General features: G+C 54.5%; 99 protein-coding genes, 1 tRNA gene and 3 pseudogenes (2 of these 103 only partly in view). 37 read left to right on the top strand and 66 right to left on the bottom strand.

Going from position 1 to position 115,343, the window contains the following annotated elements; all coding sequences use genetic code 11:
* The 6 genes from ACJ77P_RS06695 to ACJ77P_RS06670 form a co-directional block, all read right to left on the bottom strand.
* On the bottom strand, window positions 1-67 hold the start of the coding sequence (locus ACJ77P_RS06695) for a chemotaxis protein CheX (protein ID WP_408999402.1). 371 nt of this gene lie to the left of the window's left edge; the window shows 67 of its 438 coding nt (coding positions 1-67); it begins with the start codon at window positions 65-67; its stop codon lies off the left edge, out of view.
* Window positions 45-461 (bottom strand): PleD family two-component system response regulator, encoded by a 417-nt coding sequence (locus tag ACJ77P_RS06690; RefSeq protein ID WP_408999401.1) that lies wholly within the window; start codon window positions 459-461, stop codon window positions 45-47. The genes ACJ77P_RS06695 and ACJ77P_RS06690 overlap by 23 nt, the downstream gene beginning before the upstream one ends.
* A gap of 51 nt (window positions 462-512) precedes the next feature.
* Window positions 513-1,358: an HDOD domain-containing protein gene (locus tag ACJ77P_RS06685; RefSeq protein ID WP_367361176.1), complete on the bottom strand. Its 846-nt coding sequence runs from the start codon at window positions 1,356-1,358 to the stop codon at window positions 513-515.
* Complete coding sequence (locus ACJ77P_RS06680; RefSeq protein ID WP_408999327.1) at window positions 1,358-1,840, bottom strand: chemotaxis protein CheD; 483 nt, start codon at window positions 1,838-1,840, stop codon at window positions 1,358-1,360. The genes ACJ77P_RS06685 and ACJ77P_RS06680 overlap by 1 nt, the downstream gene beginning before the upstream one ends.
* A gap of 3 nt (window positions 1,841-1,843) precedes the next feature.
* A complete protein-coding gene (locus ACJ77P_RS06675) occupies window positions 1,844-2,674 on the bottom strand; it encodes a CheR family methyltransferase (RefSeq protein ID WP_408999326.1) in 831 nt (276 codons plus the stop codon).
* 230 nt (window positions 2,675-2,904) lie between these two features.
* Entirely contained in the window at window positions 2,905-4,845 is a 1,941-nt protein-coding gene (locus tag ACJ77P_RS06670) for a methyl-accepting chemotaxis protein (RefSeq protein ID WP_367361179.1), read from the bottom strand.
* Window positions 4,846-5,413: 568 nt separating this feature from the next.
* On the opposite strand from ACJ77P_RS06670, the gene ACJ77P_RS06665 reads away from it, so the two are divergent.
* The 3 genes from ACJ77P_RS06665 to ACJ77P_RS06655 all read left to right on the top strand — a co-directional run bounded on the left by ACJ77P_RS06665 (window position 5,414) and on the right by ACJ77P_RS06655 (window position 8,121).
* Window positions 5,414-6,799: a sigma-54-dependent transcriptional regulator gene (locus ACJ77P_RS06665; protein WP_408999325.1), complete on the top strand. Its 1,386-nt coding sequence runs from the start codon at window positions 5,414-5,416 to the stop codon at window positions 6,797-6,799.
* Window positions 6,800-6,897: 98 nt separating this feature from the next.
* Window positions 6,898-7,320, top strand: coding sequence for a response regulator (locus tag ACJ77P_RS06660; RefSeq protein WP_408999324.1), 423 nt, complete (start codon window positions 6,898-6,900; stop codon window positions 7,318-7,320).
* Between the two features lie 291 nt (window positions 7,321-7,611).
* Window positions 7,612-8,121 (top strand): chemotaxis protein CheW, encoded by a 510-nt coding sequence (locus ACJ77P_RS06655; protein ID WP_367361182.1) that lies wholly within the window; start codon window positions 7,612-7,614, stop codon window positions 8,119-8,121.
* A gap of 286 nt (window positions 8,122-8,407) precedes the next feature.
* Here the strand turns inward: ACJ77P_RS06655 and ald are convergent, their stop codons facing one another.
* Window positions 8,408-9,523 carry an alanine dehydrogenase gene (gene ald / locus ACJ77P_RS06650; RefSeq protein ID WP_367361183.1) on the bottom strand — a complete coding sequence of 372 codons (1,116 nt, stop codon included), beginning with the start codon at window positions 9,521-9,523 and terminating at the stop codon, window positions 8,408-8,410.
* Window positions 9,524-9,735: 212 nt separating this feature from the next.
* Here ald and ACJ77P_RS06645 point away from each other — a divergent pair, with 212 nt between their 5' ends.
* A complete protein-coding gene (locus tag ACJ77P_RS06645; protein WP_367361184.1) occupies window positions 9,736-9,951 on the top strand; it encodes a hypothetical protein in 216 nt (71 codons plus the stop codon).
* A gap of 12 nt (window positions 9,952-9,963) precedes the next feature.
* On the opposite strand, the gene radA is transcribed toward ACJ77P_RS06645, so the two are convergent.
* Complete coding sequence (radA, locus tag ACJ77P_RS06640; RefSeq protein WP_367361185.1) at window positions 9,964-11,325, bottom strand: DNA repair protein RadA; 1,362 nt, start codon at window positions 11,323-11,325, stop codon at window positions 9,964-9,966.
* 164 nt (window positions 11,326-11,489) lie between these two features.
* Here radA and ACJ77P_RS06635 point away from each other — a divergent pair, with 164 nt between their 5' ends.
* From ACJ77P_RS06635 to ACJ77P_RS06605, 7 genes are all read left to right on the top strand, one after another.
* Entirely contained in the window at window positions 11,490-12,617 is a 1,128-nt protein-coding gene (locus ACJ77P_RS06635) for a phosphoserine transaminase (protein ID WP_367361186.1), read from the top strand.
* A gap of 102 nt (window positions 12,618-12,719) precedes the next feature.
* Window positions 12,720-14,303, top strand: a complete 1,584-nt coding sequence (gene serA, locus ACJ77P_RS06630) for a phosphoglycerate dehydrogenase (protein ID WP_408999323.1) — start codon at window positions 12,720-12,722, stop codon at window positions 14,301-14,303.
* A gap of 51 nt (window positions 14,304-14,354) precedes the next feature.
* Window positions 14,355-15,653, top strand: coding sequence for an adenylosuccinate synthase (locus ACJ77P_RS06625; protein ID WP_367361189.1), 1,299 nt, complete (start codon window positions 14,355-14,357; stop codon window positions 15,651-15,653).
* Window positions 15,654-15,716: 63 nt separating this feature from the next.
* A tRNA-Lys gene (locus ACJ77P_RS06620) sits at window positions 15,717-15,792 on the top strand.
* A 343-nt stretch (window positions 15,793-16,135) separates the two neighbouring features.
* The gene (locus ACJ77P_RS06615) at window positions 16,136-16,495 is read left to right on the top strand and encodes a trypco2 family protein (protein WP_408999322.1); all 360 of its coding nucleotides are present in this window, start codon (window positions 16,136-16,138) and stop codon (window positions 16,493-16,495) included.
* A gap of 289 nt (window positions 16,496-16,784) precedes the next feature.
* Window positions 16,785-16,982 (top strand): YwbE family protein, encoded by a 198-nt coding sequence (locus ACJ77P_RS06610; RefSeq protein WP_408999321.1) that lies wholly within the window; start codon window positions 16,785-16,787, stop codon window positions 16,980-16,982.
* Window positions 16,983-17,393: 411 nt separating this feature from the next.
* Complete coding sequence (locus ACJ77P_RS06605; protein WP_408999320.1) at window positions 17,394-18,446, top strand: hypothetical protein; 1,053 nt, start codon at window positions 17,394-17,396, stop codon at window positions 18,444-18,446.
* Between the two features lie 667 nt (window positions 18,447-19,113).
* Here the strand turns inward: ACJ77P_RS06605 and ACJ77P_RS06600 are convergent.
* A complete protein-coding gene (locus ACJ77P_RS06600; RefSeq protein WP_367360329.1) occupies window positions 19,114-19,872 on the bottom strand; it encodes a tellurite resistance TerB family protein in 759 nt (252 codons plus the stop codon).
* Between the two features lie 22 nt (window positions 19,873-19,894).
* Here ACJ77P_RS06600 and ACJ77P_RS06595 point away from each other — a divergent pair, with 22 nt between their 5' ends.
* Window positions 19,895-20,023 (top strand): hypothetical protein, encoded by a 129-nt coding sequence (locus tag ACJ77P_RS06595; RefSeq protein ID WP_367360330.1) that lies wholly within the window; start codon window positions 19,895-19,897, stop codon window positions 20,021-20,023.
* Between the two features lie 179 nt (window positions 20,024-20,202).
* Here the strand turns inward: ACJ77P_RS06595 and ACJ77P_RS06590 are convergent, their stop codons facing one another.
* A complete protein-coding gene (locus ACJ77P_RS06590) occupies window positions 20,203-20,838 on the bottom strand; it encodes a hypothetical protein (protein WP_367360331.1) in 636 nt (211 codons plus the stop codon).
* Window positions 20,839-21,232: 394 nt separating this feature from the next.
* Here ACJ77P_RS06590 and ACJ77P_RS06585 point away from each other — a divergent pair, with 394 nt between their 5' ends.
* Window positions 21,233-22,036, top strand: a complete 804-nt coding sequence (locus ACJ77P_RS06585; RefSeq protein WP_408999319.1) for a hypothetical protein — start codon at window positions 21,233-21,235, stop codon at window positions 22,034-22,036.
* Window positions 22,037-22,094: 58 nt separating this feature from the next.
* Here the strand turns inward: ACJ77P_RS06585 and ACJ77P_RS06580 are convergent, their stop codons facing one another.
* The gene (locus tag ACJ77P_RS06580) at window positions 22,095-22,910 is read right to left on the bottom strand and encodes a hypothetical protein (protein WP_367360333.1); all 816 of its coding nucleotides are present in this window, start codon (window positions 22,908-22,910) and stop codon (window positions 22,095-22,097) included.
* Between the two features lie 725 nt (window positions 22,911-23,635).
* On the opposite strand from ACJ77P_RS06580, the gene ACJ77P_RS06575 reads away from it, so the two are divergent.
* The 3 genes from ACJ77P_RS06575 to ACJ77P_RS06565 are packed head-to-tail and all read left to right on the top strand — an operon-like array spanning window position 23,636 to window position 24,937.
* Window positions 23,636-24,034: a PA2779 family protein gene (locus ACJ77P_RS06575; protein WP_408999318.1), complete on the top strand. Its 399-nt coding sequence runs from the start codon at window positions 23,636-23,638 to the stop codon at window positions 24,032-24,034.
* Between the two features lie 7 nt (window positions 24,035-24,041).
* Entirely contained in the window at window positions 24,042-24,512 is a 471-nt protein-coding gene (locus ACJ77P_RS06570; RefSeq protein ID WP_367360335.1) for a C39 family peptidase, read from the top strand.
* Window positions 24,485-24,937, top strand: a complete 453-nt coding sequence (locus tag ACJ77P_RS06565) for a tetratricopeptide repeat protein (RefSeq protein WP_367360336.1) — start codon at window positions 24,485-24,487, stop codon at window positions 24,935-24,937. The genes ACJ77P_RS06570 and ACJ77P_RS06565 overlap by 28 nt, the downstream gene beginning before the upstream one ends.
* 83 nt (window positions 24,938-25,020) lie before the next feature.
* Here the strand turns inward: ACJ77P_RS06565 and ACJ77P_RS06560 are convergent, their stop codons facing one another.
* Together ACJ77P_RS06560 and ACJ77P_RS06555 are read right to left on the bottom strand one after the other, a co-directional pair.
* A complete protein-coding gene (locus tag ACJ77P_RS06560; protein WP_367360337.1) occupies window positions 25,021-25,983 on the bottom strand; it encodes an ExsB family transcriptional regulator in 963 nt (320 codons plus the stop codon).
* A gap of 457 nt (window positions 25,984-26,440) precedes the next feature.
* Window positions 26,441-27,655 carry an ISL3 family transposase gene (locus ACJ77P_RS06555; RefSeq protein WP_408999317.1) on the bottom strand — a complete coding sequence of 405 codons (1,215 nt, stop codon included), beginning with the start codon at window positions 27,653-27,655 and terminating at the stop codon, window positions 26,441-26,443.
* Between the two features lie 244 nt (window positions 27,656-27,899).
* Here ACJ77P_RS06555 and ACJ77P_RS06550 point away from each other — a divergent pair, with 244 nt between their 5' ends.
* From ACJ77P_RS06550 to ACJ77P_RS06540, 3 genes are read left to right on the top strand one after another with little or no spacing between them, the layout of a single operon-like run.
* Window positions 27,900-29,732, top strand: coding sequence for a P-loop NTPase (locus ACJ77P_RS06550; protein ID WP_367360338.1), 1,833 nt, complete (start codon window positions 27,900-27,902; stop codon window positions 29,730-29,732).
* A 4-nt stretch (window positions 29,733-29,736) separates the two neighbouring features.
* A complete protein-coding gene (locus ACJ77P_RS06545; RefSeq protein WP_367360339.1) occupies window positions 29,737-30,324 on the top strand; it encodes a NifB/NifX family molybdenum-iron cluster-binding protein in 588 nt (195 codons plus the stop codon).
* A 24-nt stretch (window positions 30,325-30,348) separates the two neighbouring features.
* The gene (locus ACJ77P_RS06540; protein WP_367360340.1) at window positions 30,349-30,984 is read left to right on the top strand and encodes a class I SAM-dependent methyltransferase; all 636 of its coding nucleotides are present in this window, start codon (window positions 30,349-30,351) and stop codon (window positions 30,982-30,984) included.
* 185 nt (window positions 30,985-31,169) lie between these two features.
* Here the strand turns inward: ACJ77P_RS06540 and ACJ77P_RS06535 are convergent, their stop codons facing one another.
* The 3 genes and pseudogenes from ACJ77P_RS06535 to ACJ77P_RS06525 all read right to left on the bottom strand — a co-directional run bounded on the left by ACJ77P_RS06535 (window position 31,170) and on the right by ACJ77P_RS06525 (window position 32,543).
* Entirely contained in the window at window positions 31,170-31,370 is a 201-nt protein-coding gene (locus tag ACJ77P_RS06535; protein WP_367360341.1) for a hypothetical protein, read from the bottom strand.
* Window positions 31,371-31,896: 526 nt separating this feature from the next.
* Window positions 31,897-32,315: pseudogene (locus ACJ77P_RS06530) on the bottom strand (secondary thiamine-phosphate synthase enzyme YjbQ).
* Between the two features lie 6 nt (window positions 32,316-32,321).
* Entirely contained in the window at window positions 32,322-32,543 is a 222-nt protein-coding gene (locus ACJ77P_RS06525) for a hypothetical protein (protein ID WP_408999442.1), read from the bottom strand.
* Between the two features lie 256 nt (window positions 32,544-32,799).
* On the opposite strand from ACJ77P_RS06525, the gene ACJ77P_RS06520 reads away from it, so the two are divergent.
* The 4 genes from ACJ77P_RS06520 to ACJ77P_RS06505 all read left to right on the top strand — a co-directional run bounded on the left by ACJ77P_RS06520 (window position 32,800) and on the right by ACJ77P_RS06505 (window position 36,051).
* Window positions 32,800-33,294, top strand: coding sequence for a hypothetical protein (locus tag ACJ77P_RS06520; RefSeq protein ID WP_367360342.1), 495 nt, complete (start codon window positions 32,800-32,802; stop codon window positions 33,292-33,294).
* Between the two features lie 185 nt (window positions 33,295-33,479).
* The gene (locus ACJ77P_RS06515; protein ID WP_408999316.1) at window positions 33,480-34,742 is read left to right on the top strand and encodes a phosphoglycerate kinase; all 1,263 of its coding nucleotides are present in this window, start codon (window positions 33,480-33,482) and stop codon (window positions 34,740-34,742) included.
* 16 nt (window positions 34,743-34,758) lie between these two features.
* The gene (tpiA, locus tag ACJ77P_RS06510; protein WP_367360344.1) at window positions 34,759-35,517 is read left to right on the top strand and encodes a triose-phosphate isomerase; all 759 of its coding nucleotides are present in this window, start codon (window positions 34,759-34,761) and stop codon (window positions 35,515-35,517) included.
* Between the two features lie 75 nt (window positions 35,518-35,592).
* Entirely contained in the window at window positions 35,593-36,051 is a 459-nt protein-coding gene (locus tag ACJ77P_RS06505; RefSeq protein WP_367360345.1) for a DNA-binding protein, read from the top strand.
* Between the two features lie 522 nt (window positions 36,052-36,573).
* Here ACJ77P_RS06505 and ACJ77P_RS06500 read toward each other — a convergent pair.
* Entirely contained in the window at window positions 36,574-36,990 is a 417-nt protein-coding gene (locus ACJ77P_RS06500; protein WP_408999315.1) for an ATP-binding protein, read from the bottom strand.
* A 1,001-nt stretch (window positions 36,991-37,991) separates the two neighbouring features.
* Between ACJ77P_RS06500 and ACJ77P_RS06495 the strand changes: the two genes are divergently transcribed.
* Together ACJ77P_RS06495 and pgi are read left to right on the top strand one after the other, a co-directional pair.
* Complete coding sequence (locus ACJ77P_RS06495) at window positions 37,992-40,040, top strand: molybdopterin-dependent oxidoreductase (RefSeq protein ID WP_367360347.1); 2,049 nt, start codon at window positions 37,992-37,994, stop codon at window positions 40,038-40,040.
* Window positions 40,041-40,208: 168 nt separating this feature from the next.
* Complete coding sequence (pgi, locus tag ACJ77P_RS06490; RefSeq protein WP_408999314.1) at window positions 40,209-41,849, top strand: glucose-6-phosphate isomerase; 1,641 nt, start codon at window positions 40,209-40,211, stop codon at window positions 41,847-41,849.
* Between the two features lie 226 nt (window positions 41,850-42,075).
* On the opposite strand, the gene ACJ77P_RS06485 is transcribed toward pgi, so the two are convergent.
* Window positions 42,076-42,777, bottom strand: a complete 702-nt coding sequence (locus tag ACJ77P_RS06485) for a phosphoribosylaminoimidazolesuccinocarboxamide synthase (protein WP_367360349.1) — start codon at window positions 42,775-42,777, stop codon at window positions 42,076-42,078.
* A 593-nt stretch (window positions 42,778-43,370) separates the two neighbouring features.
* Between ACJ77P_RS06485 and ACJ77P_RS06480 the strand changes: the two genes are divergently transcribed.
* The 3 genes from ACJ77P_RS06480 (at window position 43,371) to ACJ77P_RS06470 (ending at window position 47,767) form a co-directional block, all read left to right on the top strand.
* The gene (locus ACJ77P_RS06480; protein WP_367360350.1) at window positions 43,371-44,741 is read left to right on the top strand and encodes an FAD-dependent oxidoreductase; all 1,371 of its coding nucleotides are present in this window, start codon (window positions 43,371-43,373) and stop codon (window positions 44,739-44,741) included.
* Between the two features lie 92 nt (window positions 44,742-44,833).
* The gene (locus tag ACJ77P_RS06475; RefSeq protein ID WP_367360351.1) at window positions 44,834-45,763 is read left to right on the top strand and encodes a universal stress protein; all 930 of its coding nucleotides are present in this window, start codon (window positions 44,834-44,836) and stop codon (window positions 45,761-45,763) included.
* 231 nt (window positions 45,764-45,994) lie between these two features.
* The gene (locus ACJ77P_RS06470) at window positions 45,995-47,767 is read left to right on the top strand and encodes a VCBS repeat-containing protein (RefSeq protein WP_367360352.1); all 1,773 of its coding nucleotides are present in this window, start codon (window positions 45,995-45,997) and stop codon (window positions 47,765-47,767) included.
* Window positions 47,768-47,848: 81 nt separating this feature from the next.
* On the opposite strand, the gene ACJ77P_RS06465 is transcribed toward ACJ77P_RS06470, so the two are convergent.
* The 36 genes and pseudogenes from ACJ77P_RS06465 to ACJ77P_RS06290 form a co-directional block, all read right to left on the bottom strand.
* A complete protein-coding gene (locus ACJ77P_RS06465; protein WP_367360353.1) occupies window positions 47,849-48,232 on the bottom strand; it encodes a hypothetical protein in 384 nt (127 codons plus the stop codon).
* Window positions 48,171-48,473, bottom strand: coding sequence for a 6-phosphofructokinase (locus ACJ77P_RS06460; RefSeq protein WP_367360354.1), 303 nt, complete (start codon window positions 48,471-48,473; stop codon window positions 48,171-48,173). The genes ACJ77P_RS06465 and ACJ77P_RS06460 overlap by 62 nt, the downstream gene beginning before the upstream one ends.
* Before the next feature lie 147 nt (window positions 48,474-48,620).
* Window positions 48,621-49,637 carry a DUF362 domain-containing protein gene (locus tag ACJ77P_RS06455; RefSeq protein WP_367360355.1) on the bottom strand — a complete coding sequence of 339 codons (1,017 nt, stop codon included), beginning with the start codon at window positions 49,635-49,637 and terminating at the stop codon, window positions 48,621-48,623.
* 28 nt (window positions 49,638-49,665) lie between these two features.
* Window positions 49,666-50,001: a hypothetical protein gene (locus ACJ77P_RS06450; RefSeq protein WP_367360356.1), complete on the bottom strand. Its 336-nt coding sequence runs from the start codon at window positions 49,999-50,001 to the stop codon at window positions 49,666-49,668.
* The gene (locus ACJ77P_RS06445) at window positions 49,998-50,345 is read right to left on the bottom strand and encodes a hypothetical protein (protein WP_367360357.1); all 348 of its coding nucleotides are present in this window, start codon (window positions 50,343-50,345) and stop codon (window positions 49,998-50,000) included. The genes ACJ77P_RS06450 and ACJ77P_RS06445 overlap by 4 nt, the downstream gene beginning before the upstream one ends.
* A gap of 170 nt (window positions 50,346-50,515) precedes the next feature.
* Window positions 50,516-51,659, bottom strand: a pseudogene (locus tag ACJ77P_RS06440) (cation:proton antiporter).
* 201 nt (window positions 51,660-51,860) lie between these two features.
* Window positions 51,861-52,835, bottom strand: coding sequence for a glucokinase (gene glk, locus ACJ77P_RS06435; protein WP_367360358.1), 975 nt, complete (start codon window positions 52,833-52,835; stop codon window positions 51,861-51,863).
* 85 nt (window positions 52,836-52,920) lie between these two features.
* Complete coding sequence (locus tag ACJ77P_RS06430; protein ID WP_408999313.1) at window positions 52,921-55,680, bottom strand: MGH1-like glycoside hydrolase domain-containing protein; 2,760 nt, start codon at window positions 55,678-55,680, stop codon at window positions 52,921-52,923.
* 97 nt (window positions 55,681-55,777) lie between these two features.
* On the bottom strand, window positions 55,778-56,845 hold the full coding sequence (locus ACJ77P_RS06425) for a hypothetical protein (protein ID WP_367360360.1): 1,068 nt from the start codon (window positions 56,843-56,845) through the stop codon (window positions 55,778-55,780).
* 42 nt (window positions 56,846-56,887) lie between these two features.
* Window positions 56,888-57,368 (bottom strand): annotated as a pseudogene (locus tag ACJ77P_RS06420) (AI-2E family transporter); the annotation flags it as partial.
* Window positions 57,362-57,952, bottom strand: a complete 591-nt coding sequence (locus tag ACJ77P_RS06415; protein ID WP_408999312.1) for a membrane integrity-associated transporter subunit PqiC — start codon at window positions 57,950-57,952, stop codon at window positions 57,362-57,364. The pseudogene ACJ77P_RS06420 and the gene ACJ77P_RS06415, both read right to left, overlap by 7 nt.
* Window positions 57,949-59,616, bottom strand: coding sequence for an intermembrane transport protein PqiB (locus tag ACJ77P_RS06410; protein ID WP_408999311.1), 1,668 nt, complete (start codon window positions 59,614-59,616; stop codon window positions 57,949-57,951). The genes ACJ77P_RS06415 and ACJ77P_RS06410 overlap by 4 nt, the downstream gene beginning before the upstream one ends.
* Window positions 59,600-60,931 (bottom strand): paraquat-inducible protein A, encoded by a 1,332-nt coding sequence (locus ACJ77P_RS06405; RefSeq protein WP_408999310.1) that lies wholly within the window; start codon window positions 60,929-60,931, stop codon window positions 59,600-59,602. The genes ACJ77P_RS06410 and ACJ77P_RS06405 overlap by 17 nt, the downstream gene beginning before the upstream one ends.
* 51 nt (window positions 60,932-60,982) lie before the next feature.
* Entirely contained in the window at window positions 60,983-61,714 is a 732-nt protein-coding gene (locus ACJ77P_RS06400; RefSeq protein WP_408999309.1) for a potassium channel family protein, read from the bottom strand.
* A 37-nt stretch (window positions 61,715-61,751) separates the two neighbouring features.
* The gene (locus tag ACJ77P_RS06395) at window positions 61,752-62,333 is read right to left on the bottom strand and encodes a hypothetical protein (protein WP_367360365.1); all 582 of its coding nucleotides are present in this window, start codon (window positions 62,331-62,333) and stop codon (window positions 61,752-61,754) included.
* 90 nt (window positions 62,334-62,423) lie between these two features.
* Window positions 62,424-62,981, bottom strand: coding sequence for a YSC84-related protein (locus ACJ77P_RS06390; RefSeq protein WP_408999308.1), 558 nt, complete (start codon window positions 62,979-62,981; stop codon window positions 62,424-62,426).
* 28 nt (window positions 62,982-63,009) lie between these two features.
* Window positions 63,010-63,432 carry a hypothetical protein gene (locus ACJ77P_RS06385; RefSeq protein WP_408999307.1) on the bottom strand — a complete coding sequence of 141 codons (423 nt, stop codon included), beginning with the start codon at window positions 63,430-63,432 and terminating at the stop codon, window positions 63,010-63,012.
* 212 nt (window positions 63,433-63,644) lie between these two features.
* Window positions 63,645-64,334 carry a DUF3313 domain-containing protein gene (locus ACJ77P_RS06380; protein ID WP_367360368.1) on the bottom strand — a complete coding sequence of 230 codons (690 nt, stop codon included), beginning with the start codon at window positions 64,332-64,334 and terminating at the stop codon, window positions 63,645-63,647.
* 88 nt (window positions 64,335-64,422) lie between these two features.
* Complete coding sequence (locus ACJ77P_RS06375) at window positions 64,423-64,746, bottom strand: putative quinol monooxygenase (RefSeq protein ID WP_367360369.1); 324 nt, start codon at window positions 64,744-64,746, stop codon at window positions 64,423-64,425.
* Between the two features lie 49 nt (window positions 64,747-64,795).
* Complete coding sequence (locus ACJ77P_RS06370) at window positions 64,796-65,470, bottom strand: potassium channel family protein (RefSeq protein WP_367360370.1); 675 nt, start codon at window positions 65,468-65,470, stop codon at window positions 64,796-64,798.
* Between the two features lie 36 nt (window positions 65,471-65,506).
* Window positions 65,507-66,937, bottom strand: a complete 1,431-nt coding sequence (locus tag ACJ77P_RS06365) for an efflux transporter outer membrane subunit (protein ID WP_408999306.1) — start codon at window positions 66,935-66,937, stop codon at window positions 65,507-65,509.
* The gene (locus ACJ77P_RS06360) at window positions 66,930-70,091 is read right to left on the bottom strand and encodes an efflux RND transporter permease subunit (RefSeq protein ID WP_367360372.1); all 3,162 of its coding nucleotides are present in this window, start codon (window positions 70,089-70,091) and stop codon (window positions 66,930-66,932) included. The genes ACJ77P_RS06365 and ACJ77P_RS06360 overlap by 8 nt, the downstream gene beginning before the upstream one ends.
* A 6-nt stretch (window positions 70,092-70,097) precedes the next feature.
* Window positions 70,098-71,360, bottom strand: a complete 1,263-nt coding sequence (locus ACJ77P_RS06355) for an efflux RND transporter periplasmic adaptor subunit (protein ID WP_408999305.1) — start codon at window positions 71,358-71,360, stop codon at window positions 70,098-70,100.
* 478 nt (window positions 71,361-71,838) lie between these two features.
* The gene (gene pyk, locus ACJ77P_RS06350; protein WP_408999304.1) at window positions 71,839-73,266 is read right to left on the bottom strand and encodes a pyruvate kinase; all 1,428 of its coding nucleotides are present in this window, start codon (window positions 73,264-73,266) and stop codon (window positions 71,839-71,841) included.
* Window positions 73,263-74,297: a DUF2950 domain-containing protein gene (locus ACJ77P_RS06345; RefSeq protein ID WP_367360375.1), complete on the bottom strand. Its 1,035-nt coding sequence runs from the start codon at window positions 74,295-74,297 to the stop codon at window positions 73,263-73,265. The genes pyk and ACJ77P_RS06345 overlap by 4 nt, the downstream gene beginning before the upstream one ends.
* A 32-nt stretch (window positions 74,298-74,329) precedes the next feature.
* Complete coding sequence (locus tag ACJ77P_RS06340) at window positions 74,330-75,532, bottom strand: DUF3300 domain-containing protein (RefSeq protein ID WP_408999303.1); 1,203 nt, start codon at window positions 75,530-75,532, stop codon at window positions 74,330-74,332.
* 85 nt (window positions 75,533-75,617) lie between these two features.
* The gene (locus ACJ77P_RS06335; protein ID WP_408999302.1) at window positions 75,618-76,904 is read right to left on the bottom strand and encodes an ATP-dependent 6-phosphofructokinase; all 1,287 of its coding nucleotides are present in this window, start codon (window positions 76,902-76,904) and stop codon (window positions 75,618-75,620) included.
* 21 nt (window positions 76,905-76,925) lie between these two features.
* Window positions 76,926-77,969 carry a class II fructose-bisphosphate aldolase gene (fbaA, locus tag ACJ77P_RS06330; RefSeq protein ID WP_367360378.1) on the bottom strand — a complete coding sequence of 348 codons (1,044 nt, stop codon included), beginning with the start codon at window positions 77,967-77,969 and terminating at the stop codon, window positions 76,926-76,928.
* A 15-nt stretch (window positions 77,970-77,984) separates the two neighbouring features.
* Entirely contained in the window at window positions 77,985-80,090 is a 2,106-nt protein-coding gene (gene glgX, locus ACJ77P_RS06325; protein ID WP_408999301.1) for a glycogen debranching protein GlgX, read from the bottom strand.
* Between the two features lie 54 nt (window positions 80,091-80,144).
* Window positions 80,145-82,691 (bottom strand): glycogen/starch/alpha-glucan phosphorylase, encoded by a 2,547-nt coding sequence (locus ACJ77P_RS06320; protein ID WP_408999300.1) that lies wholly within the window; start codon window positions 82,689-82,691, stop codon window positions 80,145-80,147.
* A gap of 357 nt (window positions 82,692-83,048) precedes the next feature.
* Complete coding sequence (locus ACJ77P_RS06315) at window positions 83,049-85,427, bottom strand: sigma 54-interacting transcriptional regulator (protein ID WP_367360384.1); 2,379 nt, start codon at window positions 85,425-85,427, stop codon at window positions 83,049-83,051.
* 473 nt (window positions 85,428-85,900) lie between these two features.
* A complete protein-coding gene (locus ACJ77P_RS06310; protein ID WP_408999299.1) occupies window positions 85,901-86,050 on the bottom strand; it encodes an exodeoxyribonuclease V subunit gamma in 150 nt (49 codons plus the stop codon).
* Between the two features lie 16 nt (window positions 86,051-86,066).
* The gene (locus ACJ77P_RS06305; protein WP_367360385.1) at window positions 86,067-86,267 is read right to left on the bottom strand and encodes a hypothetical protein; all 201 of its coding nucleotides are present in this window, start codon (window positions 86,265-86,267) and stop codon (window positions 86,067-86,069) included.
* Between the two features lie 25 nt (window positions 86,268-86,292).
* Window positions 86,293-87,234, bottom strand: coding sequence for a radical SAM protein (locus ACJ77P_RS06300; RefSeq protein WP_408999298.1), 942 nt, complete (start codon window positions 87,232-87,234; stop codon window positions 86,293-86,295).
* A 437-nt stretch (window positions 87,235-87,671) separates the two neighbouring features.
* Window positions 87,672-89,186 carry an alpha-amylase family glycosyl hydrolase gene (locus ACJ77P_RS06295; protein WP_408999297.1) on the bottom strand — a complete coding sequence of 505 codons (1,515 nt, stop codon included), beginning with the start codon at window positions 89,184-89,186 and terminating at the stop codon, window positions 87,672-87,674.
* An 88-nt stretch (window positions 89,187-89,274) separates the two neighbouring features.
* Window positions 89,275-89,799 (bottom strand): DUF2939 domain-containing protein, encoded by a 525-nt coding sequence (locus tag ACJ77P_RS06290; RefSeq protein WP_408999296.1) that lies wholly within the window; start codon window positions 89,797-89,799, stop codon window positions 89,275-89,277.
* A 357-nt stretch (window positions 89,800-90,156) separates the two neighbouring features.
* Between ACJ77P_RS06290 and ACJ77P_RS06285 the strand changes: the two genes are divergently transcribed.
* Entirely contained in the window at window positions 90,157-91,371 is a 1,215-nt protein-coding gene (locus ACJ77P_RS06285) for an ammonium transporter (protein ID WP_408999400.1), read from the top strand.
* A gap of 60 nt (window positions 91,372-91,431) precedes the next feature.
* Window positions 91,432-91,818, top strand: a complete 387-nt coding sequence (locus ACJ77P_RS06280) for a P-II family nitrogen regulator (RefSeq protein WP_367360389.1) — start codon at window positions 91,432-91,434, stop codon at window positions 91,816-91,818.
* Window positions 91,819-91,880: 62 nt separating this feature from the next.
* On the opposite strand, the gene ACJ77P_RS06275 is transcribed toward ACJ77P_RS06280, so the two are convergent.
* On the bottom strand, window positions 91,881-94,262 hold the full coding sequence (locus tag ACJ77P_RS06275) for a heavy metal translocating P-type ATPase (protein ID WP_408999295.1): 2,382 nt from the start codon (window positions 94,260-94,262) through the stop codon (window positions 91,881-91,883).
* Between the two features lie 536 nt (window positions 94,263-94,798).
* Between ACJ77P_RS06275 and ACJ77P_RS06270 the strand changes: the two genes are divergently transcribed.
* From ACJ77P_RS06270 to ACJ77P_RS06260, 3 genes are all read left to right on the top strand, one after another.
* Window positions 94,799-95,131: a YkgJ family cysteine cluster protein gene (locus ACJ77P_RS06270; protein ID WP_367360391.1), complete on the top strand. Its 333-nt coding sequence runs from the start codon at window positions 94,799-94,801 to the stop codon at window positions 95,129-95,131.
* 203 nt (window positions 95,132-95,334) lie between these two features.
* Window positions 95,335-96,600 carry a class A beta-lactamase gene (gene bla / locus ACJ77P_RS06265; RefSeq protein WP_367360392.1) on the top strand — a complete coding sequence of 422 codons (1,266 nt, stop codon included), beginning with the start codon at window positions 95,335-95,337 and terminating at the stop codon, window positions 96,598-96,600.
* 15 nt (window positions 96,601-96,615) lie between these two features.
* On the top strand, window positions 96,616-97,965 hold the full coding sequence (locus tag ACJ77P_RS06260) for an amidohydrolase family protein (protein ID WP_367360393.1): 1,350 nt from the start codon (window positions 96,616-96,618) through the stop codon (window positions 97,963-97,965).
* Between the two features lie 124 nt (window positions 97,966-98,089).
* Here ACJ77P_RS06260 and ACJ77P_RS06255 read toward each other — a convergent pair whose 3' ends face one another.
* The 7 genes from ACJ77P_RS06255 to ACJ77P_RS06225 form a co-directional block, all read right to left on the bottom strand.
* The gene (locus tag ACJ77P_RS06255; protein ID WP_367360394.1) at window positions 98,090-98,395 is read right to left on the bottom strand and encodes a HesB-like (seleno)protein; all 306 of its coding nucleotides are present in this window, start codon (window positions 98,393-98,395) and stop codon (window positions 98,090-98,092) included.
* A 63-nt stretch (window positions 98,396-98,458) separates the two neighbouring features.
* Window positions 98,459-99,229 carry a cytoplasmic protein gene (locus ACJ77P_RS06250; protein WP_367360395.1) on the bottom strand — a complete coding sequence of 257 codons (771 nt, stop codon included), beginning with the start codon at window positions 99,227-99,229 and terminating at the stop codon, window positions 98,459-98,461.
* Window positions 99,230-99,240: 11 nt separating this feature from the next.
* Window positions 99,241-101,328: an elongation factor G gene (gene fusA / locus ACJ77P_RS06245; protein WP_367360396.1), complete on the bottom strand. Its 2,088-nt coding sequence runs from the start codon at window positions 101,326-101,328 to the stop codon at window positions 99,241-99,243.
* A 243-nt stretch (window positions 101,329-101,571) separates the two neighbouring features.
* Complete coding sequence (locus ACJ77P_RS06240; protein ID WP_367360397.1) at window positions 101,572-101,772, bottom strand: cold-shock protein; 201 nt, start codon at window positions 101,770-101,772, stop codon at window positions 101,572-101,574.
* A gap of 271 nt (window positions 101,773-102,043) precedes the next feature.
* Window positions 102,044-103,741 carry a formate--tetrahydrofolate ligase gene (locus tag ACJ77P_RS06235; protein WP_367360398.1) on the bottom strand — a complete coding sequence of 566 codons (1,698 nt, stop codon included), beginning with the start codon at window positions 103,739-103,741 and terminating at the stop codon, window positions 102,044-102,046.
* Between the two features lie 4 nt (window positions 103,742-103,745).
* Entirely contained in the window at window positions 103,746-104,285 is a 540-nt protein-coding gene (locus tag ACJ77P_RS06230) for a glycine cleavage system protein R (protein WP_367360399.1), read from the bottom strand.
* 225 nt (window positions 104,286-104,510) lie between these two features.
* Window positions 104,511-105,212 carry a GntR family transcriptional regulator gene (locus tag ACJ77P_RS06225; protein WP_367360400.1) on the bottom strand — a complete coding sequence of 234 codons (702 nt, stop codon included), beginning with the start codon at window positions 105,210-105,212 and terminating at the stop codon, window positions 104,511-104,513.
* A 197-nt stretch (window positions 105,213-105,409) separates the two neighbouring features.
* Between ACJ77P_RS06225 and ACJ77P_RS06220 the strand changes: the two genes are divergently transcribed.
* From ACJ77P_RS06220 to ACJ77P_RS06205, 4 genes are all read left to right on the top strand, one after another.
* The gene (locus tag ACJ77P_RS06220; protein WP_367360401.1) at window positions 105,410-106,549 is read left to right on the top strand and encodes a succinate--CoA ligase subunit beta; all 1,140 of its coding nucleotides are present in this window, start codon (window positions 105,410-105,412) and stop codon (window positions 106,547-106,549) included.
* 2 nt (window positions 106,550-106,551) lie between these two features.
* Window positions 106,552-107,424: a succinate--CoA ligase subunit alpha gene (sucD, locus tag ACJ77P_RS06215; protein WP_367360402.1), complete on the top strand. Its 873-nt coding sequence runs from the start codon at window positions 106,552-106,554 to the stop codon at window positions 107,422-107,424.
* Window positions 107,425-107,695: 271 nt separating this feature from the next.
* Entirely contained in the window at window positions 107,696-108,898 is a 1,203-nt protein-coding gene (locus ACJ77P_RS06210) for an OmpP1/FadL family transporter (protein ID WP_408999294.1), read from the top strand.
* Window positions 108,899-109,002: 104 nt separating this feature from the next.
* Window positions 109,003-109,830 carry a bifunctional 2-polyprenyl-6-hydroxyphenol methylase/3-demethylubiquinol 3-O-methyltransferase UbiG gene (locus ACJ77P_RS06205; protein ID WP_367360404.1) on the top strand — a complete coding sequence of 276 codons (828 nt, stop codon included), beginning with the start codon at window positions 109,003-109,005 and terminating at the stop codon, window positions 109,828-109,830.
* Here the strand turns inward: ACJ77P_RS06205 and ACJ77P_RS06200 are convergent.
* From ACJ77P_RS06200 to ACJ77P_RS06185, 4 genes are all read right to left on the bottom strand, one after another.
* The gene (locus tag ACJ77P_RS06200; protein WP_408999293.1) at window positions 109,809-110,405 is read right to left on the bottom strand and encodes a response regulator; all 597 of its coding nucleotides are present in this window, start codon (window positions 110,403-110,405) and stop codon (window positions 109,809-109,811) included. The genes ACJ77P_RS06205 and ACJ77P_RS06200 overlap by 22 nt on opposite strands.
* A 67-nt stretch (window positions 110,406-110,472) precedes the next feature.
* Entirely contained in the window at window positions 110,473-112,128 is a 1,656-nt protein-coding gene (locus ACJ77P_RS06195) for an IS1634 family transposase (RefSeq protein ID WP_408998694.1), read from the bottom strand.
* Window positions 112,129-112,245: 117 nt separating this feature from the next.
* The gene (locus ACJ77P_RS06190) at window positions 112,246-114,591 is read right to left on the bottom strand and encodes a PAS domain S-box protein (protein ID WP_408999292.1); all 2,346 of its coding nucleotides are present in this window, start codon (window positions 114,589-114,591) and stop codon (window positions 112,246-112,248) included.
* 6 nt (window positions 114,592-114,597) lie between these two features.
* Window positions 114,598-115,343 carry the final stretch of a PilZ domain-containing protein gene (locus ACJ77P_RS06185; RefSeq protein ID WP_367360406.1) on the bottom strand. The gene runs 1,258 nt beyond the window's last position, so the window shows 746 of its 2,004 coding nt (coding positions 1,259-2,004); the start codon falls outside the window, past its right edge; the stop codon is at window positions 114,598-114,600.

The raw sequence follows: 115,343 nt of genomic DNA, 5'->3' as shown, positions 1-115,343 counted from the left end.
TCTCCACGGGTTCCAGAAAAATAAAGAACATCTTTTCGTACACTTCAAAAGTCGAGGTCGTTATCATCTCCCTCAATTTCCCCATAGCCTCCATCATCGCAGACCCCTAACACTTCATTGAGAATTTTTTTTAAATCTTCAGGTAAAAACGGCTTTTTTATGAATCCCCTGGCTCCATGCTGAAATGCCTCTTCCATCCGAGTGCTGCTGCCCTCCGTTGTGATCATGATCACCGGAATATCGCCGAAGAGATCATCCTTCTTAAGATGGCTCAACATTTCGAGTCCGCTCATTACCGGCATGTTGATGTCCGAAATGATGACATCCACCCAATTGTCCTCAAGCAGAGTCATCGCTTCTTTTCCATTGCCGGCTTCGAGACATTTGTCCATTTTGAATCCGGACATTGAAATAATCTTTTTTATGACCCCCCGCATGGCGTTGGAATCATCTACAATCATCACATTAAAGGACATAACCACCTCTTGAAAAGACTCGCTTCATATTGATCCCTAAACAATTTCCAGCATGCTTCTGGCATCATCAAGAGCATCCAGCAGATCCATCATGTACACTTGGAGATCCTTGTCCCTGAGGTCGAATTTCCTGAGAACTTTGCTGACCCCCCGGTACGCCAGTCCGTCGACTCCATTGCCGATCCCCAGCATCATGCACAGTTGATCCGCCAGATAGACAATCCACTGCATTTCACCCGAAGTTTTATCCAGAAGATCCGGGTGATGGTGAAAGGAGATGGCATCACAGATCTCTGTGGGGAAATTCCATTGCCCGGTAATTTTTCCGCCGAGCTCGGCATGGTTCATGCCGATAATAACCTCTTCGGCTTCAAGAAAAGAGCACTGTCTTTTATCGACCAGCAGATTGATTTTTTCGATGGATTCATAAATATACTCGCCCATGATGATTTTGCCGACGTCATGGAGAAGGGCGGCGGTATAGAGAACGGAATTCTCAACACCGTAGATTTTTTTCGAAAGAATCTGGGACATCAAGGCCACGGCGACGGAATGCTCCCACAGATCCGATGCCGAGGACACGTATCCTTTGACCTTAGTTTTATAATATTTCGATATTCCGGCCGTCTGCACTGCACGAATCAGATTTTCCTTCCCCAGATAGCTCACGGCATCCCGGATCGTCTTGATGGAGCGCCCACTGCTGAACTGAGCGGAATTGCTTATTTTGAGGATATTAACTGTCAACGACTGATCGAAGCTGATGATTTTCGTAACCTCGGCCAGCGAATAGTCCTCTCTGGACAGCAAACCCATCACCTTTACTACTGTGGCAGGAAACGCGGGAAGATCATTGACTGATTTTATTATCTTGTTGATCATTATAATTCCCTTAACAATCCACCTGATCTTTTTACAAAAACCTTGCCCGTGCTGATCTCAAGACGTACGGTCCGATTGTAATTGTTGCCCGTGTCTTCCCCGTTGATCATGACGTTGTTCTTCCAGAACATTTTTCGGACGGCCATGATGTTCTTCTGGCCGATGCGGAAATAATTCGTATCGTCCAGAATACTGGCCCCCCCGATAACTTTGACGATCATCGATTTCTTCTGCGCACCCAGGTTGTAGCAGGCCTTGAACAGAAGCGGGATACCCGTGTCGGCAAACATGCCTGGTGTCGCCTTCGCCTTATTCATGTCCAAAGTGGAATCCGGAAGCATGTAGTGTAGAAGCCCACCCACCTTGACCCTGGGATCGTAAATCGCCACGGCGATGCAGGAACCCAGCGCGTAAGTGACAAGAACATCATCCGCCTTGTTGCTCACTTTCAAATCCGATATACCAATGACTACGTCACTCATGGCTTATTTCCGATACACACTTGGTTCGATATATTTAAAGGCATGCTCCAGACCGGTCAGACTTTCAGAATGCCCTATAAAAAGATAACCGCCGTTATCCAAACAGTTGTAGAATTTATTCACCACTGATGCCTGTGTCGGCTTATCAAAATAGATCATGACATTCCTGCAGAAGATGATGTCAAATTCCTGATTCGAGGGAGGGGTTTCCATGAGATTAAATCTCGAAAAATCGATCATATCACTGATTTCCTTCTTTATTCTGACGTATCCGTCCCATTTTCCCTGGCCCTTCTGAAAATATTTCCGCAAGAGAGAAGAAGAAATATTTTTTGTTTTTTCAATGGGATAAACACCATCCGCCGCGATTTTAAGGACCCGGGTTGATATGTCCGTCGCCATGATTTTCACGTTTGCAGGAAATCCGTTTAAGGTTTCCTTGATCGTAATTCCCAAGGAGTATGGTTCCTCCCCCGTTGAACATCCGGCACACCAGATCCTTATGGCCGGCATTTTCCGCATTTGTCTCGACGCATTATCCAAAATGGAGCGTGCAACGGTCTGCAATCGCTGAAAATGAGATTCCTCCCGGAAAAAATAGGTCAGGTTCGTTGAGATGGAATCGATCATTGTGATCAGCTCATCCGTACCACCCCTGGTTGTTACGTGTTTGTAGTAGTCGGAAAAAGATCGAAAGTTCCCTTCACGCAAGCGCTTCCCCAGTCTGGCCTTCACCAGTTCCTTCTTACCATCGTGAAGATTGATGCCGCACTGTGAATAAACAAGCTGGCTTATTCTTTCAAAATCTCGATCGCTCAAATCAGATGAATTCATATTAAGTTCTTAGTTTCATTCGCAAAGGGATCGTGAAAGAAGCGTTAAGGCCTTTCGCCCTCGCCACCACCGCATCCGGTGCATTTTATCGGTAAGCCCTCGATGCGGTGCGGGAAAGGGGGCCCCTCCGCCGTTTCGCGGAGGGGCTGCCTCGATTATTTCCACCTGATGAAGGATCGACCGTCCATGATTCGCGACGAACCGTTTCGTGATCCTCTCTACCTGAACCTCTAAAAATCTTTAAAAGTATCGTCCTCCAACGGGAGGATTTGTTCCGGTGTCATCTCTTTTCTCTTCGATGATCCTTTCCCCAGATTCGGCATACCTTTGGGAAGCGAAGAGATCGTCTTCATAATGCCCCTGCGAAGATTCTGCGCGGATACAGCCACGGCCTGATTTGCACTGGAGGCACCGAGCTTATTGCTTCCCCCGATAATATCAGCCAGTTCATTGGAGATGGATTTCATCTGCTGTGCCTGGGCGCTCAGTTCTTCGGAGGCAGAGGCGGATTCTTCGGCATTGGCCGCGGTCTGTTGTGTCACTTTGTCCATTTCCGTCACTGCCTTGTTGATCTGATCAATGCCCTGGGCCTGCTCGTTGGATGCAGCCGAAATTTCACCAACCAGGCTTCCGACCTTGTCCGTGCTGTCCGCAACGTGCGAGAAGGCTTCATTCGTCTTGACGACGAGATCGGATCCTTCCTTCACCTTCTTGACGGTGTCTTCGATGAGCCCCGCCGTATTGCGTGCGGCATCGGCGGCCCTCATGGCGAGGTTCCGCACTTCTTCCGCCACGACGGCAAACCCGGCTCCCGCTTCGCCTGCCCTGGCAGCCTCCACGGCGGCGTTCAAAGCCAGGAGATTTGTCTGGAAAGCGACCTCGTCAATCGTCTTGATGATCTTTGAGGTTTCCTCACTGGCCTTTGAAATCTGCTGCATGGAATTCGTCAGGAGGGTCATGGAGGCGTTGGCTTCCTGAACAACCGCGTTGGCCTGCTTCATCAGGCTGTCCGCCTGCCCGGCATTTCCGGCATTCTGTTTCGTCATGGAAGACATCTCTTCAAGTGACGAAGACGTTTCTTCGATGGCGGACGCCTGCTCCGATGCCCCTTCCGCCAGGGACTGGCTGGCAGAGGATACCTGCATCGACGCCGAAGCAATCTGATCGGCTGAATCGTTCAGGCTGGTTACCGCCGCCTGAATGGGACGGCTGATACTGCGCGCAAAAAGAAGAACGAGGACGGCGATGATGCCCAGAAAGGCCAGGGTGATCACAACGATGAAATTGCGGATGGATCTTGCTGCAGCCGTCATTTCATCCTTGTCCTGGGTCAGTCCGGCGCTCCAGTTGGTAAGTTCTACCGGTGCATAGCCGGCAATCTTTTCGACGCCATTCAAGCTATATTTGTCGGAACCGGACTTCTGGCTCAGCATTTTCTGTATGAATTCCGTCATACCCTCCTGCTTGCCCAGGTTCATTTCCAGGATATACTCGGCTTTCGGATGGGCAATCACCACGCCATCTTTGTTGATTAAATAGGCGTAACCCGTTTCGCCGATCTTGATGGCATTGAGCTTTTCGCTGATGAAATCGATATTGGCGATGCAGGCAGCAACCCCCAGGAATTCGCCGGAACCGGCATAGATTGGTGCGCCGAAGGGGGCGACGGCTTTTCCCGTCACCTTGGATTTGGAAACTTCACCGATGGCGCTTTTCCCTGTGCTTTTGGCCGCCTTCCAGTAATCCCTCTCTACGAGATTAAGCCCCGCAAGCTTTCCCCCTGAACTGTCCGCGATAACCTTGCCGCCGGCATCCGTAATCACGATAAACTCATAATCAGTGCCAGATTTTTTAAACAGTGTCTCCAGCGCCTTGTTGGCCCGGCTGATTTCTTCGGCGGAAGCTTCGACTCCATTTTTCGCCACACCGGCAACCGCCTCCAATACCGTGTTATTGGAGGCTATATGCGTTACGACCTTGACTTCTTCCTGGAGAACCAGTTGCACCATGTTGCTGATGCTCTTGGCGATCTGCTCTGAGCCTTCCATGGATGTTTTCACCAGAGCGTTTGACGACCTCAACGTGGTGACGATACCGATTACTAGAAGCGGGATCAACACCATCAACAACCCACCTACGATCAGTTTGAATTCCAGTGTCCGTTTTTTCATGTAATCTCCTCTCCTTATACTTTATTAGTGTCTGTCTCTTTTAATATGTCTTGCGAAAGGCACCACGGCTGCGCCTTCACCACCCTGAAACATTCTTTCCATTCTGTCCTGATATGAGAATCATTTTGGGTGTGATGCAGAGCAATGGTCATGCCATACTATCTAATACACCTTTTTTATTGGTTTTGTGGACTCTCCAGGCGATTTCTGCACCGGCAGGGGACTCCGAGCGGAAGCGCGGCAGAAGGTGGCCAATGTATGAAATTTTCTTATTTTGGTATGCTGATACGACATCAACAAAGAATTGCGGAGGGGCCTGACGCATCGTTCCAAAGATGATTCGTGACAATACGTCATTGTTTTGACAAAGAAGCTATTTATAGTTGTAATTTAAAAACTTTTATCCTATAGAATTCTCGTGAATTCATGAAACTGCTTTTTTCCTTGCGGCATGAGGTCTGGCTGCGGATGTGGTGCGGACCGTTTTCATCTTGTTGATTTATTTTACATATTTTTCCTGATCGACAGCCGGATCGTCTCACGACGGCTACTAACCAGAGTGGAAAACATGAAAAAACAAAAGATACTGATTGCTGAGGATGATGATCTCAACAGAAATAATTTGACGGAATTGCTCACCATGGAGGGCTACGAGGTCAAGGCTGTCGAAAATGGAAAAGAAGCCATGGCGGCCTTCGTGGAAGACAAATATGATCTCGTCATCACCGATCTCAAGATGCCCGAGGGGGATGGTTTAGAGCTCTTGAAATTCGTCAAGGACATGAATCCCGACAACATCGTGATCATGATGACCGGCTTCGGCACGGTGGACTCGGCCGTGGAGGCGATGAAGTACGGCGCCTTTGATTATATAACCAAGCCGATGAAGGATGACCTGGTGAAGCTGACGGTCAGCAGGGCGCTGTCCTTTGCCAGCCTCCAGGAAGAGAACGTCACCTTGCGCGACAATCTGCGTGAAAAATATGATTTCGGCAAGATGCTCGGCTACAGCGAATGCATAAAAACCATTTTCGACACGATCGAAAAGGTGGCCAAATCCGACAGCACCGTGATCATATACGGCGAAAGCGGCACCGGCAAAGAACTCGTGGCCCGGGCCATCCACTTCAACAGCGACAGAAAAAATTTCCCCTTGATTCCCGTTAATTGTGGCGCCATCCCTGAAGAACTTCTTGAGAGCGAACTTTTTGGCCATGAAAAGGGGGCCTTCACCGGGGCGATACGCAACCGATTGGGCCGATTTGAACTGGCCCAGGGAGGAACTATTTTTCTTGACGAAATCGGCGATATGAGTCCATCGCTTCAGGTCAAACTGCTGCGGGTGATCCAGGAAAAGCAGTTTGAACGGATTGGAGGCGTCAAAACGATCAACGCGGACGTCCGGATTATTGCCGCGACAAACCAGGATCTGGAATTGGCCGTTGCGGAAAAGCGTTTTCGTGAAGACCTCTATTACAGGATCAATGTCATCCCCATTCACCTGCCGGCTCTGCGTGAGAGAGGCCCCGACATCGCCATCCTGGCCAATCACTTTCTGCAGAAATTTGCGCAGACCAAAAAGAAGGATGTGAGCTCCATTTCTCCCGAGGCGATTGCCTGCCTGCTCCATTACCCCTGGCCGGGAAATGTCCGGGAGCTGGAAAATCTCATCGAGATGCTGGTCGTCCTGAAGGACGGCAATGAAATTGTTCTTGAGGATCTTCCTCTGAAGATCCGGCAGTTTAAAAAGGAAGCCCAGTCCATCGGCTCCATTCAGATCCCTGAGGACGGGATTGATTTCAACGAACTTGTCAATCAGTTTGAAAAGGATATCCTGCTCAATGCCCTGGAAAAAAGCAGCGGGGTCAAGAACAGAGCGGCTAAACTTCTGAACCTTAATCGGACGACCCTTGTCGAAAAGCTCAAGCGGCTCAACATTTCTTCGGAAACCTAGATGACAGGCTGCTCGTGAATCTGCGAAACGCGGCGTGATTCTCAGCCGAAGCACCCGGAGTTCGGATCTCCTGCGCCCCTTTCGGAAAGGCAGAACTGGTGAAAAGGCAGATTTTAGTTGTTGACGATGAAGAAGCCATAAGATCCCTGTTCAAGAGCCTCTTTCCCGAGGACGTTTACGATGTCCATGCCGTGGAGGATGGTCGGGAGGCTCTGCACCTGTTGAGCAATGCCGATATAAACGTCATTTTCCTGGACCTCAAGCTCTTCGGAATGGACGGGATCACCCTGTGCCGTCAAATTCGTCAGACCAATCCCATTGCCATGATCCATGCAATGACCGGGTGGTCGGTTCTTTACGATCTGGAAGAATGCCGGTCCGCCGGGTTCGACGATTATTTCGTCAAGCCGCTGGACATTGACCTGGTTGTATCGACCGTTGAGGAATCCTTTAAGAGGCTTGACCGCTGGCGTCATAAATCCATGTCGCCCCCTGCGGAGCGGCCTCACGGCGCCTCATAACCTCATAACACTGCCAAAGCTTCTGCTTTGAAGGCCTCATCCCTCCTCGACAGGCCTGCACGCGCACCTTCCGCGCCACACCCCGCCCCTCCGACCTCCGAAAGAATTCATAGGGGACAGTGCGCTCAAATGGCACGGTTTATGTAAATGGAAGAAATCCATAAACTAGGAGCCAACATGCACTCCCTTGTCTTGATCGGCGCTGAAAGACATGCTCAGTGCTGCATGATAATGAAGGGGCTCGGAATTCTGACAAAAATTCAATACAGAAACATCAGGAGGGATTTGACCATGACCACTGCGCTTGAAGAAACCATGACCCAGGCTGTCACTTTGATGGCCGACAGAGAAGGCAAGTACCTGACTTTTTCTCTGGCCGGAGAGGAATACGGAATCAGCATTCTGAAAGTCAAGGAAATTATCGGCATGATGCCCATCACAACGGTTCCCCAGACACCGTCCTATGTCAAAGGCGTCATCAATCTCCGCGGCAAGGTCATCCCCGTTGTCGATTTACGATGCAAATTCGGCATGGAATCCATGGAATATACGGAACGTACCTGCATCATCGTCGTTGAAATCGCCGGCAGCGGCAAAATGATCCCGATGGGAATCGTTGTCGATTCCGTTTCGGAAGTCCTGAACATCAAATCCGGCGATATCGAAGAAACGCCCAGTTTCGGAAGCCGGCTGGACACGGATTATATCCTGGGAATGGCCAAGGTCGGCGGCGGCGTCAAAATATTGCTGGACATCGATCGTGTCATGAGCGCTGATGAAGTGGCCGCCCTGGTGCAGTAAACCAGATAACCCTGTGGCATAAAAAAGGCGCTGCGATTCATGGAAGCACAATCCATTTTCCTGCCGCAGACAGCCTGCAGGAACGGAAAAACATTCGCCACAGCGCTGAACCATGATTGAACGCCCCGGGTTTCCTGTTCTTCTGATGTTCTCTGCGCCCTTTTCCTGAAAAAGACGTTTCCTCGAAATCATCAGGAATGCGGATACTGCCCGAAGCTTCGCAGTACCCGCATTCCTTCACTTCCGTCGTTTCCCGGGTCAACCCTGCGAGCCCGTTTCAGAAGGATCACCCCATCATCTTCGAGAGAGGCACATAGTCCAGAGAGTGCGTTTCACCCACAGCGCGGCTGGTCAGACGGCCCTCGAGGGTGTTGACGCCCCGGGCAAGGGACGCCTCCCCGCACAAAGCCTGTTTCAGTCCGGCTTTTGCAATGCGAAGCGCGTAGGGAAGGGTCGCATTGTTGAGTGCATAGGTTGATGTTCTCGGCACAGCCCCAGGCATGTTGGTGACACAATAATGGATGACCCCGTGGATTTGATAGACGGGATCGCTGTGCTTTGTCGGCTTCGACGTTTCGACGCAGCCCCCCTGATCGATGGCCACATCCGCAATGACGCTTCCAGGTTTCATGGAGGCCACCATCTCCCGGCTGACAATGACGGGCGCTTTGGCGCCGGGGATGAGAACGCTGCCGATTACCCCATCGGCGTGCCTTACGGAATCCTCGATATTCTGGTGATTGGAACCGAGCGTCGTGAGATGGCCGTGCAGGACCTCCTCCAGGTAGCGGAGTCGATCCAGGTTCGTGTCAATGATGGTGACATGGGCCCCCATTCCCAGAGCCATCCTGGCCGCATTGCTCCCGACAATCCCGCCGCCGAGAACCACCACATCCGCCTGACGGACTCCCGGTACGCCGCCGAGCAGCTTCCCCCGCCCCCCGTTTTCCTTTTCAAGATAGTGGGCAACGACCTGGACCGACATGCGACCGGCCACTTCCGACATGGGCATCAAAAGCGGCAGCGCCCCATTGTCGAGCTGAACCGTCTCGTAGGCAATGGAGGTTGTTCCTGCGTTCAGAAGGGCCAGGGTCAGTTCGTATTCGGCGGCCAGATGAAGATACGTGAAAAGAATCATGTCCTTACGCAGGTAAGCATATTCGGAAGGCTGCGGTTCCTTGACCTTCATGATCATTCCCGCCCTTTCCCACACGGCGGATGCGTCCCGCAAGAGGGTGGCCCCAGATAAACGGTATTCCGAATCCGGAAAGCCGCTGCCTTCACCGGCGCCGCACTGCACGAGAACTTCCATGCCCTCCCGGACGAGCATCCCAACACTGCCCGGCGTCAAGGCTACGCGGTATTCATTGTCCTTGATTTCCTTTGGAACGCCTACGTTCATAGATCCCTCCCTAAAAATCATCCTTTGCCTGCCGAGGCTCGCGGAAGAAAACGTTCACGCTGAAGAATGCACGCCGGTTTTCATCCAAAACTGCCACAGCTTTGCAGAACTGTCAAAAGATAACGTATTGACATTCCCGGCTTCATCGAGTATCAGCATCACTGTAGCATCACGTAAGCATTCATTATTTTTTATATTCCCAGGAATTCATCATGAAACTGAGCAAAACGGACAAGCTGGAATTTGTCGACAGGACCCTTACCGTCAACGGCAAACCTTTTGTCATCCAATTCCCCGATGAGCCCCTGTTCGGCATCGCGGACGGCAAGCTCATCACCATCCTCTTCAAGGGGTGCGGATACACGCAGTATTCATGGGATCCTGAAGAAATCGAGGGATACTTCCCGGATTCCGAACCTTCCTCGTAGATTCAAATCGTCTTAAAAGAGCTGTTCCAGGAGTTCCCCCAGACTTCCCACACGGCACAGCTCCAGCCCTTCAGGATCGGGAATCTCCTGCGAAAGGGTCCTGGGAAGAATGCAGCGGGTAAATCCCATCCGGGAGGCTTCCCGGGTCCGCAGAAGCATCTGGGCGATCCCCCGCACTTCACCCGTCAACCCCACCTCTCCGAAAACCACCGTTCCCGGATAAATCGGCCGGTTCAGAAAGCTGGAAGCCATGGCCGCCACGATCCCCAGATCCACAGCCGGTTCATCGACCCGGATGCCGCCGGCCACATTCAGGAAGATGTCATGAGAGCTCAGATGCATCCCACAGATGCGGTCCAGGACAGCCACCAGCAGGGACACCCGGCTGGAATCGACCCCGATGCTTGTTCTTCTCGGCATTCCCAGGGTGGAAGGGCTGACCAGCGCCTGGATCTCCACCAGGATGGGGCGGGTTCCCTCCATGCTTGGAACGACCGCCGATCCCGATGCGGAATCGGGACGGTCGGAAAGGAAAAATGCAGAGGGATTGGCAACTTCCGCCAAGCCGCAATCCCTCATTTCAAAGACCCCGATTTCATTGCTCGGGCCGAACCGGTTTTTGATTCCCCTGACGATCCGGTAGGCATGTCCGGAATCCCCTTCAAAATAAAGCACCGTATCCACCATATGTTCCAGTACCTTCGGACCGGCGATGGCGCCGTCCTTGGTGACATGGCCGACCAGAAAAATCGAAATCCCCGTCTTCTTGGCGAAAAGGATCAATTTCCCCGCCGTCTCCCTGACCTGCCCCACACTGCCCGGCGCCGAGCCGAGAATCGACGAGTAAACCGTCTGAACGGAGTCAATGACCGCCACTTCCGGTTTGAGGTCAGACAGATGCTGAAGGATGTTTTCCAGGGCCGTTTCCACGAGCACCATCAGGTTTTTCGATCCGGCTCCTATCCGCCTGCCCCGCAGCTTGATCTGGCGGGCGGACTCCTCACCGGACACATAGAGGACATTCCGATCCTGCTCCGCAAGCTTCTGCAGCACCTGCAACAGCAGCGTCGACTTCCCTATTCCGGGATCGCCCCCCACAAGGACAGCGGAGCCTTGAACAATTCCGCCACCCAGGACGCGATCCAGCTCCATGACGTTTGTTGTGATCCGCTCCCTTTCGTCCGCCTCGATGGCATCGATGGACAGAGGCTTTTCATTGAGCTGCAGGGCGGAAAAGCCGGCATCCCCCTCCGGTCCGCCGATATCCTCCTCGATGAAGGCGTTCCACTCATTGCAGGCGGGACATTTCCCCAGCCATTTCGGTGACTCATAGCCGCAGTTCCGACAAAAAAAACTGGTTTTTCCCTTCTTCAAAATCTCATCTCCTTTTGCAGCAGAAATGGAAAAAAAGAACTCCGGTTCATGCCTCAGCCTCTATCGAAAGCATGAAAGACTTTTTCTGTAAATTTCTTGAGTAATAAAATCAATATTGGTATAGTGCGCCCGAATTTTAAAACCAAAAAAGAGGAAGAGTGTTTATGCATAACCCAAATTTCAGTTCTGGCCCCTGCAGTAAGAGACCCCTTTGGAACCTTGATGTTTTGAAAGATGCCCCTGTCGGCCGTTCCCACCGCTCCCCTCTCGGGAAGGAAAAACTGGCCAAAGCCATTTCGGAATCAAAACGAATCCTGAACATACCAGACAGTTATCTGGTGGGCATATTCCCCGCTTCGGACACGGGGGCGTTTGAAGCCGCCATGTGGACGCTTCTCGGACCCCGGCCGGTTACCGCCCTGGTCTGGGAAAGCTTCAGTAACGGATGGGCCAACGATATCAAGAATCAGCTTAAATTGGAACCAACGATCCTCAAGGCGGATTACGGTTTTCTTCCGGATCTGAACTCCATCGACTGGTCCAACGATGTGGTTTTTGTCGCCAATGGAACGACCAGCGGCGTGAAGGTTCCCAACTGGGACTGGATACCGGCTGACCGTCAAGGCCTCTCCCTCTGCGATGCCACGAGCGCCGTGTTCGCCATGAAGATCGACTGGTCGAAAATTGACGTTCTCACCTATTCCTGGCAGAAATGCCTCGGCGGCGAGGCGGCACATGGTATGCTCATCTTGAGCCCCAGGGCTGTCGCCCGCATCGAATCCTACGAGCCCCCCTGGCCCATGCCGAAGATCTTCCGCATGAAGAAAAACGGCAAAGTGGACAAAGCCATCTTCGAAGGGGACACCATCAATACGCCGTCCATGATCTGCGTGGAGGATTACCTGGATGCCCTTTCGTGGGCCGATCAGTACGGTCTGGACAAGCTCTGCGAAAAGAGCATGGGCAACCTGAACGTGGTTGAAAACTGGGTCGAACGAACCCCATGGATCGACTTCCTCGCCTCAGCCAAGGAGATCCGCTCCAACACGTCCGTCTGCCTTTCCGTTATCAGCGATAAGGTCCGCGCTCTGGCCAAGGATGATCAGTCCAAGTTTCTCAAAAGCGTCAGCAGCGACCTCAGCAAGCGCGGCATTGCCTATGACATCAATTCCTACAAGGACGCCCCTCCAGGGTACCGTTTCTGGTGCGGTCCGACGATCGAGGAAGCGGATCTGACAGCAGCCCTGGAAGAGCTCGAAAAAGCCTATAACGAAAAAATCAAGGTCCTGTAATTTACCGTAGCTGGAATCGGGCTTCCGCGAAGCCGGCCCCGGCTATTATCCATAGGATTTCTTTTAATCTATCTGATGAACAAACCGCGAAGGAGTTAATTCATGAAAAGAGTTCTTGTCAGCGACAGCATGGCCTCTGAAGGCATTGAAATATTCAGGAATACGCCCGGTATCGAGGTGGATGTCATCACCAAGCATACCCCGGAAGAGCTGAAGGAGCTGGTTTCCGGCTATGATGGCCTGGTTGTGCGCAGCTCCAGCAAAATCACGAAGGAGATCATAGGATCGGCGGAGAAGCTCTCCGTTATCGGCCGCGCTGGTGCGGGTGTCGACAACATTGATGTGGCAGCGGCCAGCAAAAAGGGCATCGTGGTCATGAACACCCCGGGAGGAAATACCATCACAACCGGTGAGCATGCCATCGCCATGATGCTGTCACTCGCCCGTAAAATCCCCCAGGCCACAGCCTCCATGAAAGCCGGCAAATGGGAAAAAAGCCGTTTCATGGGCAACGAATACTGCAACAAGACCCTGGGAATCATCGGCATCGGCCGCATCGGAACCGTCGTCGCCGACCGCGCCAAGGGCCTCAAGATGAATGTTCTCGCCTACGATCCCTTCATCGCTCCCGAAGCGGCGGAAAAGATGGGGATCACGCTGGCGACCCTGGATGAAATTTACGGCAGCGCCGATTTCATCTCCGTGCATGTCCCGAAGAGCAAGGAGACAACGGGAATGATCAATGCCGAGGCCTTCGCCAAGATGAAAAAGGGCGTTTTTATCATCAACTGCGCCCGTGGCGGCATCGTCAGCGAAAAGGACCTCTATGAAGCCCTCGTATCCGGTAAGGTGGCCGGCGCGGCACTGGATGTTTTTGAAGAGGAACCGACCAAGAACATGGCCCTTATTTCCCAGGAAAATGTCATCTGTACGCCCCATCTGGGTGCGTCCACGGATGAGGCCCAGACGAGCGTGGCAATCGCCATTGCGGAACAGATGGTGGACTATCTCTTGAAGGGCGAAATCCGCTATGCCGTTAATTTCCCATCGATCAGCGCCGATCTGATGAACGCCATGGCGCCTTATCTCAATCTATCGGAAAAGCTTGGGAAATTTCATGCCCAGATCATTTCTTCCGGGATCCAGGAAGTCCATATCGAGTACAGCGGCGAAATTCTGAGATTTGACGTGACGCCGCTGACGATTGCCCTGCTGAAAGGCCTCCTGACCCCCATCCTCAATGAAAACGTCAATTACATCAATGCACCGATCATCGCGCAGGAACGGGGAATCAATGTAAAGGAATCCAAAAGCAGCGCTGTGGGCGATTACCGCAGCATGATTACCCTGACCCTGAAAACCGCAAAGGCCGTAACGACAACGGCCGGAGCGTTGTTTGGGCTGCGAGCTCCCAGGATCGTCCGGATTAACGACTTCGCGGTCGACGTCGTTCCGGAAGGTCACCTGCTGATGTTATACAATTATGACAAGCCGGGAGTGATCGGCAACGTCGGCACCGCAATCGGGGCCGCCAACATCAACATCGCCAGGATGCACTGGAGCCGGGTGAAGGCGAAACAGAGAGCCATGGTGGTCTTCAGCACGGATACTCCGCTGGACGAAGAAATCCTGAAAAAGATGAAGGAGACGACCAATGTCATTTCTGTGTATCAACTGGAAATGTAGAGGCGTTTCAAGATCTTCATAGCAGTAAGCAAGTCGAGGAGAATTTACCGTATGGCCAATGTTGTCGTTGTTGGAACACAGTGGGGGGATGAAGGCAAGGGAAAGATTGTTGACCGCTACGCGAAAGACGCACAGGTCATCGCCCGGTTTCAAGGTGGGAACAATGCCGGTCACACGCTCGTCGTCAACGGAGAGCAGACGATTCTTCACCTGATTCCCTCCGGGATACTCCACAACTCCAAAGTCTGCATTATCGGCAATGGCGTGGTGGTCGATCCGAAGGTGCTCATCGAGGAAATCGAGAATCTGAAGACCCGGGGACTTTTTCCACCTGACACCCGCCTGTTCGTCAGCGAAAAGGCCCATACCATTTTGCCCTACCATCGTCAGTTGGATCTTGCCCGTGAAGCGCACCGCTCCGGCAAGAAAATCGGAACAACGGGCCGCGGCATCGGTCCCGCCTATGAGGACAAGATATCGCGGGTCGGCATCCGGATCTGTGATCTCATGGACGAAACCCTCTTCCGGGAAAAGCTGGCCGTCAATGTCGAAGAAAAGAACTTCTATCTAACCCGCCTTTTCGGAGAGGAACCGATCAGGGAGCAGGAAATCTTTGATGAATACCGGGTCTATGCCGACAAGCTCCGCCCCTATGTTGCGGATACCTCGCTGATTCTTGAGCAGGAAATGAAGACCGGCAAATCCATCCTTTTCGAGGGCGCTCAGGGCTGCCACCTGGATATCGAACACGGGACCTACCCCTTCGTCACATCCTCCAGCACGGTGGCCGGGAATGCATCCTGCGGAACAGGAGTCGGCCCGTCCTCCCTTCACGAGGTCGTGGGCATCTGCAAGGCCTATACAACCCGGGTGGGCGAGGGGCCTTTTCTCACGGAACTGAACGACGAAATCGGCGATCGCCTGCAACAGGTCGGCCAGGAGTTTGGAGCCACGACAGGCCGGAAACGTCGCTGCGGTTGGCTGGATATGGTCCTGGTGAGGCAGGCCGTACGGGTTTCGGGAATCACCGGCCTTGCCATCACAAAACTTGATGTCCTGACGGGCCTGGAAACCCTGAAAATCTGCGTCGGCTACCAGTCGGACAGCGCACTTTATCCTGAATCCGTTCCGCCTACTCCGAATCTTTTGAATTCGTGCAAGCCTGTTTACGAAGAAATGGCCGGCTGGACCGAGGACATCAGGAAGACTCGCCGACTGGAAGAACTGCCCGCTAATGCCAGGCGTTATATTGAAAGGCTGGAAACCTTGGCCGGCGTACCGGTGATCCTGGTGTCCGTCGGTGCGGGGCGGGAGGAAACAATCGTGCTGAAGAACCCCTTTTCCGATTAGCAGTTTCTTCTTGACAACAAAAGAGTCTTGCTGTTATTAGGTCGAACCTTCCGACGCATTTCAGGGCCGTTAGCTCAGTCGGTAGAGCAGCGGATTTTTAATCCGTTGGCCGTGGGTTCAAGTCCCATACGGCCCACCAATAAATAAAACGAGGACTTAGTCGAATATGATTAAGTCCTCGTTTTGCTTTAATCCATTTTGTCCCGCCTTTATCAAGTTTCGACCTGTGACTTTTTCTTTCCGTTCCTGACTTAATGGTAGTCGGCGAGGCTGAATCCATGGTAAAGAAGATCCTTGGACATGCGTTCCCCCCTTAATTGGATATCTTCGAACAATTTCTTCTCTGGGTTTATGTCCATATTTTCAAACATGAAGTACGCATCAACCGGATGAACCGTTTTTCTCGGCTTTCCACCACAGCATAATGATAGCCGCTAATAACGGACCGAAACGGCACATGGTGTAAGCGCAGGGCAGACAGGATGTCGATCGGGGTGATTATGAAAGGCAAGATTCGTCTCGGAGAATTTATCAAGGATGTAAAGAAGGAGCTTATCGAAGCTCAAGATACTACGGGAGATCCCTTCTTAGAACTTGAGGAAGTCCAGCTGGAAGTGTGCTTTGTCCTTGATGCATCGACAAAAGCTGGAGGAAAATTGTTTGTCGTTGAGATTGGAGGAGAAACCAAGGCCCAGCAAACCCATAAGGTTTCATTGACTTTACGTCCTTTACCCAGGCCGGTAATTGAGACTCAAGAGACTGAATTGACCACTGCCCCAGCAAAAGCAAGGAGCAAAACCCTTCGCCGACGTCCTGTTTACAGAAGACCTGTCTACAGATAGTGCGTGGGTTAATTCAGAGAGCATAGATTTATAGATCTGGCCCAGACTGGAGTCGACGATGCCTTTTCTTGCCAGGTTGTTTTCAGCGGGGTGTAAAATTTGAGCCATACTGAATGGCAGAAAGAGTTACTGAAAAGAGCCGGAGCGACGTTTTTGTTTATTTTCAGCTTTAAAGCTGTCCCGCAAGATCCTCAAGAGTAGGCAGATGAAAAGATCGAAGGTGCAACGATGAAGCTGGGAGCACTTTTTCAGAAAAGCTGGGAAATTTCTCCCACTGGACGATATGCCCATGAATGGGAAAAACCGTTCGGATATTAGAACAGGGACACATGTAAAGATTGTCCAGAAACAGGATCAGCGCACCGGAAAACTGACTGAGGGAATTGTTTTTGATATTCTAACAAAGTCCCCCAGGCATCCCCATGGCATCAAGGTACGGCTGCAAGACGGGACGGTCGGCCGGGTCAAGGAAATCCTTGATGTTTGAACAGGACTCAACCAATATTGACAGCCTCATCTCAGGAGGCTGGCATAGGCCATAAGGATCAAAGCAGATGTTAACCCATCCCGGAAGTGTCACATCGCCAAACCACGATTGCACCTCTATACCTCATTGGCTTACGGTTGGGAATTTACGACAGAAAATCCAGAAGTGGAGGAAGCAGTCTCCGGGGCGATATCCGAGAGAATAGGCCGGGAATCAGACCATCAGAACACACAATAAAAGTCCCCACAGGATCGACTGATCTTGCTGGGACATCATAATATCAAATCTTGAAATGATCAGAGAAGGTTTCGCAAAGGCCCACCTGGAATAGCCGGAAGAACCCGATCAATCACAGTTTATTCATGCTGAACGATAGGCAACATCAGCACGGATGGATGAAAGGAATTAGGTATGAAGAGAAAACAATCGTTACTGGGTGCTATTCTTTTCGTTGTTACCCTGATAGGGATTTCATGCGCCTCTCCTAAATATGCAACGGTAACACCTGAATTACACTCCCAGTTTATGAGAGATCTGAAAGTTGGAAACCTGAATCTCGATTGCGACACTCCTGAATGCTATCTCAGTTGGGGTGAACATCGTAATGAGTTGATTTCATCTTATAATTCAAGACAATGGGAGCCCTTGGCGGAATTGGTGATGAAAATAGGCTATGGACAAGATCTGGCGTACTATTTTCTTGGAATGTCGGCAGAAGGTTTGGGCTATCACGAAGCTGCATTAAAATATTATCGGCAAAGCGGAACAACATCCGGTGATTCAAGAAAATTACACCATTGCAGAGAGACGGTTAGAGGGTGCGGTGGGTTAGAACTCGCTTCGGTTCTGCCGCAGCGCATTGCAGCTGTTACGGCTATGGCTCAAACGACGGGACGAAGCTCTAAATCGAGAGATCATCATAAACTTAGCGGTGAGCACGATCTTGCAAAAACTGTAAGCGATAAAAAGCCCGTTACAGGCCAAATCTTGGATAATCTGGAAATATGTGAATATAAATTTAAAAATGGGAAATACAAAGAAAAAATAGAACTGGACGATCAGGGTCCTGATGATCCGGTTGTTTGGGATACAGTGGGTATTGCAAAGAAAGCGTTTGGTGATCTTGATGGCGATGGCGTTATTGATGGAGCCGTTGTTCTTTGGCGCAATACCGGAGGAAGCGGAATTATGGTCGGTATTGCTGCGGCCATCGCGGCACAAGGCAATCCCACGATTAGTAAAGTGATCACACTGGGCGACAGGGTTGAAGTTAAGTCCATGAACATTGAACATGGAATTATTGTTCTTCGTTTATTAACTCATGGCCCCAGAGATGGTCTCTGCTGTCCAACAGTAAAATCCGTATATAAATTCAATCTTTCTGGAATCCACTTGGTGAACCTGACTCCAACAGCACGGGAAAACCAGCTTCAAGATTCTGAATGCACCTTTTTTTACGAGTAATAACCCGACTTCCCGGATCATTGGTCCTGAACAGGACTTTTGTTGACAGTGGTCCGCTCCTTCCGGACAGGTGCCTCAACTTTATCTCAAAATTGTACTGGGATAAAACTCCTATTCAGCTAATATTGACTTTTCATGGTGCTCCAGGACATGATCCGGCATGGCATCCATAGGTTAACCGGGTCAGGCACTACACCATGCACGCTTGAATTTCTCAGGTGGTAGAGAATGACAGATCCTGTCAGGACGTAACCGTGCGACGAAGTCATATCGGATCTGCTCTCCAGACAGGATATTGATCCGGAAGTCCTTCAAATGAGCCGTTCTTTGAAAAAGGATCACGCAAGACTGGTCAGGACATTTAAGAGCTTGGCAGGCGAGAGGAAACCGCCTCTGTCCTTCGGGTCTGGCTTCCAAGGATCTGGAAGCAGTTCCCTCATGGGACTGACGGGATGTTTCATAATCCGGCTGGATATGACATCGAAGTACTACCCCTCGAAAAAAAACAGTTGCCGCCCGGTTTTTCCCGACCCACTCCAAAAGCGAGGGCTTAACCAATTTTAGTTAAGCCCTCGCTTTGTTTCTGCTTCCCGTTGCCGAGAATCTTCTCAAATTCGGTGCATAGTTCGCGACGCCATCAATAGGGAAGGCGTCATACCGTTGTCCTTTATGCCTGCTGCAGGCCAACGAGTTCTTGAATACGCCGGGTAATTTCCGGTGTTAAACCCAATCCTTGAGCAAGCCGTTCCAGGTAATCCTTCTCCGCTTGGGTGTCCACTTCAATGGCCAGCAGAGAGGCCGCATAGATCTGGGCCGCAAGTTCCGGTTGACCCTGTGCCGCGGCGATCAGCGCTTCCGTTTCCATCGGCTGCTGCAGCTGGGTCCTCAAATAGTCCCTGCCTTCCTCATCAATCCCGATTTCACTGATTTTTCCAAGCATTCGGTCGATTTCATTCTGATCGATCTCGCCGTCAGATTTGGTTGCATTGATCATGGCACGCAAAACGAGTTCCGAGCTTTGTTCCATCTGGAGCTGCTCCATTTCCGTCTGTGGCTCCAGCAGTCCGACCGGTATCGACGGGTTTTTTTGTCCGCTTCCTTTCAGGGCATTGAAAGCCAGACTGGCCAGAACGGCCATTAAGCCGCCGCCGACGGCCCCTCCGACGGACTTTCCTCCACCGCCCAGAAGGGAACCAATCAGTGCCCCCAGGCCGCCTATGGCAATATTTCTGTTGCCGCCAACCGCTTGTCCCGCACTGCCCAGCATATTTGAAAGCAAATCACCGAGGCCGCCCCCGGAACCGGGTGCGGCGGGCCCCTTTTGTCCGCCCCCCAGGACGCTGGATAACAGGTCCCCTATTCCGCCTCCTCCGCCTCCGGTCTGCCCGGATGAACCTCCCAGCATGTTCCCAAGATTATCCAGCATTCCTCCACCTAAAGAGTTTTTTATGCGTTCATTTGACGAAGCCGACATTCCGGATTGCACCATTGCTCCAAGAAGATCCCGTATGTTCATTTTCTTCTCCTCCTTTGCCGTTGCTGAAATGTTTGCCGTTTTGTTTGTATTTTTAGGATGATGAATTGCTTAATCAGGAGTGTTAAATATAGGGGAGGATATTTTGCTTTGTCAATTCGTATTTTACCCACGCGGATCCGCTGACATGAAAAGTGAGAGTGCGCCCATGCTGGGCGTACCAAAAGAAAGGCAGAACCGCTTGGTTCTGCCTTTCTTTCATTGCGTCGTTTCTGTGTTCAGTTACTGGTTCAATTTCTTCCTCAACCCTGCCAGTCCTGCCAAACCAAAACCAAGCAACAGAATGGGAGCAGGAATCGGTACAGCATTAAATGTAACCTGATCAATACCATATGCGCTGATATATCCTGAGTCGATAGTGACTGTACTGAACGTACCATCTCCAATATAACCCCAGAAGCCATAGCCGTAGTTATCAACATCGCTCAGAATAAAAGAATTTCCTTCAACGGCAAGATTAAGTTGCGAATTCCAGCTTGGGTTATAGGTATAATCAAATCCAAAAAAGCTGATCCCGCTGTTGAAAGAAAGGGTTGTTACAGAACCTGTAAATCCGATATCGGTATCCAGATAAAGATAGTTGGCTCCCCCCACGGTTGTATTCCTGGAATAGGCAAATTCCGTATCCAATACCTTTACCGCATCGGGCACTGATGCAGCGGAGAAGTTATTAAAATTGATCTGTGACACCGCCCCGCTGCCAGGATTGCCGGAAATAGGATAAGCCTCGAAATCTTCTATGGTGTATGTCGAAACCGCCGCTTCAAATAAGGCGCGGTCGGTATATACCGTACCGGCATGTGCATAACCGGCCATCATGGTGATGATGAGACAAAAAATTGATAAATATTTTTTCATCGTTATTTATTCCTCCTTTTTTCATATCGTGGATTTTTCTGCGTGGTCAATTTATCTCCGGTAATCTGATTATCCCCCCCTCCTCACGAAGCAATGCCGCTATACGGCTGAACGAGCCTGAGCATAAACTTAGCTGAAAAATAATACAAAATCACCTCGAAACATACAATCGGGGAAAGTATGGATTTCGATGATGCCAAAATTCTTACGTTAAGACAAATGGCGAATAACTTGCTGCGGGAAATGCTTAATGCAAATCGGCTCTGCCATTTTTATAGGCTGCGAGAGATTCTCATCATTTCCTGGGTAAATAATCCTTGAATATAAATCCGTTTGAAGTAAAAAAGAAATAGTATAAGATGGATCACTTCCGGGAAAGGGGGCCTTTCGATCTTTGACGGCAAATGAACAGTTCTGTGCCAATCCCATACAGTTCCTGATCGATAATACGCTAATCAACTATCAGCCGGAATCTCACATATACGGAAAGCTTGTTGAACCCAATTTTCAGAAAAAAGCAAAGGGTATCAATATGAACCAGCATCAGGACGGCGACGGTAAAATCAGATACGACCTGGCAAACATTGGTAACCGTAAATATGTGTTGAGGCGTCTGGTTCCGGCTGCGGTCTCTAATGCTCAAGGAGTGGCCGTTCCGGCATGGCCCGCTGACTACATCGAGGGGAATTATTTTCCTTACCTGCCAGGAGGTGTCGCAAACCTCCTGGATATGGGGCAAATCACTGTTAATACCCTGGAGCTTCCCGTCTTTACATTTACAGGCGCGATGAACGGCTGTGCGTTTGTGGTTACGGATACCGTCCCTCGGCAGAATAACCACTATGTGTGCTATCACTACCAAAGCCCGGAAAGCAACCCACTGTATGGACCAAATGGAGCCGGAAGATTTCCCGGCACGATGAGATGCTATGTTCAGGCCAGTGACTACCTGCCGGCTGCCTGGCAAAGGAGATTTACGCACAACGCGCTGCCGGCGACATTCATTTTCATGTGGCGCAATCCTCGAACGGGTGAATTGAGAATCATTTCCGAAACCGTTGCTGTGAGACCCGACAACAGTGTGCCCAACTACCATTCAAAACTTGTTCAATCGTGGCGGGTGCAAAGCAATGCGGAGGTTGGAGCGGCAATAAGGCCTTACACCAATGTTAATCATCAAGTCCACGTAAGGCCTTAAGTTCGTTAACCGAGTTCCTTTCCAAGAACCTTACGGGTCTCTTCCATCACCTGCAAAGCTAAAAGCTGTACGTGACGATGGCGCCACCGTAAAGAAAATTGGAGTCCCGGCCCGTCATGCTGAAATATTTCATTTCCCGTCGTGCATCACCGCACAGGGGAAAGGTATAGGACAGGGCCGGGGTAACGTAGACGTTATCCAGGATTTTGTAAGGAAAGCCCACGGTCAATGTCCCGTCATGGAAATTGTTGAATTTCCCGCCGGTCACTCCCCCATCTTCGCCAACCTCGGGATACTCTTCCGAATCGGTGCTGACAAGATACCCTGCCGATGCGGACAGGTCGATGGACAGCCGCTCTGAAACGGGGAAGGATTGGCTTAGAGTCAACAGAAAGTACCAGTAGAGATCATGCATGACTTCACGGTAAACAGTCAGGCTCGGACTCAACGGCACATCGATCCCCAGCTTCAGGGATACCTCCTGAGAATCTTCACCGCCGACCGCATTGTAAGACATGTAGCCGATTTCATAGTTCAGCAGACGGTATTTGCCTCCGTAAAAAAGCGAAACGTCCGTTTCGTTCCAGCGCTCACCCCCCTCACCATGAGGATCTGAATCCCAGTTCCCCCAGAGGTCTGCCGAAATTCCCCCGTAGTTCAGGGTAAAAGACGGCTGCAAGACCAGGCTGTGACGGCTCAGTTCCTGCCCGCGCCAGATGTAGGCACTCAATGCGGACAAAGACACCTCCCCGGAAAGCGCGCTCTCCCCTTTTTCCGTTTTATCGACTTTCTCCGCTTCGGCCCGGCAGGGGCCTGTGGCAATCAGAATCCAAAGAGAAGCCGCCAGGACATAAAAAAGCCTTTTTGAGAACATTGGAAAAACTCCTCCATCAGACAGTTCGACTCGACACCACCAGTTCAATTCTGCTTTCTGTACACGGCTTGCGTGCCATGGGAAGATCCCCGGAATTAGAGTCTGGCAATTCCACTTCATCTAAAGACGCGATGGCGATGAGCGGCAAAAACGCACAATCCGTACCAGAACATTGTGAAGACCCTCTCTGACGTGGCGACTCACCGAAACTCTTCCTTGAAGCAGGGAAAGAACGGGACTCAGTGCAGGGCATCTTCCCGGGACAGCAAGGGGCACGTCTGCTTCCACCGTCACGATGGAGTGCCGTTTTCCGAAGAGGACTTCACCGGGCTTTTTCTTGAGATCCTTTCCTGTCTTGTCTTTAACATACCAGGCTTACACTCCTGCAGGCCATCGTGGGCCGCCTTGACCTCTTCACGCTTCATGGCCCTGCATTCGTCCTTTCCGGCAAGGCTCCCTCCCCTAAGATGAACCGCCCCGGGAATTCTTCTTATTTGGCCTTTTACTCTCTTGACAGAAGGCGGCAAAAAGTGAGATGCAGATGCTCACCGAAACTGACAGCCTGTGGGCCTTGAGAGGTCATTGCATCCTGCGGATATGGATGGAGACGACGGGATGACGATGCCGCCCGCAGCAACAGGAGACCGGGAGAAGAGCAGGACAGCCTAATCCTTCCCGATGGCTGCCTTGAGAATTTTTGATAGAGAGGAAAGGAGTAACATTCGATGATCAGAAAAATCAGAAACCCGATATTCGCCATGCTTCTCGCCCTGTTCTGGTGCCTCTTCGTGACGTCACCTGCAGGTGCGGCCATGGTATCGTCACAGGTCTCGTCAGAGCATCAAGCAGGCGCGGATCTCAAATTCCAGGACATCGACAAAATCAAACTCGCCCTTGAAAACAAGATCGTCCAGGAAAAATTGCGCGCCCATGGCCTGACTCCCGATGAAATCAAATCGAAAATCAGCGGGATGACAGAAGAGCAGGTCCACCTGCTCGCACAGGCCTCGGATTCCGTTCTTGCGGGCGGAGACGGAGTCGGGTTCGTCATCGGCGTACTGGTCATCATCATTCTGGTGATTGTCATCCTTAAACTGCTGAACAAGAAAATTGTCATAGGCTGAGGGCTCCATGAGGCTTCTTTCCCTTGCGTCCCTGCTTTTGATCGTCATCAACGGCGTGCCTTTTGTGAAGCAGGAGCCTCTGAAGTGCGGCCCGGCAGCCCTGGCATCCGTTTTGATGTTTTACGGCCATCCCGAAAGTGCGGATGACATTGCAACGGAAGTGTATTCCGCCAAGCTGAGAGGGACTCTCATATCGGACATGGAAAACTTCGCCCGAAGCAGAAATTTCAAAACGGCCCTCGGCCAGGGAACGGTTGATCAACTCAAGCAGTATCTAGATGCGGGAAAGCCGGTCATCGTGGCCGTCGATACCGGATTCTGGCGCATTTCGAAGCCTCATTACCTGCTGGTCTATGGGTATGGGGAATCGGGAATTGTTGCTCACAGCGGAACGGAACCTTCACAAATATATTCTTATTCCAAATTTCAACGCCTATGGAACAAAACAGGATGCACCTTTCTCGTCGTGTTTCCATGATCCTCGTCATGGGTTTGTTCTGCCTTGGCGTTTTTGCCTGCACGCTGCCGCGGATCATTGAACTCAAGGATCCGCTTACTTCGGAAGAGCATAACGACCTGGGCGTCGCCTATGAACACAAGGGAATGCCCGAGCTGGCGGAAAAGGAATACAAAACAGCGTCCAGGATGCGCCCGGACTGGGTCGTGCCCCATTTCAATCTCGGCAATCTCCACTACCGATCGGGGGATCTTGGAAAGGCGGAGGATGCTTACCGCAAAGCCCTTTCCATCGACAGCAATCATGCCGATACGATGAACAACCTCGCGTATCTGCTTTATCAGAAGGGGAACATCCAGGAGGCGGGATTCCTCATCGACAAGGCGCTGAAAATCGCCCCTCGAAAAGAGTACCTGGACACCTACAACACGATCCACGGAAAGTAAGCTGCGCACCGGAAGAATCCGCTGCGCAGTTTACCTCTTGGGTCATAATTGACGGTTTATAGGAGCGGACGGGTTCTGCCGGTTCAGATCGCCTCGATGGTGGAGGGAGGCTTGGTCCCGATGTTATAGGTGACGCTGACCACGCCGGGCACAGTCCGGACAATCTCGGCCGCCATCCGGGTCAAGGTGGCGAATGGAAGCTGGGTAGGCTCTGCTATCCGCGCATCCACACTGTCCCAGCAGCGCACTTCGATCTGCAGACCGAAGTCGCGTTTGCCGTCGCGAATCCCCGTCACGCGGTCTTCGTGAAGGATGGCCAGGTACTGGAACGCCCCTGAATCGCGAAGCATGGTCTCCACAACGGCCGTTGCCCTGCGGACGGTTTCGATGCGCTCCGGGGTCACCGCTCCGATCACCCGTGCGGCAAGGGCCGGTCCGGGAAAGGGCGGCCGGTTGAACACTTCCTCCGGAAGCCCCAGCGCTTTACCCACTGCGCGGACGCCGTCCTTGCGGAGTTCAACGAGCGGCTCGAGAATCCGATAACCGAAGGCATCTTCAGGATTGATGCCGAGCTGCTCGAAGACGTTGTGCTGTCGCTTGATCCCGGCTTTCGTTTCGTCGATGTCGGTGAGAATCGTCCCCTGAAGAAGGTACTTGGCCCCGCTGGCCTTCACGATGCGCCCGAAGACATCGCGGTAAAAGGTCTGCGTGATGGCTTCGCGCTTCTCTTCCGGGTCGATGATACCGGCCAGTGCGGAAAAAAATTCGGCGCGGGCATCGGCAACGTCCACCGTAACGCCCAGGTCCTTGAACCAGTTCACCACCTGCTGGGCTTCACCCTCCCGCATCAGGCCGTTTTCGACAAATACCGTCTTCAACCGGTCCCCCAGGGCCTTATGCCCAAGAAGGGTGACCACTGCCGAATCAACGCCCCCGGAAAGGGCATTGATGGCGATTCCGTTTCCCACCATGTTCCGAATGGCTTCAACCTTTTCTTCAATAAATTTCCCCGCGTCCAGCTCCTGTAACGTAATTTCCCCTGCCATACGATGATCCTTTCCATTCGTGGTATTCTGATCCTGGCGGCGTACGGAAAGTCGCCTGCACCTTCCGGGTCGCTTCCTGATTTATCCAGGGTTGAATCTATAAAGCATAAATTCTTCTTTGTCCACTAGATGCAGCAGCGGTTCCGATTTCCAGGGTCGGCTCAGGATATAAACTCGGAATTCCATGGACACAGATCATCCGGAAGGCCGGGAGCCGTTGCGCCGGCACCCTGTCCAACCCTTCCTTGTGGCCATGAGTGGACAAAGGAATAGTCTCATATGGGAGACTGTTATTTTTGTTATGGTCGCATTTATACAACTTAAATCATCTCTGCACCTGATCTCGACAGCGTCACATCGAATTCATCACCCTGTATATACTCAATATTCTAGCTATCGAAATTTTGTCTGTGCTATGGCACAAATCATGCGCCTATAGGATCTTACAGTTTTAGGTTCATCCGACTAAAGCATACTTGGCTTCATGAATGGCCATGATTTTAAGTTTGAAGAATTCGATATCCCGGAACCCATAGGCCATCCGTTTCATGGTTTTGATTTTGTTGTTTGTGCCTTCCAATGGAGCCGACGAGATGCGGTAATCATAATAAGAGAGGATACCGGATTGAAATGCAGCAAGTGACTTTGCAAACTTTTTCAACATTTTGATCCCGGAAGTTTCCGCCCTCTTGATCCAATCAACCAATACAAGCCGTGCTTTTTCCTTGGTTGGCTGGAACCAGACCTGTCGGAGATCTTCTTTCAGGTAATAGGCGCATGAAAGGGGCTGGTTTAGCTGAAGGGCATCGTTCAAGCGGGCCCTTTCACCTTTGGATGAAGAAAGATTTTCCGGATTTTTCAGGAGAAGCCAGCGGGTACCCTTCAGGACTTTCTTCTGAAGGAGATCTTTTGCCTCCCGATAAAGGTCTCTTCTTAGCCCGGACAATTTGTCGTTGAAGAGCTTGATGACATGAAAATGGTCGAAAACAATCGTCGCTTTCTGAAGATGAGTAGATACAGCGCTGATATAAGCGGGAGACATATCCATGGCAACGGCTTCAATCTTGGCTTTGGCACGTTTGACCTTTTTCCAGAAAGAGTCAAGCGCATCGGCTCCCTTGCCACCACCGACATAGACGATCGTCCCTTTGGTCATATCCAAAACAACGGTCAGATACCGATGCCCCTTGCGAATCGAGATCTCATCGATGGCAATTCTCCGAAGATCCTTCAGGCAGGGTCTGGAAAACCTCTTCATCAAATCTCGTTTCTGAATTTCCTTGATCACGTCCCAGGATACCGACAGATGTCCAGCTACATCCCGGATCGTCATGTGTTTCGACAATTCCAAGGCATATCGCTCAAAAGCACGGGTGTAAGAAAACCGGGGATCAGCAAATCCCAGCGACACTTGACGAATAGTACCGCAACGAAGGCACCCTACACGCTGAACATCAAGATCGAAAAACACGTTTTTGAAACCGATAGGAATGCTTCGGAACCGTCTCCGTGTCGTTCCCCGCATGATGACCTTCCTGCTTCTACAGACCGGACAACGAAGTTTGCTCCTTTTGTGGCGTATGGTGAACGTGATACTTCTTCCCTCATATCGCGTCCTGACATAATCGTAGCCGATAAGGCCGAATCCATGGTAAAGAAGACTCGTGGACATGCTTCCCCTCCGTTAATTGGAAATCTTCGAACAATTTCCTCTTGGGGTGTATGTCCATTTTTTTCAACATAAAGTACGCATCGACCGGATGAACCCAGTTTTATTGTTCCAGGATCACCAGACAGAAACCAGCCTCCATCCGAGTCGCAATCTCTTCCGGATCGTTCCTCCGGGGGAATCGGTGCGGAACAATCCGCGAAAAACGGGTAAAAGGCACAAGCCACAGAAAGGATCGGCCAAAGACATGAACATATCGGTAGCCAGCGGCAAGGGAGGAACAGGCAAAACGACCTTCAGCGTCAATCTGGCCTATGCACTCGCTGAGCGCGGCGAGCACGTGAGGCTGTTGGACTGTGATGTGGAAGAACCGAACTGCCACTTGTTTGTTCAACCGAAGTTCGACGCTCCAAAGTCGGTCGAGGTGTTGAGGCCTGCCTGGAACGAGGATCTGTGCACCGGCTGCGGCGAGTGCGCGACGGCGTGCCGCTACAATGCCATTGCCGTGGTGAAAGGCAGGGTTCTGATTTTCAACGAGCTGTGCCATGCCTGCGGCCTCTGCTCGCTGGTCTGTCCCGAAAAGGCCCTGACCGATGTGCCGTCGCCGGTCGGTACGCTTGAAATCTCCCCGCAGAATGAACCGTTCTTTTTTGCACACGGAACGTTGAACGTCGGCGAAGCCATGGCCCCTGCGGTTATCCGCAGAGTAAAAACACTCGTTGATCCCCAGGCCATCAACATTATTGATGCGTCCCCGGGAACATCCTGCCCGGTGATCGAGACCGTAAACGACACGGACGTAGTCGTTTTGGTCACGGAACCTACGCCTTTCGGCCTGAACGATCTCAAGCTCGCCGTCAACATGAGCCTGAAGAAAAAGATCCCCACCTGCATCGTCATCAACCGCTCAGAAGGAGCGGATGAACTGATCTCCGACTATGCAAAGAAGGTGGGTGTTCCCATTGCCGGCCGTATCCCCTTTGATCGAAAATACGCAGAGTCTTACTCCAGCGGGACGATCCTCACACACATCTACCCGGACTTCAGGGAAAAGCTGCTTCATATTTTTTCCGCCGTTTCATCTCTGGCCGGTTCCGTCCCCCCGGATGTTCCGCCCGATGAGCTGCTTCCCCTTTCGGCGGAAAACCTGGAGCCCTTTCCCAGGGGAGAGTCTTCCGAATTCAAGGAAATCGCCGTGATCAGCGGCAAAGGGGGCTCAGGGAAAACCACCGTGATCGCCTCACTGGCCGCCCTCTCCGAAAACAGGGTACTGGCCGACAACGACGTGGATGCCGCAGATCTGCACCTGCTTCTCAAACCCGTCATTCGCGAGGTCCACGATTTCGTCGGCGGATTGAAAATGGCCATCGATCCTGATCAGTGCACGGCATGCGGTCAATGCGCTGAACATTGCCGATTTGGAGCGATATACCCGGATGGTCCGACAAACCAGCAAGGAGTCACAGCCTTCCGGATTGATGAACTGTCCTGCGAAGGATGCGGCGTCTGCGAGTATCTCTGCCCCGTCGATGCAATCACGAATCGACCAAATACCGTGGGCAGATGGTACGTTTCGGGAACGGATTGTGGTCCGATGGTGCATGCCCGGCTGGGAATCGCGGAGGAAAACTCCGGACGCCTGGTCACCAGGGTCCGAAACGTCGCGGCGGAACTCGCTGAAAATCTCGGCAAGGAACTGATCCTCGGGGACGGTCCTCCCGGTACCGGATGTCCCGTTATCGCCTCCGTCAGCGGCGTTAACATTGTCCTTATCGTCACAGAGCCGACGGTATCCGGAGTGCATGACATGCAACGCGTCCTTGAACTTGCCGGGCATTTCGGCATTCCATCGCTGATCGTCGTGAATAAATCCGATCTCAACGCTGAACAGACCGTTCGGATTAAGGCCATTGCCGCAGAAATGGGGGCGAGGGTCATCGGCGAGATTCCTTTCGACCGCAGCGTAAACGACGCCCTCATGGCGGGTAAAACCGTTGTTGAATATGGAAAGGGGCCGGCAACCGAAGCGATTGCCTCCCTCTGGAAAGAGCTCGATATTATTCTTAAGAAAGGAGTATGATGCCATGAAGATCGCCGTGACATCCACCGGTCCGTCGCTTGATGATCCTGTCGAGGTTCGCTTCGGGCGATGCAGGTACTTTCTCGTCGTTGATCCAACGACCATGGAAACGGAAGTTATTCAAAACCCTTACATTGACTTGGGAGGTGGGGCCGGCATTCAATCCGCTCAACTGCTGGCCGACAAGGGGGTTACGGCCGTACTGACTGGGAACTGTGGCCCCAATGCCTTCCGGGTTTTCAGCTCGGCTGGAATCAAGGTCTTTTCCGGCATCTCCGGAAAGGTTCGGGATGCCGTGGAAAGGTACAAATCCGGAGCCGGAGCCGGCGCATCGGCCCCCAGTGTCCAAAGCCACTTCGGCATGGGAAGAGGAACAGGACGGGGCATGGGCACGGGCGGCGGCAGGGGAATGGGCCGCGGCCTGATGAGAAGTCGAGAAGCGGAAACGACGAAGGTCGAGGATGCTCCAACAAGCTCTTCTCCGGAGTCAACGGGAAGACAGGATGAAATATCCGAATTAAAAGAGCAGGCCAAAGCCCTGAAAAAGCAGATGGAACAGATAACAGCCCGCTTGAAGGACCTGGAAGGATAAAGGAACGGCAGGAGATTAGAAAAGATGCCCAAAGCCGCCCCCTTCGAGACGCACCATCGACGCTATGACGCCTGGTTTGAAACGCATGAAGGCGCCTATGTCTCCGAATTGCTCGCCTTGCGCCCTTTTGTTCCGTGGGAAGGACGGGGATTGGAAATTGGCGTCGGCACCGGCCGCTTCGCCGCACCGCTGGGTGTTGAGATGGGCCTGGACCCCTCCCCGGCAATGCTTTCCCACGCCGCGGCACGAGGCATCAGGACCGTGGCGGGTGTTGCCGAGAGGCTGCCCTTCCGGGACGGCTCCTTCGACTATGCCCTGCTGGTAACGACCCTTTGCTTTGTGGACTCCCCTGAAGAGACGTTCGCGGAGGCGTACAGGGTCCTTAACAGCGACGGCTGCCTCACCATCGGTTTTATTGACAGAGAGAGCTCTCTGGGCCGGCAATACGAAGCCCGCAGAGATGAAAACGTCTTCTACCCCGAGGCCACGTTCTATTGCGCTGAAGAAGTGGAGCGCCTTTTGGGAAACGCTCGATTTTCCATTCGATCCTGGGCTCAGACCCTGGGGCTCCCCTCCCATGAAACGACCACCATTGAACCGTTGCATCCGGGACACGGAGAGGGTGCATTCGTGGTTGTCTCGGCAGCGAAAGGCCGTTGATATCCATCACGGAACTCTGGTTTAAAATTAATCGCACCCTGACGGCAACCGTTGGTTGAAACGTCTTTGACCTGCACCCCCAAAAAAGCGACTTCGTGACCATCCGGAGATGATCACGACGAGTTACCATACCCAAGAGTCATTGGATATTGAATTTTCCCCTGCCGGTTCAGACCCTTGATTTTTTAGTTAACACTGGCTTCTTCAAGTGCCTTTACAACATCATATCCTCCGAAATATGTTAATCCTTTTTTAAAGGGCATACCGCGCGGTACGGTCATCACCAGTCCGTTTTTCGTGTTGATGGCTGCATTATTCAAAGCAACCCATGATCCATCTGATTTTTTCTCGAAATCGGTTACACTAATTTTTGCAATTTCATCCATTACTTATCTCCTCATAAAGTATTTTCAGGGTTCAAACCGGCAGGGGCCATCTTACCCAGGCATTTGCTGCCTTGGGTCAATTCATTTTTATAATTCAGCTCGCTGAAAGGGGAACCGCCATTTCCAGGCTCGGGACAAAAAGTGCTTTGTATTCCGCAACATCTATCCAATCTCTTTTTTACAGGAATCAGGAAGTATTTCTCCTTATTCATCCCTTTTTAGGAGATTACAATCGCCAACAATTACTTTTTATTCCATTAAATCGCTTATATTCCCAAGCTTTAAAGTACACCTAAATACTTGTATGTATTGATTTTTACCATTATTCACATCGGAATTCCACAAAAAAATTTTTTCAGGAAAACGTTCCCAGAGATACGTTCAAGCCTGCCATTTGAGTTTCTATCGCCCTCCCGGCAGAAGCAATCTCCAAGCGGAAATGTTCCCCTGCCGCAAACGACGTCCGGACGTCGGCGTCACAGAGAATACGCTCTCTCCATGCGTCTCGTTGGATAGAAGTGTTTGGCTATTCACCGACGATCTTTACAAGCACTCTTTTTTCCTGCGCCCATCATATTCACCATAGAATATCTGCTCCCATGGCCCAAAATCCAAACTGCCGCCCGTGACAGCCACGACAACATCCCATCCCATCACCTGCCTCTTCAATTGAGCGTCCCCATTGTCCTCACCTGTCCGGTTACGGTGGTAATTCGACAGGGGTTCATGGAGCGCCAGCTTTTCCAGCCATTCCTCATGATCATGATGCAGGCCCGGTTCATCATCGTTCATGAATACGGAAGCCGTTATGTGCGTGGCGCTCACAAGGGCCAAACCTTCGGATATACCGCTTTACTTGAGGCACTGATCCAACTGGTCCGTAATGTTGACAAACCCTCTTCGCTCCGGAACATGGGACCACAGCTCTTTTCGATACGATCTCATCATGCTTCACCTCGTCATTTTGTTTTTTTCTGGATTCAGAAGACCCTGGTCTCGAACACTGGCTAAATCCAGGTAAACCGGCAGACCCGCCAGTCCCGTCATTCCTGTCTCTCTCTTTGCCTCTTCGTACTTGAATGATAATACCCCTTGTGCCATAATCGCTGCACCTCGTTGATGATGGTTTGCACTTGACAGAAAATCTGTATCATCCTGATTTTTCAGGTTCAACGAGGTTTTTTATTTTTCTTGATGGTAGATTAAGGCATCCATCTAACGAATATAGCGGCATCAAGAGGGAAACGGCTCATCTCCCTGGCGGGGGAACGTTGACGGGACAGGGCCATTTCCCGCGAGAAGGCGGTGTGCCGCTCGTGGACGAAAATCCTCGACGGGCCAACGATTACGGCACTGTGAATTTTCCTGTATTGATTAATGGGAAATTTGTGCTTTAATCAGACAACCTATTGCGAAAAGGAGAAGTTCCATGAACAGGCTCGCTCTTGTTGTTTTGATCGTCCTGCCCATGCTTTACGCAACCTGCCCTGTCATGGCTGAGCCGGCTGACGCAAACCGAGCGCCCGTCGAGTCTCCGTCAGCCGGTAGCGGACAATTGCCGGCGGCGGGTCGACCGCCTGTTCTCGTTCAGCCGCCTGCCCCGGTCCAGCCATCCGCTCCGGTTCAATCTTCTGAAACAGTTTCGCAGTCCTGGGATACCGTTTCTGAAGAAGCCCAGGGGCCTCCGTCGACGGGGCTCAAGATGGTTGACATCCTGCTGGTAAGGCCGCTTTGCCTGATCGGCTCGACGGCGTCCACCGCGGTCTATATCGCCCTCTCCCCACTAGTCTATCTCATGGGGATCGGAGAGGAAACGGCACGGGTCATGGTTGAGGCGCCATGGCGCTTCACCTCCTGCCGATACATCGGGGAATTCAATCACTACAAGGATGAAGAACCCATCATGGGCGTGTGGGAATTTTAACGGCCGTCGAAACCGTACATGTTTAGCGGCCAAAATCCCCTTGACTCATAAAATCCTTGTCCATATACTTATGAACATTGAATGTTTCTTCTTTCCATCTGGATGTCGCCGTAGGCAGAATTTCAGGAACCGTCAAAGCCATTACAATTCAAAAATAACAGATTTACTTCAGAACGAGGATTCCGATGATCACCAAAAAAACCGTCAAGGATATTGAGCTCAGGGACAAGAGAGTGATAATGCGCGTTGATTTCAACGTGCCGATGAAGGAAGGCGCCGTCCAGGACGACACCCGCATCCGGGCCGCTCTGCCGACGATCAACCATGTCCTTGAACAGGCTCCACGCTATCTTATTCTCATGTCGCATCTTGGCGACCCGAAAAAGGACGCGGCGAAGGCGAAAGAGAAGGCTGAAAAAGCGGGGGAGGAATTCGACGAGCAGAAATTTCTCGACGGCAAATGCAGGATGAAGCCCGTGGCGGAGTATCTGGCCGGGCTTCTCGGCAGGCCCGTCAAGCTCGCTCCCTCGGCCATCGGCCCCGAGGTCGCCTCCATGGTTTCAGCGCTCGGGCCAGCGGAAGTCCTCATGCTGGAGAATACCCGTTTTCACCGGGAGGAAACCTCCAAAGACCCGGCCGAACGCGAGAAGATGGCGAAAGAACTGGCGGCCTTCGCCGATGTCTATATCAATGACGCCTTCGGAACGGCCCATCGCGCCCATGCCTCCACGGAAACCATCGCGAGATTCGTCCCGGTCGCGGTGGCCGGATTTCTCATGGAGAAGGAGGTCCGGTATCTCGGTCAGACCGTTTCCAGCCCGCAGAAGCCCTTCGTCCTGGTTCTCGGCGGAGCCAAGGTCTCCTCCAAGATCGGGGTGATTACGAACCTTCTGAACAAGGTCGATGCGATTCTCATCGGTGGCGGCATGGCTTACACCTTCCTGAAGGCCCGGGGCCTGCCGGTCGGCAGATCCATGGTGGAGACCGAGATGATCCCCACCGCGGCCGAAATCCTGAAAAAGGCGGCCGAGGCGAAGGTCGAGATCTTTCTGCCGGAAGACCACATCGCCGTACCGGAATTCAGCAACGAGGCAATGATCCATGCCATCCCGAAGGATTCCTTTCCCGATGACCTCATGGGGGTGGATATCGGAGCGAAAACCCTTGCAGAATACAAGGATGTCCTTTCCAGGGCAAAGACCGTCATCTGGAACGGACCCATGGGCGTTTTTGAAATGCCCAATTTCGCCACGGGGACAAAGGAAATTGCCAAAGCCCTCGCCGAAATCGACGCCATTACCGTGGTCGGCGGCGGCGACTCCGTTTCCGCCTTAAAGCAGACGGGACTGGAAAGCAAAATGACTCACGTCTCCACGGGGGGCGGCGCTTCCCTCGAATTTCTCGAACTCGGCCATCTCCCGGGAATCGATGCACTCAATGACAAATAGCCAAAGGAGCTCCATCATGAGAAAAGCCCTCATTGCAGGAAACTGGAAAATGAACAAGACCGACCCCGAAGCCATCGAGCTTGCCAGAGCCCTGGTGGCGGAAGTCGGGCAGTACGAGGCATGCGATATCCTTCTGTGCCCTCCTTTCACCTCCCTCAAGTCCGTGGGCGACGTCATTCGGGGAAGCAAAATCAAGCTCGGCGCACAAACGATGCACTGGGAGAAATCCGGGGCGTTCACGGGAATGGTCTGTGCGGACATGCTCAAATCCCTCGGCTGCACCTACGTGATCATCGGGCATTCTGAGCAGAGGCAGTTTTTCGGCGAGACGGACGAAACGGTCAACAAAAGGACCAGGGCCGCCCTGGCCAATGGACTGACCCCAATCGTCTGTGTCGGTGAATTCCTCGAACAGCGGGAATCCGGAAAACACGAACAGATTGTCAGGGACCAGGTCATTCAGGGTCTGAAGGGCCTCACCAGCGACGAAATGAAACAGGTGGCGATCGCCTATGAGCCTGTGTGGGCTATCGGCACGGGAAAAACCGCTTCGTCACAGGATGCCGATGACATGCACGCCTGCATCCGCTCCACCATTGAAAAGGTCTGGAACAGGGACGTGGCGCAGGGGCTTGTCATTCAGTACGGTGGAAGCGTAAAGCCTGACACCATCGATGAGCAGATGGCCATGCCCAACATCGATGGCGCATTGGTCGGCGGCGCCGCTCTGCAGGCCGATTCCTTCGCCCGCATCGTCCGATTCCAGGCCGGGTAGCTGCCGCTTCAAATCAGGATAAGCTTTGATTCATGAGCGATATGACCAAAATAAAGATGGAAGGAGGAATTTGAAATGAAAAGAATGGCGTTTTTTGCCGCGTTTGTTTTCATGCTCTGTCTTTTCCTTGTTTCCGAGTCGTTAGCTCAACGGGGCATGATGTGGAGAGGCAGCGGCGGCTGGGGGATGGGGACGCCCTACAGCAGGATGTTCAACCCTGCAACCGTTGAGACGATCACCGGAGAGGTCATCGCCATTGACAAGCTTACACCGCTGAGTGGTATGCACTACGGCATTCACATGATCGTGAAAACGGAGAAGGAACCCATTTCCGTTCACCTCGGTCCCGGATGGTTCATCGAAAATCAGGATATAAAAATCGCCGCAAAGGACAGAATTGAAGTGAAAGGCTCAAGGGTGACCTACAACGGAAAGCCGGCGATCATCGCTTCCGAGATTAAGAAGGGAGACGATGTGCTCAAGCTTCGCGACGAGAACGGGTTCCCCGCCTGGAGTGGATGGAGAAGGCCATAGAACAGATGACAGCCCTTGAACCGCCGGAACATCCGTTTTCGGCGGTTCATCCCCCAGACTTCACCACTCCCCCCGATGTCAAGGGCCTCACCGCAATCCGGGGCCGGTTTTGATCTTAACCGGAGAAGCCCGAACCCTTGCGATGACTACATGTCTGCGCGGGAACAACATCAACCGTTATCCCCCTCGTATTACCCTCTTCTCCATCTCCGGCATTGTCTCGCAGAAGTAAGTGAAGATTCGGCAGAAACCCGGTAGCGAAACTCTTCCGTCCTGAGCAAAGCCAAGGGATAAGGTTTGCCCTGCCGAAGGGCTGCACGCGAAAAGCGGGCGGCGCGTTTCAGCTCTGTACGATCGTTTTTCTTTTGTAACTATTCAGCACTTTGTTCTTTGACGTTCATAAACCCGGGCCACTCGCCCTGAAACAGTAGCCGCAAAGCTTCTGGTAATGACAACCGAATTTTGACCACCCTGAGCAGTGTTTATACTTTGGGATGACGGGCAGGTCATCCCCTGTCTTCCTTATTGATCGCCGGGAAAACGTAGGAAGCCGTGAGGCGACCGGAGTTTTACCGGCGATACGTCACTGTTCATCATTTCTTTGAGACTTTCTCGCAAACGATAGCTATCCCAGTTACAGCCGATGATGTGGGCTTTGTGGGTTAACCGATCCATAAGGGCGGCAGTCATGGTCGGATCGCCGAAAATCTGAGTCCAGTCGGCAAAACCGAGATTCGTGGTGATGATCACAGATCCCTTTTCATGCCGTTCCGCCAAAACCTGGAAAAGCAATTCCGCCCCTTCCTTGGAAAAGGGGATGTAACTCAGTTCATCCAGAATCAACAGGTCATCGTGGGCCACATCTTCAGCAGATGCAGCAGATGTCGATCGCGCACGCGACGCGCCACCGATTTCATCAACTCCGAATGCGGAATGCAATCGAAGTACCCGGACAAGTCCGCATCGACCACCTCCATATGTCCGCTCCGCAGCAGCGTTTCAATCCGCCCAACGGCACCTTGAGCGCTGCGGCCGGGCCGGTACGCGTAATGCAAAACGTCTATGCGGTACACCTTTATCGTACGGCACGTAGAATCGATATCCTGGCGACTGCTTCGCTTTGGTGCGTAACGCCGGCTGCAACTTCTCAACTTTTCCGGAGGTGTTAGACGCATGGCCAATCTCCCGGCTGTCGTGCTGCTTGCTGCACTAACCTTGAACTGAGGCCCCTTCGCTCCCTCGGCATTACCCGAGATCACCACTACTGCGGGCCTCTCCGCCACCTCGCATGGCCGGATTCGGTTCCTCGCGGAACATCCGTTGGCGGTCACGCGCCGCCACCACCGAGGCTTCCCGTGTTGCGATCAATCTCCCTGTACATGCATGCCACCGCCAAATACCCCGGCGGAACCCTGCGGTGCAAATGTCACTCGCTTCCCGCAAGGCAACGGCCTTCTCCGCTTTGACGTCGGATCGGGTTCCGCAATGACGCTTCGAGGCCTGCTCGGCGTTCACTACACGTTGCGGCCTGCATGCTCGCTGAATCCCATGGGACCCTTTTCTGGAAGTGCTTCAGTAAAGGTCGTTGCCTCCTTCCACCGCCTCCAGTGCTATCGGCCGGAGCGACAGAAGCCGGGTGGGAATCTCACCCACTGAAAATTGCAGCCTTTCACGGCACACTTCAATGAAAACAAAATATTTTATGTTGAACCGTTACTTTCTTTTTACTTTTTTTCCAGATATTGCTAGTATTTCTGTACAGTTCCACTCTGTGTTCATGGTGGTTCCGGAGTATTCCTCCAGGGAAAATTTCTCTGCGGCCTGCTCAGGACAAAGGTTCGAAGGCGGACGGAGATCGTCGTGACCTGGAAAGCTGCAATCGCTTCGTATTTCCAACCTTTAATTTCATTCTGATGGACGGAGACGATGAGGTGAAGAACATGATTGAAGCAAAAGAAGTCCCAACCGATTGTACGCTTTGCTATCACAGCTGCGGATGCAGGGTAACGGTCAAGGATGGAAGGGCGGTGAAGATCGCCGGGCTGAACTCCCATCCCTTGAACCATGGAAAGCTGTGCCCCAAGGGGGCCAATGCCCTCGCGACCATCTACAATCCTGATCGGCTGCGTCGCCCGCTGAAGCGGATCGACGGGAGCTTCAGGGAAATCTCATGGGACCAGGCCCTGGACGAAATCGCTGAAAGACTCCTGGACCTGAAGAAAAATTTCGGCCCCCAGGTTCTGGGCGTGTTCAGCGGATCCATCGGTGTGGAAAACTTCGAAATGGGCGGTCTTGTGCAGCGGTTCAAGACCGCTTTCGGTTCACCCAATTTCTTTTCTGTTGAGAGCGTTTGCTACCGGATGCGCATCCGGGTCCGGCAAATGACCTTCGGAAGATATCCGGTCGAAGAGATGGACTCCCACCTCTATATCCTCTGGGGACACAACCCTGAACAATCGGACTTTCCCCTCAAACTCGCCCTCAAAAGAAATCGGAATCAAGGGGCCAGGCTGGTCGTCATCGACCCCAAGCGGATTCCCTTGGCCGACATGGCGGATCTGTACCTGCAGATCCGGCCGGGTACGGATGGCGCCCTGGCCCTAGCCATGATGCATGTGATCATCAACGAAAAGCTCTACGACAGGGACTTCATCGAACAGCATACCTTCGGCTTTGAGCGGCTGGTCCCCCATGTGCAGAAGTACACCCCCGAGTGGGCGGAGGAAGTGACCTGGGTGCCGGCTGAAGACATCCGCAGATTGGCCAGGCTGTTTTCAGGAACACGGGGGGCAAGCATCTATCAAGGCACCTGCACGCAGGACCAGACGGCCAATGGCGTTCAAAACAGCCGCGCTTTTTCTATCCTCCAGGCCATTACCGGCAACGTCGATGTCCCAGGCGGCTGGGTGACCAGTCCTCCGCCGCGACTGAGAGATGTGAGTCTCGGCGTGGAGGGCAATCCCATGGGGGCAGACCGGTACCCCCTTTTCGTCGAGATGTGGGGCAGGAAAAGTCCCTATGGCGTCGTGACTCTTGTTCCGGAAAGCATCCCTGAAGTGCTGAGGGCCTTTTTCGTTATTGGAGGCAACCCCCTGGTTTCCATGCCGGACAGCAACGCCTTCCGCAATGCCTTTCGAAAGCTTGACCTTCTCATCGTGCACGATCTTTTCATGACGGAAACGGCAAGGGAAGCCCATTATGTGCTTCCTGCCTGCTCCCATCTGGAAAAATGGGGGGTAGCCTACAGTTACAATGTTTGCCACGGCCTTCCATTCCTCATGCTGAGGAAGAAGTGCATCGAACCCCTTTACGAGAGCTGGTCCGAATGGAAATTGTTCACGGAACTGGGAAAGAGGCTGGGGTTGGAAGACAGGTTCCCCTGGAGATCCGAGGAGGAAATGATTGCCTTTGAACTGTCCCCATCAGGATTCTCCTTTGATGATCTTCTGAACAGGATGCCGGAAGGCGTATTCTATACCGAAAAAAACTATGAACAATCAGAAGGGCGCTACCATTCCCCTTCAGGGAGAATTGAGATTTACAGCGAAACCTTCGAGCGGGCCGGTTTTGATCCTCTGCCCACCTTTCTGGAGCCGGAAAGAGGACCGAGGCGGGCGAGCAAAGCGTTCCTGGAGAAGTTCCCGTTGATTCTGTCCACGGGAAGCCGACACATTGGATATACCCACAGCCAGCATCACGGTGCGGACGCTCTTCGCAAAATGTATCCCGAACCCCTGGTCCAGATCAGCCCGGCGACAGCAAACCGCTTTGGAATTGAGGACGGAGACAGAGTCATCGTGGAAACGAACCGGGGACAGGTGAACATGAAGGCTGCCGTGGAGGAGCGGGTAGCGGACAACGTCGTGCTGGTGCCGCACGGCTGGGAGGGGGACGCCAATGCCAATCTGCTGACCGACGTGGAGTGCCGTGAGCCCATGATGGGCTATCCGGACATGAAATCGCTGCAATGCCGCATTAGAAAGGCATAGCGAAATCTGATGCGGATGCTCCCGGCCAGGGCGAAAAGCCCGTCAAGCCCGCCGTATCACCGGCAGCCGTTAAACTTTCGTTTCATCGCAAAAACATTTGATGATATAAAAAACCGGTAGGATGCAGACCGGTTCTACGAACTCAGATTCAGAAAGGAATGCGACACGGTGGAAAACAGAAAACGCCTCACGGAACTCCCGGCCTGGAAAGCGCTGTCGGCTCACTCTCGGGAGCATAAACACCCTCTCAGGGATCTTTTCGCGGGCGACCCTGAACGGGGAGAACGCATGGCCGCCCACGGGGCAGGCCTTTATCTCGATTATTCAAAGAACTGGATCACCGATGAAACGCTCAGGCTTCTGCTTCAATTGGCTGAGGAAACCGGCCTGCGGGAGCGGATCGACGCCATGTTCCGAGGGGAAAAAATCAATCTCACGGAGAGCCGCGCCGTCCTCCATACGGCCCTTCGCGCGCCGAAGGGGTCTTCCATCCGCTTGGACGGAGAAAACGTCGTTCCCCTGGTTCATGATGTGCTGGACAGGATGGCCTGTTTTGCCGACAAGGTCCGGAACGGATCCTGGAAAGGCCACAGCGGAAAACGCATCCGGAATATCGTCAATATCGGCATCGGCGGCTCGGACCTCGGGCCGGTCATGGCCTACGAGGCACTCAAGCATTACAGCGACCGGTCCCTCACCTTCCGCTTCGTCTCCAACATCGACGGAACGGACTTCGCCGAAGCCGTTCAGGATCTGCATCCTGAGGAAACGCTTTTTATCGTGTCTTCGAAGACCTTTACAACCCTGGAAACAATGACCAACGCCGAAACGGCCCGCGACTGGCTGGTTCAGGGGAATCATGGCGACCGCACGGCGGTGGCGAAGCACTTCGTCGCCGTCTCGACGAACACCGCCGCGGTGACGGCTTTCGGCATCGATTCCGACAACATGTTCGGATTCTGGGACTGGGTCGGCGGGCGGTACTCGATGGACTCGGCCATCGGCCTGGCGACGATGATCGCCGTCGGACCCGGACACTTCCGAAGCATGCTGGCGGGTTTTCATGAGATGGATGAGCACTTCCGCACAGCCCCCTTTGAACACAACCTGCCGGTGCTCCTGGCCCTCCTGTCCATCTGGTACAGTAACTTTTTCGGCGCGGAGACCATCGCCGTCATTCCCTATGAACAATACCTGAAGCGATTTCCGGCGTACCTTCAGCAGTTGACGATGGAAAGCAACGGGAAGCGCGTCACCCTCGACGGGGTCGAGGTGGACTACTCAACCAGCCCCATCTATTGGGGTGAGCCCGGAACGAACGGCCAGCACTCCTTTTTCCAGTTGATCCACCAGGGGACCAGGCTGATTCCCTGCGACATGATCGCCTTTGTCGAACCGCTCCATCCCCTCGGCCGTCACCACGATCTTCTGCTGGCAAACGTCTTCGCCCAGACCGAGGCGCTTGCCTTCGGCAAAACGCTGGAAGAAGTCCAGGCCGAAGGCGTCCCGGACTGGCTGGCGCCCCACAAGGTCTTCGCGGGCAACCGGCCATCCAACACAATCCTTGCCCGGAGGCTGACCCCGGATATCCTGGGCAAACTGGTCGCCCTCTATGAACACTGCGTCTTTGTTCAGGGCGCCATCTGGAACATCAACCCCTTCGACCAGTGGGGCGTCGAACTGGGAAAGGCCCTGGCCCAGCGTATCATCCCGGAGCTGGAAAGCGCGGAGGAACCGCATCTCGCACATGACAGTTCGACGAACGCCATGATTCGCCGTTACCGGAAGCTCAAGGAAAAAATGGGATGACCGGGTCCCACCGGCCTCGCTATAGAAGCGGTTATGAACCCCGCGGGGATAGCTTCGCTTTCGTTCACCGGCTGGAAGACGAATTCATCCCGGACGGAGGAAGGGCTGACGGCGGGCATTTTCGATCCGATGATCCGCAGATAATAGCCGCTTACGAAGCCATCACCCTGATGCGGTCCGGAACGCAGATGAGGCTGGCTCCCCTGTACAATGAGCCGTCCCGGCGTCAGCGGCCCGCCGCCTGTCCGAAAAAGAGAGCGTAAAGCTCCATGGGCTCAATGTAAGTGCCGTCCCTGTAGACACGCATATTTCCGGACGAGATTTCATCGATGAGCATGGTCTCATCCTGGTGGTAACCGAATTCCAATTTGATGTCGTAGAGCTCCATCCCCTTTTCAAGCAGGCTGCCGGCAATGATCTCCGTGATCTTCCGAGTCTCCGCCTTGATGTCGTCATACTGTTCGCCGCTCATGATGCCGAGGTCAATAAGCCCGTCCCGGATGACGAGGGGATCGCCTCTGCCGTCGTCCTTTAACGTCATTTCGACGTACAGAGGAAGGGGAGCCCCCTCTGCGATATAGTCGCCGTAGCGGCGCAGGAAGCTGCCCACGGCCCTCCGGCGGCAAATAACCTCGACCCCCTTTCCAAATACCTTGGCCGGAAGAACCTCCATCGTTGTTTCCTCCAGATTTGAAGCGACATAATGAGTCTTAATCCCCGCGGCCTTCAGCTTTTCAAAAAAGAAGACGGACATCCGGAGATTCATCCTGCCCACCCCTTCAATGCTCAGCCCTATTTGATTCGCGCCTGGATCGAACACCCCGTTCTCGCCGGTGACATCATCTTTGAACTTGAGCAGATAATGACCGTTTTCAAGGGCATAGACATTTTTTGTTTTTCCTTCGTACAGCAAGGTCGTCTCCTCCATTTTCTCCTCCGAATGCGCACTGCGGAAAGCCGCAGCCAACCGGTGTGGTCATGATGATAGGGACATGGTGATCCTGGTCGGCACGGGTTGCAGGTATCCTTTACCGTCGGCTTCGGATGGCGCCCCCGGTTTCCCCTCCATCCAAGATCCTTCTGGCACAAGAATAACGGGTTCCCGCGTTCCGGTCAACAGGACATATGAAAGAGTGTGCGTCCCTGTTCGTGATTTTTGTGCCGCGGAACGAGATCATGCCAGCGATGACTCCGTGGCTTTTTACAGGCATGTCGCACCGGAATTCGAACATTCTATCACGGATCGGACAACATCTTCTTGACATTTCGGTGAGTTTACCGCACAAATTAGTATAACTTCACGTAAACCGGTTTCCAACCCATCAGAACCCTCAACAAGGTGAAGCTATGGATTGATCCTTATTAGAAAACCCCGTCCCCGAAATGAGGCGGGGTTTTGTGTTCAGCGTCCTGCCCTTCTTAATCCTCATGAACGATTCCGAGGCATCAAGGCGGGAGAGGTTTTTTTCAGGAGAACAGGAACAATCGATTTGCTGGTCTTTTCCGGCAGGGAGGTGCAGAATGCGGAAGAATCAACGGCTTGCAATCATTGGTGGCGATGCGGCCGGGATGAGCGCGGCGGTCCAGGCAAAGCGTAGAAATCCCGAGCTGGACATCATTGTTTTCGAGAGGGGGCCACACACTTCCTACTCGGCGTGAAGCATTCCCTACTACGTCGGCAAGGTTGTCGACGATGTCAGGAAGCTGGTGGTTGTCACCCCCGAGGAGTTTCGTGACCGATACGGCATTGACGCCCGCATCCTCCACGAAGTTACGGAAATCGACCTCAAGGAGCGCCGACTCCATGTCCGTGACCTCAAGGAAGGAAAGGAGCACCGAGAGGCCTTCGATCTGCTGATGATTGCAACGGGTGCCGTTCCCTTTTGTCCCGATGTGCCCGGATCAAAGGCCCGGGGGGTATATGGACTTCATTCCCTCCAGAGCGGAATCCGGGTCCGGGATGTCATTGACAGGGAAAAGCCCGAAAGGGCCGTCATCATCGGAGGGGGATATATCGGCCTGGAAATGGCGGAGGCCTTGATCATGAGAGGCCTCGATGTCTCTCTCGTGGAGCTGGCTGCCCAGGTCATGAACACCCTCGATCCCGATATGGGTTCCCTTGTTTCCGAAGCCCTCATGCGTGTCGGCGTCAAGCTCTTCAGGGAAGAATCTTTCCGTTCCGTCGAAGTGGAACAGGATCGGGTCCAGGCCGTCGTTACGGACCGCCGGACCCTTCCCGCCGATATCGTCATTCTGGGCCTGGGAGTGCGACCCAACACGGAGCTGGCCGAGCATGCCGGGATTGCCCTCGGCGTCCGAAAGGCCATTAAAACCAACGACCGGATGCAGACGAACATCCCAGGTGTCTGGGCGGCCGGAGATTGCGCCGAATCCTTTCATCTCGTCAGCCGGCGCCCGGTCCATATCGCCCTGGGAACGATCGCCAACAAGCAGGGCAGGGTTGCCGGGATCAACCTGGGTGGGGGCTATGCCACGTTCCCCGGCGTTGTAGGTACGGCTGTGAGCAAGATATGCGATTTTGAAGTGGCCAGGACAGGCCTTCAGGAAAAGGAAATAGCGGACCTGGGGCTGGACTATGTCGCGGGACGTATCGAAGGCATGACGCGGGCCAGCTATTATCCAAATGCCGGAAAGATCACGGTGAAGGCACTGGCGGAAAGGGAAACGGGGAGGCTCCTGGGCGCCCAGATCGTCGGCGTTGAAGGTGCGGCCAAGCGGATCGATGTGTTCGCAACGGCGCTTCATGCCGGCTTTGATGTGGATGAGATGATCAATCTCGATCTCAGTTATGCTCCCCCCTATTCCGGCGTCTGGGATCCCGTGCATCTCGCCGTACGCCGTGCCAAAGCGGCGCTGGAGGAAGCCCCATAGAAACCGGCGGCCCTTCCCCGACCCGGTCCCATCGCCCTTTCAGCGGCTTCCAGGAACATGATCCCGGAAGCCGGTAAAGAGAGACATGCGTCATGATCCTTTTGAAGCACATTCTTTTCGTTTCCGAACCAGCGTCAGATCAGACTTCGGCCCTGGAACGGGCCGTTTCACTGGCGGAAAACAACAATGCGGACCTGACGGTCGCCACGGTGTTCCCTTCCGTGCCGGACGGTTATCTCAAGGAATGGGCGGCCCTCTCCAGGCAGGACCTTGAAGCCTTGATCGAACCCTTCAGGGATCGCCTGAACATCCGGCTCGAAGTGCTCTCGGGTCCGGTTTTTCTCGAGGTCATTCGCGCCGTGCTGCGCAATTCTCACGATCTGGTCATCAAGGTGGCGGAAAATCCCCCTTTCATAAAAATGCTCTTCGGAACCGACGACATGCATCTCCTGCGCAAATGTCCGTGCCCTGTATGGCTGATGAAGACTCCCGAGAAATCCAAATATTCGGTCATCGTGGCTGCCGTGGATGTTGACCCCTTGAACCCCTCGGAGACGGAGCAGGACCTCAATGAGAACATTCTGGACCAAGCGACTTCGCTGGCCCTGTCCGATTTCGCGTCTCTGCACCTGGTTCACGCCTGGGAACCATTTGGAGAAGGCACCTTGCGTTCCAGGATCGACGCGGCAGCCGGAGGCGCCGACTATCTCGAGAAGGAGCACATGCTTCACCAGAAGGCGTTCTATAGACTCGGCGAGACCCTGCGAAGCCGGATCGGCGAGTCTATCTATGATTATCTTTCCCCCAACTTCCATCTTCTCAAAGGACCGGCCAAAAAGCTGATACCGGAATTGGCGGCGCAACTGGAGGCGGATTTGGTCGTCATGGGAACGGTTGCACGAACGGGCATCGCGGGATTGTTCATCGGCAATACCGCGGAGGCCATTCTTGATCAGTTGGCCTGCTCGGTCCTTGCCGTCAAGCCCTCCGGCTTTGTCACACCGGTAAAACTTTCCGAATAGAAGAATACCTTGCAGGCAGCGAAGGTCCTGATCCTGCATGCAGAATGTCTGGTGGTTCAGCGCCTGTCACACGGCGCTGCATTTCACCTGGAAACAGGCGGGCGATAATGATATAAGCTCTCCGCTTGCAGATCGTTCAACCCTTTGCAACCATCGGCAGGTCCTTATTGAAGCGATGACGGAATCTTACACCGTCTTTTTTTTCAGTGAATAACGGGGGGGGCGCGGAGAATGGGAAAAAGACATTCAAAATTTTCGACTTTTTTATTTTTTGTGGTCATCTTGGTCCTTTTGTCACCGTCGACGGCCCGGCATGCCCGCGCCGCCCTTTCTGATTTCAACAAAGACGGCCGCTCCGACCTGCTGCTGAGGAACAGCTCCAATGCTTCAACGGTTCTGTGGTTCATGAATGCCGACGGAACCCATTCCGGCGATAAGACCCTCTGGACGAGCAAGGACTCCACCGTCGCGGCAACAGGGGACTTCAACAACAACGGAATCTGCGATCTCATCAAAAGAAGCTCGTCGACCGGCCAGGCGGTCCTCTGGTTCATGAACGCCGACGGGACGCGCAAAAGCTACAAGGTCCTCTTTACCGAACCGAAAACGACCATCGCGGGCACGGGCGATTTCAACGGTGACGGAATCTGCGACCTTATCCAGAGAAAAATGGCCAACGGCCAGATGGTCCTCTGGTTCATGAACGCCGACGGAACACGCAAGAGCTACAAGGTCCTCTTCACCGAACCCTATTCCACCATCACGGCCACGGGCGATTTCAACAAGAACGGCATCTGCGATCTCATCAAGAGGGACGATGCGACCGGCCGGACGGTTCTCTGGTTCATGAACGCCGACGGAACACGCAAGAGCTACAAGGTCCTCTTCACGGATCGAAAATCCACCGTCGTGGCCACGGGCGATGTGGATAATGACGGCATCTGCGATCTCATCAAGAGAAATGCCTCCACCGGCCAGACGGTTCTCTGGTTCATGAACGCTGACGGAACCAAGAAAAGCGAAAAGGAGCTTTTTACGGACACGAAATCCACGGTTGCAGCTACCGGTGATTACAATGGTGACGGCATCTGCGATCTCATCAAGAGAAACACCTCCACTGGCCAGGCGGCGCTGTGGTTTTTAAACGCCGATGGATCCCGGAAGAGCTACAAGGTTCTCTTCACCGGAACGGAGCTCGCCCTCATACCGGCCCCTGCTGTCCCGAAGCTCGCGAAGCAGTCCATCTTCGGCACCGCCGGACAGTCCATGGGATACTCCACATACGAGTATGATGCGGGAGGAAGACAGATCAAGATGTCCTCCTATAGCGCAACAGGCTTACTAGTGGGATACACGAAAACCCAGTACAATTCAGAGGGAAAACCCATCAAGGTTTCCAACTACAGTGCTGCCGGTCAACTCATGCAATACATCAAAACCTCTTACAACAAGTCCGGAGACGCGGTTAATGTATCCACTTACAACGGTTACACAAATCTTTTGATGCTCAAAGTCGTCACCGAATACAAATCTCCGGGAAAACCGTCAAAGGTCACGGAGTACGGCGCCACGGGCGTCATCTCGAAATACACCGTATACGACTATAACGAGGCGGGCAAGCCCGTCAAGGTTGCCACATACAATCTCGCCGACGAGCTGACAGGATATGTCACGTACGAATACAACAAGGCAGGAAAACAGAGCAAGGTATCCAAATACGGCCCTACGGGTCTTTTGCTCAAATACACGGCCTATCAATATAACTCATCGGGATTACAGATAAAAGTTTCTGAATACGGCGCCACGGGCGTCATCTCAGAATACACCGTCTATGAATATAATGCTGTGGGAATGCCGGCCAAAACGTCCACCTACGATTTCACGGACCAGCTGAAAGGATATGTCACGACCCTCTACGATGCGGCGGGAATGATCACAAAGGTTTCCTCCTATGGACCTACGGGGCTTCTGAAACAATACACAACCATGGACTATACCTACTGAGGCCGGGGCGGGGGATTGCCCCGGTGGCTGTCATCTCCCGCTGCCGCAGGATCCTTTTTTTCTGCGGCCCGCGAAGTCCGGTCAGCCGTTCAGCTCGATCATTTCCAGGCTGTGATTCGCCTCGCCATGCTCCGGCCGGATTTCCTCGCGAAGGTCCCTTCCTTGAAACAGGGCCGGAACTCGATTCATGGGCCGATGCCCTTCGGCGGACAGGCTATCCTTGTCGGCATGGACGGCGCTCTGGCCGAGGGGGAGACAGAACGCCGCGTCACGGGAATTGGCCGGCATGCACCGGATGATGTAACTGGGATCGATGTATTTGAGGTTGATCTCCATGGCGTTTTTCTTGAAATAGTCCCTGATGGCATCACGCAGATAAATGCCGATGTCTCCGTATTTGACATTACCCGTTCCGAAGGTTCCTGGGGCCCCGGGACGTTCCCAGGATCGACCCGCCAAGCTCATGAACGCGGGCCACCGAGTCCGGCGTCAGGCTGAGGGGCTCGTGCCCGAGCCTCTCCACGAGCCCCGCGTACCCGTACCGGAACCCATAGATCCTCTGCACACCGCAGTGGCAACAAAGGCTCATGACGATGGCCCGGATCACATCGTTCAGGCCGGGACAGATCCCTCCGCAGGTTACAATGCCGCAGGCGATCCGAGACGGGTCAAAAAAGATCTTTTCCCTTGGCCCCGCCGCTTCCATTGCAGGCGGCGTTGTCCCTTGGTCAAGCCTTGACTCGATCACATCGAGACAGGAGTCATAAAGAACCCGCCCGCTGGCATCGGCAAAGCGGATGCCGTTTGCGCGGCCCCTTGAAAAGTCCGAACCGCTTGATTGCCGCGGCGGTTTTTAAAAACCGATTTCCCGGGCATAGGAGAACTGGCGCTTCCAGGGGATGCCGGGATGGGCCGAATCGAAGGTTTCCTCGCCCACGATCCGCATCGATTCCTCATCGATCCGGATCGGGTGATACGCACCTACAAAACCCTGGTCTGGATGGATCGTGGGGTTGTCCCCCGGCCAGCAGTCGCACTCTGTCGTAATGTTCAGCAGGGCATTGATCAGAACGGTGCGCCCCTCGATCTTCCGCCAGACGGCCGCCGCCGTTTCCACGAGCTTCTCCTGAAAAACTGTTGCGTCCGTTTCCCACTCGATTTTCAGGGCCATGTTGGGGCAGAGGCCGATGCACTGCGCGCAGCCGATGCAGACGTCGTGGTCGTAGGTGGGCAAGCCGTCTTCGCCGAACTGCGCCGCACCCGTCGGACAGACGTCGACACAGACGCCGCATTTGATGCACTTCCCGGGTTTGAGAAGCGGGCGGATATCGGCATGCATCCTCTGCTTCTGAGCCCGTGAGGCGAATCCCATGGAGAGGTTTTTGATGGCCCCCCCGAAACCCGCTTCCATGTGCCCTTTGAAGTGCGAAAAGATGACATAGCCGTCGGCGCGGTCAAAAATGTCGGCCACCTGTACGGAAGAAAAGTGGCTATAATCGGTCTGCAGGTCCACAACGGAGCGACCATCCATTCCGTCGGCGATGACGACGGGACATCCCAGAAAGCCCTCCGTATAGCCGTGCTCCGCCGCCGTCTGCAGGGAATCTTCAGCCTTCCGCCGCCCCCCGGAGTACAGAACCGTCGTATCGAAGAGGAAAGGGAAAGCGCCTGCCGCTTTAACCCACAGGGAAATCTCCCGGGCATAGTCGGGTGGGAGAAAACTACGGTTCTCCCTTTCGCCCCAGTGAAGCTTGATGCCCACCCGGTCTCCCCTGCGGAAGGGGGCCTCCATTTTCTCCAGCAGACGGCGCAGTTCGCCCACGTATGGGCGGTGGGGGCTTGACAGCCTCTCAAAGACGATTTCTTCCATGATGTGCGTCCTTTCCTCCTGTTGATATTCAGGGCGCGAGCATGACCTGATCGCCGAAACGCTCGGAAAGTGCGGCAGCCAGGCGGGCTGCAGCCTGCCCGTCGGAACATTCGACCATCAGTTCCCCGCCATCCCCCACAACCAGCCGGCCATGGGCCTCAACGACCGCCTCGACTTCGTCGGGCTCCACAGTCCACCATCCCCTCGTCCGCTGCAGAAGCTCCTTACCTTTTAATTTTCTCGGGGTCACCAGGTCGATCTGCCTGAACCAGGCGGTCCATCCTATCTGCGCCGGCTCCCGGAGGACCGGACTGACCGGATCGTGGTAGATGCGGCATCTTCCGAACAGGCGAAGGCGCATCATGGCACCAGCCCTGAAATTTCCCGGGTCCGGGCATCCTGCCTTCCGATGACCTGCAGCTTCTCTTCCGGAACGCCGTCCCGTTCCATGAGCCGTTTCAAGACAAATCCGTAGAGGATTCCCGCTTCATCATCCGCCAGGGACAGATTTCGCCGATCCGCCGCGGCCCAGCCCCGCTCGAAGAGCACCCGGGCGGCTTCCCGCCATCGACGGAGCCTGGGATCGAAGGGGGAAATTCCCGCATCACCGATCAGTTTCGTCGAAACCGCCTCCATCTGAGAAAAAACCCGCCGCATTCTTCGAATGCCCGGATCGTAGCCGAATTCATCAACGTTCGCAGCGTTCACCGTTTTTCCCCCGCCCCTATATAAGGTCTGTTTTTGAAGCATTCTTTTCAGGATCATGAGCTTTGAAAAAAAATAGCAGACCCCCTTGAAGGTGTCAATATCATTGCCCCGGAAAATTCTTCGCATTCCCGGATGCCATGTCAGGATTAAGGATTCGTTTCGCCTTTAAGTTAACTTGCGTCTCCCTTATGAATCTCACCGATCCGCCGCAGTAGCGGTGTCATGGACATTCCCTGCACGAAAATGGAAAAGGCCACCACCGCAAAGGTCACCGAAATGATTTCTTCACGGTGAGGCACCCAAAGCGGCAGCCCCACTGCCAAGGCAAGAGCCAGGGCCCCTCTAAGACCACCCCAGAACAGAACAAGCTGGTGCTTACCCTGTACACGAAGCTCGGATCTGCGGAATAGAGCGCAAAAAGGATAGACTGCACACGCCCGTCCCACCAGCACAAGGAGTATTGCACATATCGCCGGCAAAATGACTGCTTTAAAGTTCTGGAGTGAAACCTGCACTCCGATGCCAATAAAGATGAATGAATTGGCAAGAAAACCGAGATACTCCCAATAGGCGGTAATGGCTTTTCTGACATCGTCAGAACCCGCTTGCATGAGGCGAAGATTCCCCACCAGAAGGCCCGCCGTCAAAGAGGCGAGGACCCCTGAAAAATGAAAGTGCTCGGCGATGAGAAAAGAACCATAGGCCGTGACAGTCGTTAGGGTAAATTCAACAAGATTATCACCTGCCCGTCTTTCAAGGATCATAATGACCCCGGCAACCAGTGCGCCGCAGAGGACACCGCCCCCTACGGTAAGCGCCAGTTTTCCGGCAATGCCACTCAGTGTCATAGCCCCCCCTGCCGCAGCGGCAAGAATGACGGCAAAGGCAACGGCAGCCGTACCGTCGTTGAGAAGGCTTTCTGCTTCGACCAGCAGACGGATCCGGCTGTGGACCCCTGCTTCATTGAACGTGGCGATTACGGAAACGGGATCCGTAGCTGCGATGCGCACCGAAAAGCAGGGCGCTGATCCAAGCCCAATCGGCAAGATACCTCATCCCTGCAGCAGTTACCGCTGCCGATAGGCACAACCCTGCGGTGGCAAGGATCAGTATAAGGAAAAATTCACTGCGTAGATTGCTCCAGCGAATTTGTATGGCCGCTTCAAAAACCAGGGGTGGCAGGAATATATTGAAGATTAATTCTTTCGTAAAGGGAATCCCTGAAAACAAAGGGATAAATGCCAGAAGAATTCCGGCAAAAACCAGCCCCACGCTGTAGGGAACTTTGAGTCTCCGTGTCAGGATCGCAACCATACTTGCAATGAGCAGTATGGTCAGAAATCGATCCAGTGTGATAATGAACTGCATTTTCTACTCCTTTTGAGGTAAAGTCATACCACAAATGAAGGCTCGGAAATTCGTTGAGGCCGCTCCGAATGGGGTGGGGTGGTGCGTCTCCGTGCAGGGCGGATCTCCCGCCTGCGGCACGGGGGTGAAAAGATCTGCTTTTCAATTTCAACAAGCGGCGAAACGGCCTGCGCCCAGCAGCGCGCTCTGCTCGTTAAGGATAACCTGCACCGGGATCGCTTCCAGCAGGGGACTCAAGCGTCCCTTGCTGGTAAAGGCGAGCATGAATCCGGGTCCCTTGAGCCTCTCAATGATCTTCGGGGCAATTCCCCCTCCCAGATAGATGCCTCCGGTGGCGAGATACCGCAGCGCCACATTTCCCGCCTCGGCCCCATAGAGGGAGATAAAGAGATCGAGAACCTGGCGGCAGAGGGGACAATCGCCGGACAGGGCCGCCCGGGTGATGACCGCCGCAGGGTCGTCCGCCAGCATCTCCTCTGCAATTGCCGGGGATTCGGGAAAACGTCGGACATCACGCAGGAACCGGTAAATATTGCGCAGTCCGGGGCCGGAAAGAACCCGTTCGGCACTGACCCGGCCGTGCGCATCACGCAGATAGAGGAGCAGTTCCGCTTCGATCTCGGTGCGGGGAGCAAAGTCGGCGTGGCCCCCTTCGCTGGGGTGGGGTCGATGAGCGGCTCCATCCCAGTAAGCAACCGCCTCTCCCAAGCCGGTCCCTGCCGAGACCAGGGCAATGGTGCCGTTCGGATTGGGAAGGCCCTCACTAAGGACTTCAAAGTCCTCCGGCCCCAGGAGATCGATGCCATAGACATGCGCCTCCAGGTCGTTGATCAGTCGAACCTCGGGAATCCCCGAAGCTCTGGACAGATCTTCGGCATTCACACTCCAGGGAAGGTTGGGCGTTCTGACCGTACCATTCCGGACAGGGCCGGCAATTCCGAAACAGGCCCTCTCCGCGTTCAAACCCTGTTCTCCATTAAAACGTTTGACAATTTCTTCCAGGCTCCCGAACTTTTGGCTCGGGAAACGTCCTTCGGCGATCAGCGTCAACTTTTCACAGGCGGCGTCGAAATATGCAAGCCGCGTGGATGTTCCCCCGATATCTCCTGCCAGAACCTGCATGGGCTCCCCCCTTTTCAAGGCAAATTGATAAATGCTGCTGAAATCTAAGAAAGGATATGGTTAACGGGATGTTTTGTCCATGGATTCATTTCTCTTTCTCACCTTCCGGTTTTCGCCGAAGGAAGGCCGCACCTTTGCCTGCCTCCAGTGCCTTTTGGGGATCGAACAATCCAAAAAGCTGGATCAGCTTGGCCACCAGTCCCGTCCAACCCGTTTGGTGGCTTGCACCAAGTCCGGCGCCATTATCGCCATGGAAGTATTCGTAGAAAAGGATATGGTCGCGCCAGAAAGGATCGGCCTGGAACTTCTCAGCGCCTCCGTAAACAGGACGCCTCCCCCGCTCGTCGCGCAAGAAGATCCGGATGAGTCTGTCCGCTATCTCCTTGCTCACCTCGAAAAGGTTCATCCTGTTTCCTGAACCGGTTGGACACTCAATCTTGAAGTTATCGCCGTAGTACAGGTAGAAATTCAGCAGCGCCCGGATGATCATGAGGTTCACCGGCATCCATACCGGGCCCCGCCAGTTGGAATTGCCGCCGAACATACCGGTGTTCGATTCGGCAGGCAGGTAGTCCACCCGGTACTCCTGGCCTTGCACATGGAGGATAAAGGGATGCTCTTTGTGAAACTTCGAAAGCGAGCGGATGCCGTAAGGGCCCAGAAATTCGTTTTCGTCAAGCATCATCAACAGGATCCGGCGCAGCCGCTCCGGATTCACAAGGGCAATGATCCCGCGCTCGGCTACGCCGAAATGCCCCGGCCCCGTTGGATGGATGGACGCCAGGAGTTCAGGCATGCGGCGCAGGCGCTTCTGCAGATGGGCCATTGCCAGAGGAATACGCTCCCTCTGCCATGCCTCAGTGACCGTTGTGGCGCACAAGGGAAGGAGCCCCACCATGGATCGCACCTTGAGCCGAGTGGCGCTCCCATCGGGAAGCCGCAGCAGGTCGTAGTAGAAGCCATCCTCTTCGTCCCACATGCCGTCCTGGTCGGAGCGGTTCATGGCGGCGGCGATATAATAGAAGTGCTCAAGGAACTTCAATACCATATCCTCATAGGTAGGATCGTGAGCGGCAATTTCAACCGCCAGTTCCAACATGTTCTGGCTGAAGAGGGCCATCCAGGCGGTGCCGTCCGCCTGTTCAAGGTGACCGCCGGTGGGAAGCGGAGCGCTGCGGTCGAAGACGCCGATGTTGTCGAGGCCGAGGAATCCGCCCTCGAAGACATTCTTGCCGAAGCGGTCCTTGCGGTTCACCCACCAGGTGAAATTAAGCATGAGCTTGTTGAAAGCCGACTTGAGAAAATCAAGGTCCACCTCTCCCTGCAGGGCCTGCTCGGTTCGATGCAGAAACAGCGTCGCAAAGGCGTGGACCGGGGGGTTCACGTCGCTGAAGTTCCACTCGTAAGCGGGCATCTGGCCGTTGGGGTGCAGGTAGACCCCGCGCAGCATCAGTTTTAACTGCTCCTTGGCAAAATCAGGGTCCACAATCGCAAGCGGCAGTGTGTGGAAGGCGAGATCCCATGCCGCGTACCAGGGATATTCCCACTTGTCGGGCATCGAGATGATGTCCTCGTTCAGCATATGGAACCAATCCGAGTTACGGGCGTTGCGATATCCGGCGTGGAGGGGGTTGGAGTGGTGCTCGTCAAGCCAGTTGTCGCCGTCGAAGAAGTAGAACTGTTTGCTCCAGAGCATGCCTGCAATGGCCTGGCGCATGACGCCAGCCGCATCCGGGGCGACCGAGGGGGGGGTCACGGAAGAATAGAAATCGTCCGCTTCCTGCAAGCGTGCCGCCAGAATTGCATCAAAGGCCGGCCCGAAGGCCGCGGGAACGCCTTTGACCGTCGGGCTTTTCCCTGATTCTCGCGCTGCCAGACGCAACCGCACAATCGCCGACTGGCCAGGTTCCACCATCAGCCGATAGTGTGCCGCAACCTTGGTGCCCTGCTTTTCCGGATTCACTGCATTCTGATTGCCATGGATTACACAGTCACTGACACCATCCTTTACATAAGGGCTTTCGTTCCCTTGCCCGGTGAAAAGCCGCTCATGATTCGTCTCGTTCTCGGTGAAGAGGAGCGGCGCCTCACCTTCGCAGGATAGGATGAATTCCCCCAGCAGCGGATGCGTTGCCACGACAGCGCTCGTGCCCGCCGCTGCCTTGATCTCCTTCAGGTTTGGCTTCCCGGGGGACCGATTGGATTCGGCGATCCATGCCGACCAGTCATTACGGAACCAAAGCGTCGGCAACAGGTGCAGTTCTGCCCTTTCCGGACCCCGGTTTACGGCGGTGATCCGCACCAGGATGTCTTCCGGGCCGGCTTTGGCATACTCCACAAAGACGTCGAAGTAGCGGTCTTCATCAAAGACACCGGTATCGAGCAGCTCATACTCCATTTCATCCCGGCTGCGTTTCCTGTTTGTCTCCACGAGGTCCGCATAGGGATAAGCTGCCTGGGGATATTTGTAGAGGTACTTCATGTAGGAGTGCGTTGGCGTCGAATCGAGGTAAAAATAATACTCCTTGACATCCTCGCCGTGGTTGCCCTCACTGTTGGTCAGTCCAAACAGGCGCTCCTTGAGAATCGTGTCCCTGCCGTTCCACAATGCAATGGCGAAGCACAGGTGCTGCTTTTCGTCGGAAAGTCCGGCGATGCCGTCCTCGCCCCAGCGGTAGGCTCGTGAACGGGCATGGTCGTGGGGAAAGAAATTCCAGGCGTCGCCCTCTTCGCTGTAGTCTTCGCGCACGGTGCCCCACTGTCGTTCGCTCAAGTACGGTCCCCATTTCTTCCACGCCTGCTCCCCTTCACGCGCTTCCTTGAGCCGTATTGTTTCAGCGTTCATTTTCCCTCTCCTGATTTTTTTCGCTGCTTAAGCTCTATCGTGCCCCTTCCTGGCTCGGTTTATCGCGCCTCGCTGCAGCCTTCTCAAGGCCGGAACACTAACTGATGGGAACGGTGACCGTCGGTCCCTGCGGCGCTGGTCCGGTTTCAGCCAGGCTGAGAAGGATCATGAGGAAGGTAAAAACCGTCTTGGATTTCCGATCCCGGTCGTCAATCCAGAACCAGTAGCCACGATTATGAACAGCAACGAAACTGTCCGATGGCTTTTCCCTGCCTATGTAAACCCGGAGCAGAGGGGACGCTTGTCCCTCTCCTTCCCCGATTTCGCTAGACGTCGCATAGGTGCGCCCTTCCGAAGCGTGTTCGGCAGGAACGTCGATCTGGGAAGCCAACTCGATGATGATGTCCATGATCGATCGGGTCAGGATGGCAATTTCGCCTTCCTGTGTCGGAGCCGCTCCATAGATAACTGTGAATTCTTCACGGTCTGGTTTCAGACCAAGCATTTGGCGGGTTTCCAATATCCTCTGCGCGGTTTCACGATCTTTTTTTCGCCGAAAGACAACAATGGCCGTATCCTGTTTATCCTTTCTCTCAATCCTTGTCCCTACCGCTCCTGATTTCTGAGTCTCTTCCAGAAGTCCAATCAGCCGCTTGAACTCAGGGTCTTGCTTCCGGGAAAATCCCGGCGCCGAGGACTGGTTGTCCATATCATTGATGGACTTGACGCACAGGGTGAACAGCATTCTAACAGGCCATCCGGCCTGAATCATACTGAGGAGAGCATAAGGCGTGATCGGCGTCAGGAGACTCCGGGTGAATTTTTCTCCGGTGAGTGGGGCATAGGTGATCGTCGGTTTTTCTCCCCAGGTAGATGTTCCACCGATGGCCTGAGTGTTCGCGTTGGGCGGGAAGGACCATCCCGCTGCCAGACTGACCGTATTCTGGATGCCAACCAGATTGATCACCGAGGTCACATCCATGAAGACCGGCGTGTCTGAGTAGCGGATCTTTACGATATTGAGAAGCATCTGGCTCTTCCAGGACTCGGAAACCGCAACGCTGTAATCGAAACGATCGCGGATGATAGTCGGACCCCCGAGGCGGGCACATCCTGTCAGTGTGAGTAACATCAAGAGGGTAATAAGAAATCCCGGTTTCTTCATGTCTAAAGTCTCCATCAGTTCCATTCAAACGAGCGACAGGCCTCATTCTGGCATGCCGGTACTCTGCCCTGTCCTATCCCCTCCTGCAGGTTTTAATAGGCGGCTATCTTCCTGCGCCGACTTCAAATCCGAATAGGTTTCGACATCGGCAACCCAGGTTTCCATTAATCTGTAACTCACGGAAAGCACCACTGGGCCGATAAAAAGTCCTATAATGCCAAAAGCGGCGAGGCCACCGATGACACCAGCGAAGATCAGGAGAAGCGGCAGATCGGCTCCCTTCTTGATGAGGATCGGCCTGAAGGAAATTGTAAAATGTGCCAACAAAGATCGACGCGACGACCAAGACCGTTCCCCATGTCGTCTGACCTGTCCAGTAAAGCCAGATGACCGACGGGATAAGAACTAGCCCTGGACCAAGCCGGGCAATGCAGAGCATGAACATCACCGCTGTCAGAATTGCGGTGGCCGGCACCCCGGAAATGGCAAGGCCGATGCCGCCAAGCAGTGACTGGATCAAGGCTTTAGCGCTTCGAATTCCCAAATCGTTTCGGCAATCTCACCGCTTAATCTTCCGAGAGCGCGGCTGTGCGCTGCCACCAGTCCGGTATAACCGCCACCTTCCGCAGATTCTGTCATGTTCGTACGGCGGCTTTCAGTCCGACCGCTCTTCCTGGAACTCACCGTCCATAGGGCATCCAGGACAACCCTTTTGCCAAGTTCCGATTCGAACCGGATAACATCGACCCCAACCCGATAAGCCGATTCTGCAGCGGAGGATTGGGGAAACACGCTCACTTGAGCCGTCCCGAGCACCGTAGCTAGGTTTTCAGCGATTACCCTTGCGATGTTGCTCTTCAGTGGTGAAGCCCAGCGGTCGAATTCGGCCAGAAGAACCTGATTCGGGCCAGTCCGGACGACGATCTGCGGTCGGTCAACGTCGGCAGGAATCGAGACCGGACCGACGGAGACGGAGACATTTGTCGACGTCGCCCCGACCCCTGTCAATGATGGGCTCAGCGTATAGAACTGCGGTGCCCTGGTTGAAGCGCAATTCGCCAGGAGCAAAGCGAGCGTCCCAAGGATTAAAATTTCGATCTTTTTCATTTAGTCACCTCCTGAGCCTTTCCACGGATGAGGGCATCGGGATGGCGTTCAAGATATTCAGCCAACTCGCTGATTGCCCGTGCCGCCCGTGAAATTTCCTGCAAGGCGACCCGCAGCTCCTGCTGCGCCGGCGCCTCCTTTCCGACGAGGGTCTTATCCGTGCTTGCCATCACCTGCTCGGCTTTCGAAATTGCTTTTCGCAGGTCTTGAACAGTCGTCTTTACTTCGGGAACAATCTCGCCATCGATGGAGTTCAGCGTTCTATCAGCGGTCTTCATCGCCGAGTTGAGTGTGTTGAGCGTCTTTTTCGCCTCTTCTCCGATGGCGTCCAAGGGCACCTTATCGATCCTGGCGATAATGCTGCTAATCTTGGTTTCCAGATCCTGCAGGCTGCTGGGCATCACGGGAATGACATATGGGGGCTTCGTCCAGTCCATCTTAACTTGAGGGGCGTTGGGAAAGCGCTCAAGGGCGACATAGAGCTGCCCCGTCACGAGATTTCCGCTGCGCAATTGCGCCCGGAGTCCCAGATCAACCAGGCGCTGGACAAAGGCGCGACGTTCAGTCTCGCTCCTGACCTTCTCTTTGACCGTGTCCGATAGTGCCAGATGCCCCATGAAGCGTGCCTGGTAGATCGAGATTGCCACCCTTGGACGGAGTCCTTGCGTCTTCGGATTGTATTCAAGACCAACGCGGGTCACCTCCCCGACGGGCAAGCCGAGGTACGTGACGGGCGCACCCATGGAAAGCCCCCTCAACGACTCCTGGAAGTAGAGGACATATTCCGTAACGACCGGTTCAGGCTCCTTTGCTGCGGCAGCATAGTTTTCATAAACTTTGAAGACGGCATCCTCCGCTGCGGGTGTTGCGTCTGGGTCAATTGAAAAGGTTTCGAAGGCGATGCCGCCGATCAGCATGGACACCACCGACTGGGTCTGCAGTGACAATCCGTCCGCCCCCAGGGATAAATCGATCCCGCTGGCGTGCCAGAAATGGGTCTGCGGCAAAATATACTTGTCGTAGGGGGAATTTACGAAGACCTTGATATCGATCGATAGGCCATCCTGTGCAAGGCCATAACCGATGACCCGTCCCACGTTCAGACGGCGGTAATACAGAGGAGAGCCTATCCCCACAGACCCCAGGTTGTCCGCCTGAAGGACAAACTGTCTGCCCGGCTGATCGATGGTAACCTCCGGTGGCGCATCGAGACCGACGAATTGCCGCCGTACCTTTGTGGAGTTTCCGAGTTCCAATCCAATATGATTGCCGGACAACAACGTACCGATTCCGGATACCCCGCTGAGGGTAACGCGCGGCTGTTCAACCCAGAATTTTGCGTCATCGACGATCAATCCTTCGGCGCTCTTGTTGATCTTCGCCGTCACCACAACCTTTTTGAAGTCCTTGGAGAGTTCCACCTTCTCCACCCGGCCGATGTTGACATCCTTGTACTTGACAAGAGTCTTGCCCTCCTCAACCCCCTCTGCCTTTTTGAAAACGATCGTGATCGTCGGGCCTTTACTCAGAATCTGCTGAACAGCTATCCCGATACCGACGAGTGCCGCGACGATGGGGATGATCCAGACCACGGAGAAGCGTATTTTCTTTTTCTCTTTGGCGTTGGCCTGAGGAAGATTGTTTAAATCAGCAGATTTCGTCATTTTGTTCCTCCTTGTTGTTACGAGAATCCCAGATCAGACGGGGGTCGAACGTTTCTGCCGCAAGCATGGTCAGCACGACGACGGCCGCGAAAAACACCACGCCGGTGCCAGGTCCCACGGACATGAGCGGCTGGAGCTGGACAAGGGCGACGACAAAGGTCACGACAAAGACATCCAGCATGGACCAGCGCCCGACAATTTCGACCAGCCGATAGAGCCGGATCCGCTCTTCCTTGCTCCGCATGAAACGACATTGAACAGAAATCAGCAGATAGGCCAGAGCGACAATCTTGGCCATGGGAATCACCACGCTGGCGACAAAAACGATCAGGGCCAGCGGCCAGGATCCATGCACGTAGAGCAGAACGACTCCGCTCATGATGGTGTCCTTCTCTGCGTAGGTCGGCGTCGTGGTACTCATCACCGGCAGCAGGTTCGCCGGGATGTAGCAGATCGAAGCAGCAATGAGCAGGGCCCAGGTGCGCTGGATCGAGTTTGGACGGCGCAGCTCAAGTTCCTGGCCGCAACGCGGACAATACCCCGGCTTCTCAAGATCGGTCGGCTTTGTCAACAGGCCGCAGCCCTCGCACAGGACCAGCCCCATCTTGATGCCGGTCAGTTCTCCCGGAGTTTCTTTTCCTTCCACTTCCCCTTCTGCCGGTTCCTTGAATTCCGGGGATGACGTCAATTGCTGACCTTCGCCATCGACCCACCGGATTTGCGACCATACCTGGTGCTTGTCGAAGCTGACCGTCATCGCCGCGATAAACATGATAAGCGCGCCAACGGCGAACATTCCGATACCGGGAATCACCGTCGCCAGATCGGCGATTTTTATCAGGGCAACCAGGATGCCGAGCATCATCACCTCAAGCATCGCCCAAGGCTGGTTGAAATCTGCCATCCGCAGAAGAGTTCCTACCCAGATGGGCGCCGGAGTCTGTCTCACGGCGAGCAGGACGGTCAACGTAAACCCGATATGGACCGTTGGAGCAACCACCGTGCAGAAGGCCACCAGTACGGCCGTAATCTGATGACCCTGCTGCCACAGCTTCAGAACCCCGCCCAGGATCGTCGTAACCGCCTGACGACCGACAGCCGACAGCCCCATGAGGGGCATTACATTGGCGATGATCAGGGCAATCAACGCGGCAACCGTAAGGGCCAGGGTCCGATCCAGGGAATCGGGCTTGCTGGAGGCGAGCGTATGACCGCAGCGCAGACAGCTCGCTGTTCCACCTGGAGTCAGCGTTGGGATACGCTGCAACAGGTCACAGTCAGGGCAGGCAATGATACTTTCGGGAAAAGGGATCATTTCGTTTCTTCCTTGATGCCGGATCTACCGGAATCTTCCCGGAGTTTAATCTTACCGCTCTTTCTCACCTTCGGCCGAATAAATAGCAACCAGCCGGGCAACGAGAATGGTAACATAAAACACGCCGGCAACGGACTCCGTTATCGCCAGCATTCTTGATACATTGGACGCCGGAATGATGTCGCCGTAGCCAACGGTCATGAGGGTGGCAAAGCTGAAGTAAAAAGCCTCGAATCCCGTCGGCACCTGCCTGGGCGCGGCCCCGAGGACGAAGGAAAATGAGTCTGGAAATATTTGCGCCACAAGTTGATAGGCAAAGGACCAGAGGAGTCCGAGCATCAGATAGTTGGCAATTGCGGCGCAGAGGATATCCAGACTCACCCGTGCCGCAGCGAGAACGAATCGCAGAAGATGCATCACAACAAAGCCACAGAACAGCGCGGCGGATACGAGAAAGATCTCCGGCGGCATCAGGTCGGGTCGAAAATAGTTCACCCATTTCCCGGCCACCGCCGGCACCGCCAGAGCGATCCCCCAAACCAGTGTGCTGCGCCGGCTGCCGATTGCCGGCAGAGCCGACAACAGCACCAGGGTCAGGAGAAGAGAAAGAACCAGTACGCCATAGGACATCAGCTCGATAAAGGGAAAGATCACAATCAACAGGACCAGCATGGCCAGAAAGGTGCGCATGGAGAACCGGACTGGCTCTTGCTCTTTTTCACCGGAAGCGTTCATGTGGTGTTTGTATTCCGCATTCCATTTCGGTCGCTTTGATCGAGGCATAAAACCTCCAGGTCCATGCTGAATCCCGGGAATATTTTTACGGACGTTCCACAGAAATGGCCTCCGCCTCGGTAAATGTGATCAACAGTTCGTCCCCGACGCTGACTTTATCCAGATTTGCCGGATCCACAACGTTCACCTTTACGGTCTTTCCATTTGGACCCATGAGAGAGATCGTGCCCCCATCCTTGTCGATTGCTTTCACTGTGGCGGTCAGCGACCTCTGCCGGGTAATCATTCCGCCGGGCATCTCGCCGGGCTTCGCCCGAACGATCGTTGTCGCCGTCCCTGCCCCTGCGGCCGTACCGGGTTTGATCACTTCCACAGCGACAGACTCCAGGAATTTAATCGTGACGATATCCCCTGTTTTAACCTGGGGAAGATTCACGGCTTCCTTGCCGACCTTGAAATCGCGGACATCCCCTCCCGAATCTTTGAGAGTGACGATCCGCTTCTTCATGTCAACGGCCACCACCGTGGCGGTCAGAACAGCCACTTTTCCCCTGACGATCCCGGAACGTTCATCGTCCCCATCTGACGTTTTGAAAGTTGCACAACCTGCCGCCATCAATGCCATCAACGCCAGTGCCATTAATAGAACAACACTTTTTTTCCTCATACGTCCAATTCTCCATTTCTTCCTCAATGTTATCGCCTTGAATCTTCAGACCAGGCACTGCTAAAAAATTTTCAATCCTTATGAAGATTTTTATCTGACGATCTTCGTTATCTTCGTCCCCTGCAGGCCGACTCCAGCCATAAGCCCTTTCTGGTCAAAGAAGAAGGCATAAATATCGGATTTCGCCGTAGTGGTCGATATGCCTCCTGCTGCTCCCACATCAACGACGACAATGTTCGGGGTCAAGCCCAGTTCCCAGCCTTCACTTCTGTCCAAAAATCTCAAAGCGGAGTCCGACATCAGGAACAACGCATAGCCGTACTTCTGGATACCGGCCTGCAAACCGTACGATGCCGAAATGGTACTGTAGAAACCCGCAACCTTCCCATCCTTTATCAGGGCGCCCTCACCGTATTGCCCCCCCACGATGAATCCACCTTTCACGATATCGGGAAAGACAAGGATGGCCTTCGCCTTCTGCCCCATTTCTCGCGCAGGAGTTGATTTTTCATACAGCTTCAGCAGAGCGATCTGGACATTGCGGTTGATTTCTTCTGCGGACGCCGCCACGGCCCGTGCCGTGGGCACGGAGATCACGACGAACAGGACAAGGACACAGAGAAAAATTTTATAATGTAAGCCTTTCATTCTTATCTCCTCCTTTATCCTTAAGTTCTTATTTATTTTCTGCTTTGATCAAAGGTATCCTGGCAGCCATTTCATAATCGATTACCGCTTTTATCTTGTTCTCGATCTGATAATAGCGCACAACCTTCATGTCGGGCAGGACTTCCCGGAATTTCGGCAGATATGCTCTGCGCAATTCGAGACCCAGCGTCTCAATGGTCATCAATTCATCAAGCAGCTTTTTTGCGATTTTGTCGTCCATCTTTCCATAGGCATCTCCATAATCCTTGATTAATTTAACGACACGCATGCGAAGCAGAAACTGCTCATTCTGATAATTTTCATAGACGGGCCAGAAGGCTTTGGCCTCCTTCTCGGTAAGCTGCATGTTTTCAGCTACGAGCAACTTTTTGTCTGCCTTGATCTTCTCCTGCAGGATCTGCATGTTGTCGCCGGATGGTTCATCAGCCATTCCGGTAATTCCAATACACAGAAAGAATATGGACAGTACAAAAGTCAAAAAAAGTGTCCCTGTTGTTCTTGCCATGAGATTCCTCCTCATAGTTTATTCTTTTCCTTAGCCGCATGGGATGAGAAGTCGGTCATCCGTCATCGGCAAAAGCATTTTACTGATGACGGATGTCCGATATCGAGTATTCCTCTATAATCCAGGGCATAAGCCCACTATTTTGCCGGTTCCCTTTTGATGCCCCTGGCTTCATCCAGAACCTTCACGATCCTCTCCGACCAGAACTTGAAGGCGTCCTCGGCTGATCCATAACTGGAAAAGCGCGAAGCGAAGGCCGCCTGTTGCTGATCCACCGCCATGACAAGCGGCTCATTGCTCTCGGAGTCGATCATCATCAGCTCGGCGCACGTCTCGCCGCTTCCTGCCCAGCCCCCCGTTGCACCCCTCTTAACGACACTGATGGCAATTCCGACGGGAATAATCGAGGTGACGGCACTGACACCGGGGTTACTCCGCTCGATATTGGTTATGGCAATTTTGATCCGCGCCACATCGGGACCGGGATCGACTACGATCGGGTACTTGTCCTTGAAGGCCGCAACCAGTTCTTTGTTGAAGGTGTCGGCAAGGTCTTTCAGCACCTGGGGATCAATGCCCTTGTATTCAGACTCGTCGGCGAGGTAGAAGATAACGCTGTCCACCATGAAACGGTTGTACTTGCTGAAATCCAACCCATCCTTCACCCACCGCAGTTTGGCGCCCCCTTCCGGTCCCGGCTTCAATTGCTTGTATACATCGGGACTACCCAGAAAACCGGAAAAAGGCGGATCTCCGGCAAATGCTACGGATGCGCTGAACACAAGACCGATTCCAATGACCAACAGTAATTTTGCCAATGCTTTCATAAATACCTCCTGACATCGTTTTATTGTTTTATCTTAAGGACCTTGGAGAAGATCCACCTTTAGCCTCTACCGTTTATATTCCTCCGATTCATATTCCCTTCCTCATCCTCTTCAGGATGTTAATCCCCTCCCAGGGAGTATTGTCCCCCACTCGAACCCTCACCGCCTTACTCAGCAGATCGACCGCCCCGAGAAGCGCGCTCCCGCTTGTCGATCGCATATAGCTCTCAAATTTCCTTTCATCCTCCCAGGCAATTGAAAGGAAGAAGACCTCTCCATCCTCCATATCCCGGTATATATGGGATTCAAGGCACCCTTCTTCCCTTCGCATCGTGGGCAGAAGCGCCTGCAGGGACTGATAGAGTTCCTGAAACTTTTCCGCTTTGGCCCGGAATTCAAGAGTGAGATTCATTGAACTCTCCTTAAATCGGAGTTGAAGAGGTCCAGCAACGCACAGTTTCTCATACAGTTTCCTGCTTATTACCGGATACCGTATAGAGGCTCACGAGCCGCGCCACGGTAATGGCGATAAAAAGCTGACCGATCAGCGTTTCCAGAATGGCCAGGGAACGGGCCTGTTCCGTTACCGGCAGGACATCCCCGTAACCCGTCGTCGTCAGTGTCACAAAACTGAAATAGATGAACCCGGCTCGGTTCTTCGCTCCCGCAAAGTTGAACGAGCCCGGATAGATTGTCTCAATGAGACTGTAGAGGGACGCCCATAGAAGCCCCATAAGCACGTATTCGCTGGCTCCCGCCATGATCATGTCCGCAGTCACGTTCTCCTGTCGAGCCAGGTAGAACAGAATATTGATGACGGCATATCCAAGGAAAAAAAAGACCGCTATTTGACTCGCCCACGAAGTCACCGCGCTTGGAAAAAGGAAGCCGAAAAGGTCGGCCAGGATGACGGTAGCCGCTATGGCGATGACGACCCACTGATTTTTCCGTTTTTCATAAACGGCCCAGACACAGGAAATGATAATGAACCAGAGGAAGATGTCGGTTACGAACGTTACGGCCACCGCACCTGCGATAAAGGGCCGCAGGAGAAAAAGCAGGATGATCGTAAAGAACAAATAGGAGAACCGTGCTTTCAGAATGACATCGATCATGCCTTTAATGGGTCGACGCATGGGTATTCCTCACCAGACACACCCTTGGAACTCAGCCTATTGTTTCCCGTCCGCTGACAACACGGTCCGTTTGTCCGCTTCTACGACCCATCCTCCGCCCATGGCCTTGTAAAGGTTCACCAGCGCCCCGAAGAGAATCCCCTGGGTCTGGGCGTAGCTCAACTCCGTGGAAAAGAGACTCCGCTCGGCATCGAGGACTTCGATGTAGCTCGTCAAGCCGTTCTCATAGCGCAGCCGGGCGAAGCGGGTGTATTCCCGCAGGGCATCCATCTGCCTCTTTTGCGCCTCAAGCTGCTCGCGGGTGCGCTTCTGATCGACAAGGGCGTCCTCCACCTCCTGGAAAGCCGTCTGAATGGTTTTCTGATAGCCGAACAGGGTCTGCTGCTGAATCGCCTCAGCCATCTTGACCTGTCCATAGATGGCGCCCCCCGTGAAGATCGGCGCCGTCAGACTTCCACTCCAGCTCCACACACGTGCCGGACCGCTAAACAGATTGGAAAGATCCGCACTTGCCCAGCCAAAGAATCCAGTCAGCGAAAGAGTGGGGAAATACCGAGCCCTTGCTACGCCAATGCGGGCATTGGCTGCGATGAGCGCCTGCTCGGCCTGACGGATATCCGGCCGCTTTTCCAACAGATCCGAAGGGAGACCGGCAGGAACAACCGGCAGGACCAGTTCGTTCATCGTTCTGCCCCTGGGTATGGGCCCTGGATTTCTGCCGAGCAGGAGATTCAATGCGTTTTCCTGGAAGGCAACCTGTTTCTCTATCTGAGGTATCGTAGCCAGGGCCTGTTCGTATTCCGATTTGACCTGGTTGAGTTCAAGCTCAGAAAGAACCCCGCCTTCAAATCGCTGCTTGAAGAGTTTGTAGGCATCCTCCCTTGTTTTCGCCGTCCGGATGGCGATTTCCCTCTGCATGTCCAGATCGCGCAAGGAAACGTACCCGTTCGCCACGGCGCTCACCAGTGACAGGATCACTCCCCGCCGTGCCTCTTCGGTGGCAAGCAGGTCCGCCCGCCCGGCTTCGGTGGCCCTTCTCAATTTTCCCCAGAGATCAATCTCCCAGTTTCCGTTAAAGACGCCCTGGTAGAAATCCGCCGGATTTTCGACCTGTGACGACAGAGGGGCCGCTCCCTCCTCTGAGGCACGGCTTCGCCCGGCATCGGCATTTCCCCAGATCTGCGGGAACAGGCCGGAACGCCACACCCAGTACCTTCCGACGTACTCGTTGACTCGCGCAGTGGCGATCCGGAGATCGAAATTCGACCTCAAGGCTTCATCGATCAGCGCGTTAAGAACCGGATCATTAAACTGGGACCACCAGGCCGAATTGGCCGTTTCCTGCGCAGCCTTTTCCTCGATTCGCCAGGCCGACGGGCTTTCCATGGCTGGACGCCTGTAGTCCGGGCCGACGGCACAGCCGGCAAGAATCAGTGCAATGATGACGGAGAAGATCCCTCTATTCATGGCCTTCCTCCTTCCCGGTCTCCCCTGCAGGAGCCTCTGCTTCCTTTACCCCCCTGTGAGACAGCTTCTCCACAACGAAGAACGTAACGGGAATGAGGAATATGGCAATAAAGCTCGCCGCCAGCATCCCGCCGATGACGGCCCATCCCATGACGCGCCGCGAGATGGCCCCTGCTCCGCTGGCCATGGCCAGCGGCACGCATCCCAGGATAAAGGCAAAGGAGGTCATCAGGATCGGCCGCAGCCGAAGCTTTGCCCCGGTCAGGGCCGCCTCGACGACGGGTTTTCCCTTGTCGTATTCCATCTTGGCGAACTCGACGATGAGGATCGCGTTTTTCGCTGCCAGCCCGATGAGCATGACGAGGCCGATCTGCGCGTAGACGTTGTTCTCGAACCTTAACGCCCACAGGGCGCCGAAGGCCCCCATGACGGCCACGGGTGTTCCCAGCAGCACGCTGAAGGGGAGGGACCAGCTTTCGTACTGAGCGGCCAGGATCAGGAAAACGCACAAAAGCGAGAAGCCGAAGATGACGGCGGGTGAAACCCCTTCCTGGGCCTTCTTTTCCTGGTAGCTCATCCCGAGGTAATCATAGCCCATTTCCCGGGGCATCGTCTGGGCAAAGACCTCTTCGAGGGCGGCCATGGCTTGGGCCGAACTGTAGCCCGGCGCCGCCGAGCCGTTGATCTGAGCGCTGCGGTAGAGATTGTAGCGCATGGTGAACTCGGGCCCCGCAGTAGAGCGGATATTGGTCACGGCGGAGAGGGGAACCATCACGCCCTCGCTGTTTCGCACATGAAACTGCCCGAAGTTCTCGGCCTTCGTCCTGTATTCCCCTTCAGCCTGGACATAGATCTGCCACTGGCGGCCGAACCGGTTGAAGTAGTTCACGAAGGTGCCCCCCATGAAGCACTGGAGGGTCTTGTAGACATCCGAGATGTTCACCCCCTGCTTGAGAACCTTGTCGCGGTCCACGTCCACGAAGACCTGAGGCACATTGGGGCGGAAGGTCGTGCTGATGCCGGCCAGTTCCGGCCGCTTCCGTGCCGCCTCGATAAATTTGCTGGTCTGATCGGCCAGGAAGGCGATGTCCTTCCCGGCCCGGTCTTCCAGGATGAAGGTGAAACCGCCCGAGGTCCCGATTCCCGGGATGGCCGGGGGTGGAAAGGCAAAACCGATGGCCTCCGGCAGGGACCCCAATCCCTTGCTCAGGTGGGCCTTGATGGCCTCGTACTTCTCCTCCGGCGTCTTCCGTTCGCCCCAGTCCTTCAGCGTAATGAAGAAAAAGGAGCTGTAGGTGTTGGCCACGCCGCTGAGCATGCTGTAGCCGACCACGGAGGTGCAGTACTTAACGCCGGGCGTCTTTGAGATGATCTCCTCGGCTTTTTTCGTCACATCGTCGGTCCGCTGCAGCGAGGCAGCGTCGGGAAGCTGAACCCCCGCATAGACGTACCCCTGGTCTTCATCGGGGAGGAAGGAGGTTGGCAGGTTTTTTCCGAAAAAGCCCGCCAGGACGGCTGTCCCGAGGAGGAAGAGGAGGCTGATCTTACTCTTACGGATAAAGTGATCGCACCAGTTCACGTACCCGTCCGTTGAACGGCCGAAGATGCGGTTGAACCCATCGTAGAATTTCTGCAGCGGCCCCCAGGATTTCTTCTTTGGCCGCAGCAGGAGGGCCGACAGGGCCGGTGACAGGGTCAAGGCGTTGAAGGCCGAGATGATGACGGAGACGGCGATGGTCACGGCGAATTGCTGGTACAGGCGGCCCGTGATCCCCGGGATGAAGGCCGTGGGGACGAAGACGGCAGCCAGGATGACGGCGATGGCGATGACCGGGCCCGAGACCTCCTCCATGGCCTTGAGGGTTGCCTCCTTGGGCGTCATCCCCTGCTCGATGTGGTGCTCCACGGCCTCGACGACGACGATGGCGTCGTCGACGACAAGACCGATGGCGAGCACCAGCCCGAAGAGCGAGAGCGTGTTGATGGAAAACCCCAAGAGCGGAAAGAGCATGAAGGTTCCCACCAGGGAGACCGGCACGGCCAGCAGGGGGATGAGGGTTGCCCGCCATCCCTGCAGGAAGATGAAGACGACGATGATGACGAGAACGAGGGCTTCGAAGAGGGTATGGACGATCTCATTGATCCCCTCCGTGACGGCAAGCGTCGTGTCCAGGGCCACCACGTAATCCAGATCGGCAGGGAATCGCTCCTTGAGTTGCGCCATCAGCTTCTTGGACCCTTCCGCTGCTTCGATTGCGTTGGTTCCGGGCAGCTGGTAGAGGGCAATGATGGCGGCGGGCTTGCCATTGAGGCGGCCGATCATGTTGTACGACTGGGCCCCCAGCTCGATCCGTCCCACATCCTTGAGATGGACCAGGGAGCCGTCAGGATTTGCCCGGATCACGATGTTGCCGAACTCCTCCTCGTTCTGGAGGCGGCCCTGAGAGCGAACGGCATAGGTGAATTCCTGTCCAGGCGGCACCGGTTCGCCGCCGATCTGGCCGGCGGGGTTCACCGTATTCTGCTGCTGGACGGCGTTGGTGATCTCGGGGATGGTGATCCCCAGCTTCGCGAGCTGGTCAGGCTTCACCCAGAGGCGCATGGCGTACTGCCCTGCCCCGAAAATCGTGACGCTGGCGATACCGGGAACGCGGGTCATCTGGTCGTTGATGTTGATGTAGCAGTAATTCGCCAGAAAGACGTTGTCATAGGTCCCCTTGGGGGAAAAGAGGGCGAACACGATCAGGGGCGCCGATGTCGATTTCTGCACCGTGACCCCCTGGTTGATCACATCGGTGGGCAACTGCGAGTTGGCCTGGTTGGTCCTCATCTGGGCAAGGATCTGGTCGGTGCTGGGATCCGTCTTGATGTCGAAGTTCACCGTCAGGACCATCTTGCCGTCGTTGGAGTTCAGGGAGTACATGTAGTTCATGTTGTCCACACCGGACATCTGCTGCTCGATGGGGGTGGCCACCGACGACTCCATGGTCTGAGCATCGGCGCCGGGGTAGGTGCCGGTGACCTTCATTTCCGGCGGGACAATGTTGGGGAACTGCGCCGTGGGCAGACCCGACATGGCCACGAGACCGACGATGACCATGAGGATGGCGATTACCATGGCCACGATGGGACGATTGATGAAGAACTTGGACATGGCGGATCACCTCTTTTCAGTCTTCGCAGGCTCGACGGGTTTTGAGGAGGTCAGGGCATTTTCCTGTGATTTCGCTTCCAGGGATGGTCCCGGCTTGGCTTCGGTCTTCACTGGTGTTTCCACAAAGGTCTTCGGCGTAACCGGCATTCCGGGACGGACCTTCTGTATCCCCTCGACGACGACGCTCTCTCCGGGCCCGAGGCCCTCCAGAATGACCCACAGATTGTCAACACGCTCGGCGACTTTCACCGGCCGGATGTCCGCCTTGTTGTCCGCCCCGATCACGGCCACCATGTATTTCCCCTGGACTTCTGATACGGACCGCTGAGGTACAAGCAAGGCATCCTTGCGGACAGACGCGGCAACCCGGACCCTCCCATACTGCCCGGGCCGCAGGAAATTGCCCGGATTGGGAAATACCGTAGCGACTTTTATGGTCCCCGTCCGGATATCCACCTGCCGATCGGCAAAGGCGAAATATCCCTTTTCCGGATAGACGCTGCCATCCGCAAGGATCAGTTCCCCTACTTTTTTCTCTCTCACCGTGACCGAATATTTTGCCGTCTGGAGATACTCCTGTTCGCTTATCTGGAAGTAGACCTTGATCGGGTTGACCGTTGAGACCGTGGTCAGCTCCTCCACAGCCCCCGGACCCACGAGATTTCCTATCTGGGCCTTGGCAAGGCCGGAGATGCCGTCTACAGGGGAAGTGATTTTTGTGAAGCCCAGATCAAATTTGGCCTTGTCGAAACTGGCCTGGGCGGCGAAAACCGCCGCGCGGGCTGCCTGTTCCGCCCCGACGGCGTCATCGAGATCCTTCTTGCTGACGGCATTGACCTCGGCAAGGGGTTTGATCCGTGCCAGATTCGCCTTGGCTGTATTCCAGCGCGCCTGCTGGGCTTCCAGTTGCCCTCTTGCCTGATCCAGTGATGCCTGGAAGGTGCGTGGGTCAATTTCGAAGAGGATCTGGCCTTTCTTCACGAGTTCGCCATCGCGGTAATTCTGCTTGATGAGATACCCCTGGACCTGAGCCCGGATCGTGGCATTGACCATCCCGTCGAGGGTCCCGATCCACTCCTTGTAGACAGGAACATCCTTCTGAATCACCGTCATCACTTCAACGACAGGCGGCTTCGGCGCCTCCTTCGGTCCTTTCGAGCATCCCGCCGCAAGGACCATCAGCAGGGTGATGCCCGCAATGGAAAGGATGCTCTGGAAAATTTTCCAACGACGGCTTTCGGGATAACGATCTAACATGAAGTTCTGCATGCCCGGTCTCCTCCTCATCTTCTGGACATAGCCTTTATTATCGTGTTCAAATATGACCTCTGTTCCGATGTTCCAATTTCCTCAGGGGTCTAAAATTTTTCAGCCCGCCTGTGGAATAAAGTCCAAAATACATACCTGAAATCGAGCAGGGTCGAACAATTGTAAGTATTTGATAAATAACAACTTATTTAACGGTAAAAAAGCGTTTCTCTCTTGTGGCAGAAAAATTCCCTCAACATTTTGCGGATCTGTAATATATTGAGGCCTCTTATTGAGGTTTCGACTAGCGCCTGAATTGCATGGGGGACAGCTTGTTGGAGAAGAGCCGTGGCGATGAGTTCATCATACGGTGTGCCTCCTTGGGTCTTGATGGTCCTGCGGCCACCCGTTTTTTTTTCAAGAGAGGGATCCACCCATGGGAAGGTCCTCCCCTTACTGACGAAGCGTTAATCTTTGAAAGGCCCTTTTCCTTCGGCTTTCAAAGGGTCAGGTCAAGAATTTCCAGGCTGTGGTTCGCTTCGGCATTCTCCCGGGATGGACCCTGGGTCAGAATGGCGATGTTCCCCTTGAGGCCGAGTGAGGATGTCTGTCTTCGAACATAAGCGTACCAGTTTTCCGGTAGAGGAGCCTCGCACACGGGATAGATGCCCGAAGAGAACAGGAGCTGCTGACAGGTTGACGCCTCGGAGCTTACGGCCACTGTCCAGACGGGAAGGCGGAATCTGGCGATGCTTCGCGCCGTCGCGCCGCTTCTCGTCGGGACGAAGACGGCCGCCGGCGTCACATATTCAAAGCAGGCTTCCACGCCGATGGCGATAAGATGCTCCGGGCGAATCCTCTCCCGCAAGTCTATGCCTTTGAACAGCTCTTTGACCGCGGTCATCGGGCGCTGCGCTTCCGCCGAAAGGGCTATTTTTGCCAGCATCTCGACGGCTTCCACAGGATATTTGCCCATGGCGGATTCTCCGGAGAGCATGACACAGTCCGTGCCGTCGAGGATTGCGTTTGCCACGTCCGTTGCCTCCGCCCGTGTAGGGCGACGGTAGTCCGTCATCGATTCGAGCATCTGTGTCGCTGTGATCACGGGTTTCGCGCGCATGTTCGCAAGACGCGTGATTCGCTTCTGGATGATGGCGATCTGCTCGATCGGGACTTCAACCCCCAGGTCGCCGCGGGCGATCATGATGCCATCAGACGCGGCGATGATCTCTTCGATGCGGTCGAGCGCCCCGGACCGTTCGATCTTTGCGATGATGAAAGGGGCATATCCCAAATCTGCAGCCGCCTGGCGCACGGCTTCGACATCTGCCGGCCCTTCGACGAAGGACTGGCTTACGGCATCCACGCCATTTTCGAGGGCAAAGCGCAGACACCGGGAATCATTTTCGGTGAACGCGCTGATGCCGAGATCGATGCCCGGCAGGTTGAGCCCCTTGCGGGAGCGGAGTTCCCCACCCACCATGACCGTGCAGACGACATCGTTCCCCCTTGATTCGACAACTTTGAGCTGGATGTATCCGTCATTGAGGAAGAGCATGTCTCCTGCCTTCACGGACTTCGGCAGACCGGTAAAGGATACGGACACACGGCTTTTGTCGCCGGGAATGTCGTCGACAGTCAGCGTGAACGGATCGCCCGCATTGAGATCGACCGGCTCGGACGCGAATTTTCCGATTCTCATCTTCGGGCCGGAGAGGTCGGCCAGAATGGCGATCCTGCATCCCAGCGATGCCGACACGGTCCGCAGATTCTCAATGACCTTCTTGTGCGCCTCGAAGTCGCCATGGGAAAAGTTGAGCCGGGCGACGTTCATTCCCGCCAGGATCATCTCTTTCATCACTTCGGGCGCCTCAGATGCAGGCCCGATGGTGCAGACGATCTTCGTCTTGGGGAAAGCCATGTTCATTCTTTTCCCCCCTGTTCACCGGGACAGCCGGAATCCGTTCCTGCCGGGCTTCCCTCTCCGTCCGTTTCCACCTTCTTCCAGGTCTTATCCGGATTGAAAAGATTCATCGCGCGGGCTCTTTTCGCCGTGTCTTTCCCAAGGTTCTTCTGATACACAACCCCATCCTGGTTCACGATAAAGGTCATGATCCCGGAATTTCCATACCGCGCGGGATAGGCAACCAGGGCAAATCCCCCGATCATGTCTCCATTGACCACATAATCGAATGCCCCCCCCTTCGCAGACGATCCCTGCCCCTGCAGTATCCTGTAGAAATAACCGTAGTAGGGCTGGGGATGATCGGAAGAGGACTTTTTCACGTAGCCCTCTGTCTTTGCCTTCGCGGCAAAGGGACCGAAGGGGCTCGGCTTTTCGCCTTCCTTTGTTTCCCAGTACAGGCCGTCCCTCTTCCCGGGGGTGCTCCAGAACTTCCGGGCATACCTTGCCAGTCCCCCTTCTTCACTTTGCATATCCGCATATTCCTGCTGGGCATCGACATAGGCTTCGCAGACCTTGATGACCGCCAGTTCATTTCTGCCGATCCTCCGGTTCAGGACCTCCTCTTTTCCTTTTTTCGTATCGAACAGCCATCCCTGCCCCTTCTTCACAATCGGGATCGGCAAAGGCCAATCCTTTTGGCCCACCAGGAGAACGGCTTTGAATTCCCCCTCCCTCTCGATCCTGTTCTTCTCTTCATATCTTTGGGCAAAGTTTTCGAGGGCCTCCCTGTCCGCGATTTCATCCCCGGACAAGAGGATCGCGTGGGCCTCCGGACCAAGAACCAGGGTCATTTGCTTTCTATCCTGAGATTTTACGGCATCGACCAGCGCCTTGACTGCAGCCTCCGGCGAAGGATAGGTCCTTTTCTGACCCCCTTTAACGGCTGCATCCGCAGATGAAAAACCCGCAGAGAGCGCCAGCAGAACCGTGAGGACCGCCACAACAAAATACCGGCAGAAAGAACTTCTTATTTTCGAGAAAGTATTCAACATACTCTTTTCCTCCTTCTCATCGTGGGTTTTTCTTACCTTCGACCGCCACGACCGCCACCGCGGCCACCGGAGAAACCCCCGCCGCTGCGCCCACCGGAGAATCCCCCTCCACCGCCGCTTCGAGAGGCGGACATACTCTGACGACTGGAGCTTCCACGAGCACTGTCCGCTCTGGCCTCGCTTCCACCCCGATTCACCCCTTCAAAGGCGTTCGAAGACCTGGGCTGCTGCGTTGGCTGGGCTCCCCGCCCACCGGAGCCCTTGCCTGAGAGGTCCTGTCTGGCTGCACCTGATCTGCCGCTTGTATCGGGCGTCCGCCCTCTGAAATCTTGCCTGCTGTCGACACCCGGCCTTGATTGACCGTATTTCTGCCTCGTGTTCTGGTCTCGATAAGAAACCCCCTTGCGATGGGCCGGGTTATGCTGCCATTTTCCCTGGCTCCCCTTGCCGCCCGTCATCTGGTTCTGATATTTGCTTCGATCAATGTTGCGGTTGATGTTGGCATTCCGATTGACGTCGATATCCACATCTCCCCCGTGCCAGTCTGAATGGCCCCACGCATAACCCCAGGCAGCGCCGACGGCAGCGCCGGCCATGAAGGAAAAGGCGGCCGTTGTGGCAACATATCCCGGGGGATAGACGGGGTATGGCGGGTAGGACGGGTACGCCCAGGTTCCATACACGACGGTCGGGTTATAAGCCGGCACATAGACGACCTGCGGGCTGGCAGGCTCTATGATGATGACTTCCTGCTGGGTCTTGACGACCTGCTCACCGGTCGTTTTGAGATTGCCCGACGCCTGTGCCTGCGCTCGAAGTTTCTGGATCGTCGCCATCACATCCTTCTGCTGGGAAAGGAAGGCGTCGCCCAGTTTCTGCGTCCACTCGAGCTTCTCACTCATCATCGACAGAACCTGGGGAAAGTTGACCAGGGACTTCACACTGGGGTCCCAGTTTTTCTGTTCCAGGGCACGGGTCAGGGAGTCGCCTTTCAGAGTTGCATTTGCCTTTGCGAACCGGTCCGCCTCGACGATTTCAAGGGGGTATGTAGAGGCCATGAGGATCTGAGTGAGGAGCGAATCGGGATGGAGGGCAATGGGCGCCAGGATCTGCTCCAGCTCTCCCTGCTTGTATCCCGGCGAAGCTCCGGATGCCTGAGCCCATCCGCTGACCGGCCATGTCAGCAGGAGTACAAGCAGCCAAACGACCTGTTGTATGAACCTCTTGTCTTTCATCTTTTTTCTCCTTTTCCGGTAAGGATCTTCCTGTTCAAAGCCGTACGGCCCTTCCACCCTCTCGGCGGGTCTTCTTCTCCCTTCCTCACATCATGTCGGGCTGTCGAGTCACGGCCATCACACTGTTCCAAAGCATGCCCCGCGTGTCTATCTTCTTGCGCTGCGACACGGCCAGTTTGATGGGCACATGGGTGAACTGCTGGTTCCAGTAGCTCACCACCATGTTGGTCCGCCCGCTCATTCCGGCATGGACGGCACTCTGACCGAGGAGAAGGCAGAAAGCCGCATCACGGGGATTTGCCGGCATACTCCGGATGATGTAACTGGGATCGATGTACTTGAGATTGACCTCCAGGTTGGATTGCTTGAAATAGCCCTTGATGGCATCCCGGAGAAAAACGCCGATGTCCCCGTATTTGACGTTTCCCGAGGCGTCCCGCTCCGCCGTCTTCTCCATCAGGCCCTGACCGGCCCCCTCGGCAACAACGATCACGGCATGGCCCTTCCGTTCCAGGCGCTGTCTCAGGGCTTCGCAAAAACCCTCGAGAGAAAAGGGCACTTCCGGCACAAGGCAGAAGTTCACGTGACTGTTCACAAGGACTGAATACGCGGCGATAAACCCAGAATCGCGGCCCATGAGCTTTACAAGGCCGATGCTGTTCCGCGCCGCATCCGCTTCGGTGGTGGCGGCGTAGGTTGCCCGGCGCGCCTCGGCAACCGCCGTTTCGAACCCGAAGGTCGTCTGGATATAGGAAATATCGTTGTCGATCGTCTTTGGAATGCCGATGACGCTGATCGGAAGACCCCGCCGGGCCGCTTCTTCGGAGATCTTCTGTGCCCCCCGCTGCGTCCCGTCTCCTCCGACGGTAAAGAGAATGCCGATTTTGAGGTCCTCAAGGGTGGAAACCATCTCGGAGGCGTCCTGCGGCCCCCGGGACGTACCCAGGATCGTTCCGCCGATTTCATGGATCCTGGCGACCGAATCCGATGTCAGTTCGAGCGGCGCGTGCCCATGCCGACTCACGAGGCCTTCGTACCCGTACCGGAACCCGTATACTTTCCGCACACCGTAATGATGATGAAGACTCAGCACAATCGAACGGATCACGTCGTTGAGACCGGGACATACCCCGCCGCAGGTCACAATGCCGCAGGCAATTTGCGACGGGTCGAAAAAGATCTTTTCCCTTGGCCCGGCGGTTTCCATCGCGGGCGGACGGATTCCTTTTTCAAGCCATGGGTTCATCTCTTCAAAACGCGAAAAATAAAGGACATGCCCATCATCGTCCATAAATCGGATTCCCCGCACCGGGGAAGGGATGCGGCACTCTCCCAGCCGCTCTATCGAAAAATCGAGCTCATAATTCTCCATCCGGACCTCCTGTCGTCACTTTCAACCCTGGGAAGGGTCTTTTTTCATCAGCGTCGTACCGACACTCCGAAGTTGCGTAACCGCCTCCTTGACCCGCTTCGCCATGGCGTCTTCGGCCATGGCCAGGTAGGCCCGCGGGTCGTAGACTTTCTTATCGCCCACCTCGCCGTCCACTTTCAGGGCGCCGCTGTAATTCCGGAACAGGTGATCGGCGATGGCGCGCGTATAGGCATACTGCGTGTCCGTATCGATGTTCATCTTGACGACCCCGTAATTGAGGGCGGCATGAATATCCTCGATCGTCGATCCCGAGCCGCCGTGGAAGACCAGATAGAAACGGGCCTCCTCGCCGTAGGCCTTTACAACCGCGTCCTGGCAATCCTTCAGAATGGAAGGTTTCAATTGAACATGTCCCGGCTTATAGACTCCGTGAACATTGCCGAAGGTTGCCGCGAGCAGGTACCGTGCACCGGTAATCGCATTCAACCGGCGGGCGACCTCGAGGGTGTCCTCCGGAGTGGTATACAGCTTGGCATCGGCGCTGGCCTTGATTCCATCCTCCTCTCCGCCCACGACCCCCGCTTCGATTTCGAGAACCAGGTCACTCTTCCGGAAACGGTCGAGGAGTTTCACCGCAATATCCAGATTTTCTTTCAGAGGAAGGGCGCTTCCATCGAACATATGAGCGGTGAAGAGATTGGGTTTTCCCGCTGCACGCCTTTTTTCGGTCTCCTCTACCAGGGGGATCACGAATTTATCGAGATTGCCCGCCGTGCAGTGGTCCGTATTCAAGGCCACATAAATGGGATAGCGATCCGCGACTCGGTGCACATGTTCGGCAATCGAGATGGCACCGAGGGCCATGTCCTTCACAGCGGAACCCGAGGCAAAGGCGGCTCCGCCCGTGGAAACCTGGATGATTCCGTCACTTCCGCACTCGGCAAGGCCTTTCAGAACCGCATTGGCCGTGGTCAGCGAGGTCACGTTGATGGCGGGATAAGCGAAGGAATTCTTCCGGGCCCTTTCGAGCATTTCACAAAAAATCTCATAGCTGGCTACTGGCATAAACTCCCTCTTTTTCTATGTTGTCATGGTGGTTTCAGGATTAAGGGCTCTGGTTATCAGAAGCACGATCGACCTGGGCCGCACTTCATAGGTATGACCTTCGACAGGGAGGGCCTGCGGCCAGGTGAGGATATCATCGGGACCGTCCAGATAGGTATCGATGCACCGTCTCCAGGGCTCGTAAGCATCTCCCCTGAATGGGATCTCGAAGGAAAGGGTTTCCCAATAGGCATTGATCATGATGGAAAGCAAAAGAATGTTTCCCGGAACAGTGACCGTTGCCGCGATGGCATGGGACTCATAACCCCAGTCCGGCGCATTGAGCCCGACCCCGTGCCAGAAAACAGGCTGGTTGTGAAGCAGTTCGTTCAGCGTGATATTCAGCCGTTCCGTAGGAAATTCCCGATTCCTGCGCACGTTAATCAGCATTTTCGCAAAACGATGGTTATCTGCATGCTTGATGGCCAGTTCCCAGTTCATCCAACTGATTTCGTTGTCCTGACAGAAGGCATTGTTGTTTCCGTTTTGACTGCGCCGCATCTCGTCGCCCATGAGCAGCATGGGCGTACCGACCGACAGGAGGGCAAGGGTGAGAAAATTTTTCACCTGGCGGTTTCTCAGGCGCTCAATCTCCGGGTCATCGGTGGGTCCTTCAACTCCGCAGTTCCAGCTGAGGTTGTCATCCGATCCGTCACGGTTTTGCTGGTTGTTTCCTTCATTATGCTTGGTATTGTAGGAAACGAGATCATTCAGGGTAAAGCCGTCATGGCAGGTGACGAAATTAATGCTCTGTTCCGGCTCCCGTTCTTCGTGGCCGTACATATCCGGACTGCCGAGCAGCCGTTGTGCGACAGCCCATACCCTGCCATTATCGCCCTTCAGGAAGGCCCGAATATCGTCGCGAAACCGTCCGTTCCACTCTTTCCAACTGTCGCCGATAAAGGTGCCCACCTGATAGAGGCCTGCCGCATCCCAGGCCTCGGCGATCATTTTGACATTCGCCAGGATCGGATCGGATTCAATGTCCCAGAGAATGGGCGGGGAAGGCATGGGATGGCCGCTTTTGTCCCGGGAAAGGATGGAGGCCAGATCGAAGCGAAAACCGTCGATATGCATCTCGCGAACCCAGTAATGGAGACTGTCTAGAATCAATCGCCGGCAGATAGGCTCATTCGTATTCATGGTGTTGCCGCAACCGGTATAATCGCTGTACCTGGATTTGTCCGATTCAAGGATGTAATACTCTTCGTTGGACAGACCTCGAAAACAGAAGGTCGGGCCGTCGGCTCCAATCTCGGCGGTATGATTGTAGACGACATCCAGAAGGACCTCGATCCCGGCGCGGTGAAGGGCCTTTACCATGTCCCGGAACTCTTCCAGTGCGCCCAACGGATCCAAACGCGAGCTGTAACCAGGATGAGGGGCGAAAAAGGAGATCGGAGAATAACCCCAGTAATTGCACAAGCCAGGGGGACCATCCTGCTCGTCAAAGGCGAATACGGGCAGCAGTTCAACGGCAGAGACCCCGAGGTCACACAGATAGGGAATTTTTTCTACCAGTCCCGCGTAGGTGCCGCTTCTGGCGGAAGCGATCCCTGAACTGGGATGCTTTGTAAATCCCCCGACATGCAGCTCGTAGATGATCGTCTTGGCGAATGGTGTCCTCAAAGGGGCATCGCCCTCCCAGTCATAGGAATGGATGTCTGCAACGACGCTTTTTATGGCCGTTGCTGCATTGTCCCCAGGTTTGCACGCGGCAGTGCGGCTGTAACCGGCTGGAAGGTCAATGCACCTGCCGTAAGGGTCGAGCAGTACCTTATCCGGGTCAAAGCGAAGCCCCCGCTCCGGGTTGAACGGACCGGTCACTCGATAGGCATAAAGCTGTCCCGCGGAGATCCCGGGCACAAGGACATGCCAGTAGTGGTAGGTGCGATTGGCCCGTCGATCCAGTTCGATAACCCGGGATGGTTTCGGGGCATCGACAGAATCGAAGAGAAGCAACTGTACCGCCTCACTCCCTTTGGAAAAGACGCTGAAGTTCACGCCGTCCCGAAAGACCGTGGCGCCGAGGGGATAGCTCCTGCCGCAGCCGGGGGGCGGTTCTTTCTTCGTACGGCTCATCTGGTCTCTCCTTTCCCTTGAATATATCTGATAGGGCGTTTCAGCTTTTTCTTATTACTTTTTCGGTATAGACACCGGGCACGGTTTTACTCCCCAGATGTCCGCCGCATATTCTGCAATCGTCCGATCGCTTGAGAACTTCCCGGAGCCGGCAATGTTCAGGATGGCCATGCGCGCCCATCCCTGTGGATTCCTGTATAGTTCACAGAGCCGCCGGTCTGCCTCGAGATAGGAGGCAAGGTCTGCCAGGTGACGATAGAAATCCCCGGTTTTCATGAGTGCCTCGCAGATCGGCATGAAGACCCCCGGTTCATAACGGCTGAAGGCGTCCGAAGCGATCAAGTCCAGGGCTGCACGGGTTTCCGGCTCATTCTCATAGTGCCACCAGGGGTCATACCAGCCCCTGCTGCCGACGACATGATCCGCCGTCAGACCAAAGAAGAAGAAGTTCTCCTCGCCTGCCTCCTCGGCCATTTCGATCGTTGCACCATCGCGTGTCCCCAGGGTCAGGGCTCCGTTCATCATAAATTTCATGTTGCTCGTCCCGCTGGCTTCATAACCCGCCGTCGATATCTGGTTTGAAACATCACTGGCAGAAATCAATCGCTCTGCCAGAGAAACGCAGTAATCGGGCAGGAACACCACCTTGAGTCGTCCCGCAACGGCCGGATCCCCGTCGATCGTTCCGGCGAGATTGTTTATCAACTTGATGATCAGCTTGGCCAGGCGGTAGGCCGGCGCCGCCTTGCCGGCGAAGAAGAACGTCCGGGGCAGAAGATCGAGGCCGGGGTCATCCCGCAGGCGATGGTAAAGCACGATGATCCGCAGGACATTGAGCAGTTGCCGCCTGTACTCGTGGATGCGCTTGACCTGACAATCAAAAAGGGTCTCCGGGTCCACTTCCTGGCCGGTCGTGGCCTTGAGCCAATCGGCAAATGCCGACTTGGCCTCGCCCTTGGCCCTCAGGAAGGCCTCCTGGAAGCTCCGGTCCTCAGCGAGGGGCTGAAGCTTCCTCAATTGACCAAGGTCGGTGATCCAGCCGTCGCCGATGGCCTCTGTAATGATCCGGGATAGGGCGGGATTCGCCAGGCGCAGCCAGCGTCGCGGCGTCACCCCGTTGGTCTTGTTGTTGAAACGCTCGGGAAACATCTCAGCCAGATCCCGAACGGTGATTGTGCGCAGCAGGTTCGAGTGAATGGCGGCGACCCCATTGGTGCTGTGGGAGCCGACGATGGCCATGTTGGCCATGCGGATTTTCCGCGCCTCCCCTTCTTCGACGAGGCTCATCCGAACGATCCGTTCCTCGTCGCCGGGGAAGCGTTTTCGAGCCTCATCAAGAAACCGGCGGTTGATCTCGTATATGATCTCCAGAAGACGGGGCCGTAGAATCTCGAACCACGCTACCGGCCATTTTTCCAGCGCTTCAGGCAGAAGGGTGTGGTTGGTGTAGGCAAGCGTCCGTTGGGTAAGGTCCCAGGCCTGGTCCCATTCCAATTGTGCTTCGTCCAGGAGGATCCGCATCAACTCGGGCACGGCGAGCGATGGATGCGTGTCGTTCATCTGAATGGCAACCTTCGCAGGGAGGTTGTTCCAATCGGCATTGCTCTGCCGGAAACGCCTCACGAGATCGGCCAGTGAGCAGGCGACGAGAAAGTACTCCTGCATGAACCGCAGTCCCTGTCCCAAGCTCGTGGAGTCATCGGGATAAAGCACCCGGGTCAGGGATTCGCCTCCAAGCGTTCCGGCCAGGGCCGCCACGAAATCACCGCCGCTGAACTTCGCAAAGTCGAAGTAATTGGGCACAGCCGTCGACCAGAGACGGAGCGTATTGATGGTCTTCCCGCCAAATCCAACGATGGGGCGGTCAAAGGGAATACCCAGCAGGCTGGACGGTTGGCCGGGGATCACACGCAGGCTCCCGCCGGAAAGCTCGAAGGAAGCGTTAAGCTTCACCTCTACAGCCTCGGAGAACCGTTCGACCTCCCAGGGATCAGGTCTGCGGAGCCAGTTGTCCGGTTGCTCCACCTGCCAGCCATCCTTTATAGACTGACGGAAGATGCCATATTCATAACGAAGACCGTAGCCCATGGCCGGGAGCTGCATCGTGGCCATGGAGTCGAGAAAGCACGCAGCCAGGCGTCCGAGCCCCCCATTGCCGAGACCGGCATCGGGCTCCTGTTCGAGAAATTCGATGGGATCGATTTTCTTCTTCTCCACGAGTTGCTTCACAACGGGATCCAGCAGGAGATTGGTGATGTTATTTGACAGGGAGCGGCCTATGAGGAACTCCATGGACAAATAATAGACTCGTTTGGGATTTTTCAGCCCATATGTCGCTTCTGTCGCCACCCAGCGCTGTGAGAGGACATCCCTCACCGACCGGGAAGCGGCCTCAAACCGCTCGCGGCAACCGGCGGCTTGAGGAGCGGAGACGTTGTCGAAAATGAGGTGACGCTCGTAAAGTCCGTCTTCACCGGTGAACGGAATCGGGCCGCAGCCGTACTGTCTCAGGAGATCGGCAAGACTTCCGGATTCTTCCGTTTCCCGGGCAGGTTCACTTTTTCTGCCGTTTTTTGACTCATCCTTTTTGTCTGTACTCATCCTGATCTCTCCAGAAGATGTTTTTACCCTTGACCTGCGATTGCATGATCGGACCGCGGGTTGGAACGGATCATAGTTCGATGGCCGATTTCGATGGCGGTGTTGTACCCCATTAAGAAACTTGTTATTTCAGGAGTTCGGGCCGCATGGTCGTCTTTAGATTTTCGGTTTCTACGTTTCACTCAGTCCAAAAAGCATTCCTGAAGACGACCGGTTGGTCATATGAGGACAACAACCTGATATTACGTTATAATATTGTGTTTATCGTGGAATTTTGGCTGCTATGGATGATGACATTCCCTCAATATTTTGCGGATCTGCAGGATATTGAGGGCTTTTATTGTGGGGATTCGATCATCAGGGTCGCTTGAGGCCGAGCTTCTTGATCCGGAATCGAAGGGTACTTGGATGAAGTCCAAGGAATGCAGCGGCTCCCCCCTTCCCTTCGATTTTCCACCTCGTTTCTTTTAAGACTTTTTGAATATGCTCCCGGGCCATTGCGTCAAACTCTTTGAGCACCTCTTCCTCCCTTTTCACGGAGGCAGGCTCGAACGGATCGGTCAGTTGAAAGTCAGGTTCCATGCTGGTGATGAGGGCCCTTTCTATGACATGCTCCAACTCCCTCACATTTCCGGGCCAGGAGTACTCTGAGAGTCTGTCAATGACACCCTTTGAAATCGTATCAAATCGTTTGCCCAGTTTACGGGAGTACTTGTCGATAAAATACCGGGCAAGCTCCGGAATATCCTCGATCCGCATCCTCAGGGGCGGAAGCGTGACGGGAAAGGTGTTCAGCCGATAATAGAGATCCTCGCGAAACCGCCTGTTTCGCATTTCTTGCTTCAGATCCCGGCTTGTCGAGGCGATGACCCTCACATCCACCTTGACCGTCCTTGGTGAACCAAGGCGTTCGAACTCCCCATCCTGCAGCACCCTCAGGAGCTTTGCCTGGAGTTCGAGAGGCAGCTCGCCGATTTCGTCGAGGAAGATCGTTCCACCGTCCGCCACCTCGAAGCGGCCGATCTGTCTGGCATGAGCGCCCGTAAAGGCGCCCTTCTCCCGTCCAAAGAGCTCGCTCTCGATGAGGTTTGCCGGGAGGGCGGCACAGTTTACCGTAACCATCGGTTTATCCCTGCGGACACTCATTTCATGGATGGCATTGGCGACCATGCCCTTGCCGACGCCGGTCTCACCGAGGATCAGAACGGTGGCGTCGGTTGGGGCGACCTGATTGGCCCGAAAGAGGACATACTGAAGGGTGGAACTGCTTCCGATCATCTTGCAGAAGCCCAGTTCCGTAATTCTCTCCTCTCGGAGATAGATGTTCTCCTTCTCCAGTCGAATCCTCAGCTTCTCAATCTCCGCCAGCTGCTCCCGGAGTTTGTTTTCCATTGACTTCCGTTCCGTAATGTCCTGACCGAACACCGATATTCCAAACACCCTGCCCTCGTTGCTGAGGATGTTGAAATTCAATCGAAGAATCCGATCGTCCGCGGAAACCGGATATTCTATCGTGAAAGATCCTTCCTCCAGCACCCGCAAATAGAATGAATGCCATTTCTGTTGTAAAACTTCCTCGGCTGGAAAGAGATCTTCAGGACTCATGCCCATTTCAATGGGAAATCCGCGCTTATGGAGGAAATATTCAGAAAGCGCCCGATTGAAGGTCAGAAGGCCAAAGCGCTCCGAATCGACCGACCAGATCATGTCGGATGTACTGTTGATCAAAGTATCGTGCAAAGCCTCTGACCATTTCATCTGCAACTCTGCCTGCTTTCTCTCGGTGATGTCCATGGACACGCCCATCAGACGCAAGGGATGTTCTTGTGTGCCGCCGTAAGGTCGTCCGCGTGTCACGATCCAGCGGACCTTTCCATCGGGTTTTTGGACACGATATTCGACGTGCAGGAATTTATGCTTTTCCATACTTTGATGGACCAGCTCAAGAACCCTGTCGCGGTCGCCAGGATGAAGGGCCTGCCTGAATCGCGCTAAATTCAGCTCCTCGTCAGGGGTAAATCCGAACAAATTTCTGAGAATGAGCGTCGCCCATACGGAACCTGTATCCTTGTCCAGCATCCAGAGGCCTGCTTCCGCCGCCGAGGTCGCAAGATTCAGACGCTCTTCACTTTCCTGCAGGGCTTTCTGGGCTTTATTCCGTTCCAGGGCATTGACGAATATTTCTCCCAGCAGCCTAAGCCGCGGGACCAATTCCTCCGGCCAGATTCGCTCACGCTTCACCGAGTTAATGGCGAGAATGTGATTAATGGGTTCACCGAACATAATGGGAATGTTCAGATTGGATCGGATACCCCAACTCATCCAGGTCTTTTTGTCAATCTCGGCTTCAACCGGCAAATCCTCTATCTTTGAAAAAGAAAGGACTTCTCGCTTAAAAACCAGCTTTTCATAAGCCCATGGATTGATTGCGATAGGGAGTTCCGAACCAAGAGGAACGGAAGGCACACCCGCAACGGCAACCGAATGGGTGATCCTCCACGATTTCTTGTCCGGAAGCGTTTGAAGCAGGGCAAAACGGTCCACCTTGAAGAATTCCAGAACTTCCGTCATGGCCTCATGGATTTCCTCATCGACCCGTTCGATGGGCGGATAAATGAATCGCGCTGAAAGTGAAGAGAGCAGCTCTTCAAAAAGCAACCGTTCTCTCAGGCTTCGCTCAGCCTGTTTCCTCTTCTTGATCTCAGTGTTCAGTCTTGCGCTGGCGTCTGCAAGCATCTGTATCTTGAGCTCCTGCTTTTGCTTATTGGGGCTTTCCTGCCCTTCCAGGGGTCTCCAAAGACACCCAAGTTTTTAATTGAGCAATAAGAAATGGAATCCAGCCATCCCTGGGCGGGGAATGGCTGTTTTGGTTCGGAAAAATATGGCTTTATAGCCGGAGGAATCATTCCTCGTTCTTTCTTCGAGGAAACGATCCCGGAATATACCGGTTAATTGACGAGGATTATTATATCGTTTTTGATGTGTTAAGCAAGAATCCAATTTGTGTTCGCTGTACCCAGCGATTGGAGCTCGAAACGGGGCAGTGAAGAAGAGGAAGGCAGCAGATGGAAAATCCTTCAGGCAGCCGTCTCCGGATCAAAAAAAGTCTTCGCTTTCCTTTCCGGCAGGACCGCTTTAAATAACTGGGCAATGCTATGTCTTGGGAAGGAAAAAAGGACATCGGTGCAGATCCCATGGTAAGTGGCCAGCTACATGGAAAGCAACCGCTCCATTCCCCTGCTCTCAACGACAATGATCTCCGGCGTCAGCGGCGAGACAAGCGGCCTGTCCACCACGTCGGCCAGCTTTTCCGCGAGGATTTCCATGCGGTTGCTTACATAGAGATTCAGGCCGCGCATGGACGCTGCTCCCCCTTCAAGATCCCTCCCCTTTTTCCTCATCGTTCACGGCCCTGTCCTCCGGTTCATCCGTTTCGAAGAGTTCGGACAGATCCCCGAGATATCGGCACAGGGGAATGCGCTCGAACAACTGTTCCTCTGGAACATAGAGGGTGTGGGGAAATCCCTCTTCCGGGGCCTTGCCGTTCTTTTTCGGGGGGTTGGAATGTTCAGCCATGGATTTTCCTCCTGGTGGACGCGGCTCATTTCAGAAAAATCGACCATCCCGCCTTCAGCGATCCCGGGTGAAGGTCCAGGGCGCCGGACGCTTCCGAGACGGGAGAAAAACCGCACTCTCGACAATTGATCCGACCCCGGCTCTTGACATAGCAGCCCTTTGTAATGGTGCCGTCGGGATCGACATTGATGAGGATATCATCGTGGCAGCGCCAGCTGTTCCGGATCATGGCCCTCAGGCGGCCGGGGGAGTTGAGGATGGGAAATCCCTGCCTCTTCAGTGCGATCACCTCCTCCAGGGTTTCCTTCCGCTCTTTGTCGGACAAGGCCAGGGGCGCTTCTCCCTGGCCGTAAGGGTAGAAGAGCTGCAGCGTCATGCCGCGGAAGGCCGGTATCTGCCTCAATTGATTCAGCAGCGGCCGGATATCATTCCGGTTCTCGCGGTTGATCGTGAAATGGACGAAGAGGCGCGGATGTCGCGAGGCGCGAAGATTCGACCAGACTCTGTCGAAAGAGCCGGAACGGAGGCGGTCATGGGCTTCCTTCAAGCCGTCCACGCTGACCCACAGAACGTCCGCCGGAACATCCAGCGCAACGGTCCCGTTGGTGGTTACGGCGACACGGGCAAAGAGCCGCCGGGCGTATTCCACCAGGTCATGGAAGCTGTAGCTGCCATCCCGCCACAGGAGCGGCTCCCCTCCTTCAAAGACGACGATCAGTGCCCCGAAACGCTTCAGGGAATCCAGGCAGGCCAAGGCCGTCTCCCGGCTCATGCTGGCCCGCTCTTCTTCGGCCCTGCGATGAAACGGACAGGCAAGACAGGAGAGATTGCAGCGATAGGTTACTTTGAAGCTGGCCAGAAGGGGAATCCTCTGGCCGAAGAGTCTGCGCCGAAGGAAAAAAAGGGGGAAAGGAACCGTACGGCGCAAAATCGTCCCGAAAGAACTTCCCCACGGGGGCTGCGACATCCGGACGTCCGAAAACTTGGTAGAACCTCTGTTCATTCGTTCAAAGAATGGTGTTTTTTTCTGAATATCCCCGATGAGATCCACTCTGGAGCCGCCGGTCTCCGCACCAATGCCACGGCGTTTCGCGATCCTTCCGATCTCCTGGATTCTCCCGGCTTCTCTCCCTCACTCGGCTTTTGAGACCGGAAAGCGCTCTCTTCCTTTCTCCGGCTGGAGGCAACACCCGAGGGACATTCCGACCGTTGGTCATTGCCCTGCAACTTATCGGGTTCACGTTGAAGTGTCAATAGAGCATTTCTGGTTCCGCAGCCGCCCGGGCTGCAACGGACTGTCTCCGCCGTCCCTTTACGGAGCCTGCATGCCCGGCGGCATGTCTGCCGCTGGCTCCGGACATCTATCGAAGTCCGGCCCCCTCTGGCCACGGGAAAGGAAACCGGCTACTCCTCAGCCGGCGTCAGAATGACCCCGGACTTTCCGCCCAGCAGGAGGCTCAGCCGCCCCTCACGGATGGAATAGGAAGGACCGCCCAGCAGGGATACCAAATGGGCATCCGCCAGTTTCTCCTTGATTCTCCGAGGCAGATTCGGATTGTTTCCGATATCGACGGCGATATCCGACGGCATGTCCAGCCATCCGTTGTGAAATCCGGCGATGATGATGTTTTCGCCGATGTATCTCAGGAAAACCAGCAGAAAATAGTCCACATACAGGCAGACGAAATGGCCGGCTGAGAGGGCGTCGTTTGTCCGTCGAATCCGGATCATGTTCCGGGTATGGTCGTAGATTTCCTTTTCGAAGGGATAGGCTTCCTTCACCTCATAGTCCTTATCCAGTTTCCCCCAGGGGAAGTCCCTCCGATTATCGGGATCTGAACGGCCTTCAAGGCCCAATTCCGTTCCGTAGTAAATCTGCGGGATGCCCCGTATGGCGAACAGAAAAGTCAGGGAGAGTTTCATGACATCCGTCGCCTTGCGATAGTCGCCCATCTGAGCATCAAGGATGCTCGTCATGAACCTCGCGCTGAGGTCATGATTGTCCAGAAGGGTCACAAGCTGGTTGTGGTTGGTGTAGGACAGGTCGCGCTCCAGGATGCCTGTACCGAGATTGTAGGGAGAAACGAAATCGGTCATGGCATGATCGTAGACGAAGACATTTGTCATGGCCTGCTGCAGCGGAAAATCGAAGAGCTGGTCGATGGCGTCGAATTTCTGGTACTGGGACAGGGCGTCGATATCAAAAACGAGGACTTCACCCAGGAGGGTCACTTCGGGAAACTGACCCTTGACCTGCGTCTTGAAGTAGGTCCAGAAGTTTCGCTCCACATGCCTGACCGTGTCCATGCGGATTCCGTCGATTCCCGTTTCCCGTATCCAGGAAAGAATGCTCTGCGCATGATAATCGCACACATCGGGAGAATCCAGGTCCATGTCCGGAAGGCCCGACAACTGCCCCTCCGTTACGCTGGATTCCAGGCTGATGTTCATCCTGTTGAACCAGGAGGGTCCGATGGGGGTGGGATTGCCGGAAGAGCCGTTGATGCCGGGATGCCGATATCCCGTATGATTGACGACGATATCCAGAATGACCTTGATTCCGCTGGCGTGAAGCCGGTCGACGAGATCCTTGAGATAGCACTTGCTCCCCTCGGGGTAACGGCCGTTGTCGATGTAAAGGAACGGGTTGACAGCGTTGAAATCCAGCGCCCAATATCCGTGATACCCATGGGAATGTTCGAGATCAATCTGCCGGTAAACCGGCGTGATCCACAAAGCCGTTATTCCCAGCTTCTTCAGGTAGGGAATTTGTTCAACAATCCCGTCAAAATTTCCGCCATGATAAAACTGCGGATTGGACTTGTCGATCTTCTCCCGAAGCTCCGGCCTTGGGTTCTCGACCCCATGAAACCGGTCTGTCAGAACAAAATAGATGACATCTTTACGGTTAATGGCCACAAATTCCTCCCGAACAAAAAATGTCTCCCGTCAGGCTGAGTCAATTTATTAAAGGGTTCTGTTGCGTATCCCGGGCAACTCATCCGTTTCAAGGCAGGATGATATTGCTGAGCTTCCACGACAGTCCGCTGCGCGACAGGATCAACCGGATTTCCCTGTTTTTGTCGTCTTTTGTCGTCACGGAAAACGTGTCGAGGTTCTCGTAACGGCAGGAGGCATTCTTTAGAACTCCGCCCTTTGATTCCCCCGCCCCCGGAGAAGAATCCCGGGTTGAACGTTCTCTCCGCTGCTCCCCCTGAACGAGCGTTTTCAGGCCGGCGGGCGTTACCAGGGAGTCAACCGCGTCATCCGCCATTTTGGAGACCAGCCTGTTCGCCGCTTTGGCGACGGGGTTTTCGCTTGAAGAGGGCGTTTCTCCACTTTGAATATGAGAATGGAGCTGTGCCTTGAGGTTTGCTCTCAAGGCCGGAAAATCCACGTATTTTGAAATTTTCTCCGGATCGGACTGCTCAACGCCGCTCTTGATCATGTACAGCGTAAGATACGGAACGACCGCGGCATAAAGTCCCGCCGCTAAAACGATCAACAGGATCCAACCAGCGATTTTTTTCATATCTGCTGCTCTCCTTCCCTTCAGCCGGAACGACCAAGGATGATGTGCCGCCGGAAGGATGATTTCCCCCTCACCATGCCTCATTCTTACAAAGATCCCTTACCATAAGGGTAAAGATCTTCGGATGCAACGATTAAACGCACCCGGGATTCAGGGCTGCGCGGTCCCAGATCAACAAAAAGCGCTTACGAATGGGACAATTATGTTGAATGCTCCTGGAATTGTCACAATTCCGTTACGTTCTCCCGGGATCACAATGGATCATTCCAACGATATTACAGGATATTTTCCTGTGGAAGGATTATTGCCATGATGGGGAGCCATTTACACAGACGGAGGTTTATGATGCTCAGTACGATCAATGCCGGCGATACGGCCTGGATCCTGGTTTGTTGCTCCCTGGTGCTGTTGATGACGCCGGCCCTCGCCTTTTTTTACGGGGGGATGGTCCGCAGAAAAAATGTTCTTTCCACGCTGACCCTCAGTTACATATTTCTGTCTCTCATCGGTCTGCAGTGGATCGTTTTCGGCTATTCCCTCGCCTTTGGCCCGGATATCAACGGGCTGATCGGGGGGCTTGATTTTGTCGGCTTTCTGGGAGTCGGCGCCCAGCCCAACGACGATTACTGCAAAACCATCCCCCACGGGCTGTTTGCCGCTTTTCAAATGATGTTTGCCGTCATTACCCCGGCTCTGATTACCGGCGCCTTCGTGGAGCGGATCAAGTTCAAGAGCTTTCTGCTCTTCAGCCTGCTGTGGGCCACTCTGATCTATGACCCCCTGTGTCACTGGGTCTGGGGCCAGGGCGGCTGGCTGAAAACCATGGGCGTTCTGGACTTCGCCGGAGGGACGGTGGTTCACATTGCCGCCGGCTTTTCGGCACTGGCCTTTGCCATCGTCATCGGACCCCGCAAGGGATTCGGCAACGGCTCCCTGGAACCCAACAATATTCCCCTGACGGTCCTGGGGGCTGGACTGCTGTGGGTGGGGTGGTTCGGCTTCAACGCCGGCAGCGCCCTGGCGGCCAATGGTGTGGCCGTCAACGCCCTGCTTACGACGAACACATCGGCGGCAACCGCCGGTCTCGTCTGGATGTTTCTTTCTTGGCTGGACGGGAGGCCAAGCACCTTGGGAATCGTAACGGGGATGGTCGTCGGGCTTGCGGCGGTTACGCCGGCTTCCGGCTATATCACACCGCTGGCCTCCATCGCCGTGGGGGCCGTGGCCGCCCCCCTGTCCTATTACGCCATGCGCTTCCGGGACCGGCGCAGACTCGACGAGTCCCTGGATGTGTGGGCCTGCCACGGTATGGCCAGCACCTGGGGGATGATCGCTACCGGACTGTTCGCTACCGTTGCCGTGAACGTGGACGGCCGGAACGGCCTATTCTTCGGAAATCCGGAACAGATCGGCGTTCAGCTTCTGGCCGTTGTCGTCACCATCGTCTTTTCCTTCGGAATGACCTACCTGCTGGCCAGGATCCTTCACGCCAGCATCGGGCTGCGCGTATCCCCCATGGCCGAAGAAGTCGGCCTGGACATCAGTTCCCACGGGGAACGCTCCTATTCGTAACGCCTATGTTTCACTTCGAGGAGATCCATAACCCTATTTCTTGAACCTGGAGAGATCAGCATGCTGAGAAAAATCGAAGCCATTATCCGTGAAGATAAAGTAAACGACGTCAAGGCGGCCCTGTCCGAAATCGGCATCGTTGGATTGAACATGTTCGAAGTCCGGGGACAGGGCCGCCAGGGGGGAATAAAGCTGGTCGGCCGGGCAGGGACTTATCAGGTCAATTTGCTTCCCAAGATCCAGGTCAACATCGTTTTAAGCGACCGTAACCTGGAAGCGGCGATCGATGCCATCCTCCATTCGGCTCATACGGGTGAGCCGGGAGACGGCCTCATTTTTATCTATCCCGTGGACGAGGCGATTCGTGTCCGGACCCGGGAGCGGGGCCAGGATGCCATGGTCTATCCCGGCGACATCGATGCCAGAAAAGGGAAGGCAAAAGCCTGAGATATCAGCCTCTCCAATCGATTGAATTTCTCCCGGCGGGGGGAACGGAGTGGAATGGCTCTTCAGCGCCTTTCTTCCCGACGCCCGTCCCGAAGCAGCCTCATGGCGTTGAGGGTCACCAGGAGGGAGCTTCCCATATCGCCCACCACCGCCAGCCAGAGGGTCAGCCATCCGGGAAAAACCAGGAGAAGGATCGCCCCTTTGATGACCAGTGCGGCAAAAATGTTCTGTTTTATGATGCGCAGGGTCCGTCGGCTCAATTCCACCGCGTAGGATAGCTTCGTCAGGTCGTCCGCCATCAGGGCGATATCCGCGGTTTCAAGGGCGGCGTCGGTTCCGGCCGTTCCCATGGCGATTCCCACCGTGGAGACGGCCATGGCGGGCGCATCGTTTACTCCATCTCCCACCATGGCCACTTTCCGGTATCGGGCCAGCAGATCGTTCATGGCCTCCATCTTGTCCTCAGGAAGCAGATCGGCCCGGAACTCATCCACCCCCGCCTGGGCGGCCACGACCCTGGCCGTGCTCTCATGGTCTCCCGTCAGCATGATCGTTTTTCGAATTCCGATCTTCCGAAGATCCTCCAGAGCCTGTCGGCTGTTCTCCCTCAATACGTCCGCCACGGCGATCAGGCCCAGGATGCTGGCCCCTCCGCCAAGGATCACAACCGTCTTTCCTTCGTTCTGGAGCCCGGCGATACCCTTTTCCATCTCTTCGAGATCCCAGCCTCTCTCCAGAAAAAACCGGGCGTTGCCGATGGAATAGGATGTTCCAGCCACCGTTCCCACGGCGCCCCGGCCGGGAACGGAATCAAAATCGGTCATCGACGGTATGCTGAGGCCTTTTTCCCGGGCATTCCGGTAAATCGCCTCGCCCAGGGGATGTTCGGAACGGCATTCAATGGCCGCCGCGATGGCCAGAATCTCCTCTTCGGAATGGCCGGCGGCCGGAAGGACATCGGTCACCCGGGGTTTTCCGGCGGTCAGGGTTCCCGTCTTGTCAAAGGCCATCACGGTCAGGGACCCCATCTCTTCAAGATAAGCGCCCCCTTTGATCAGAACGCCCCTTCTCGCAGCGCTGCCGATGGCGGAGACGACGGAAACAGGGGTGGAAATCACCAGAGCGCAGGGGCAGGCGACCAGCAGCATCGCCATGGCCTCATAGAACCACTTGGAGAAGGGCTCCCCGAAAACCAAGGTCGGGAGAGTTGCGACGAGAAAAGCGCCAACGAGAACCGCAGGGGTATAAAACCGGGCGAACTTTTCGATCAACTGCTGGGAAGGGGCCCGCCGCGCCTGCGCCCTTTCAACCATCCCGATGATCCGCGACAGGGTGTTGTCCCCTGCCGATCGGGTGACATGGACTTCCAGGGCCCCCCGCTCGTTGATGGTTCCGGCAAAGACCTCGTCGCCCACGGCTTTTTCCACGGGCAGAGATTCGCCGGTAATCGGCGCCTGGTTCACCGTGGAGACTCCTGCCGCCACCAGCCCATCCATGGCGATCCTTTCCCCGGGGCGGATGATCATCACATCACCGATCCGGATCTCTTCCAGCGGGAGGGTTGTTTCGGCCCCCCTGCGGCGGATCAGGGCTTCAGCAGGGGACAGGTCCATCAGGGAGCGGATGGCGTTCCTGGTTTTGTCCAGTGTATACCCCTGCAGGGCGTTTCCCAGGGAGAAGAGAAAGACCACCGTCGCCGCTTCCTCAAACTGGCGAAGGGCCGCAGCGCCGATGACAGCGGTCATCATCAGGACGTTCATGTCCAGTTCGCGGGCGTTGACCAGCACCGATATCCCGTTTCGCAGCGGCAGAAAACCGCCCAGAGCGATTCCGGCTGCAAAGAAGGCCGTGGCTGTGCCGCCCGGCGCACCTGCAATTCCCGAAATAAAACCCGACATCAGCATGACGAGGGAAACGGCCGTCGGCAGGATATAGATGTTGGTTTTCCAGAAGGGCAACGCCTCGCGGCTCTTCAACGGCTGGTCAATGCGTCCGGGATACCCCATCCTTTCCAGGGTAGCCAGGATGTCCGAAACAGGCCCCCGATGAACCACATGCGCCTTCGAAGAGCTGAAATCCACATCCGCCCTTTCCACGCCGGGGATCCCGCGGATTCCCTTTTCGAGCCTGGCGGCGCAGTCCACACAGTCCAATCCGAAGATTCGAAAGGTGGATTCCCGCCCTTCAAAGGCGCCTCTCTCCTCTGCCGTCGCATCGTACCCGAGCGCCCTTACCTTCCGGAGGATGATTTCATCCTCGAGACCCGCCTCATCAAGGTGCACACTGAGCCGTCCCTGAGGAAAGGCGACCGCAGCGGAAACGACTCCGGGGACCCTCCTGACCGCCTTCTCCAGTTTGGCGGCGCAGTCCGCGCAGTCCAGTCCCGTGACCTGAAAGGTCCGGGAAGACGCCCATTCCTTCTTTTCCTCGCAACGCTCTCTCATGAATCCCGCGTACCCTCCAGGGAGATCTCTTTCTCCGGCCGTCTGCAGCCCTGTATCTTCATCCTTTCACCATAGAAGACGGCCTTTGGGGAAGCTGAGGCGCATGTCCTGAGATGCGCCATTTATGAAGTATTCCTGTTTTTAGAAGTCTTGTCAATGATGGCCTGAACCTGTGCGTCATCCTGTGACATCCTGATTCGATCCTGCGACGGAAATCGGCTATAAGGTCCGGTCCGCGCATGATCCCGACCGGAATACCTCTGATGAATCCCCTTCCCTGGTTTGCTGATCATGCCGGATTGTTCCGTGTAAAAAGATCTGCCATAGGGCTTGACGAGTCCGGAAACTTGTGAGACAAGGAGATCAAACGTCAGAGATGTTGGGAGGCGCTCTGTCTGTTCCTGTCATATCAACTCCCCGGATGGGCGTTGGCCATCCGTGATGCCCTGGTGTTCTCAAAAAAACGTCATCGTGTTTCGGAATGCAATTCTGCACGGTTCTCGCCTGTCCGGGAAAACGGATCCAAGGAGAGAACTATGGAATCGACAGTGCAGATCATCTGCAAACAGTGCGGCACCTGCTGCCTGGCCAACGTAAACTGCTATGTGACGGACGAGGATCTCGAGCGATGGAAGAGGGAAGGCAGGGATGACGTTCTTCACATCATCGAGCATGAGCACGCCATGTGGGTCGGGGATCACCTGGTTTCATCGCTGGACGGACATTACCTGCACGGATGCTCTTTTCTGATGTGGGACGGCAGTCACTATGCCTGCTCCATTTATGAAACAAGACCATCGGTGTGCCGGAAGTACCAGCCGGGATCATCGGAGATCTGCCCGCAGTTTCGTGAAATCCATGATGTTTGACCCGTCTCGAATCTCGCAATAACTGCCTTCAACATTCGACCTCGTCATCAACAGGGGGGGTTTTTCTTTTTTTCCGGAAGGGACAGGCTTCCCGGCCGCGGCCTTTTCACCTTCAATGGCCGGCCGCATCACAAGGGACGCATCCAATCCCGCACGAACCCGGATCCCGGTGTTGCCAATCCACACCTGGCAGGTTTAGGACAATGATCACATTACATTTCCTCAAATATTTTGTCTTTCTGGCTGTTATTTCCGTATCGACGGTTTCCTGCACTGTCTGCAAAACGCAGTGCCCGCCTTCCGAGGCCTGTCCCCCGGTAGTCGGGACCGTCCCGTTGGAGGCCGGACATGTCCCGGCATCGGCAAGCGATGCGAAAACGCGGGAAAAACTCGATACGCCGGCAGCGGCCGCCATGCAGCCTCAGCTCCAGGAACGATCCAAATCGACAGCGGCTCCTCGGCCCGGCCCTGAACCGGAACGGGCTCAACTGCGCCTGGAGCAGGAGGTGAAGCGCCTGGCCGCGCTGGCGGGAGGAACCGTAGGAGTGAGCGCCCTCCACATTGAATCGGGACGATCGTTTTCCTTCAACGGGGGGGAGCGGTTTCCCATGGCGAGCGTTTACAAGATCCCCATAGCCGTTCAGCTGCTCCGCCGGGTGGATCGCGGTGAGGTCCGCCTGAATTCAACCGTCACCCTGCGCAGCGGCGATATTCACCCGGGCAGCGGCAGGCTCATCAAGACCTTTAAAAAAAAGGATGAGTCCTATTCGGTTCGGGAACTTCTGGAGCTGATGCTCCTGATCAGCGACAATACGGCGAGCGATGCCATACTGAAGCTCGCCGGCGGACCGGCAGCCGTCACCGCGGCCATGAAAAGCCTGGGCATACAGGAAATGGACGTCAGCCGCCCCACGCTCAATATGCTGGCCGACTGGCGCGGCATTTCGGATCTCCCCTCACCGGAGGCCTTCCAGCTTCAAAAATACAACAGGCTGCGGGACAGCGTCCCGGCGGATACGCTGAAAAGGGCGCAGAGCCGCTTCCACACCGACCGCCGGGACACGGCGTCCCCCGACGCCATGACGAGCCTCCTGGCCATGGTATACGATGGAACGGCCCTTCAGCCGGAAACCACCTCCGTGCTTCTGGGGATCATGGAACGCTGCCAGACGGGAAATTCCAGGATCAAGGACCTGATCCCTCCCGGAATGAAGGTGGCCAACAAGACCGGTACGATCGGCCCGTCCATGGTGAACGATGCGGCCATTCTGACCCTGCCCGGCGAAGCGGGCCATGTCGCCCTGGCCATCTTCATCAAAACATCCAATCGAAGTATCACCCAGCAGGAACAGGCCATGGCCCAGATAGCCCGCTATCTTTACGACTATTACTTTTTCCAGGGAACGGACCTTTTCGAGGCAGCTGCAAATGAAACATGCTCCCTTGAAGATCCCTCCTGCTCTCCATAGGAGTTGAAGGTCACCATGGAAGACGGCGCGAGACTTGAAACGGTGGATGGGCTGATCCTGGGCGGAACGATTCTCTGTCTGGACGAAGCCATGACCGTGATCGAGAACGGAGCGCTCGCCATTGTCGGAGACTCCATCACCGCCATTGGAGCGGAGGAGGATTTCCGGCGGAAGTTCACCAGCCCCAACCTGATCGACGGAACGGATACCCTCATCATGCCGGGGTTGATCAACAGCCACACCCACGCCGCCATGACCTGTTTCCGGGGCATTGCCGACGACATGCACCTGATGGACTGGCTTACCAACTATATTTTTCCTGCCGAGTCCAGAAATGTGGATGAGGAACTGGCCTGGTGGGGTAGTCTGCTGGCCTGTGCGGAAATGATCAAGTCAGGGACGACTACGTTCTGTGATATGTACATTTTCGAAGAGGAGACGGCAAAGGCTGCGCGCACGGCTGGAATGCGCTGTCTTCTGGGAGAGGTCCTTTTTGACTTTCCCTCCCCGAATGCCAAAACGCCTTCGGAAGGCCTGGCCTACACACGGAAGCTCCTGGAGCGATGGTCCGGCGATCCGCTGATCCGGGTCGCCGTGGAGCCTCATTCCCTGTACACCTGCTCCCGGACGCTTCTCCTCCAGGCCAGGGACCTGGCCGAGGAGTTTCAGGTTCCCCTCGCCCTTCATCTTCTGGAGAATCTTTCCGAAAAGAAGCAGCTTCAAAAACAGCTCGGGCAGGAAGCCGTTTCGTACCTTGAGGAACTCGGCTGCCTCAACGAGCGGCTTATCGCCTTTCATTGCGTCTGTCTGGAGGAGAAGGAGATCCGGATCTTCAGAGACTCCGGGTGCAAAGTCGTCTATAATCCGGAAAGCAACATGAAGCTCGCTTCCGGATTTGCCCCCGTCGCCAGGATGATCCAGGAGGGCGTCTGTGTTGGGCTGGGTACCGATGGATGTGCCAGCAACAACAGCCTGGACATGTTCCAGGAGATGGATACGGCGGCCAAGCTCGAAAAGGTGCGCCACCTGGATCCGACCCTGATGCCCGCGGAAACCGTTGTGGCCATGGCCACCCGGCAGGGGGCGCGCGTTCTGGGAATGGGAGATGTCACAGGTTGCCTGAAAGCCGGGAAAAAAGCGGATCTTATTCTGATCGACCTGAACCGCCCACACCTGACCCCCATGTACAATCCCTATTCACATCTCGTTTATGCCGTCAACGGCTCCGATGTGAAGACCGTTTTCATTGCCGGGAACATGGTCATGAAAGACCGAAAGCTCCTGTCCCTGAATGAAGAGGAAATCATGCGGCAGGTTCACCGGATTGCGGAGCGGGTCCGGAAGTCCCTTAGAAAGCCGGCGTAATGGGAGCCGACGATTTTCGGCCGCCTTTGCAGGACAGCCCCTCCTGACTTCACCGTGGGTGCACGTTGCCATCCTTCCCACCCGGAGAAGGGTTCGTAAGGCCCCCCGCCAGCGAAACCCCTTTTCAACGCCTCCTGTAGCCGACCATGGGCAGACGGGAGACGATCTGAAACCCCACCTGCTTCTCGTCAATTTCCGCGTAATCAATCCGGATCGGCTTGGCCATTTCAAGGAGATCTTTCTCTATGGCAAAGGTGATCTCCTGCTCTGTAATGAATGCATCGCCCTCTGCAGGCTGGTCATAAAACATGCGAAGAAAGGGGCGTTTACTCCCCTCGTCCTGCAGAAGAATTCGGATCGTGCCGGGCCCTTTCTGGCTCTGTATAAATTCCTTGATTTTCTCAGCTGCCTTTTCCGTAACTTCGATCATAACCTGAACCTCTGTGAATAGAAATAGCCTCTGAAATCGACCCGCTGCCGAAACAAAAGACCCCTAACCAACCTTTTTGACGGGATCCCGCGCCCTTCCGGCTGTAATCAGCAGAGTCACCGGATCCATCTTCATTCGCCAGGACTTCAGACTGCCCGTGGCGTCTCTATGCGGATCGATCAGAATTTCCTGGCCACGATCTTCCATTTGCAGAATAATGTCAAACAATTCTTCCGATTTTTTCAAAAACGCCGGAAGGGGGTCGCCCGCTTCGGCATCATGGCGATGCACGTGAACCGACAACCAGACCTGGAGGTTGTGGGCCCGGGCGAAGGTTTTCAGCTCCAGAATCTCGGCTTCGCCGATGTGGTTCGTCTGCCACCCGTCGATGAGCAGAATCCGGGGGGAAAAAATTCCCTGGACGATCAGATCGTTCAGGCGTTCTTCCAGGTTCGGGATACTGAAGCGATCCACCCGGAAGGTCATGATGAACCGGTGGGGCAGAATCGTTTCCCAGAGCATCCGCGAACTCCGCGGCGGTTTCCGGATGAACTTCTTTTCAAAGAGTTCCCGGTACCAGAGGGTGACCTTGGAGATGGGTTCATGAAGACTGACATGGAGAACTCCTTCCCCACCCAGCATCGAACTGAGTGCCATCTGAACGAGAAAAGCGGTCTTCCCCATTCCCGCCCTTGCCAGAACGGCGCCGAATGCGCCCGCCGGAAGCCGGCTGCTGATTTCCTCTTCCCAGGCTTCCCGCCAGGACTCCGATTCCGATTTTATCACCCTCTCGCTCAAAAGAAGTTCCTTTCTCTTTTTCAAATCAATGACCATGAGTTCCGACCCTACGCCGCACTTTTCTTTCGCTTGGCCACCTCTTCCGCAATCTTCTCGGCAATGCTCTGAGGCACCTGCTTATAGGCGGAAAATTCCATGGTGAACTGGGCCTTGCCCTGGGTGGCGGAGCGTATGACCGTCGCAAAACCGAACATTTCCGCCAGCGGCGTCTGAGCCTCGATCACGCAGGACGATCCTTCATCCTGTGTGCCCACGATCATTCCCCTGCGCTGGTTCAAAAGCCCCATGACCGCGCCCTGGTATTCCGGAGGAGTTTCCACGACAACCTTCATGATCGGTTCGAGAACGACAGGCTTGGCCCGCAGATAGGCTTCCCGGAAAGCGCCTCTTGCGGCAGCCTGGAAGGCCATGTCGGAGGAATCCACGGCATGGAACGCGCCGTCATCGATCACCACCCTCACGCCCGTCACGGGAAATTCCATTTTCGGACCCTTGCCCATGCTCATCCGGAAGCCCTTTTCGCAGGCGGGGATGAACTGAGTCGGGATTGCGCCACCGGTTATTTTGTTCTCAAAGAGGAATTCCTCTTCCGCCAGAGGTTCGATATACCCGGCTACCCGGCCATACTGACCGGATCCCCCCGTCTGCTTGCGGTGGGTGTAATTGAACGCAGCCTTCTGGGTGATGGTTTCCCGATAAGCCACCCTGGGATTGCCCGTGGTGACCTCCGCCGAGTATTCGCGCCGGATTCTCTCCACATAGACCTCCAGGTGCAGCTCTCCCATCCCCTCGATGATCGTTTCGGAGGTCTCCGCGTCGAGATGGGTTCGAAAGGTCGGATCTTCCTTGGTAAACCGGTTCAAGGCCTTGGACATGTTCACCATGGACTTCTTGTCTTTGGGAACAATGGCCAGTGAAATGACCGGCTCGGGAACGAACATGGACGTCATGGCCCAATTCAGCCCCGGCGAGGCGAAGGTGTCCCCCGATTGGCACTCCAGACCGAAGAGGGCGCCGATGTAACCGGCAGGGATGCACTCGATATCCTCCATCTGGTCGGCATGCATGCGAACCAGTCGGCCGATCCGAAGTTTTTTCCCGTCCCGGGCGTTGACGACCGTCTCGCCACGGGTCAGCGTTCCCTGATAGACGCGGATGTAGGTCAACTGGCCGTAGTGCCCGTCCTCCAGTTTGAAGGCCAGCGCCACCACGGGATCTTCAGGGTTGCTCGTCAGCCGGACCGGCGTTTCGCCGTTCGCCAGATCCAGAGCCGTATTTTCGATTTCCTCCGGACAGGGCAGGTACTGGGTCACCGCATCCAGAAGAAGCTGCACCCCCTTGTTCTTATAGGCCGACCCCAAAAAGACCGGCGTGATTTTGCGATTCACCGTTCCCTGGCGCACGGCCTCCCGGATCATTTCCGGGGAGATGTCCCTCCCCTCCAGAACGGCTTCCGTCAGGACATCTGAAAACAGCGAAACGGTGTCAATAAGTTCTTCCCTCCTGGCCGTCGCCTCGGCCAGGATCGCATCGGGAACCGCTTCCTCTCGAACGATCTCACCACCGGGTCCGTCAAAATAATAAGCCTTCATGGAGACCAGGTCGACCACACCCTGGAAGTTGGCTTCCAAACCGAGAGGAAGCTGCATGAGGATGGCCGAGTGCCCGAGGCGTGTCCTCAATTGCTCCACGACGCGGGCCGGATTGGCGCCGCTCCGGTCGCATTTGTTAATGAAGGCCACACAGGGGACGTTATAGCGCTTCATCTGGGCATCGACGGTAATGGACTGGGACTGGACGCCGCCTACGGCACATAGGACCAGGATCGCCCCATCGAGGACACGCAGGGCCCGCTCCACCTCGATGGTGAAATCCACGTGCCCCGGAGTATCGATAATGTTGATTTCATGATTTTTCCAGGTGCAGAACGTTGCCGCGGAAGAGATGGTAATTCCCCGCTCCCGCTCCAGTTCCATGGAATCCATGGTGGCTCCCACGCCGTCCTTCCCCTTCACATCATGCATGGCATGAATGCGTTTCGTATAAAAGAGAATCCTCTCGGTCAGGGTTGTTTTTCCGGAATCGATGTGGGCGCTGATTCCGATGTTCCTTACTTGCCGGATGTCATGCTTCATTGTGAAAATCCTTCTTGATGCTTTCTATTGCTGTTTTTTTAACACGTGGGGACATATAAAAACAAAAAACCCCCTTATTTGAATTGTGCACGTTTCAAATAAGGGAGCCGTGAGATGCCCTGCTGATTTGAAAAAAACGACTTCTCCGTTTATCTTTTCAGAACTTACTTGTCAAGCATTTTTACCTTTCCTTGGTACGTTATGCTTGATAAAAATGCCTCCTTGTGCCTGACCTTGTTTTTTTCAGATCAGTTCCACATTTACTGCGCTGGGCCCCTTCTGGCCCTGCTGAATTTCAAAACGGACCCGCTGGCTTTCGGTCAACGTCTTCCAGCCTCCTCCCTGGATTGCGCTGAAGTGGACGAATATGTCGCCCCCCTCATCATTTTCAATAAACCCAAACCCCTTCTTGTCATTGAACCATTTCACTTTTCCCTCTGCCAAAGCCGTACCCTCCTTTTTTTATTTCACTAATCATATTGAAGCAGACAAACAAAAAAACCACCTCCGCTTCCTGAGGACATCAGGAGTCAAAGGTGGTCTCTTTACCAAATCTGCAGCAATACGTTCTTATTCAACTCTGGCCTGCCCCGCCCGGATGAGTTAAACAAAACATTTGAGATTGCTTCATAAAAAAGCGGGTGTCAGTCGACTAACATTTAATGAAAATTTTTTCAAGACATTTCTTATTTCACGACCGCTCAAAGGAAAGGTCTCAGAGAAGAGGTGCCATGTCGCCGGGATTGCTGACACCGCTGATAACGCCCGAGTCGTCGATATCAATCGAATAGGCGGCGGGGTGTTTGGACAGGCCGGGCATTCGGAGAATTTCACCGGTGATGGGAATGAGGAATCCGGCCCCGGAGGAGATCTTGATCTCTCGCACCGTCACGATGAAGTCACGGGGAAGGCCCAGGAGATTCGGGTTGTCTGAGAGGGACTGCTGGGTTTTAGCGATGCAGACGGGAAGCTTATCGAAGCCGTACCGGTTGATCAGATCCAGGTTGCGCCGGGCCAGGGGCTGGTAATCGATCGAAACGGCGCCGTAGATCTCGCTGGCCACGGTGAAGATCTTGTCTTCCACGGGCAGGTTCCAGTTGTACAATGGACGATAGTGACCGGTGGAACCCGCCAGAAGGGCCACCGTCTTTTCCGCGAGTTCAACACCGCCCTCACCTCCCAGGCGAAAGATGTCGCAGGGTGCGATGTTCATCCCCTCGTCCTCCGCCGCTTTGAGAACCTCTCTGATTTCCTCGTCCGCATCGGTAGAAAAGCGGTTCAGGGCGATAATGCAGGGGACGTGAAACTTGTCAATGTTTTGATAATGCTTCCTGAGGTTCGCCATGCCCAGGACGGCCGCCCGCGGATTGGGCCGATCGAGGTCCTCTCTGGCGATGCCTGCGTGGTATTTCAAGGCCCGCACCGTTGCCACGAGAACGACGATGCGCGGATTTAATCCCCCGTAAGGGGCGACGATATCAAAAAACTTCTCCGCTCCCAGATCGAAGCCAAAGCCCGCCTCGGTCACGACATAATCGGCCAGGCGGAGCGCCAGGTCGGTTCCGATGATGCTGTTCGTCCCCTGGGCGATGTTGGCAAAAGGACCGCCATGAACGATGGCCGGGACATTCTCCGTTGTCTGGACCAGGTTCGGCAGGAGGGCATATTTCAGAAGCGCTGTAACGGCCCCCTCGACTTTCAGATCGGCGGTCATGACCGGCTGGTTGTCATAGGTGAATCCGACTAGGATCTTCCGGATTTTTTCCTTCAGTTCCGTATAGGAGCGTGAAAGACATAGAATCGCCATGATCTCACTGGAGGGGACGATGTCAAAGCCCGTTTCCCGTGGGACGCCGTTTATTGAACCGCCAAGGCCGACAACGATATCCCTGAGAAAGCGGTCGTTCATGTCGAGAACACGACGCCAGGTTATCTTCCGAGGATCGATGTTCAGGGGGTTGTCATGGTAGATGGAGTTGTCCACCAGGGCGGACAGCAGATTGTGTGCGCTCGCTACCGCATGAAAGTCATTGGTGAAATGGAGATTGATATCATCGTCTGGATGGATTCGGGAGAGCCCTCCACCCGTCGCTCCACCCTTCATGCCGAAAACGGGCCCCAGCGACGGTTCCCGGAGCGCGGCAATGGTCGATTTTCCAAGCCTGGCCAGCGCCTGGGCGAGCCCGATGGACACGGTCGTTTTCCCTTCGCCCGCCGGCGTCGGCGTCATGGCCGACACGAGAACAAGGGCTGATTCAGAACGCCGCGAAAAACGTGAAATCGCTTCCAGCCTTACTTTCGCCTTGTACCGCCCGTAGTATTCCAGGTCGTCTTCTTCAAGTCCGATAGAGGCGGCAACCTCCGCAATGGGTTTTTTTACATGCGCCGCCTTTTGAATGTTGTAACGGGTCATGGGTTTACCTGCAGATCAGCGCTTCGAACCGGATATCAATATTGGATTCATCGCCGATGCGGTTGAGGTCGTTCTTCAGATCCAGGATCTTCACGGCAGGCGGCAGGGAGAAGAAGCATACCATCTGAAAGACGTTGGCCCCCGTAACGGGGTTGTTGTCAACATTCGTTGAAATATCGTCAATATTGATTCCCCGGCCTTGAAGGACTCTGCAGATCTGGTTGATGATCCCGGGCCGGTCCACGGAGGTGGCAATAAGCCTGTAGGGAATGAACGGGGTAACCTCCCGGTGGAGAGGTGCCTTGGTCTTCCGGACATGGATATCCAGATCCGTCTTCTCGCGCAGGCTGTCCAGGTCCTTGATAAGCCGCTCGATGGCATCGGTGCTGCCCGAGGTGAGGATGATCATGCCGAACTCCCCTCCCAGAACGCAGCCGCGGGACCTCTCGATATTGATCCCCCGAGCCGTGAAAAATTCCGCTATCTGCCGTGCCAGCCCCTGACGATCCGAGCCCATGAATGAAAAGACAACGTAGGATCTCATCGGTTACCTCCATAGGATTGCTCTGGTCCAGCATTTCCGAAACGGCTGCTGCGCCGAATTTCTGGAAAACGAGAGCTCAAAGGCCTTTTTAGCCGTCCTTCAGGGCCGTGTCAAGAAAAAGCTCATCCGATGCCGAACCACTGGTCCGTTCGATTCACCGATCAAAAAAGGCAGGGCCCTTTTGGACCCTGCCTTTTTTTCTTGTACAGCTCACGGTGAGAGGACTCAGAATTCCGTCCGCTCCTGCTCTTCCAGGATCTTCCGGATGCTCGTCATGACCTGAATTTTTACATTGGTCAGATGATTTTTGAGGACGGACTGCGCCCGCTCCAGGCTCCGCAGCGCCACGGCGTCATAAATTTCCTGGTGGGCCTGGTCGCTGGATGACAGCGAAGAGATAGGGAAGTAATTGCCGCCGTATTTCAGGAACAGCATATCAAAGACGTTTTGAAGGATGCGGACCTGGGTGGTTTTTCCGGAAAGATAGGCGAGAGTCATGTGAAACTCCCTGTTTTTAAAAAGCCTTTCCTTGAGATAGGATTCCCTTTCCGCAGCAAGATGGGCTTCGAGTGCCGCCTTCAGCTCGGCAAGTCCCTTCTTGTCGATCTGTTCAATGGCCGCAGGGACAAGGGACGGTTCGATCAATTCACGAATCTCGTAAAGTTCTTCAATCTCCTTAAGGCTGAAGGGCGCCATGGAATAGCCGCGATGGGGTTCATGCTGAACGAATCCCTGCAGCTCCAGCCACTTGAGAGCTTGAATGACAGGCGTCGGGCTCAGCTTCAGCTTTTCCGCAAGGTCACGGTACAGGATCCGCTGACCGGGGACGAGTTCCTTGGTGTACAACATATGCCTGATCCCCTGATAGGCGATCTGGGCACTGTCTTCCGATTGTTTTTTTCGCGTTATTTTCTTATCGGTGATCATGCGGCTTATTTAGCTTAATCAAATCAATTATGCAATCAAATTTTTATTTTTAATATGGATTAAAAATTAATTCAAAATTGTGATTTAAAGTGAAGTTATTTCGATTGACATATTGGCGCATCGATTTTATGTTTGCGCACTGCGAAAGGGAGAATCTCCTTCCGCAATCATTCATTTTCGTAAGGATGTAAACCGTTATGAGACTACATGAATACGAGGCTTTGGATATTTTTGAGCAGAACGGGATCCCCGTTCCCCGCCGCGGCGTTGCTTCCACGATGCACGAGGCGCTCCATGTGGCAGGCGAGATAGGATACCCCGTTATTTTGAAGGCCCAGGTTCTCGTTGGAGGCCGCGGTCTCGCAGGCGGCATCAGGACCGCCTCTTCGCCGGATGAACTCAAGGAGGTCGCCGAGTCCCTGCTTTCCTCCGATGTGAAGGGGCTGCCCGTCCTGAAACTTCTCGTCTGCGAGAAAGTGGAGATCGCCAGGGAACTCTATGTGGGCATTACCGTTGACGGGTATTCCGGCAAGCCGGTGATCGTGGCGAGCACGGAAGGCGGTGTGCGGATCGAAGAAACTGCGAGGTCCTCGCCGGACAAGATCGCCTCCTTTCATGTCGACTCCTCCCTGGAATTTTATCCCTATCAGGCCCGCACCCTCCTGTCGAGAATCGGGGTCAGCCAGCAGCTCCTCACCTCCTGGACGGACGTTATCGGGCAACTGTACCACATCGCCATGAGCCATGAGTCCCTGATCTGCGAGATCAATCCACTGGTTGTCCTCCCCAATGGCGGATTGATCGCCGTGGATGCGGTTCTGGAGATAGACGACTCGGCCCTGTCACGGGTGCGATTCCCCCTTCCCGACCGCATCGAACGGATCGAAAATCCCCTCGAACGCCGCGGCAGAGAAATCGGCGTCACCTATGTGGACCTGGACGGAGATATCGGACTGATTTCTTCCGGCGCCGGACTGGGAATGGCCTCCATGGACATCATCGGCGAAAGGATGAAGCCCGCCAATTTCCTGGAAACCGGCGGGGGCATTACGGCCGATCTACTCTATCGCTGCATGGAACTCATCATGATGAAACCGGGCATCCGGGCCGTCTTCATCAACGTGTACGGCGGGATCAATCCGATCCACGAAGGCGCCAAAGGGGTCGTTCGCTATATCAATGAGCATAACGTCAAGATCCCCATTGTCGCCAAGGCGCTTGGCAACCGCCAGGAAGAAACCTGGGAGATCTTCCGCTCCGCAGGCATCCACGTGGTGACGGAGGCGGCAACTGAAAAAGCGATTGATCGCTTGTATGAACTGGTGGGGAGAGGTTGAAAATGAGCATACTGATCAACGATTCAACACGCGTTCTTGTGCAGGGCATTACCGGACGAATCGGCAAGGCACAGGCTCACTGGATGCTTGAATACGGAACAAAGGTTGTGGGCGGGGTTACTCCCGGCAAGGGCGGCACCATTGTAGAGGGGCTTCCCGTCTTCAACAGCGTGCAGGAGGCCGTCAAGGAGACCGGGGCCAACGCCTCCGTGTTTTTCGTCCCGGCCGCCTTTGTCCTGGACGCCTTCATGGAAACCATCGATGCCGGGATCAAACTCATCGTTATTGTCCCGGAACACATCCCTGTCCGGGATGTCATGAAAATGCGGAGCTATGCCCTCGACAGGGGCGTCTTCGCACTGGGTCCGACCACCCCGGGAATTCTCGTCCCCGGAAAGGGGAAAATGGGCATCATGCCGGCTTCCATGTTCGCACCGGGGAGGGTCGGCATTATATCGCGAAGCGGGACCCTTTCCTATGAGTTCGCCGGCATCCTCTCGGAGGGAAACGTGGGACAGAGCACCGTGGTCGGTATGGGTGCAGATCCCGTGGTTCTGAGAAACCTGGCCGATATCCTCGAACTCTTCGAGGAGGACGAAGGAACAGACGCCGTGATCGTGGTCGGCGAGGTCGGCGGAGAGCAGGAAGAGAAAGCGGCCGGTTTCATCGCGAGAAGGATGACCAAGCCCGTTGCAGCCTACATCGCCGGGCGGCAGTCGCCTCAGGGGAAGAGGATGGGGCACGCAGGCGCGATCGTCCGGGGAGCCTCGGGAACCGTTTCTGGAAAGCAGGGAGCGCTCAAGGCCGCGGGTGTGACAGTCCTGGACAGCCCCATTGATGTTCTCGCGTGGGCGAAAGAACACAACCTGAGCTAGGCTCCGCCCAAACCATTTCAGGTACGGGGGAAAAGCGGATGGCAACAACGCCGTGCGTCCAATCATCACAGATTCGAATTCCGCCGGCGCATCGGGAAAAGCAGGAGGGCTTATAGACCTTGATCTATAAGCCCTCCTGCTTTTCTATCCCCTCTTACAACCCGGGCCTGACACATTATTTGCTGAAAAATGCGCTCCGGAAAGAATTTATTTTGTTCAGTGGCATAATTATTGATTATTATTTGAAACTTGATTAACCAGGAGCCCGGGAATGAAACATACGAAACTAAGCTTCCGTGTCATACTCTATTTTGCGATTGCTGCGCTGACGTCCCTCCCTTCCATATCGTTCGGCTCAGGCTTCGGCATCTTTACCCAGGGGGCGTCCGCTCTTGGACAGGGGGCCGCCGTTGTCGCCCACTCCGACTCTCCCGAAGCGATTTTCTACAATCCGGCACTCCTGAACGATCTTCCGGGAACACAGGTCGAGGTCGGAACGACCCTGATTTTTGCCGATCGGGAGTTCACAAGCGCCGCAACCGGGAAAAAATCCGAGACCCAGGACGATGTATTCTATCCGAGCACCTTCTATCTCTCGCACCGGTTCAATGAGACGTTCAGCGCCGGCGTCGGCGTTTTCAACCCTTTCGGCCTGGCCACGACATGGCCTGAAAGCTGGGAAGGCCGGTATGTAGCCACAAAATCCGAGCTTACCACGTTTAACATCAATCCCGTTGTATCCTGGCGGATCACACCCAAACTTTCGATCGCAGCCGGTTTGGATTTCGTCCTGCTGGATTCCACCCTTCAAAGCAGGAATATCGCTTTTGATGTCGACCAGAAATTTGAAGGGTCGGGAAACGGACTTGGATACAACCTGGGCCTCCTGCTGCATGCTACAGACACCCTTTCCATAGGCGTATCGTATCGCAGCAAGGTGACGATCGATGTTGACGGCACTCTTTCGATGAGCATTCTGCCGGAGGATATCAGTGGCGAAACCACGCTTACCCTTCCCCAGCAGGTAGCCGTCGGCATTGCCTATAAGCCCACGGACAGGCTGATCCTGGAAGTGGGTCTGCGCTGGGAGGACTGGTCATCCTTCGACCAATTGAAGATCGAAGGCGCAGGACAGACCCTTGCCGTCTCGCCGAGAAATTGGCGCAGCACCTTCGCCTTCAATGCAGGGGGAAAATACCGGATCAACAGCAGGTATGCCATCCATGCAGGCTATTTGTACGGTCAAAATCCCGTTCCCGACACGACCTTCGACCCGTCCATCCCGGATTCCGACGTTCATCTGTTCTGCCTGGGCGGCGAGGCCAGGTTCGGCAAGGTGGGTTTATCGATGGCTTATGCCTACCAGCTTCAGGAAGACAGGACCAAATCGACCAACCACTACGGAGCCTTTGCCAATGGCGAATATGATTCGGACATTCATCTGCTGGCCATGAGCCTTCGTTACTTGTTTTAATGTAACATGAAGGACCCCTTTTTTTCATTGAACACGATTGTTCCCCTCTCAACAGGGAGAGGATGCGCGGTCAGACATTGCCGTGTGGACTCGGAGGTGACAACATGAAGCACAAGCAGGCTTATCTCATGGAAAACGATGAAGAGGCCCATCGCCTGGAACTGAAAACCGACGCGAATGCGGTTCGGAAACAGGCCCTTTGGTGTGGTGTAAAAGCCGGCCTGCGGGTCCTGGATCTGGGATGCGGACCGGGAATCACCACGGAAATCCTGCACTCCATGGTCGCCCCGACCGGGAGCGTTGTCGGAGCGGATTTTTCGGCTGAACGGCTTGCCTACGCGCGGGAACATCACGCTGGTAAGCCGGGCATTGAATTCGTCCAATGCGATCTGACCGCCCCGATTGATGACCTGGGACAGTTCGATGTGATCTGGGTGAGGTTTGTCCTCGAGTATTTCCGCAAGGAAAGCCCGGAAATTGTCAAACGGCTTCGGAGTCTGCTCAAACCGGAAGGCTATCTCTGCCTGATCGACCTTGACTACAACTGCCTCGGCCATTATGAAATGCCCGAACCGATGAATGCCCTGTTGCCGAAACTCATGACCTACATGGACGACGAGTTCAATTTTGACACGTATGCCGGACGGAAACTCTATTCGTATCTTTATGATCAGAAATATCAGAATATCGAGGTTGAATTGATGGCCCATCATCTCATCTACGGTGAGGCCCGTCATGCGGATGTTTTTAACTGGCTGAAAAAGGTGGAAATCGGAACGGAAAAAATGCAGTGTTTCTTCAAGGACTATCCGGGAGGGGCAGAGGCCTTTATTGCCGATTTCAGAAAGTTTTTCCTGGATCCGCGCCGCTTCACATACACCCCGCTCATTTTATGCAAGGGGATGCGGCCTCATGAGGATGCCGCCGGCTGATCCAGAATGGAGCGGATTCTCCTGCTCAGGAAATCGATTTGATAGGGTTTTTGAATAAAATCCACCGCGCCCGCACGGAGGAGATCCTGCTGGCTCGTGCTTGCCGCAAAGCCGCTGGCGATTAGCACCTTCATAGCGGGGTCGATTTTCAGTATTTCAGAGAGGCATTTCTCGCCACCCATACCGGGCATCATGAGATCCAGGATGACAAGGGCGATGCCCCCTTTCTGCTCATGAATCACACTCAAGGCGCTTTCTCCGGAATTGGCGGTCAAAACGGAATAACCCAGCAGGGAAAGCAGTTCTTTTCCGATATCAAGAAGTGCCGGCTCGTCGTCCACCAGAAGGATCGTTTCCTGACCCTCGGACAGCGCCGTTGCTTTAACGGGTTCCCGCCTTTCCTCAAACACCTCCACACTGGCGGTGGCGGTGGTCTCAGGAAAATAAATCTCGTAAGTCGTCCCCAATCCAAGTTCGCTCGTGCAGAATATGAACCCGTTGTGGTTTTTAACGATGCCGTAAACAACGGACAGCCCGATTCCCGTCCCCCACCTTCGACAGCGGTAGGTAAACAAAATTGAAATTCTTAAGTAAAATTATAGTTATAAGTCGTTGTCGAATTTTTGGCGTTTGCCTACATTTTTAAGGGGTCACCTGGATATGCCGAATACGTTGCGGTGGAGATATCTTTAGTAGTTTTAGGATGTTGACTTGTTCCGGTGTCGGTTCGGTGGTCTGTAATACCCGTCCTTCTTTTGAAAAAAATTCTCCAAGATGAAGGCGCTCCATTTGAGCTTTGATATGGTCCCAAGGCATGTTCGTTTTCCTCTCGGCAACCCTTACCAGAAGGAGTGCCAGGAAACAGAGGAACACATGGGCTTCGATCCGTTCATCCTTCCGGTGATAAACAGGTCTCAGATCCAGAGTCGTTTTCAGGGTTCGGAAAGCCCGCTCCACTTCCATCAGTTGTTTGTACCCCAGTGCCACATCCTCAGGACTCAGGGTGTCGTCACTGGTGGAAATGATGTATTTCCCGTCCAGATGGGCCTCTTCTCTGATCTTCCCTTTGTCGATTTTGATCCGCCCGTTTTTCAACTGCCGCAGGTATCTGCCCATGGTCCGGTGGGACAGAAGGGCGCAGACGTTCTTCGTGTGACAGTGTCCGGTCTGATCCTTGATGGACTTCAGAGCTTCTTCAATCTTTTTGATGGTCTTCTCGCGAGTGGCCTGATCCTTTTTGGCCTCCTCAGGATTGTGAACCAGGATGAACCGGCGTCGCTTTTCCCCGTCGCCAATGGTCACTTCCTTGATCTCCAGGTTTTCCCGGACGGAAGTGAACCTGCCCCGCTTGGCCAGAACCTCACGGTGGATCTCCTGATTATCCCGGAGCTTCTCGCCGATGATGTAATGGCCGCCGGCCTTCTGCAGGATCATACGATTCTCCTCCGAACTCATCCCCCGGTCCATGACCCAGACGCAGCGGCCCAGCTTCCAGCCGAGAAGATCACTCTTGACCTTTTCCACGGTCTTCATGTCCGAGGTGTTTCCCGGCATCGTCCAGCACTTTACCGGGATGCCCTCCTTCGTGACCGCCAGACCGATCACCACCTGAGGGAGATCCGGCCGGTGATCCTTGGAATGACCATACCTCCGAAGACCCTCCTCGTCTTCTTCATCCATTTCGAAGTAGGTGCTAGTGGTATCGAAGAAGATCAGGTCCACCTCCAGGTTCAAAAGATCCGCCACGGCAAAGTAGACTTCCTTGTGGATGGTTTCCCGATACTCCAGCAGAACATCCATGGCCCGGTACAGATGCTGAAGCTCGATCGGTTCAGGATTCCCCAGGGCCACGTCTTCTTTTACCCACTCCTCGACGCCTCTTTTGGAATCCGGGGCCAGCGCCCGATTGGCGACCATGGCAAAAGTCGACCATTCCACCGGAGACGTAAACGATCGATCCTTCATGCATTGAGAAAGAGCCTGGGGAATGCCCAACTGTTCCCACAGAGCACGGAGCAAATAGGCGCCACCCATGGGAACGCTCTTGAGGAATCGGATTGGAGCCTCACCCTCTATCGTCCCTTGAATCCGCAAAGCCTCTTCCGGAGTGAGGAAGCGGGACAGGCTCTTGGTGAGTCTTCGAATCGCATCGACATCAAGGGAGTCGGCGCGGCCAAAAGTGTAGAGAACATCCGCTTTCGATTGTCCCGTTTTGGCATCCCGAACATTATGCGCCAACTGGACGTATGTGGTGGTCGATCCGCTCTTGTTTTTTCTGGAGATTGTTCTGACGTACATGTCTACTCATGTAACGCAGACTACCAACGATGTCAAGCATAATTACATATTTCGCATGCCTACAGGTTTTTCAGTTTTTTGAGAGTCCGACTGTGAAAATTCAATGACTTACGCTATTCAAAAGGTCAAAATATGCCTATAACTGTCGAACGCGGGCGTCCCCTTTCCCGCCTCCTTGGTCGTAAAAAACGGCTCGAAGATGTGATCGAGGTTCTCCTTGGAAATTCCGCATCCCGTATCGGAAATCGAGAACAGGGCATATCGGCCGGGGTCAATCTTGACGCTGCTTCGATAGGTCGCCGTGGGAAATTCGATGTTTTTTGTTTTGATCCGTATCCTTCCGCCGTCAGGCATGGCATCTTTTGCATTGACCGTGAGATTCATGATCACCTGGCCCAATTGAGCGGAATCCCCGTTTATGGTGTGAAGAGGCTCGTCCAGATCCAGCTCCACATCAATCTTTTTCGGCAGCGTGTTTATGAGAAGCTCGTAAAATTTTCGAATTTCCGCATTGATGTCGATCGGCTCCAGTTTGCTGTCGGCCTTCCTGCTGAAAATGAGAAGCTGCCCGACGAGGTCCGTTGCCCTCTTGATCAATTCCTTGATGTTGATCAGATACTTCAGCTCCGGATCGCCATCGCTTTTGCGCATGGTCAACCGTTCGTTGTATGCATTAATCGCCTGCAGGATATTGTTGAAGTCATGGGCGATGCCCCCTGTCAAGCGACCGATGGCGTTCATTCTCGAAGCATGGTGAAGCTGCTGTTCCAGCTTTCTCTGCTCGGTAATATCCTTCAAAATCCCCACGACGCCCATCATCTCTCCCATGGCGTTCAAGTTTGGGGCGCCGCTCATGTAAAACAGCCGCTCTTTTCCATTTTTGGCCAGAAGTTTGGCCTCCATGTTCTTGATCGTTTCTTTTCCCTGCCACACGCGGTCAAAAAACTGGTTGAAGGTCTTCCCACCGTCGGCCATGGCAAATTCCGAAAAAAAGCGCCCCATCATTTCCTGCGTCGCGTACCCCAGGATTTCTTCCGCCACCGGGTTAATATAGGTAATGAATCCGCCGTTGTCTGTAGTGTAGATGATGTCCGGAGAGTTTTCGCTGAGGTTTCGAAACCGCTCTTCACTTTCCTTGATCTTGCGGAGAGATTTGGCGTTGTTGATGCTGATCCCTATCTGCGGCGCGATGCCCATGAGAAGGTTCACTTCGCTTTGATTGTGAGGCCTGTGGGAACGGTAATTGTCAACAGCCAGGACGCCTTCCGATTTTCCCTCATAGATGATGGGAACGCAAATGAAGGAGTTGACGGCCAGGGCTTCAACAAAATCCCGGCTTCTCACTGAGATATCATTTTTAATGTCTTTGATATCATTTACGAAGATGGGGTGCTGCTCTCTGAACGCAACAACGAATGGGCCCCTGGAATCCGGCTTGTCCAGATGGAACTGAGTCTTCTGAAGCACGGCTTCAATTTCTGAGCTGTAACCGTATCCGCTTGCATAGATAAGCCTCGTCCTGTCCGGACTGGTAAGCATGATCATGCCGCGGTCGAACTTAAGCCTCTTCTGCAGCGTCTCCATGACAAACTTCAACAGGCTGTCGACATCCATGATGTTTGAGACGGCCTGGCCGATTTCCTGAACCAGAAGCGCATTGTTGTAACTGATGGTGATCTGATCGAGCAGGCGGTTTGCCGCATCACCCTGCCTTTCCGTCCTCTCATAGATGTCTTTTTTCTCAAGATACTGGGAATAGAAGGCGATGCCTACAATCACGGTAACCGCCGGCAGGGCGATGAAGGCAGCCAGTTTCAGGGAGGGGAAAAGGAACGAGCACCCTGCAATGGCGAGGATGGAAAGGATCATGAGATAATTCCGCCAGCGCCACCATTTCATGTACCTGGGTTCCTGCCAGGTTACGACGTAACGGCACTGCCCGCTTCCTCGATGCAGGCATTCCGTATGTTCAAGAATCGGCAGTTTGCCCGTAAAAATCTCAGCGACAGCTTCAAGGCTGCCCATGCGGTTTTCACACTGGTAAGGCCGTTCATGAACGCCTTCATTGATCGTCGTGATGATTTCTACGGTGTTCCGCCGGATCTTCCGGATATGAAAAGTGGTGCCGCGGTTGAGATAGGAGGCGATTTTGCCGAGCATGAAATAGGCCTGGATGGGTGAGAGAAAGGCCAGAATGAACTGACGGATCGCCTTGGCGGACTTGGAGGCCGACATGAAGCGCCCGGCTTCGCGAAAGATCGTCGCGTCCTGCGTCCTTTCCATGAGGGCGTCGTGGAATCCATCCACCTGCCTCTGCGTCAGCCAGTGCCCCTCATCCTCCAGTTCGTAAGAGGAGATCCCGGAATCCTTGAGAATGCCTTCGATGTCAATATCGGGACGCCTTTCCCGAAGATATTCGAGAAAGGTAATAATGACTCGACTGTTGTACAGGTTTGCGTCCATCGGTTTCTAGGTGATGATCATCCGGAATCTTTTCATGATATATTCGATAAATTCATTGGCATACTGTGCATTGAGGATCCACATGATGTAATCTTTCTCAGCATTCACGTCTTTGTCCTTTGTATAATCCGCCGGATAAATAAGCAAGGGATATGATTCCGCCGATTTCACCCTGGTAATGTTCTCAACGGCTGCGAGGATTGCATCCATCGGAGTCTCAGGGTCGATGACAAACACTTTGAAGCCGTTGAGAAGGTCCGACAGATTAATGGCCACATCGGACTCCTCCTTGATGATCACAGCCTTGAGCTCACCGGCATGATGCAATGCCATGGCCTGCCATTTGCGGTGCAAACCCTGCTGCGCATAGATGTTTTCGAGGGAATGCTGCTTGTGATTCTTCATGTCCAGCACATCGCAGAGCATTCCGCCGGAATGGTGCATGTAAAACTGCTCAAGTTCCCACAGATCGGACTTGCAGCATTCCCGCACGGACCAGCCCTCGGGCATCTGCAACGTCACATCGCCGACCGAATGAGTGATGTAGGAGAAAAGATCGAGGGAACAGACCCGCGGATTGAATTTTCCTTTTGCAAAACCCGTGTATATCCTATCGGTAAACTTATTTCCAGGGCGGAAATAACAGATGAAATAGTCGAGCATGGCCGACGGGTAGCGCCTCAGATCGTAAAGGTAGGAGATCATCTGCTTCAGAACGATCAGGCCCGTCGGGCTGCCGTCCATCGTCCTTG

This window comes from Syntrophus buswellii (assembly GCF_046097065.1).
GTDB lineage: Bacteria > Desulfobacterota > Syntrophia > Syntrophales > Syntrophaceae > Syntrophus > Syntrophus buswellii.
This window is presented reverse-complemented; position numbering and strand designations above follow the sequence as displayed.

What these genes read in the sequence shown, in the direction of transcription:
- ACJ77P_RS06360 (WP_367360372.1), bottom strand. Translation starts at nt 70,091, where the DNA reads ATGTCCAAGTTCTTCATCAATCGTCCCATCGTGGCCATGGTAATCGCC.
- ACJ77P_RS06280 (WP_367360389.1), top strand. Translation starts at nt 91,432, where the DNA reads ATGCTGAGAAAAATCGAAGCCATTATCCGTGAAGATAAAGTAAACGAC.
- ACJ77P_RS06275 (WP_408999295.1), bottom strand. Translation starts at nt 94,262, where the DNA reads ATGAGAGAGCGTTGCGAGGAAAAGAAGGAATGGGCGTCTTCCCGGACC.
- ACJ77P_RS06260 (WP_367360393.1), top strand. Translation starts at nt 96,616, where the DNA reads ATGGAAGACGGCGCGAGACTTGAAACGGTGGATGGGCTGATCCTGGGC.
- ACJ77P_RS06315 (WP_367360384.1), bottom strand. Translation starts at nt 85,427, where the DNA reads ATGCTTGCAGACGCCAGCGCAAGACTGAACACTGAGATCAAGAAGAGG.
- ACJ77P_RS06405 (WP_408999310.1), bottom strand. Translation starts at nt 60,931, where the DNA reads ATGATCCCTTTTCCCGAAAGTATCATTGCCTGCCCTGACTGTGACCTG.
- ACJ77P_RS06290 (WP_408999296.1), bottom strand. Translation starts at nt 89,799, where the DNA reads ATGAAAAAAATCGCTGGTTGGATCCTGTTGATCGTTTTAGCGGCGGGA.
- ACJ77P_RS06670 (WP_367361179.1), bottom strand. Translation starts at nt 4,845, where the DNA reads ATGAAAAAACGGACACTGGAATTCAAACTGATCGTAGGTGGGTTGTTG.
- ACJ77P_RS06655 (WP_367361182.1), top strand. Translation starts at nt 7,612, where the DNA reads ATGACCACTGCGCTTGAAGAAACCATGACCCAGGCTGTCACTTTGATG.
- ACJ77P_RS06365 (WP_408999306.1), bottom strand. Translation starts at nt 66,937, where the DNA reads ATGAATAGAGGGATCTTCTCCGTCATCATTGCACTGATTCTTGCCGGC.
- glgX (WP_408999301.1), bottom strand. Translation starts at nt 80,090, where the DNA reads ATGAGCCGTACGAAGAAAGAACCGCCCCCCGGCTGCGGCAGGAGCTAT.
- ACJ77P_RS06190 (WP_408999292.1), bottom strand. Translation starts at nt 114,591, where the DNA reads ATGGACGCAAACCTGTACAACAGTCGAGTCATTATTACCTTTCTCGAA.
- ACJ77P_RS06675 (WP_408999326.1), bottom strand. Translation starts at nt 2,674, where the DNA reads ATGAATTCATCTGATTTGAGCGATCGAGATTTTGAAAGAATAAGCCAG.
- ACJ77P_RS06235 (WP_367360398.1), bottom strand. Translation starts at nt 103,741, where the DNA reads ATGACCCGTTACAACATTCAAAAGGCGGCGCATGTAAAAAAACCCATT.
- ACJ77P_RS06450 (WP_367360356.1), bottom strand. Translation starts at nt 50,001, where the DNA reads ATGATGCGCCTTCGCCTGTTCGGAAGATGCCGCATCTACCACGATCCG.
- ACJ77P_RS06385 (WP_408999307.1), bottom strand. Translation starts at nt 63,432, where the DNA reads ATGGCTGATGAACCATCCGGCGACAACATGCAGATCCTGCAGGAGAAG.
- ACJ77P_RS06580 (WP_367360333.1), bottom strand. Translation starts at nt 22,910, where the DNA reads ATGTTCTCAAAAAGGCTTTTTTATGTCCTGGCGGCTTCTCTTTGGATT.
- ACJ77P_RS06575 (WP_408999318.1), top strand. Translation starts at nt 23,636, where the DNA reads ATGATCAGAAAAATCAGAAACCCGATATTCGCCATGCTTCTCGCCCTG.
- ACJ77P_RS06600 (WP_367360329.1), bottom strand. Translation starts at nt 19,872, where the DNA reads ATGCTGGATAATCTTGGGAACATGCTGGGAGGTTCATCCGGGCAGACC.
- ACJ77P_RS06395 (WP_367360365.1), bottom strand. Translation starts at nt 62,333, where the DNA reads ATGAGGAAAAAAAGTGTTGTTCTATTAATGGCACTGGCGTTGATGGCA.
- ACJ77P_RS06535 (WP_367360341.1), bottom strand. Translation starts at nt 31,370, where the DNA reads ATGGATGAAATTGCAAAAATTAGTGTAACCGATTTCGAGAAAAAATCA.
- ACJ77P_RS06470 (WP_367360352.1), top strand. Translation starts at nt 45,995, where the DNA reads ATGGGAAAAAGACATTCAAAATTTTCGACTTTTTTATTTTTTGTGGTC.
- ACJ77P_RS06540 (WP_367360340.1), top strand. Translation starts at nt 30,349, where the DNA reads ATGCCCAAAGCCGCCCCCTTCGAGACGCACCATCGACGCTATGACGCC.
- tpiA (WP_367360344.1), top strand. Translation starts at nt 34,759, where the DNA reads ATGAGAAAAGCCCTCATTGCAGGAAACTGGAAAATGAACAAGACCGAC.
- ACJ77P_RS06570 (WP_367360335.1), top strand. Translation starts at nt 24,042, where the DNA reads ATGAGGCTTCTTTCCCTTGCGTCCCTGCTTTTGATCGTCATCAACGGC.
- ACJ77P_RS06560 (WP_367360337.1), bottom strand. Translation starts at nt 25,983, where the DNA reads ATGGCAGGGGAAATTACGTTACAGGAGCTGGACGCGGGGAAATTTATT.
- ACJ77P_RS06610 (WP_408999321.1), top strand. Translation starts at nt 16,785, where the DNA reads ATGAATGGGAAAAACCGTTCGGATATTAGAACAGGGACACATGTAAAG.
- ACJ77P_RS06230 (WP_367360399.1), bottom strand. Translation starts at nt 104,285, where the DNA reads ATGAGATCCTACGTTGTCTTTTCATTCATGGGCTCGGATCGTCAGGGG.
- ACJ77P_RS06690 (WP_408999401.1), bottom strand. Translation starts at nt 461, where the DNA reads ATGATTGTAGATGATTCCAACGCCATGCGGGGGGTCATAAAAAAGATT.
- ACJ77P_RS06345 (WP_367360375.1), bottom strand. Translation starts at nt 74,297, where the DNA reads ATGTTGAATACTTTCTCGAAAATAAGAAGTTCTTTCTGCCGGTATTTT.
- ACJ77P_RS06205 (WP_367360404.1), top strand. Translation starts at nt 109,003, where the DNA reads ATGAAGCACAAGCAGGCTTATCTCATGGAAAACGATGAAGAGGCCCAT.
- ACJ77P_RS06495 (WP_367360347.1), top strand. Translation starts at nt 37,992, where the DNA reads ATGATTGAAGCAAAAGAAGTCCCAACCGATTGTACGCTTTGCTATCAC.
- ACJ77P_RS06595 (WP_367360330.1), top strand. Translation starts at nt 19,895, where the DNA reads ATGCGTTCATTTGACGAAGCCGACATTCCGGATTGCACCATTGCTCCA.
- ACJ77P_RS06370 (WP_367360370.1), bottom strand. Translation starts at nt 65,470, where the DNA reads ATGCGTCGACCCATTAAAGGCATGATCGATGTCATTCTGAAAGCACGG.
- ACJ77P_RS06505 (WP_367360345.1), top strand. Translation starts at nt 35,593, where the DNA reads ATGAAAAGAATGGCGTTTTTTGCCGCGTTTGTTTTCATGCTCTGTCTT.
- bla (WP_367360392.1), top strand. Translation starts at nt 95,335, where the DNA reads ATGATCACATTACATTTCCTCAAATATTTTGTCTTTCTGGCTGTTATT.
- ACJ77P_RS06635 (WP_367361186.1), top strand. Translation starts at nt 11,490, where the DNA reads ATGCATAACCCAAATTTCAGTTCTGGCCCCTGCAGTAAGAGACCCCTT.
- fusA (WP_367360396.1), bottom strand. Translation starts at nt 101,328, where the DNA reads ATGAAGCATGACATCCGGCAAGTAAGGAACATCGGAATCAGCGCCCAC.
- ACJ77P_RS06645 (WP_367361184.1), top strand. Translation starts at nt 9,736, where the DNA reads ATGAAACTGAGCAAAACGGACAAGCTGGAATTTGTCGACAGGACCCTT.
- ACJ77P_RS06415 (WP_408999312.1), bottom strand. Translation starts at nt 57,952, where the DNA reads ATGAAAAAGATCGAAATTTTAATCCTTGGGACGCTCGCTTTGCTCCTG.
- ACJ77P_RS06300 (WP_408999298.1), bottom strand. Translation starts at nt 87,234, where the DNA reads ATGTCGCAGCCCCCGTGGGGAAGTTCTTTCGGGACGATTTTGCGCCGT.
- ACJ77P_RS06680 (WP_408999327.1), bottom strand. Translation starts at nt 1,840, where the DNA reads ATGAGTGACGTAGTCATTGGTATATCGGATTTGAAAGTGAGCAACAAG.
- ACJ77P_RS06210 (WP_408999294.1), top strand. Translation starts at nt 107,696, where the DNA reads ATGAAACATACGAAACTAAGCTTCCGTGTCATACTCTATTTTGCGATT.
- ACJ77P_RS06460 (WP_367360354.1), bottom strand. Translation starts at nt 48,473, where the DNA reads ATGGAAGCGGCGGGGCCAAGGGAAAAGATCTTTTTTGACCCGTCTCGG.
- ACJ77P_RS06465 (WP_367360353.1), bottom strand. Translation starts at nt 48,232, where the DNA reads ATGAGCTTGGCGGGTCGATCCTGGGAACGTCCCGGGGCCCCAGGAACC.
- ACJ77P_RS06225 (WP_367360400.1), bottom strand. Translation starts at nt 105,212, where the DNA reads ATGATCACCGATAAGAAAATAACGCGAAAAAAACAATCGGAAGACAGT.
- ACJ77P_RS06305 (WP_367360385.1), bottom strand. Translation starts at nt 86,267, where the DNA reads ATGGCTGAACATTCCAACCCCCCGAAAAAGAACGGCAAGGCCCCGGAA.
- ACJ77P_RS06590 (WP_367360331.1), bottom strand. Translation starts at nt 20,838, where the DNA reads ATGAAAAAATATTTATCAATTTTTTGTCTCATCATCACCATGATGGCC.
- ACJ77P_RS06340 (WP_408999303.1), bottom strand. Translation starts at nt 75,532, where the DNA reads ATGAAAGACAAGAGGTTCATACAACAGGTCGTTTGGCTGCTTGTACTC.
- ACJ77P_RS06195 (WP_408998694.1), bottom strand. Translation starts at nt 112,128, where the DNA reads ATGTACGTCAGAACAATCTCCAGAAAAAACAAGAGCGGATCGACCACC.
- ACJ77P_RS06430 (WP_408999313.1), bottom strand. Translation starts at nt 55,680, where the DNA reads ATGAACGCTGAAACAATACGGCTCAAGGAAGCGCGTGAAGGGGAGCAG.
- ACJ77P_RS06515 (WP_408999316.1), top strand. Translation starts at nt 33,480, where the DNA reads ATGATCACCAAAAAAACCGTCAAGGATATTGAGCTCAGGGACAAGAGA.
- ACJ77P_RS06550 (WP_367360338.1), top strand. Translation starts at nt 27,900, where the DNA reads ATGAACATATCGGTAGCCAGCGGCAAGGGAGGAACAGGCAAAACGACC.
- fbaA (WP_367360378.1), bottom strand. Translation starts at nt 77,969, where the DNA reads ATGCCAGTAGCCAGCTATGAGATTTTTTGTGAAATGCTCGAAAGGGCC.
- ACJ77P_RS06410 (WP_408999311.1), bottom strand. Translation starts at nt 59,616, where the DNA reads ATGACGAAATCTGCTGATTTAAACAATCTTCCTCAGGCCAACGCCAAA.
- ACJ77P_RS06335 (WP_408999302.1), bottom strand. Translation starts at nt 76,904, where the DNA reads ATGGAGAATTATGAGCTCGATTTTTCGATAGAGCGGCTGGGAGAGTGC.
- ACJ77P_RS06380 (WP_367360368.1), bottom strand. Translation starts at nt 64,334, where the DNA reads ATGAAAGCATTGGCAAAATTACTGTTGGTCATTGGAATCGGTCTTGTG.
- ACJ77P_RS06310 (WP_408999299.1), bottom strand. Translation starts at nt 86,050, where the DNA reads ATGCGCGGCCTGAATCTCTATGTAAGCAACCGCATGGAAATCCTCGCG.
- ACJ77P_RS06615 (WP_408999322.1), top strand. Translation starts at nt 16,136, where the DNA reads ATGTCGATCGGGGTGATTATGAAAGGCAAGATTCGTCTCGGAGAATTT.
- serA (WP_408999323.1), top strand. Translation starts at nt 12,720, where the DNA reads ATGAAAAGAGTTCTTGTCAGCGACAGCATGGCCTCTGAAGGCATTGAA.
- ACJ77P_RS06665 (WP_408999325.1), top strand. Translation starts at nt 5,414, where the DNA reads ATGAAAAAACAAAAGATACTGATTGCTGAGGATGATGATCTCAACAGA.
- ACJ77P_RS06320 (WP_408999300.1), bottom strand. Translation starts at nt 82,691, where the DNA reads ATGAGTACAGACAAAAAGGATGAGTCAAAAAACGGCAGAAAAAGTGAA.
- ACJ77P_RS06520 (WP_367360342.1), top strand. Translation starts at nt 32,800, where the DNA reads ATGAACAGGCTCGCTCTTGTTGTTTTGATCGTCCTGCCCATGCTTTAC.
- sucD (WP_367360402.1), top strand. Translation starts at nt 106,552, where the DNA reads ATGAGCATACTGATCAACGATTCAACACGCGTTCTTGTGCAGGGCATT.
- ACJ77P_RS06220 (WP_367360401.1), top strand. Translation starts at nt 105,410, where the DNA reads ATGAGACTACATGAATACGAGGCTTTGGATATTTTTGAGCAGAACGGG.
- ACJ77P_RS06565 (WP_367360336.1), top strand. Translation starts at nt 24,485, where the DNA reads ATGCACCTTTCTCGTCGTGTTTCCATGATCCTCGTCATGGGTTTGTTC.
- ACJ77P_RS06625 (WP_367361189.1), top strand. Translation starts at nt 14,355, where the DNA reads ATGGCCAATGTTGTCGTTGTTGGAACACAGTGGGGGGATGAAGGCAAG.
- ACJ77P_RS06400 (WP_408999309.1), bottom strand. Translation starts at nt 61,714, where the DNA reads ATGCCTCGATCAAAGCGACCGAAATGGAATGCGGAATACAAACACCAC.
- ACJ77P_RS06485 (WP_367360349.1), bottom strand. Translation starts at nt 42,777, where the DNA reads ATGGAGGAGACGACCTTGCTGTACGAAGGAAAAACAAAAAATGTCTAT.
- ACJ77P_RS06425 (WP_367360360.1), bottom strand. Translation starts at nt 56,845, where the DNA reads ATGAAGAAACCGGGATTTCTTATTACCCTCTTGATGTTACTCACACTG.
- ACJ77P_RS06605 (WP_408999320.1), top strand. Translation starts at nt 17,394, where the DNA reads ATGAAGAGAAAACAATCGTTACTGGGTGCTATTCTTTTCGTTGTTACC.
- ACJ77P_RS06255 (WP_367360394.1), bottom strand. Translation starts at nt 98,395, where the DNA reads ATGATCGAAGTTACGGAAAAGGCAGCTGAGAAAATCAAGGAATTTATA.
- ald (WP_367361183.1), bottom strand. Translation starts at nt 9,523, where the DNA reads ATGAACGTAGGCGTTCCAAAGGAAATCAAGGACAATGAATACCGCGTA.
- ACJ77P_RS06270 (WP_367360391.1), top strand. Translation starts at nt 94,799, where the DNA reads ATGGAATCGACAGTGCAGATCATCTGCAAACAGTGCGGCACCTGCTGC.
- glk (WP_367360358.1), bottom strand. Translation starts at nt 52,835, where the DNA reads ATGCAGGTTCTGGCAGGAGATATCGGGGGAACATCCACGCGGCTTGCA.
- ACJ77P_RS06455 (WP_367360355.1), bottom strand. Translation starts at nt 49,637, where the DNA reads ATGGAAGAAATCGTCTTTGAGAGGCTGTCAAGCCCCCACCGCCCATAC.
- ACJ77P_RS06685 (WP_367361176.1), bottom strand. Translation starts at nt 1,358, where the DNA reads ATGATCAACAAGATAATAAAATCAGTCAATGATCTTCCCGCGTTTCCT.
- ACJ77P_RS06250 (WP_367360395.1), bottom strand. Translation starts at nt 99,229, where the DNA reads ATGGTCATTGATTTGAAAAAGAGAAAGGAACTTCTTTTGAGCGAGAGG.
- ACJ77P_RS06375 (WP_367360369.1), bottom strand. Translation starts at nt 64,746, where the DNA reads ATGAATCTCACTCTTGAATTCCGGGCCAAAGCGGAAAAGTTTCAGGAA.
- ACJ77P_RS06355 (WP_408999305.1), bottom strand. Translation starts at nt 71,360, where the DNA reads ATGCAGAACTTCATGTTAGATCGTTATCCCGAAAGCCGTCGTTGGAAA.
- ACJ77P_RS06390 (WP_408999308.1), bottom strand. Translation starts at nt 62,981, where the DNA reads ATGAAAGGCTTACATTATAAAATTTTTCTCTGTGTCCTTGTCCTGTTC.
- pyk (WP_408999304.1), bottom strand. Translation starts at nt 73,266, where the DNA reads ATGAACATGGCTTTCCCCAAGACGAAGATCGTCTGCACCATCGGGCCT.
- ACJ77P_RS06475 (WP_367360351.1), top strand. Translation starts at nt 44,834, where the DNA reads ATGATCCTTTTGAAGCACATTCTTTTCGTTTCCGAACCAGCGTCAGAT.
- ACJ77P_RS06545 (WP_367360339.1), top strand. Translation starts at nt 29,737, where the DNA reads ATGAAGATCGCCGTGACATCCACCGGTCCGTCGCTTGATGATCCTGTC.
- ACJ77P_RS06555 (WP_408999317.1), bottom strand. Translation starts at nt 27,655, where the DNA reads ATGTCCACGAGTCTTCTTTACCATGGATTCGGCCTTATCGGCTACGAT.